This is a genomic window from Kerstersia similis (genome assembly GCF_965139615.1).
Classification (GTDB): Bacteria; Pseudomonadota; Gammaproteobacteria; order Burkholderiales; family Burkholderiaceae_B; genus Kerstersia; species Kerstersia similis.
Genome location: NZ_CBCSIQ010000003.1, coordinates 1 through 115343 on the forward strand (window position 1 = coordinate 1; position 115343 = coordinate 115343).

The following is a 115343-nucleotide window of genomic DNA, read 5'->3' on the forward strand; positions in this document are numbered from 1 at the left end:
ACTCGCCACCAAGGAGCAAGCTCCTCGTGCTGCCGTTCGACTTGCATGTGTAAAGCATCCCGCTAGCGTTCAATCTGAGCCAGGATCAAACTCTTCAGTTTAATCTCTGTTTTTTACATATNCCTTCCCGTTTCCGGGACGGAAATATGTCGCTTTGCTTTTCAAAGGAAGTGAGGTATTAAAACCTTACTTCTTTCGTAGGCACTTGATAATTTTGGCATTCCCATTGCTGGGATCGCACACTCATTCCAAGCGCCCACACTTATCGGCTGTTAAGTTGTTAAAGAGCAGTTACTGCAAATTCGGTACTGAACCACTAAACTTCCTACTGCATCGCTTTCGCGTTTCGCTGATTTGCATCAGCAGAGAAACGAGATTATGAAGCAGTTTTTCAGGTTTGTCAACTCAGTTTCGTTTGCCACTTAGCGGCTATCTGCTGAATCACTACTTGAAAAACGTCGCCTGGGTAAACCCACCAGACCTCGTTTCCGGTTACTTATCAGAACCACCCCCTTCGGGTTAACCCTGAGTTACTAAGCAACCGAGCTAGAAACTTTAACATGAAGTTTTGAAGCTTGTCAACACCTGCTGAACATCTTCTTCACTTCCCGCCGAATCCGCTTCCCGCACCGCCTGCCGTCCCTCGGGGATCAAACCGCAGCACCTGAAAACAAACTCCGTTTCCGGCCCCGTTGAACTTCGCTTCGCTTTCCGAAGAATTTGTTGCGTCGCTCAACAGAAAATGAAATATAGCACGCTTTTCATCGCCGTGTAAAACTTTTTGCAGAAAATCTTCGTTTGCCCAAAAAAAGCGGGAATCCGTCCGCGTCCAGACCTGCGAACCGACTCCCGCCAAACGTCGCCAACCTCTCCGTTGCCACATACGCATCTCTATATATAGCGCCTCTCTCTATATAGAGATGCGATGCAGGGCCTCCCCCCTATTGAGGCCGCCGCCCCAGCCTCGCTTCTTCCGACCCGCCAGCTTCCTCCCGGCTTCCCTATATATAGGGAGAGAGAATGCGATAGCGCGACTGCACGCTATGGAGAGCAGCGGCACGCAATCGCGCCCGCCGGCATGCCACGCGCGCTATCTGCTTGCCATTGCCCCTCGCCGCCAAAGCCCAACCCACCGTGCCAGGCTGGCGGCGCCAGCAAACGGCACGCAACGCTCAACGCAATTCGCGGCGCAGTATCTTGCCGACATTGGTACGCGGCAGATCTTCACGGAACTCGACATGGCGAGGAATTTTGTAGCCTGTCAGTTGCTGGCGGCAGAAGGCAATCAACGCTTCCGCTGTCAGCGCAGGGTCGCGCCGGATCACAAACAATTTGACCGCTTCGCCGGATCGCTCATCCGGCACCCCTACCGCCGCCACTTCGCGCACCCCCGGATGGGTCGCCACGACTTCTTCGATTTCATTCGGATAGACGTTGAAACCCGACACCAGGATGATGTCCTTCTTTCGATCGACCAAAAAGACAAACCCTCTGTCATCCACATAGCCGATGTCCCCGGTACGCAGAAAACCATCGGCATAGAAGGCCAGCGCGGTTTCCTCAGGCCGTTTCCAGTAGCCAGATGTCACCTGCGGCCCGCGCACGCAGATTTCCCCGGTTTCCCCGATGGCCAGCTCCTTGCCATCATCAGCGCGAATGCTCAGTTCCGTCGAAGGCAGCGGCAAGCCAATGGATCCTTCAACATGATGGCCATCCATGGGGTTGATGGTGACTGCCGGCGACGTTTCCGTCAGGCCATACGCCTGTACCAAAGGTGTACCGGTGATTTCCTTCCAGCGTTCCGCCACCACGCGCTGCACCGCCATGCCGCCCCCCAATGTCAGCCGCAGCTGGGAAAAGTCCAGCTTGGCGAACTCAGGGTGATTGAGCAAGGCATTGAAGAGCGTATTGACGCCCGTGAACGCCGTCATGCCCGAATCCCTCATGGTTTTGATCAGGCCGGGAATATCCCGCGCATCTGTCACCAGGACATTGCGTGCGCCGATTTTCATAAAGATCAGGCAGTTCGCCGTCAGCGCAAAGATGTGGTACAGCGGCAAGGCCGTTACGATGCATTCCTTGCCCTCGCGCACTGAGGCGCGTATCCAGGCATGCGCCTGGCAGACGTTCGCCACCAGGTTGCCGTGCGACAACATGGCGCTCTTCGCCACGCCCGTCGTGCCACCGGTGTATTGCAGAAAGGCCAGATCGGAGGCTGTCAGCGATGGCGGGTCGAAACGTCGCGCTGCGCCTTGCGCCAGCGCATCACGCAACCATACCGCCCCCGGCAAAGACCACGGCGGCACGCCTTTCTTCACCCGGCGCACCACAAAGTTGACCAGCATGCGCTTGAAGCCACCCAGCAGATCGCCGACTGCGGTCACCACGACCTGCTTGAGATGGCTGCGATCTTTGACATGCTCCAGCACATGCGCAAAGTTCTCGGCGATCACGATCGCCTTGGCCTGGGAATCCACCAACTGATATTCAAGTTCGCGCGGCTTGTAGAGCGGATTGCAGTTCACCATCACGCAGCCGGCGCGCAGAATGCCGAACAGGCACACCGGATACTGCAGCAGATTGGGCATCATCAACGCAACGGCATCGCCCTTGCCCAGCCCCTTGCTTTGCAGCCAACCGGCGAAGGCACGGCTTTGGCGATCCAGCTCCGCATAGGTCATTTCCTTGCCCAGCGAAACATAGGCCACCTGCTTGGCATAGCGTTTGCAGCTGGTTTCGAACAGATGGATCAGCGAATCGTATTCTGTGGTGTCCACTACGGGGGGAACGCCTTCCGGGTACTGCTCTAGCCAGATTTTCTCCACGACTGTCTCCTTAGTCCGCCTGCGGCTCCCCATGGAACCTCATCATTTTGTTCTTTCTACGGCCTCGCCGGTGGCCGCTGTCTTGCCTGCCAATTCTTTTTCGCGCTTTTTTTCGGCATAGTGCGCCCGGGTGGCGATATACAGCGTGCGCTCTACGGTCGCATACGCGGTTCCCTGGGCATCGACCAGGTCCACGCTATAGACCCGCACGGTTTCCCCACCCGCATCGAGCGCCTGCCGGATGTCGGCCACTTCTTCGTCCGTGATGCGGAACTCGGCGTACAGCACCTGATAGGCCGGCCGCCGAAAACGGATGGCCGCCTGTTTATCCCAGATGATGACGTCGCGCCCCAAGCGCAAAGTCAGCAGCAGCGGATGCGGCCCATCCGTAATGCCGAACAGTGAGCCGCCATAAATGGAGCCCAGCATATTGCGCGTGCGCCGATGCCAGGGCAGACGCACGCGCATGCAGGACAGGTCCGGCGCAACATGCACCACCCGCCCCCCCATGCCCCGGAACCCCGGATGCAGGTTGAACCCCAGCCGCACCGCAGGGGCGCGCCAGGCATGGGGCAGGCGGCTCAACAAGTCCAGCGACATGTTCAAAGCGCCTCGAATACGCCTGCGGCGCCCATGCCGGTCCCGATGCACATGGTCACCATGCCGTACTTCCCGCCAGTACGCCGCAGGCCGTGCGTCAATGTCGCCGTGCGAATCGCGCCCGTCGCGCCCAGCGGATGCCCCAGCGCAATGGCGCCTCCCAATGGGTTGACCCGCTGCGGATCCAGGTGCAATTCGCGCATCACTGCCAGCGCTTGCGCCGCGAAGGCTTCATTCAGTTCGATCCAATCGAGCTGATCCTGGCTGATGCCTGCCTGCGCCAACGCACGGGGAATCGCTTCAATCGGGCCGATGCCCATGATTTCCGGCGGCACGCCCGCGACCGAATAGCCAGCAAAGCGGGCCAGCGGCCTCAGGTTGAGCGACTTCACCAGGCGTTCGGACATCAGTACCACAGCTGCGGCGCCATCAGACATCTGCGAGCTGTTACCCGCCGTCACCGACCCTCTTGCAGCAAATACCGTGCGCAGCCGCCCCAGCGCCTCAGCACTGCTGTCCGCGCGTGGACCTTCGTCCTGGCTCACAGTGCGACGGCTGATGCGCGGCTCGCCGGTGTGGCGGTCGCCCGGCCCATGGCTGACAATTTCGTAGGGCGTGATTTCCGCTGCAAACGCCCCTGCGGCCTGGGCCGCCACCGCGCGGCGATGCGACTCCAGCGCAAAGGCGTCCTGGTCTTCGCGCGACACCTTCCAGCGCTGCGCGACTTTTTCAGCCGTCAGGCCCATGCCATAGGCCATGCCCAGACGCTCATCCCCCTCGAAGATCGCCGGGTTGATGGCGATCTTGTTGCCCATCATCTGCGACATCAGGCTCATGGACTCCGCACCCGCCGCCACCATGATATCCGCCTCTCCCAGACGGATACGGCTGGCGGCATCCGCCACGGCCTGCAAGCCCGATGCGCAAAAGCGGTTGATCGTCAGCCCGGGCACCTGATTGGGCAAGCCGGCCAGCAGCAAACCCATGCGGGACAGGTTCATGCCCTGTTCCGCTTCCGGCATGGCGCAACCGGTAATCACATCGCCGATCTGCGCCGGGTCCAGCCCCGGCACCTGCGCCAGCGCTGCGCGCAGCGCGGCCGCCAGCAGATCATCGGGACGGGTACGTCCATACATGCCGCCACGCTTGCCGACCGGCAAACGGGTCGCAGCCACGATGTAGGCATCCTGTTTCTGCATACTCATGAATCTTCCTTGTTCAATTGCGCAACGGCTTACCGGTTTCCAGGGTGTGGCGAATACGCGCCAGCGTTTCGGGGGTGCGCAACAAAGCCATGAATTCGCGTCGCTCCACCGCCAGCAACCAGGCCTCATCCACCTTCACGCCGGTATCGACATCACCGCCACACAGGGCAACAGCCGCAGAATGCGCCACCTTGTAGTCATGCTGGCTGATCATGCCGCCTTCGAGCATATTGATCAGTTGCATATCGAAGTTGGCAATGCCACTACGGCCCGCCACCACGACCTGCCCCGGGCGCGCCGGGACCCGATGGCCGATATCCGCCATCGCACGCGCGCGGCGCACGGCCGTCCAGAGCAATTCGTCCGGATGGAAAATCACGGTATCGGTCGGCACGCCGAAGCCTGCCTCGATGGCCTGCAGCGCGCTCTTGGATACCTGGCCCATGGCGATATTGCGGAAAGCCGGCTGCAAGTATGGGAAGACTTCTGCCGGCGTCTCCGTCTGCGCCGCCAACCATGCGGCACGTACCGCAAAGGCCTTGCTGCCGCCGCCAGCCGGAATCAGGCCCACCCCTGCCTCCACCAGCCCGACATAGCTTTCCAGCGCGAATACCCGTGCCGTCGCATGCATGGCGAATTCGCAGCCGCCGCCCAGCGCCATGCCCTGCACTGCCGCCACCGTCGGCACCTGGGCATAGTGCAGCGACAGCGAAGCCTGCTGGAATTTGGCCACTGTCTGCTCCAGGCGCTCGAATTCGCCAGCCGCCGCCGAGTCGGCGACCTGCTTGAGGTTGGCCCCCACGGCAAACGGCGCTTCGTGCCAAAGCACCAGGGCGTCACTATGCTGTTCGGCATGGGCCACCGCCTGCAAGACGCCATCCAGGACTTCATCGCCAATGGTGTGCATCTTCGATTTGAACGACAGGATAGCAACACCCGCGTCCACTGCCGGCAAGCGCCACAGCCGTACGCCATCGTTTTCCCAGAGTATTTCCTGTGGCTGCGCTGCCGCAGGGTTCTGGCCGCCCAGGACACGCTCCGGGAATATCTGGCGGGCATATACCGGCAAGGAGGATGGCGCTTCGATCCGGTTGGTACGCGCCGAATAGGAACCCGCAGGCGTGTGCACGCCCTGGCGATCTGTCTCCTTGGCCCATGCCGGCAACGGTGCCGGCCCCATGGTTTCCTGCCGTGCAATATCCGCTTCGATCGCCGCCGCCGTTTCAGCCCAGCCTGCTGCCTGCCAGGTTTCCAAGGGCCCGAGCGACCAGCCAAAGCCCCAGCGCATGGCCAGGTCAAGATCACGCGCATTCGGTGCGATGCCCCCCAGGTGGAAGGCGCTGTAATGGAACGAGTCGCGCAGCACCGCCCACAGGAAACGCGCCTGCGGATGGCTGCTGGACCTCAAGGCACGCAGGCGCTCGGCCGGATCGCGTTGCTTGAGAATGGCAGCCACTTCATCGGCAACCTTGCCTGCGGCGGGGCGGTAGTCGCCCAGCGCAAGATCCAGCACCTGGATTTCGCGCCCGACTTTCCGATATACCCCGCGCCCGCTCTTCTGCCCCAGCGCGCCCTGCTCGATCAGGCCCTGCAACCAATCAGGCGCCTTGAAATGCTCATGCCAGGGGTCTTCCGTCGCGCCATCACGCAAGGTATTGATGACGTGCGCCAGCGTATCAAGGCCCACGACATCGGCCGTGCGGTAGGTCGCGCTCTTGGGCCGCCCGATCAGCGGCCCGGTCAGGGCATCGACCTCATCAAAGCCCAGCCCCAGCCGCACCGTATGATGCATGGCCGCCAGCAGCGAAAACACCCCTACGCGATTGGCGATGAAATCCGGCGTATCCAGGGCTCGGATCACCCCCTTGCCCATGCGCGACGTCAGCCAGGACTCCAGGTTATCCAGGACATCGGGACGCGTTTCGGGGATTGCCACCAACTCCACCAGCTTCATATAGCGCGGCGGGTTGAAGAAGTGCACGCCGCAAAAGCGCGAGCGCAGCGTCTCGGGCAACGCCAGCGCCAGCGACGCAATCGGCAGACCGGAGGTATTCGAGGCCAGAATGGCCTGCGGCCCGATATGGGGCGCCACACGCCGGTACAACTCGTTTTTCCAATCCAGCCGTTCGGCAATGGCTTCGATGACCAGATCGCAGCCGGACAATTGCTCCAGATGCTGGTCATAGTTGACTGGCGTGATATAGGCCAGGCTCGCTTGGCTGGCCAGCGGCGCCGGTTCCAGTTTCTTCAGCCCGGCCAGGGCCTTGAGCGCCACGCCGCTGGGATCGCCTTCCTTGGCCGTCAGGTCGTACAGCAGCACGGGAATGCCGGCATTGGCCAGGTGCGCGGCAATCTGCGCTCCCATCACCCCGGCGCCCAGCACTGCGGCGCGTTTGATATTGAACTTGCTCAAGCAACTCTCCTTAGTCATTCCGTGAATCGGATGGCCTCATCCTCAGAAGCGGGTCGAAACCTGCAAACCGATGATGTGGCCGCTGCTCTTGTAATCCCCCTCCACTCTGCCCTGAGCCAGGACATTGCCGTTGTCGATAGGCGTATCCTTCAAATGCAGATAGGTATAGCCCAGATCAACGGTGGTATTTGCACCGTGGCGGTATTGCACCCCGGTGGACAGCCACAGACGATTGTTGTCAGGCAGGGAGGTGGGGCGATATTCGGCGCTGCGCACCGGCGACTGGTCGATGGCCACGCCTACCTTCCAGGTCCATTTCTCATTCACATGGTAGTTGGCGCCCAATGCCGCGCGCCAGGTATCGCGAAAGCGCAGGTCCAGCGAGGTCGTGCGGTTGATGCTGCCACCACTTTCGATGTCGAGCCGGGGAATGCTGCTCCAGCCTGTCCAGGACACATCACCCAGCAGGGTCCAGCTGGGCGTCAGGTCATGCATGACGCTGAACACGACGGTATCGGGCAAATCGACGCTGGCGTGGGCACTGCCGCTACCCACCGGATTGCCGCGCAACTCGATATTGGTATCGCCCTTGGCCGAGTGTTTGATCTTGGAACGGTATGACAGGCCAATACGCGTGGACTGGGTCGGCTGGAAGATCACACCGACATTCCAGCCCCAGGCATCGCCGTGCATCTTGACCTTGGCATCCCCTTCCATATAGCCCACGCCCGGCACCGGCAGCACCTGGGCCAGACGATAGGTCGCGTCGATGCGTTGCCAGTTGGCGCCCACCCCGACCGAGAAGTAATCATTGACCTTATAGGCGACGGACGGATTGACGTTGATGGTACGAATGTCGAACTCTCGCGAGTGAAAACGACCAATCCAGTCATCGGCATATTCTGTTTTCAGACCGAACGGCGCACCCACCCCCACGCCGGCAAACCAGCGTTCATTGATCTGCCACGACATATAGGCATTGGGCACAAACCCCCAGCTGCCCGCGTCGCCGCCATTCGACCCGCCAGGTGTGCCGCCCAGCGCGAGCGGGCCACGGCTCAGGCCGTCGTCGCTGAATTTGAAAGAAGGCCGGATCGCCGTCACGCCACCCGAAACATTGAGCCCCGGCAGATACGTCATCCCTGCCGGATTGAAATAAATCGTACTGGCATTTTCCGCAATGGCGGCGGAACCGGCATAGGCATTGCCCAACCCGCTGGCGCTCTGTTCAAGCAGCTGGAATCCTGCGCCATGGCTGGCCGTGGCTACACCACTCAATACCGCCAAGGAAAAGACGCGCCCTGTCAGATTGCGTGTTTTCATCATTTGTCTCCTCGTGAATGGCAGACCTTCTCTGGGTCTGTCATATGGAACCGGCCAGGCCGGGACTTTTGCTGCCTCTTGCTTTATTCTGGGACTGAAGACATTCCGTGATGCTGCAACGGCCCCCCCGTAAACGGGGCATAGCCGGTTCCAAAAATCATGCCCGCATCCGCCAGTTCGGCATCTGCGACCACGCCCGCACTGAGCTGCCGCTGGGCAGCCTGCGCCAAGGTCTGCGCCAGCGCCGCGGCCAGGCCTTCCGGCACGCTGCCGGCCTTCGGCTTGACCGCCTTGCCGGCGCGCCATTGATAAAACCCCGCTCCGTTTTTCCGGCCCAGCTTGCCGCTTTCTATCCGCTGCAGCAGGCAACGCGGCGGCTCGGCATCCGGGGCCAACTGACGCCCCGCCGCCAGGGCCACATCCAGGCCCACCGTATCAATCAGTTCGATCGGCCCCATGGGCATGCCAAAAGCCGTCATGGCAGCATCAATGCTGGCTGGGCTGACACCCTCATCGACGTAGCGCATGGCCGCCAGCATGTAAGGCGCCAATGCCGCATTGACCAGAAACCCGGGGGCACTGCGAACCGGCAGCGGCAACTTGCCGATCTGGCCGACAAACCCGCAGGCCCGCGCTGCCGCCTGCTGATGCAGGGCGTCTCCGTCGCGGGTGCTGACGACCTCCACCAACGGCATGCGCGCCACCGGATTGAAGAAGTGGATGCCCACCAGCCGCTGGGGCTGCTGCAAGACCGTGCGCAACGCTTCCAGCGGGAGGCTGGAGGTATTGGTTGCCAGCAGCGCATCCGGCTTCATGCGGGCTTCCAGTTGCCGATACAGCCCCTGTTTGGCCTCCAGGTTCTCGCTGATGGCCTCGATCACCAGATCGGCCTGGGCCACGCCATGACCGGCCACATCCGGAATCAGACGATCCAGTGCCGCCTGTTCGCGGCGTCTATCCTTCAGCTTGCGCCGATACAGCTTGCCGGCCCGTGCCAGCACCGGGGCAATCTGCGCCAGGTTCTGATCCTGCAGGGTCACACGCATGCCTTGCAAGGCGCACCAGACGGCAATATCCCCGCCCATCACCCCGGCACCGACCACATGCACATGCCGTACCGGCGCCAGGCCCGCCGTTTTGCCATAGGCCTTCAGGCGCTCCTGCAGATGAAAGACACGCAACAGATTGCGCGCCGTCTGCGAGGACAGGATGGCATCTATCAGCGCCGGCACCTTCAGCGGATTGCCCTCATGATGCGACCAGAGATCCAGGATGGCCCGTGGCGCCGGATAATGGCCCAGCGGATCCTTGCTGGCCAACTGGCGTGCCACCTGCCGCCGTACCAGCGCCTTGAATGGCCAGGCGCCCAGCCAGCTGCGCCAGCCACGCACGCGCGCCGCCGGCTTGCCTGAGAGCACCCACTGGCGCGCGGCCGCCTGAGCCACCCGTGCGGGCACGCAGGCATCCACCAGGCCCAGGCTGGCAGCGCGCCGCGGATTGAGGCGGCGGCCTGTCAGCATCATGTCGAGAGCCACCTGCGCGCCGACCAGCCGCGGCAAACGCTTGATGCCACCCCAGCCCGGCACGATGCCCAGCATGACTTCCGGCAAGCCCAGCCCGGTGCCCGGGTCGTCTATCACGATGCGATAGCGGCAGGCCATGGCCAGCTCCAACCCACCACCCAGGCAATGCCCTTGTATCAAGGCCAGAGTCGGATAGCGCACTGCAGCCAGCCGTTCAAACAGATTCCAGCCCCGCGCCACCAGCGCCTGCGCGGCGCCTGCGTCGTCCAGCCGGGAAAACTCATCAATATCCGCTCCCACCACGAAGCCGGTGTCCTTGCCCGAACGGATGATCAGGCCGGCCGGCACATTCTGTTCCAGCACATCCAGCACCGTCCCCAGTTCCGCCATGACGTCCGCTGCCAGGGCGTTGACCGCGCTGCCCTGCCGATCCAGCGTCAGCCAGACCAGGTTCTGCCCGTCGCGTGTCAGCGACCAGTGCTGCAAAGTGTTTTCCATCATGCTGCCTCCTGCTGCACGGCCTGATTGCTATTGCCTGCGCCCATCGCTTCCACCAGCATCGCGCCGCCCTGGCCCCCGCCTATGCAGATGGACGCCATCCCGCGGCGCAAACCACGCGCATGCAGGGCTTGCAACAGGTGCAGCACAATACGCGCCCCCGAGGCGCCTACCGGGTGGCCCAGCGCAATGGCGCCGCCATCCACATTCAGGCGCTTGTCGTCCAGGGCCCCCCAGGGCTCCGTCCCCAGCTGGGTCCGGCAATACTCTTCGTCCTGCCAGGCCGCCAGGCAACCCAGCACCTGCGCCGCGAATGCCTCATTGATTTCCCAGAGATCCGGGCCATTCAAATCCATTTGCTGACGCTGCAGAATAGGCGTGGCGGCATGTACCGGGCCCAATCCCATGCAAGCCGGATCCAGGCCGGCCCACTCACGGTCCAGAATCCGCCCCAGTGGCTCCAGCCCCCACTTCTCGACAGCACGCTCGGAAGCCAGCAACAGTACGGTCGCACCATCAGTCACCTGAGAACTGTTGCCCGCCGTGATGTTGCCGCCCAGGCGGTCGAACACCGGGCGCAAACGCGCCAGGCGCTCCAGCGTGGAATCGGCGCGTACGCCATCATCCTCGGTATAGCTTTGCCCCTGCGTATCCACCAGCGGCGCCATTTCGGCCTGGAAGGCGCCGGCCTCGCGGGCGGCCAGCGCGCGCTGGTGGCTGCGCGCCGAATAGCTGTCCATTTCCGTGCGGGTGATACCGAACCGCATGGCAATATTCTCGGCTGTCTGTCCCATGGACAAACCCACCACCGGATCGGTCAGCCCTTTGAGCAAACCAATCACCGGCTTGAAAAACCCTGGCCGGAACTGCCCCAGCAAACGCAGTTTCTGCCCGGTGGAACGGGCCGCCATCCAACGCGCCAGCCAGCGCGTCATGTCATCGGAAAACAGCAGCGGCGCACGCGACAGGGCATCGACGCCCCCGGCCAGGATCAAATCGGCCCGCCCCGCTTCGATATTGGTCATGGCGGAATCCAGCGCCTGCATGCCCGATGCGCAGTTGCGCATGACCGTCCAGCCCGGCACTTTTGGGCCGCAGCCCAGGCGCAGCGCAATCACGCGCCCGATATTGACCTCATCAGGCGAAGGCGCCGCGCAGCCGATCACGACTTCATCCAGATCCGTCGGCGCAAAAGGCTGGCGCAACAACAATTCCCGCCCGGCCTGCACGGCCAGATCCGCCGCGCTGAACGGGCCAGGCCCGGTACGCACCTTGAGGAATGGCGAACGTGCACCATCCACGACATAGACCGGATCGCTCATGCCTGCGCTCCCTGTTGTGCCACTTCCTGTTGCACCGCTACTTGCGGAACCGCTTTCTGTTGCACCGCTTCCTGCGCCATGACATCAAAGGGGAAGTCGTCCACCTTGACCACGGCATCACGCAAGTCATCGCGCTTGCGCAGCAAGGTGTACTCCTCATCGCTCAAGGCGCCGGCGGCGCGTGCGGCTTCCGTCATATCGCGCACGTTGGCAAGCGGATTGCCCGCCAGCAAGCCACTCTTGTCGAGCTGCCGCAGCTTGAGCTGCGCGGCGTCAGCCGCCAAGGTCGCCACCAAGGCCTGCTCGATGGCTCCCACCGGCTCATCCGCGGATTGCGGCACGTAGCAGCCTTGGGTCAGGCGGTCGCGGGCCGCGCCCGGTTCAGTCAGCAAGCGGGCCACTTTCTGACCCAGCCTGTCGCTGGGCGCCGCAAACGGCCGGCCCCAGAAAAATACGGTGCGGCGCAGGCAGCCTGCCACGAAGCGGTTAGGGAAATTCTGCAGCAAGCCGTCCATGGCGGTTTGCGCGCGGAACAAGGCATCCTGCATGGCCCAATGCACCAGCGGCAGGTCTTCGGCCTGACGGCCTTCGTCCTCATAGCGCTTGAGCACGGCGCTGGCCAGGTACATCTGCGCCAGCACATCACCCAGCCGCGCCGACAAGCTTTCACGCCGCTTGAGGCTGCCACCGAGAATCAGCATGGACATATCGGACAACATGGCGAACGCGCTGGAAAGACGGCCAAGCTGCTGATAGTAGCGGCCCGTGGCCGCATCGGCCCGGCGCGGCTTGTCGGCCCAACGGCCTGCCGTGAAACTATGCCAGCCGCTGCGCACGACATTGCCGATGACAAAGCGGACATGGCCCCAGAAAGCACGGTCGAAATCCTGCAGAGCACGCCGCTTGTCGCTTTCCCGCACCGCCTGCATTTCAGCCAGGACATACGGATGGCAGCGCGTCGCGCCCTGGCCGAAGATGATCAGACTGCGGGTCAGGATGTTCGCGCCTTCGACTGTGATGCCGATGGGCACCTGCTGATAGGCGCGTCCCAGGAAGTTCGACGGCCCCAGGCAGATGCCCTTGCCACCGATCACATCCATCCCGTCATTAACGACCTGCCGGGCGCGTTCGGTCACGTGATATTTGACGATGCCGGAAGCCACCGACGGTTTTTCTCCCAGATCCACCGCTCCTGCCGTCATGGTGCGGGCAGCCTCGGCCACATAGGCATGGCCACCAATGCGCGCCAGGGCTTCCTCTACCCCTTCAAAGCGGCCGACCGGCACGCCGAACTGGCTGCGCACCCGCGCATAGCCACCCACGGCTCGTGCCGTCAGGCGCGCCATCCCGGCATTGGCGGAAGGCAGCGAAATCGAACGGCCCGCGGCCAGGCACTCCATCAGCATGCGCCAGCCCTGGCCGGCCATCTTCGGCCCGCCGATGATGAAATCCAGCGGCATGAACACATCCCGTCCGCGCGTCGGGCCATTCATGAACATGGCATTGAGCGGGAAGTGGCGCCTGCCGGTTTCGACACCCGGATGATTGGAGGGCACCAGCGCGCAGGTAATGCCGATATCCTTCTTGCCGCCCAGCAGGCCATCGGGGTCATACAGGCGGAAAGCCAGACCCAGAATGGTGCACACCGGCGCCAGGGTGATATACCGCTTATCCCAGGTCACACGCATGCCCAGCACTTCACGGCCCTGCCATTCTCCCTTGCAGACCACGCCATAGTCCGGAATGGCGGCCGCATCGGAGCCCGCCCACGGGCTGGTCAGCGCGAAGGCAGGAATTTCGTCGCCCGTCGCCAGGCGCGGCAAATAGTGATTCTTCTGTTCTTCCGTGCCGTAGTGCAGCAGCAACTCGGCTGGCCCCAGGGAATTGGGCACCATCACCGTCACCGCCAGCGCGGAGGAACGGGTAGATAATTTAGTAATGATTTCTGAGTGCGCATAGGCCGAAAAACCCAGGCCGCCATAATCGCGCGGGATGATCATGCCCAGAAAGCCGGCCTGCTTGATATAGGCCCAGGCTTCCGGCGACATATCCCCCTTGTGGTGGGAGACTTCCCAGTCATTGACCAGCTCGCAGGCCCGCTCGACCTGATGGTTCATGAAGTCCTGCTCTTCGGCCGTCAGCCGGGGACGGGGAAAAGCCAGCAGACGATTCCAGTCCGGACGGCCACGGAACAGGTCGCCTTCCCACCAGACCGTGCCGGCCTCCAGCGCATCGCGCTCGGTCTCGGACATTTGCGGCAGGATCTGCCGGAAGCGGTTCAGCAGCGGCCGGCTCAACAGGCTGCGACGTATGCCGGGCACACCCAGCAGAATGACGCCAAGCACGACCAGCGCCAGAACGATCCATCCAATGACTTGCATGATTATGTCTCCAGCTTCTGATTATTTTGTTAGGGCGACTGCAACGGCGCACGTAAACCGCCTAGCAGGAAACTCATGAGGCGCGGCAGCAGCTCGGCCTCCTCCTGAGTGGCATCCTGCGCATCTTCCTGCCAGCCCATGACCTCGCGCAGCTCCTTGGTGCCCGTCAAGGCGAACGATGCCGCGCCCAGCATGAACTGGAAACGCCACACGATTTCGTCATGCGGCACACCTGGCAAAGCCTTGAGCAAAGCCTGCTTGTAGCGCTCCAGTACATCGCTGTATTCCTGCGCAAACAGAATCCGGATAAAGGCCGTCGGCTCGGTCATGGAACGCTCCAGCAGCGGCCATATCCCGGCTTTGTCCTGCCGCGCCATGCGAATCAGGGTGCCGAAGAAAGCATCGACGATCTGGGAGGCCTTGACCGGCTGGCCGCTGGCGGCCGCCTGTTGTTCCAGCGCCTCCAATTGCTGCAAACGTGCCTGGTTCAAGGCCCCGAGGCGCCGCTTGAGTACGGCCTGCACCAGGCCTTCCTTGGAACCGAAGTGGTAATTGACGGCAGCCAGGTTCACGCCGGCCAGGGCGGTGATCTGGCGCATGGACGTCGCCTCATGCCCCTGCTGCGCGAACAGGGTTTCCGCTGCATCCAGCACCGCTTCGGGCGTGGGGACCGTCACACGGCCCATCTCGTTGATGACTGCTGACACCGTTCATTCACCTGTTTCAAACGTTTGTTTGAATTATGGCGATGCGCAAGATTCACAGCCATGCTGGTTTACCCTGCGTCGCACTGCAACAAACGTGTGAACCACGGCAAAGCGCCGCTGCACCCGTGATTCAGGGTGGCGGCCACAGCCATAAAGGAAAGGAAATCAGCTGCGCTCTGAAAAGACCAGCTTGGCGGCCAAGGCCAGGAATACGGCGCCCGCGCCGCGATTCAGCCAGACCTGCACCCCGGGAGAACGTCGCAACAGATCCCCCAGACGTCCGGCCAGCAAGGCAATCGCGCCAAAGACCAACAAGGCCGCCAGCATGAACAAGGCCCCCAGGGCAATCAATTGCCCGGTCACACTGCCTTGCCCCGGCGTGACGAACTGCGGCAGGAAAGCCAGGAAAAACAAAGACACCTTGGGGTTGCTGACATTCATGAGAATGCCGCGCCGATATAGCGCCCAGCCGCCCAAGCGCGTCGTTTGCCCCCGCCCGGATGCCGCCTTGGCATGCGCAAACGCCTGCCAGGCCAGATACAGCAGATAGGCTGCCCCGCACAGTTTCAGAATCGTAAATGCCAGCGCAGAGGCCTGGAACACGACGGCCAACCCCAGCGCAACCGCTGCGGTATGCACCACAAGCCCGGAACACAGCCCCAGCACCAGACGCATGCCTGCCCGCCAGCCATCTGCCGCCGACTGCGCCAGCACACAAAGATTATCCGGCCCTGGCACCAGCGCCAACACCACTGCCGTTCCGAAAAACGACAGCGCGACATCCATGGACAACATCATTACACCTGCTGCATATCACTTTGCCGCGTAATCACGGCCACCAAACAGCAGGGAACCAATCCGCACTTCGGTCGAGCCTTCCTCGATCGCTATCTCGAAATCACCACTCATGCCCATGGAAAGGCGCGCCAGCGATACGCCTGCCGGGGCAGCGGGCGCCAGCGCATCGCGCAACTCGCGCAAACGTCGGAAGCAGGCACGCACCTGTTCAGGATCCGGGTCATTGATCGCCAGCGTCATCAAACCCTGGATGCGCAAGCGCGGCGCCTGTTGCGCCACCTCCTGCAGAAACTGCGCGACCGCCTCGGGCGCCATGCCGAACTTGCTGGGCTCTGGCGAGGTTTTGACCTGTACCAGCGCATCCATGGAGCGGTCTTCGATCTCCAGGCGCTTTTGCAGCGCGAGCGCCAGATCCAGGCGATCCAGCGACTGAATTTCATCGGCCAGCCGGGCGGCCTCCTTGGCCTTATTGGTCTGCAAATGCCCGATCATGACCCAGCTGATGCCGCAATCGGCCAGGGGTTCGCTTTTGCTCTTGATCTCCTGCGTCTTGTTTTCACCCAGGCGCCGCAGGCCATGAGCCGCCGCTTCACGCAATACATCAACACCAAATGTCTTGCTGACGGGCAGCAGGGTCACACTGCCGGCAGCACGCCCGGCGCGCTGTTCGGCCGCCGCAATGCGTGCATGGATCTGCGCCAGATTCTCAGAAGAAAAAGCCATCACCCCAACCTAGAAAACAATTCAATACGCGAAAGATATGCCCTGCGCCTGCGGCGGTGCCGCTCAGCGCAGCGACAGGCTCTCAAGCAACTGCATGCCTTTACGCTGCTGCAGGCGGCCATACCAGGCATCCAGATGCGGCAGAGCCGGGAATGCATCGGGCAAGGTACGCAGGGCCTGCAACAGTGTCGCCAACGGAATGTCACCCATGCCGAAACGCTCGCCGGACAAATACGGCTGGCGGGCCAACGTGGCATCGGCAATCCGCAGCAGCGCGGCGCCCTGCTCCCAGCCACGCTGGATTTCCGTTTCGCTGCGCTGCGCCGGCGTCGCGCGCACGCTGTTCCAGAAAATATCGCGGAACGGGCCGGCAAATGCCGTGGAAGCCCAATCCATCCATTTATCTGCCGCCGCCCTGGCCCGGGCACCGTCCGGCAACAGCGAACCCTGGCCATGGACATCGGCCAGGTAACGCACGATGGCGTTCGACTCCCACAGCACGAAATCCCCCTGCTGCAGGCACGGCACCAGTCCATTGGGATTGAGCTGCAGATAGGCGGCGTCGTGCACCACACCGAATGCGCCGCCCGCATCCACGCGACGGTAATCCAGCTCCAGCTCCGTCAGCGCCCAGATCACCTTGCGCACATTGCTGGAGCTGCTACGGCCCCAAAGCGTGAGTTCACTCATGTTCTTCACCCCGCAAATGATTCAGGCGCCGGATGCATCCGGCGCCTGCTCAACATCCTTACCGCGCCAGCCCAGCGGGAGCCAGCGCAGGCTCCCGCCCGCTCCTGCCGCCAACCCTTGCGCGCTGGTGGCAGAGATCGCATGGATCAGGCCAGCGCCGCGTCTATGGCCTGGCGCAAGGCAGGATCATCCGGCGCGATATCCGGCGCAAAGCGACCGATGACCTCGCCCGAACGCGACACCAGGAATTTCTCGAAATTCCAGGTCACATCGCCAGGCTCGGCCGACAGCAGATTGCGATCTGCCAGGCGCTGGCGCAGCGTGCCATCCGGCTTTTGCTGGGCTGCCGGCTTGGCAGCGATCAATGCCGCATACAAGGGATGACGGCCTGCGCCGTTGATCACGACCTTGGCAAACAGCGGGAACCGAACACCGAACGTCCCTTCGCAGAAAGTCTTGATCTCGTCTGCGGAACCCGGCTCCTGGCCAGCGAAGTCATTGCAGGGAAAGCCCAGCACTTCCAGGCCTTGATCCCGATACTGCTCATACAGGGCTTCCAACCCCGCATACTGGGGGGTCAGCCCGCACTGGGACGCCACATTGACAATCAGCAAAGCCTTGCCACGGTAATCGCCCAGCGTTGCCGCGCTGCCATCCAGGCGCTGCAACGGAATATCGTAAATCGACGCCACGCTCATTCGGAAACTCCTTTCATTTCGCCTCGGTCTTCGCCCGCGGTCATCACCATCCGGCCGCCACGCGGCCAACCCGTCGAGAATACGGGAAGCCGCCGGTCAAAGCAATGCCGTGATAATCATGGCATTGACGAGGTCGATGAAAAAGCCGCATACCAGCGGTACGACGATGAATGCCCGGTGCGCCGCGCCATACTGCTGCGCCACCGCTGTCATATTGGCGATGGCGGTCGCCGTCGATCCCAGCGTAATACCGCCAAAGCCCGCTGACATCACCGCGGCCTCGTAGTCCCGACCCATCAGACGGAACACCACGAACAGCGCGTACATCACCGTCAGGAATATCTGCACCACCATCACAACAATAATGAACAGGAAGACGCCTTCCAATTCCCAGAGTTGCAGGCCCATCAGCGCCATCGTCAGGAACAGCCCCAGGGTAACGTCACCCAGCAACGCCAGCGCCTTGGTCGTACCCGGCATGCTGCGCGTCGGATCACGCCGTATGGTCAATGCTGGAATATTGCGAATCAGGATGCCTGCCATCAAGCAGCTGACAAACGTCGGCAAGGTCAGCCCCAGGCCCTTCAATGCGGCATCCAGGCTCCAGCCGATCAGCAAGGCGCAGTTCAGCAGGAACAAGGCCCACAAGACACTGAAGTAATCCAGCGGCTCGGCCCGGCCCTGATTGACCGCACCCACATCCAGCTGGCGATTGCCGGAAGGCTTGACCCCATGGTGGCGGATCAGCCAGGTTGCCACCGGGCCACCCACCACGCACGCAGCAATCATGCCGACGGTATTTCCGGCGATCCCCAGCTCCATGGCATTGGGAATACCCAGTTTTTCAATGAAGATGGGGCTCCAGGCCAGCGTGGTGCCGATACCGCCAGTCAGCGAAATGGAGCCGACCATCAGCCCGGCACGGGGGTCCAGGCCAAACATGGCCGCCAGGCCCATGCCCGCCAGGTTCTGTATCACGATGAACACCGAGGCCAGGATCAGCAGCAGCACCAGCGGCCAGCCACCACGCTTGAGTGTACGCATATCGGACTTCAGACCGATACCGGCGAAGAAATACAGCAGCAGCAATTCACGCACACCGAGCGCAAACTGGATACGGATATCCAGGACGTAATAGGCCAGAGCCACCACGACGGCGCAACAGAATCCGCCGACCACGGGTTCCGGGATGCTGTACTGCCGCAACAAGGCAATACGCATCGTCGCCAGCTTGCCGACGAACAACAGCAGTATGGCAATCGTGAAGGCCACGAAGGCGCTGACCTGCAATACTCCGGTATCCATGACACTCCGGTCTTTCATACAAAAATGCAGTGTATCTCCGGCACATGGGAAAAAAGCAGTGCATTGCCTTTTCTGCAACAGAAAGCCCTAAGCAAATGACAAGCCAAATTGACAAGCCGGCTGCCAGCGATGAATAAGTCGTCATTTTGCGCCTGCCAGGCCCGTCCGCGCCGCCGCCGATCTGCCCCTGCCCCGTTTGCAAAACTGTAATACCTGCGCTGACAGTAGCGGATTAATCAATAATCAATCTCATTTTCTATACAATCTGTTCAACGCTTCCCCCTATTGCCATGAACGGCAATCGTGACTAGGCCATGCACATGTTCCACCCCGTCTCCTGCCTCGTTCTGCGCTCCTGTTGCTGACCCCGCTCCGCTCTGGTGCGGCCCATGGTTTCTCACAAGGAAATATCATGACGGAAGTTGCACAGCTAGCCAGTTTTGTTCACCGCGCCCGCTACGAAGACATCAGCGCCGCCGCGGTGCAGGAATTGAAGATCCGCATCCTGGACACAATCGGTGTCGCCATCGGCGCCCAGGACGCGGCCCCCATCCAGGCCATACGCGGCCTCTTGCACGACCTGGGCGGCAACCCGGCGGCAAGCTACCTGGGCGGCGGCCAGGGCTCACCTGACCGCGTCGCGTTTTACAACGGGGCGCTCAGCCGCTACCTGGACTACATGGACGCCTATCTCGCCAAGGGCGAGACCAACCACCCCTCAGACAATCTCGGCGCCGTCCTGGCCTGCGCGGAAAGCGTCAATGCCAGCGGCAAGGCGCTGCTGACCTCGCTGGCCGTCGCCTACCAAGTCCATACACGCCTGTCCGATGTCGCGCCCGTCAGGGCCAGGGGGTTCGACCACACGACGCAAGGCGCCTATGCCGCAGCCGCCGCCAGCGCCAAGGCCCTGGGGCTGGATGCCGTGCAGATCGCCAATGCCATCGCCATATCCGGCACGGCCAACAACGCCTTGCGCGTCACGCGCACCGGCAATCTCTCCCACTGGAAAGGCCTGGCCTATCCCAATACCGCCAAGGAAGGCGTATTCGCCGCCCTGCTGGCCAGCCGCGGCATTACCGGCCCGGAAGCCGTGTTCGAAGGCAACAAAGGTTTCAAGGACAGCATTGCCGGGCCATTCGACATCGACTGGCTGGCCGAAGACCTGGAAAGCGTGCGACGCACCATCCTCAAGAAACACAATGCGGAAATCCACTCGCAATCGGCGCTGGATGCCGCCCTGGACATACGCGCACGGCCCGGCTTCGATGCCAACGCGATCCGCAGCGTCAGCCTGCGCACCTTTGATGTCGCATTTTCCATCATCGGAGGCGGCGAGGAAGGCGACAAGCAGAACATCCGCACCAAGGAAGAAGCCGACCATTCCCTGCCCTATATGCTGGCTGCCGCACTGCTCGACGGCCAGGTGCTACCGGAACAATACGCCCCCGCACGCATTGCCGCTGCCGATATCCAGGCGCTGCTGCGCAAGGTGCATATCCAGCCAGACCCTGCGCTTTCCGCACGCTTTCCTGCGGAAATGCCCGCCGAGCTGGAAATTACCTTCACCGATGGCCGGGTCGAACGGGCCACGCGCAACAGCTATGAAGGCTTTCATACCCAGCCCATGAGTTGGGAAACGGCACGCCGAAAATTCGATCTGCTGGCCGCTCCGTTTGCCGACGCGGCCTTGCGCGACCGCCTGGCGGCACTGATCGCCGCACTGGAAGCACACAGCGCGCGCGAGCTGGCCGCACTGCTCGCCCAGATTCCGACACAACGCCAGCACGCCTGAACCCCGCCCTGCCCTCTCTCTGCGCCGCAGCCAGGGGGCAAGCAAACGGGGCCGAGACACGTGCGTCCAGAGCCAGTCCCACACCAGATTTTCCCTCGCTGTTCCTTCGTTTCGAAAAGGAGATTGCCATGAGCAAACCGACGTCGCAGGAAACCGCATTTTCCTTCATCCCCCGCGCCTACCGCCCGCCCAAGCCGCGCAAATTCGGCCTGACGGAAGCACGCGCGCCCTACTATGCCACCTTCGGCACCCGCCACCTGGCGGATGTGCTGGATGTTGCCGGGCAATGGGTCGATGGCATCAAATGGGCGGGCGGATCCTTCGCGCTGCTGCCCAAAGAACAGGTACGCGCTTTCAGTGATCTGGCCCACCAGCACGACGCCTATGTGTCGTCCGGCGGCTGGATAGAAACCGCACTGCGCTACGGCCCGGAAGCCGTGGAAAAGTATCTGAAGGAAGCCAAGGAATCCGGCTTCGATGTCATCGAAATTTCTACCGGGTTTATTTCCATCCCGACATCCGGCCTGCTGCGACTGATCGAACAGGTCAAGAAAGCCGGGTTGAAGGCCAAGCCGGAACTGGGCATCCAATTCGGGTCCGGCGGGGATTCCAGCGAGGCCGAACTGGCCGCGGAAGGCAAAAAGGACGTCGGCGACCTGATTGCCCGCGCCCGCAAGGCACTGGATGCCGGCGCCGATATCATCATGATCGAGTCCGAAGGCATCACTGAAAATGTCGTGGACTGGAATACGGGCGCCGTCGCCCGGATCATCAACGAAGTCGGCCTGGAACATGTCATGTTCGAGGCCGCCGACCCACCGGTCTTCGAGTGGTACATCAAAAACTACGGCAATGAAGTCAATCTGTTCGTTGACCATAGCCAGGTGCTGCAACTTGAAGGCCTACGCCAAAATATCTGGGGCAACAAGAGCACGTGGGGCCGCATCATCAATCCCGCGCCACGCAGCTGAGCACCTCGCCGGCACAGCCTGCCTTCCTAACTACCGGGAGGCAGGCCAAGGCGGCAGGCAAGGCGCATGCTCCCGGCCTGGCCGCCCTGGCTGCCGCACACATCCGCAGCCACCGGGCCCGCCTGGCAACACTCCCCTGACACACCGCCCTGAAACACCGTCACCTAGCCCAGACGCACCATCCCGGCCGCTGCCGTCTGGTTGCTGGCCTCGTCGATCAGGATAAACGCGCCATTGCCCGGATTGACGGCATAGTCGTCCAGCGGCAGCGGGTCGCGCACGGCCAGGCTGACACGGCCGATTTCATTGGTTTTCAGTGGCTCGTCGCTCGCCACTTCCGTCAGTTCATGAATATCGCGGCGTGACAGCACAGCCTTGACCTTCACGGATGTCACACGGCTGCCATGCTTGAGCAGATAACGCCGCGCCGGGTTGAGCGCCTGCGTATCCAGCCAGCACAGGTCCGCCTCGAACGCACGCTCCACCTGCGCGGGGGCCTGGGTATGGACCAGCAGATCGCCACGCGAAACATCGACATCCCGATCCAGGACGACAGTGACGGCATCGCCGGCCTGGGCCTGCTGGCGTACTTCGCTGCCCAGGTAAATGGCCTGAACCACTGCCTCTACGCCTGAGGGCTGCACCTGTACGGCATCTCCGACGTTCAAGGTGCCGGAAGACACCAGGCCGGCATAGCCCCGGAAATCTGCCACGCTGCTGCCGCCATGACGGATCACCCACTGCACGGGCAGGCGCAGGGGCCGCTGGCGCGCCTGGGCTTCCACAGGCAACGCTTCCAGCAAGTTCAACAGGGTGGGGCCTTCATACCAGGGCGTACGCGCCGAACGCGTCACGACGTTGTCGCCCTTGAGTGCGGACAACGGCAGGACATGAAAGGCCGGAATATCCAAGCGCCGGGCCAACTCGGCGTAGGCCGCGTGGATGCGTTCGAAGGTATCACGGTCCCAGTCCAGCAAATCCATCTTATTGACGGCGACGATGATATGGCGGATCCCCAGCAGGCGCGCGATGGCGCTATGACGCTTGGTCTGCGTCAAGAGCGTGCCATCCGCCGCGCGGGTGGCGTCGATCAGAATGATGGCGGCATCGGCGGTGGATGCCCCGGTGACCATGTTGCGGGTGTACTGCTCATGGCCGGGCGCATCGGCCACAATGAACTTGCGCTTGGGCGTGGCAAAGTAGCGATAGGCGACGTCAATGGTAATGCCCTGCTCGCGCTCGGCCTCCAGGCCGTCGGTCAGCAGCGCCAGATCCGGGGCGTCGCCTTCCGTGCGCTTGTACTTGGCGCGTGCGATGGCGTCGAGCTGGTCGGCAAAGACCCCCTTGCTGTCGAACAACAGACGCCCGATCAGCGTGGACTTGCCGTCGTCCACCGAGCCGGCGGTGATGAAGCGCAGCACGCCGCCATCGGCCTGCGTGAAGGATGCCGTCAGCGCGGAGGAATCGGGCGACGTCGCCGCCACCGGATCCAGAATGACACTGGAAACTTCGCTCATCAGAAATACCCCTCTTTTTTACGGCGCTCCATCGAGGCCTCGGACGTTTGATCATCCATGCGCGTCGCGCCGCGCTCGGTAATGGTGGTCACGGCGGTTTCCGCAATGATGCCGGCGACGTCGTCAGCCTCGGATGCCACCGGGCATGTGCAGGAAATGTCGCCAACGGTACGAAAACGCACGGCGACGGTTTCCACGGTTTCGTCCTCGGCTGGCGGGGTCAGGCGCGTGACCGGCACCAACAGGCCACGGCGCCGTACCACTTCGCGCTGGTGGGTGAAATAGATGGACGGCAAGGCCAGATTTTCGCGTGCGATGTACTGCCAGACATCCAGTTCCGTCCAGTTGGAAATCGGGAATACGCGCATGTTTTCGCCCGCATGGACACGCGTGTTGTAGAGGTTCCAGAGTTCCGGGCGCTGGGCCTTCGGATCCCACTGGCCGAACTCGTCACGGAAGGAAAAAATACGTTCTTTGGCGCGCGCCTTTTCTTCGTCGCGCCGGGCACCGCCAATGCAGGCGTCAAACCCGAATTCCTCGATGGCTTCCAGCAAGGTGACGGCCTGCGCGGCATTGCGGGAATCCGTTTCCTTGCGCAACACGACACTGCCGCGCCGGATCGAATCCTCGACGCTGCGGACAATCAGGGTTTCGCCCAACTCCGCCGCCCGCGCATCGCGGAAAGCGATCACTTCGTCGAAGTTATGCCCGGTGTCGATATGCATCAGCGGAAACGGGAAGGCGCCGGGGCGAAAGGCTTTTTCTGCCAGACGCAACAGTACGCAGGAGTCCTTGCCGCCCGAAAACAGCAATACCGGGCGTTCACATTCGGCGGCCACTTCGCGCAGGATATGGATGGCCTCGGATTCCAGCCAATCCAGGTGGCTGCGCGCATCCAATGAATCGAAAGATTGCGGCACATGGCCTGCCACGGCCGCCTGGCGGCCCGGCTGGGCAATGCTCGCGCTAGTGCTGATAGTCATAACACCTCTGGGGAAGAATTCCGGCCCTCAGGCAGGAACCACCGCACCGCCAGCTGGCGGTGCGCGGCGGTTGCGATGGAAGCCGCTGTCCCGGCCACCGGGCCAGGATCACAACACTCATGACGACACGGCGGACGACACGCCCGCCGGGCGCACACCTGCATGATTACCGGCATGCAAACCGCATTCCTTGGAATCCGACGACTCCCACCACCAGCGGCCGGCCCGCACATCCTCGCCAGGCCGCACCGCACGCGTACAGGGCTCGCAACCAATGGACGGATAGCCCTGATCATGCAAGGGGTTATAGGGAATGTCGCGCTGATGAATGCTTTCCCATACATCAGCCAAGCTCCAGGCTGCCAGGGGATTGAATTTCACCAGGCCAAATACCTTGTCCTGCTCCTGCTCGTGCAAGGCCTCACGCGTCGTGGATTGCTCGCGGCGCTGGCCGGTGATCCAGGCGGTACGGCCCGCCAGCGCCCGGCGCAAGGGCAGCACCTTGCGTAGCTGGCAACACGCCTTGCGCAATTCCACGCTTTCATAAAACGCATAGGCGCCATGCTCGGCCACATGCGCGGCCACCGCTGCCTCGTCCGGACGATAAATCGTCGGGCTGCGGCCATAACGCGCCTGCATCACATCCAGCATGCCCAGCGTTTCCGCATGCAGGCGGCCCGTATCCAGGGTAAAGACTTCCAGCTGCAACCCCCCCTCGTAGATGGCATGGGCCAGCACCATATCTTCGGCGGCCAGCGATGAAGCCAGTGCCGCATCGGGATGACGCCGGGCGATGTCCGCCAGGCTGGCCTGCAAAGCAGACCAGCGCTGCGCCTCGATGGCGGAGCCAGCCACCGGGCCGGGTGCGGGCGTGAAGGCTGTCATGCCCCGTCGCGGGCGAAAATCCGTGCATGGCGCGGACGCGCCAGCAGGATTTCGCCTTCCTTCAGATTCAATTCGCGAAACAGGCCTTCGGGCACCTGCGCTTCAATCAACTGTTCGCTGCCTTCGCGCGACAGTTCCAGAAAAGCGCTGGGGCCCGCCAGATACGCATGGTTCAGGCGCACGGCCAATCCGTCTGCTCCCGCCACATAGGGCAGCACTTCCACCTCGTGCGGGCGGACGTACGCCGTTGCCGCGCGCTCCGAGCCATCCGCAAACTCGGGGGCAGGCAAGGTCCAGCCGTCCAGGCGCCAGACACCGTTGGCCGCCACGCCCTGAAACTGGTTCACATCTCCCAGGAAGCCATAGACAAACGGCGTGGCAGGCGCTTCCCAGACTTCCCTGGGCGAGCCCACCTGCTCGATTTTGCCTGCGTTCATCAGCACCACTCGGTCGGACACTTCCAGCGCCTCTTCCTGATCATGGGTCACGAACACACTGGCCACATTCAACTCGTCGTGCAGGCGGCGCAACCAGCGGCGCAGTTCCTTGCGGACTTTCGCATCCAGTGCACCAAAAGGTTCGTCCAGCAGCAGCACCCGAGGCTCCACTGCCAGCGCCCGCGCCAGCGCAATCCGCTGGCGCTGCCCGCCGGAGAGCTGGGACGGATAGCGGTCGGCCAGCCAATCCAGCTGCACCAGTTCCAGCAGCGCCTTCACGCGGGCACGAATATCATCCTCGGACGGGCGTTGCGCACGCGGCCGGACACGCAGGCCGAAGGCAACATTTTCAAACACGGTCATGTGCTTGAACAGCGCGTAATGCTGAAAGACGAAGCCCACGCGGCGCTGGCGCACATTGACGTCAGTGGCATCTTCACCGGAAAACAACACGCTGCCCTCATCGGGCGTATCCAGCCCGGCGATGATGCGCAACAGTGTGGTCTTGCCGCAGCCCGAAGGCCCCAGCAATGCCACCAGCTCGCCGGTTTCAATATGCAGCGATACATCGTTGAGCGCGCGGAAATCGCCGAAGCGCTTGGACAAATGACGTACTTCAATACTCATGTAGGACTCCTTCAGGCGGCGGCTGCCGCCAGCGGCCGTTCCAGCGGCTGCGTTGCCGTGGCGTAGCCAGGCCGACCGGCGCGCTCATCGCGCCAGAGCACCCATTGTTTCAGCAACAAGGTCACCAGCGCCAGCAAGGCCAGCAGCGATGCGACCGCAAAGGCCGCGGAAAACATGTATTCGTTGTAGAGGATCTCAACATGTAGCGTCATGGTGTTGGTCAGGCCGCGAATCTGGCCGGACACCACCGACACCGCGCCAAACTCGCCCATGGCTCGCGCATTGCTGAGAATGGCGCCATACAACAAACCCCACTTGATGTTCGGCAGCGTGACGCGCCAGAACATCTGCCAACCCGACGCTCCCAAAGTCAGCGCCGCCTGCTCGCCATCAGTCCCCTGGGCCTGCATCAGCGGAATCAATTCACGGGCGATGAAGGGGCAGGTCACAAACAGCGTGGCAATGATGATGCCCGGCACGGCATAGACAATTTTGATGTCGTGCTCCTGCAGCCAGGGCCCGAACCAGCCTTGCGCGCCGAATAGCAACACGAACACCAGGCCCGCCACGACCGGCGACACGGAAAACGGCAGGTCGATCAAGGTGATCAGGAACTGCTTGCCGCGGAATTGAAACTTGGTGATGGCCCAGGCCGCCGCCACCCCGAACACCAGGTTGATCGGCAATGAGATGGCTGCCACCAAGAGCGTCAGGCGAATGGCATCCAGCGCATCGGAATCGGTGATCGCCGCCAGATAGACGCCCCAGCCGCGCCGCAAGGCCTCAGCAAAGACGGAAATCAGCGGTACCAGCAGAAACAGACCCATGAAGGCCAGCGCCAGCGTGATCAGCACATAACGTACCCAGGCCGGCTCTTGCAACGGGTTGCTGCCCTGCCGTGCAGAAATCGTATTCTGGCTCATCAACGCACCCCGCCACGGCGCTGCTGCCAGGATTGCAACAGGTTGATCAACAGCAACAACAGGAACGAAGCCACCAGCAGCACCGTGGAGATGGCTGCCGCGCCGGCGTAATCGAAGCGCTCAAGCCTGGAGACGATCAGCAGCGGCGCAATCTCCGACACCATGGGCCGGTTGCCGGCAATGAATACCACCGAACCGTATTCACCCACCGCACGCGCGAACGCCAGGGAAAAACCCGTGAGCAACGCCGGCAGCACCGCCGGAAACAACACATGCAGAAAGGTCTGCCAGCGGCTGGCGCCCAGGCTGGCAGCCGCTTCCTCCAGCTCTTTTTCCACATCTTCGAGCACCGGCTGCACCGTGCGAACCACGAAAGGCAGCCCGATGAAAATCAAGGCCACCACCACGCCCGCCGCGCTATAGGAAATCTTCCAGCCGAAGAACTCGTACAAGGGCTTGCCCAGCCAACCCTTGGTGCTGTAGAGATAGCTGAGCGCAATGCCGGCCACGGCGGTCGGCAGGGCGAATGGCAAGTCCACCAGTGCATCCAGGATCCGCTTGCCGGGAAACGAGTAACGTACCAGCACCCAGGCCACGATCATGCCGAACACCAGGTTGACGAAGGCAGCCAGCAAGGCGGCGCCGAAAGTCAGCCGGTAGGCGGCCAGCGCCTGCGGGGTGCCCACTGCCGCCAGAAAGCCGTCCCAGCCCAGCCCCGCCGCCTTGATCGGCAAAGCCGCCAGCGGGATCAGCACCAGCAGGCTCAGGTACACCACCGTAAAGCCCATGGACAGGCCAAAGCCCGGCAACACGCCGGGGCTGCGGCGCCGGCGCGTGGTCACGGAAGCATTCAATGTCGTTGCCGTCATGCTCGTCCCCGGCTGCAATCAGCTGCCCGGCTGATAGATCTGGTCGAAGGTGCCGCCATCGCCAAAGTGCTCGGCCTGCGCTTTGCGCCAGCCGCCAAACACATCGTCGATAGTGATCAGCTTGACCTCGGGGAATTGGCTGGCGTACTTGGCCGCCACCGCTTTGTCGATCGGACGGTAGTAGTTCTGTGCGATGATTTCCTGCGCTTCGGGCGTATAGAGCCACTCCAGGTAAGCCTGCGCCACCTCACGCGTGCCCTTGCGATCGACAACCTTATCCACTACCGCGACCGGCGGCTCGGCCAGGATGGACAAAGAAGGCACGACAATGTCGAATTCGCCTTCACCCAGTTCCTTCTGGGCCAGGAATGCCTCATTCTCCCAGGCCAGCAGCACATCCCCCACACCCTTCACAAAAGTAGAGGTCGAACCGCGCGCCCCGGTATCCAGCACCGGTACGTTCTTGTAGAGCTGGCGCACGAAGTCCTGCGCCGCCTTCTGGTCGCCGCCGTTCTTGTCCAGCGCATAGGCCCAGGCGGCCAGATAGTTCCAGCGTGCGCCACCGGATGTCTTGGGATTCGGCGTAATCACTTCCACGCCCGGCTTGACCAGATCATCCCAATCCTTCAGGCCTTTGGGATTGCCTTTGCGCACCAGGAATACGATCGTGGAGGTATAGGGCGAGCTATTGCTGGGCAAGCGTGCCTGCCAGTCCTGCGCCAGCTGGCCGCGATCGGCAATGGCGTCAATATCGTAGGCCAGCGCCAGCGTCACGACATCTGCATCCAGGCCGTCAATGACGGAACGCGCCTGGCGGCCCGAGCCGCCATGAGACGGGCGGATGGTCACGGTGTCACCGGTCTGCTGCTTGTAAACCTCGCTGAACTGCTCATCAATGGCGCGATACAACTCACGCGTCGGGTCATAGGACACGTTCAGCAGCGTCCACGACTTGCCCTCGGCATGCGCGGCGGCAAGCGGGGCCAGGACAGACGCTGCAATCACACCCGCAGCCAGCAGAAACTTATTTCCAATAGACATTTTGAGGACTCCGTTCATGGCAGGAACGGGTCAGTGTGCTACGCCCGCAAATAAAAACGAACGAAGCAATTTTCCATTGCTCATCCCCATTAGGCATAAGAATTTCTGGATATGAGCTAATACCTGCCGGGGTGATATACTCCCCCCCAGTACATAACCAGACCTGCTCACCTATGCCCTATACCCCCACTGAAAAACGCAAGGCCGCTGCGCGCGTACGCCGCATCCAGGGCCAGGTCGAAGCCTTGGGGCGCATGTTGGACAGCAACGCGCCCTGCAGCGATGTACTGCAACAGATCGCCGCCCTGCGCGGTGCCGTCAACGGCCTGATGTCCAGCGTGCTGGAAAGCCATCTGCGCGAAAGCCTGGCACCGGTCGCGCCGCAGGAAACTGTGGACGACGCCATCGGCCTGGTGCGCTCCTACCTGAAATAATCTCCGGCCTGCATGGCCGCCACCCAAGGAAACCTGATGATCAAATCTCGTGCCGCAGTTGCCTTCGAAGCCGGCAAACCGCTGGAGATCGTCGAAATCGACGTAGAACCGCCACGCAAGGGCGAAGTCCTGGTGAAAATCACACACACCGGGGTCTGCCATACCGATGCCTTCACCCTCAGCGGCGATGACCCGGAAGGCATTTTCCCGGCCGTGCTGGGCCATGAGGGCGCAGGCGTCGTGGTGGAAGTCGGCGAAGGCGTCACCTCGCTGCAAGCCGGCGACCACGTGATCCCGCTTTACACCGCCGAATGCCGGGAATGCAAATTCTGTCTGTCCGGCAAAACCAACCTGTGCCAGAAGGTACGCGCCACCCAGGGCAAGGGCCTGATGCCCGACGGCACCACGCGCTTTTCCTATCAGGGCAAACCCATTTATCACTATATGGGCTGCTCGACGTTCAGCGAGTACACCGTCGTGCCGGAAATCTCGCTGGCCAAGTTCAATTCAGCGGCCGACCATGAAAAAGTCTGCCTGCTGGGCTGCGGCGTCACCACCGGCATCGGTGCGGTGCACAACACTGCCAAGGTCAAGGAAGGCGATACCGTCGCCGTGTTCGGCCTGGGCGGCATCGGCCTGGCCGTGATCCAGGGCGCCGTGCAGGCCAAGGCTGGCCGCATCATTGCCATCGACACCAATCCGGGCAAATTCATTCTGGCTCGCGCCATGGGCGCCACTGATACCATCAACCCGAAGGACTATGACCGCCCCATTCAGGATGTCATCGTGGAAATGACCGATGGCGGCGTGGACTTCTCTTTTGAATGCATCGGCAACGTGCATGTGATGCGCGCGGCGCTGGAATGCTGCCACAAGGGCTGGGGCGAGAGCATCATCATCGGCGTGGCCGGCGCCGGCCAGGAAATCAGCACCCGTCCCTTCCAGCTCGTCACCGGGCGCGTCTGGCGCGGCTCGGCCTTCGGCGGCGTAAAGGGCCGCACGCAGTTGCCCGGCATGGTGGAAGATGCCATGGCAGGCAAGATCGACCTCGATCCGTTCGTCACGCACAAGCTGCCGCTCGACGAGATCAATGAAGCCTTCGATCTGATGCACGAAGGCAAGTCGATTCGCACGGTAATTCACTTCTGATGACAGGCGGCCAGCCCTGGCCGCCCGCCCATGTAACAAGGCCCCGGCGCAGGAATGCTGCCCCGGGGCCTTGCTTTCATGGGTACCGCAAAGCGGGGATACCCCCTGCTCCTGCCAAGAGGCCGCGAAACTTACTTGCGACGGATCTGGCTGATATCGCGGACCGCCCCCTTGTCGGCCGAGGTCGCCAGGGCCGCATAGGCTTGCAGCGCCAGCGACACATAACGCTCGCGATCTACCGGCTTCCAGGCATCATCGCCACGCGCGTCCATGGCGTCACGACGCTGCGCCAGCACTTCATCGGACACATCCAGGTGAATCCGGCGCTCCGGGATGTTGATCAGGATGCGGTCGCCATTCTCGATCAGGCCGATATTGCCGCCTTCCGCCGCTTCGGGGGACGCGTGACCGATCACCAGACCGGACGAACCACCGGAGAATCGGCCATCGGTAATCAGGGCGCACACCTTGCCCAGCCCCTTGGACTTCAGGTACGAAGTGGGGTACAGCATTTCCTGCATGCCCGGGCCGCCCTTGGGGCCTTCGTAGCGGATCACGACCACATCATGCGGCTTGACCTCGTCGCCCAGAATGGCCGTCACGGCATCGTCCTGGCTTTCGTACACGCGCGCCGTGCCTTCGAAAATCCATTGGCTTTCATCCACGCCGGCGGTTTTGACAATGCAGCCCCGCTCGGCCAGGTTGCCAGACAGCACGGCCAGGCCGCCATCACGCGAATACGCATGCTCATAGTCGCGGATGCAACCTTGCGCGCGATCCAGATCCAGGCTGGCGAACTCCGCCGACTGGCTGAAGGCCTGCGTCGTGCGAATGCCGCCGGGCGCCGCGCGATAGAAACGTTGCGCCTCTTCACTGGCGTGGCCACCGGCCACATCCCAGTTGCGCAGGGCGTTGCCCAGGGTGCCGCTGTGAATGTTGGGCACATCCAGATGCAACAGGCCGGCACGGGACAGTTCGCCCAGAATGCCGATCACGCCACCCGCACGGTGCACATCTTCGATGTGGAACTTGTCGGTCATAGGCGCGGCCTTGCACAGGCAGGGCGCCACACGCGAAATACGGTCGATGTCCGCCATCGTGAAATTCACGCCGGCTTCCTGCGCAGCGGCCAGCAGGTGCAGCACGGTATTGGTGGAGCCGCCCATGGCCACATCCAGCGTCATGGCGTTTTCAAAGGCCTTGAACGTGGCGATATTGCGCGGCAGCACAGACTCGTCGTTCTGTTCGTAGTAACGACGGCACAGATCGACGACCAGGCGGCCCGCCTCTTCAAACAGGGTTTTGCGCCAGGCATGGGTCGCGACGATGGTGCCGTTGCCCGGCAGCGACAGACCCAGCGCTTCGGTCAGGCAGTTCATCGAGTTGGCGGTAAACATGCCGGAACAGGAGCCACAGGTCGGACAGGCACTGCGTTCGACCTCTTCGGCTTCCGCATCGGTCACGTTGGGGTCGGCGGCCTTGATCATGGCGTCGATCAGATCCAACTTGGCGATGACCTTCACCGTGCCAGGCTCATGAATTTTGCCGGCTTCCATCGGGCCGCCGGACACGAAGACCACCGGAATGTTCAGGCGCATCGCCGCCATCAGCATTCCCGGCGTGATTTTGTCGCAATTGGAAATGCACACCATGGCATCGGCGCAATGCGCATTGACCATGTACTCCACCGAGTCGGCGATCAGGTCGCGCGAGGGCAGCGAATACAGCATGCCGCCATGCCCCATGGCAATCCCGTCGTCAATGGCGATGGTGTTGAATTCCTTGGCCACACCGCCCGCCGCCTCGATTTCCTTGGCGACCAGGGCGCCCAGGTCGCGCAGATGCACGTGGCCAGGGACAAACTGCGTGAAAGAGTTCACGACAGCAATGATGGGTTTGCCAAAGTCGCCGTCCTGCATGCCGGTGGCGCGCCATAGAGCGCGAGCACCAGCCATGTTGCGGCCATGGGTGGATGTGCGGGAACGATAATGCGGCATGCTGGTCTCAACGAGCGGAAATGACAACGCCGCGCCAGTGTGGGCGCGGGCAAGGTGCAAATACAGCGAACGAATTTTTAATAATACGCTGTATAGCGCCAATCTTGCACAAAACCCTTGCCATTGGCACGACTTCAGCGACCAAAATGGCGCAAGTGATTCCCACTATCGCTGCCGTGCCATGCCTGGGCAGCAAACCACCCCGGCAGACCCGATACCCCTACTCTGTTCATGGTAGCGATAACCCGTACTGCGGCCTGCTCGCACAATGAGGGATACTTGCCGCAGAACCCCGACCTGGCCAGCCAGCGCTCCCAACGCGTCTGACTGGCCTTGTTGTTTTGCCTGCCACTCATTCCTGCCGGACCGCTCCTGCCCCAGCCATGCAAATCCGAAAGCCCGTCGATGGCGCCGCCACCGCCACCATGTTGCTGCTTTGCCTGATCTGGGGCATGCAGCAGGTTTCCATCAAAGCGATTGCGGCTGATGTCGCCCCGGTTCTGCAGGTTGCCCTGCGCTCCGGCGTGGCGGCGCTACTGGTATTGCTATGCAGCCGCCTGTTCCTGCGCGAACGCTGGCTACCCGGTATCGGCCTGGGCCCCGGACTGGTCGCGGGCCTGCTGTTTTCCGTGGAGTTTCTCTGTGTGGCGCTCGGACTGCGCTGGACCAGCGCCGCGCATATGTCCGTCTTCCTCTATACCGCCCCCATCTTCGCGGCCATCGGCCTGCACTGCAGGCTGCCGGAAGAACGCCTGCAACGGCTGCAATGGGTAGGCATCGCGCTGGCATTTGCCGGCATCGTCATCACCTTTCTCGGGCCGCAGGATCCCAAGAACCTGGCTGCCGCCCCCAATCCGCTGCTGGGCGACCTCTTCGGCCTGGCCGCCGGATTAACCTGGGGGCTGACCACGATCACCGTCCGTGTGACCCGGCTGAGCGAAGCCCCGCCTTCGCAAACCCTGTTCTACCAATTAGCCTGCGCCTGCGCCCTGCCCCTGGCATTTGCCTACGGTACGGACCAGATCCATTTCAATGGAACGCCACTGGCCTGGGCCAGCCTGAGCTTCCAGACCATCGTGGTCTGCTTCTTCAGCTATTTCACCTGGTTCTGGCTGCTGCGCCGCTATCTGGCGGCACGACTGGGGATCTTGTCCTTCATGAGCCCACTGTTCGGCGTCGCCATGGGCGCGCTGCTCCTGGACGAACACCTGGATGCATCATTTCTCATCGGTGCCGTGCTGGTGCTGTCCGGCATGGTGATCGTCAACGGCCACACGCTGATCCGGCGCAAACGCTGAACAACAAAAAACCACCAAGGCATAGCCTGGGTGGTTTTTTCAGTTTCTTCCGAGTGACCAGACCTACCGCAAAGATAGGTGGTCGGGGTGAGAGGATTCGAACCTCCGACTCCTGCGTCCCGAACGCAGTACTCTACCAGGCTGAGCTACACCCCGGAAAGAAATCAACTATAAATCGAATTTTACCGGCTGTCAACAAAGAGGCTTAACTTTTACGCGTGACGGCGAACTCGCTAAACGCCAGCAAGGAATCGCGGAAAGGCGTATCCGGCAATTGCGCCAGCGCATCACGTGCGATAGCCGCTTCGGCATCTGCGGCACGGCGCGTATGCTGCAAGGCATCCGTGGCATGAATGGCTTCTGCCACCGCCGCGAAGTCCCCTTCGCCTTTTTCGATCGCGCTGCGCACCAGCTGGCATTGCTCGGCCGTCCCCACTTCCATCACCCGGATCAAGGGCAGCGTCGGCTTGCCTTCACGCAAGTCGTCCCCGACGTTCTTGCCCAGCGCCTGCACATCGCCGCCATAATCCAGCACATCGTCGATCAGCTGGAATGCCGTACCGATATGACGGCCATAGGCAGCGGCGGCTTCTTCCTGCTCCGGCGTGGCGCCGGCCAGCACGGCCCCTACCTGCGTGGCGGCCTCGAACAGCTTGGCGGTCTTGTAGCGCACAACCTGCAGATAACGCTCTTCCGACACATCCGGATCATGCACATTGAGCAGCTGCAGCACTTCGCCCTCGGCAATCACCGTCGTTGCGCCCGAGAGGATGGACATGGTGCGCATGGAGCCGCCCGCCACCATCATCTCGAAGGAACGGCTATACAGATAGTCGCCCACCAGCACGCTGGCTGCATTGCCGAACACGGCATTGGCCGTATTCCGGCCACGACGCAGATCGGACTCATCCACCACATCATCATGCAGCAGCGTGGCCGTATGGATGAACTCCACCACTGCGGCCAGCAAATGATGATTCGTTCCCTGATAGCCTAAGGCACGCGCCACCATCAGCAACATGGCAGGCCGCATGCGTTTGCCACCCGCACTAATGATGTAATCGGCAATGGTACGGATCAGCACCACATCGGAATTCAGCCGGGCCCGGATCACGGCATCCACCGATTTCATATCATCGGCGACAGGGGCAAGCAGCTCGGACAGGCTCAAGGTTCATCCTGGAAAGGGTGGCGGCGGCACGACCCGCACGCGCGAACAACACAATTCCGGGCGCATCCTGCAGACTCCGCCGCGAGACAGCATCACCGGAAACAAAATTTATCAGCCTGCGATTATACGGTGCCCAGGATTTCAAGCCATTACCGTCATGCCGGGTGGTGCTCGCGCATGAGTGCTGCGCCATGTCAAACAGCCTGCATGACAGACCAGGAGGACCGGGCCGAATTGATCGTATGATGCAGACATCCCCCTGGATTTGAACCTGCCCGATGGCCGCCATGCCATCATCCGCCCGCCTGCCTTCAGGCCAGGCCGGCCTGCCCACCGTCGGAGCGTACGGCCCATGTTTTCCAAACCGCGCGAAGGCTTTCCCATCCGCTATGCGACCATCGGCATTATTGTCAGCGCCATGGCGCTCATGGCCGCCGTGCTGGTGGCGGCGGGCTGGCTGGGCACCCGGCAGATCCTGCTGGATGCGGCCTGGCGCTCCGCGCGTGAAACCGGCCAACTGATCAATGAACGCGCCCTGCGCACGACGGCCCCGGCCTCTGCGCTGCTGCGCACCCTGACCTTCGACCCCTTGCTGCTGGCGCGCACTGAAGCCGGCCGGCTGTCCCGGGTGGATGTCCTGATCGCCTCACTGCTCGCCTCGCCCCTGATCACTTCCATTTATGTGGCCTATGACGATGGCGACTTCCTGCTGGTGCGCCCCCTCAACACTCCATTCCTGCGCCAGCACTTCAACGCACCGGATGGCGCCGCCTTTCTGGTGCAATCCCTGCAGATGGGTACCGATGGCACACAGCTGCGCCGCTATGACTTCTACGATGTGGACAGCAAGCAACTCAGCAGCCGGCTGCTGACCGGCGACTTCTTCGACCCCAGGCTGCGCAATTGGTACAACGCCGCCCAACAAACCCGCTCCACGGTCATTTCCAAGCCCTACGTCTTTTTTTCCTCGCGTGAGGTCGGCATCAGCCTGTCTCGCCGGGCCGCCAGCAGCCACGCCGTCATCGGCATGGACATCGGCCTGGACGACCTGATTCATGTCATGGACCGGCTGCGCATGACACCAGGAACGGAAATCGCATTGGTGGACGACAAGGGCGACGTCCTGCTGTACCAGGACATGCTGGCCCTCTTTGCCAATACGACGCAGCCCCTCCCCATCCAGGACGATTCTTCCGTCACCTTACGCAGCCTGAGGGAGTTGGACCATACCGCTTTGCGACGCACTTACGAAAGCGGCACCCACGATGAAGTGGTGGCCCTGCAGGCCGATGGCAAGGAATGGCTGGGCCTGAGCATTCCCTTTACCGCACTGGGCGATGCGCCGCTGAAGCTGCTGCTGGCCATGCCCACCGATGAACTGCTGCACAACCTGAAACGCCACCAGCAACGCCTGATCCTCATTTCCATTCTACTGATCCTGCCTTTCCTGCTGCTGGGCTGGCGCGGCGGCTCTTTCATCGGCCGCCATCTGGAACGCATTACGGCGCGTACCCGCCAGCTGTCGCGCTTCGATTTCCAGCGCTTGCCCTTCAAGCAGTCCTCATTGCAGGAAATCAATACCTTGAACGCCGCCGTCAACGATGTCAGCGATACCGTTGAGGCCCTGCTGGACACCAGCCGCATTCTGAACACAGAGAAACAGATAGGCACCATGCTGGAGCAACTGCTTGAAAAGCTGCTCTCCGCCACCCGCTGCCAAGGCGGCGCGGCCTATCTCTGGAACCCGGAAGAAGCCGTCATGGAACGCATTGCCGCGCGCGGCGACCAAAGCACTCTGGCGGCCAGCTTTCCCTATGCCTCCTGCCAGGACAGCACGGCCGCCAACCGCACGGAACCCCATCAGGGCTGTTTTGAACTGCGCAGCCGCGACGGCGGCCTGCAAGGCCTGCTGATCCTGGCGCAGCCCGACGACCCCGCCTACGCCACGCCGGAATTCATGGCTTTTGCCAACCGCTTGTCGAGCATGCTGGCTGTTGCCATTGAAATGCGTCAGCTGATCGAATCCCAGAAAGCGCTGTTCGACGCCATCATCCAGGTCCTGGCCGACGCCATCGACGCCAAGAGCCCCTACACCGGCGGCCACTGCCATCGCGTCCCTGAACTGGCGATTCAACTGGCCGACCGGCTGGCCGCAGAAAAGGAAGGCCCCTATGCCAGTTTCCACCTGGATGACACGGAACGCTATGCCTTCCATCTGGCGGCCTGGCTGCACGACTGCGGCAAGATCATCAGCCCGGAACATATCGTCAACAAGGCCACCAAACTCGAAACCATCTACAACCGGATTCATGAAATCCGGATGCGTTTCGAAGTGCTCTGGCGCGATGCCGAAATCGCATGCCTGCAAGCACAGCTCGATGGCACCGACCCGGCGCTCGCCCGCCAGCAGAAAGACCGGCTGCAGGCGGCCCTGCTCGACGACTTCGGCTTTATTGCCACCTGCAACAGCGGCGGCGAAAGCCTGCCCGATGAGGCCATCGCCCGCCTGCGGGCGATAGGCACCCGAACCTGGGAGCGCCATTTCGATGACACCATCGGGCTCTCCACCGAAGAAACCGAACGGCTGCGCAGCATCCGCCCGTCGGATCCGCCCCTGCCTGCCACGGAACCGTTACTGTCCAACCGACCTGAGCATATCGTGCCCTGGGGCGTCCGCCGCCCCGCCGTGCAGAGCGACGACCCGGCCAATACGCTGGGCTTCGACATGCCTCTGCCCGCACAACAGCAGAATCTCGGAGAACTGCACAATCTCAGCATTCGACGCGGCACCCTCAGCGACGAAGACCGTTTCGCCATCAATGACCACGTGGTGCAGACGCTGCTCATGCTCAAAAAATTGCCCTGGCCGCATGCGCTGGCGCGTGTACCGGACATGGCAGCCAACCACCATGAAAAAATGGACGGCAGCGGCTACCCGCGCCGCCTGCCTGCCGGGCAATTGCCGCTGACCGACCGCGTACTGGCGGTCGCTGACGTCTTTGAAGCCCTGACCGCTGGCGACCGCCCTTACAAACCTGCCAAGACCTTATCGGAATCGCTGCGCATCATGGCGTTCATGTGCCGTGAAGGGCACCTGGATCCTGAGCTGTACCTGTACTTCCTGCATAGCCCGATCTGGATGGACTACGCACAGAAACACATGCAACCGGCCCAGCGTGATAAGGTTGATATCGACGTTTTGGAGCGCCTGGCCCGAGGGACTGCCTGACCCTTGGCAGCGGGCAAAGACCGGTCGGCGCCCCCTGCGCCGGCCCGCTTCCCATCAGTTTGCCGCCGGTTTGCCCCCACATCCGCCAGGCCCGTCGGCCCGGCTGGCGCCAAAGTTGCTGGCAACAGCCTAAAATAGCGCCCCAAAGATGCAGGCACAGGCACTGCCGGATCCGTCTTGCCTGCCTGCGCCAGCCCTGCTGGCCACCAATTACCGCACCCCGCTCTGATGAGCGGCATAACGACAGAGTCCACCGTGACAGACCCGCAAACCCCCAACCCCCACATTCGCAGCTTTGTTCACCGGCGCGGCCATATCACCCAGGGACAGCGCGAAGCGCTGGAAACGCTGCTGGAAAAATGGTCCATCAGCTATGCGCCCCGCCAGACCGACTTCGCACCGATCTTTGGCCGCGCTGCGCCCATGGTGCTGGAAATCGGCTTCGGCATGGGTGAAACCACCGAACGCATCGCCCTGGCCCGCCCTGGCGACAACTTCCTGGGCGTGGAAGTGTTCAATGCCGGCGTCGGCGCCATGCTCAAACGCATCGAAGAATCCGAGCTGCAGAACGTCCGCATCATCCAGCATGATGCCGTCGAGGTCGTGCGCGACATGATCGCCCCGGACAGCCTGGCTGGCGTGCATATCTATTTCCCCGATCCCTGGCCCAAGAAACGCCACCACAAGCGCCGCCTGATCCAGCCGGCATTCATCGCGCTGCTGGCCAGCCGCATTGCCCCCGGCGGATATATTCATTGCGCAACGGACTGGGAAAACTACGCGGAACAAATGCTGGAAGTGCTGAGCGGCAATGAACTGCTGACCAATACCGCGGAAACTTACGCTCCGCGCCCCGACTTCCGCCCCCAAACCAAGTTCGAAACCCGCGGCCTGCGCCTGGGCCACGGCGTATGGGATCTGATTTTCCGGAGGAAATGAGCATGCGCATCACACTGAACGGTGAAGACCGCGTTTTCGACCGCACGCTGAGCGTGACCGGCCTGCTGGAAGCCCTGGGCCATACCGGCAAGCGCGTGGCCGTGGAACGCAATGGTGAAATCGTACCCAAGAGCCTGCACAGCCAGACCCAGCTGACGGAAGGCGATACCGTGGAACTGGTGGTGGCCGTCGGCGGCGGCTGATTCCGCCCACTCCGTCCTGCAAACACGTTGGGCCAGCGGCATGCCGCTGGCCCAACGTTTACTGCAACATGAAAAAGGCAGGTGCCGTGGCGCCTGCCTTTTTCATCAGCGCAAGCCGCCGAAACGGCCCAGGCCTTTCAGGCCGCCCATGGCACGCATCATCTTCGCCATGCCGCCCTTCTTCATCTGCTTCATCATGCCCTGCATCTGCTCGAACTGATTCAGCAGGCGGTTCACTTCCTGCACCGGCACCCCCGCCCCTGCGGCGATACGGCGCTTGCGCGAAGCCTTGAGCAACTCAGGCTTGGCGCGCTCCTGCGGCGTCATGGAGTTAAGGATGCCTTCGGTACGGCGCAACTGCTTTTCCGCCTGGCCGCCCTGCAACTGCCCAGCAGCCGCCTGGAACTGCGCCGGCAGCTTTTCCAGCAGAGAACCCATATCGCCCAGCTTGCGCACCTGCAGCAGCTGTTCGCGGAAATCATTCAGGTCGAATTTGTCGCCGGACTTGATCTTGCTGGCCAGCTTCTGCGCTTCGGCAATGTCGATGTTCTTCTGGGCCTGCTCCACCAGCGAAACGATATCGCCCATGCCCAGCACGCGCTGCGCCATGCGTTCGGGGTGGAAAGGCTCCAGGCCGTCGAGCTTTTCCGACACCCCGACGAACTTCAGCGGCTTGCCGGTCACGTGGCGCACCGACAGCGCCGCGCCCCCACGTGCATCGCCATCGAGCTTGGTCAGCACGACGCCGGTGAGCGGCAGCGCATTGGCGAACGCCTGGGCGGTATTGACGGCATCCTGGCCCTGCATGGCATCGACCACGAACAGCGTTTCCACCGGAGACACGGCGGCATGCAGCGCCTTGATCTCCTGCATCATGGCCTCATCAATCCCCAACCGGCCGGCGGTATCAAGAATCAGCACATCGTAATGATGGCGGCGGGCATGATCGACTGCATTGCGTGCAATATCCAGCGGCTTCTGGCTAGGGTCGGAAGGCAGCCAGTCGATGCCGGCCTGCTCGGCCACGGTGCGCAGCTGCTCGATGGCCGCCGGGCGATACACATCCGCGCTGACCACCAGCACTTTCTTCTTGCCCGTCTTGCGGCCGCCATGGGTATGGCCGCCTTCGGCCAACCAGCGGGCCAGCTTGCCGGTAGTGGTCGTTTTACCGGCACCCTGCAAGCCGGCCATCAGGATCACGGCGGGCGGCTGCACCGCCAGCGACAGCTCGCCGGCTTCCGTGCCCAGATCACCACCCATCAATTCGGTCAGGACTTTATGCACCACCCCGACCAGCGCCTGACCGGGATTCAGGCTATCGGCCACATCGGCCCCCAGCGCGCGCTCCTTGACGCGAGCCACGAAATCCTTGACCACAGGCAGGGCGACGTCCGCCTCCAGCAAGGCAAGGCGCACCTCGCGCAGCATTTCCTGCGTATTGGCTTCCGTCAGGCGCGCTTCGCCGCGCAGGGTTTTGACCACGCGCGAAAGGCGCTGGGTAAGATTGTCGAGCATGGCTGGGGTTTCGCTTACACTTATCGGTTCATCAGTTGGTCCGGCACGCAGTCATTCGACGCGTCTGCCGCAACCTGTCTCTGCATAATGGCATCTATGCCTTACGACATTGTATTTCACGTAGCGGCCACATTGCTGTACGCCAGTCTGGGGCTGCATGCCTGGCGCTCGCTGGCGCGCGCCGAGGCCGAGCCGTGGCAGCCACGCGAACCGCGCTATGGCCTGCCGCTGGCGTTGCTGCTGCATGGCCTGGGCCTGCAACAGGACATGCTGGCCGGCCCGGCATTGCAAATCAACTGGGCCATTGCCGCTTCGGCCTCGCTCTGGCTGGGCATGATCATTTTCTGGCTGGAAAGCCTGCGCGAACCGCTCGATGGCCTGAAACTGCTGCTATATCCGACGGCCGCCCTGAGCGCCTTCGTGCCCATTATCGCCCCCATCACCTACCCGGTGCTGCCTGCCAGCGAACCCTGGCTGCGCGCGCACCTGCTGATTGCGCTGGCCTCTTATGGCCTGGTCATCATCGCCGCCCTGCAGGCGGTACTCATGACGCTGCTGGATCGCCAATTGCAGGCGCCATCGCGCAATATCGGCAACAACTGGTTCGATGCCCTGTTCGCCCGCGCGCTGGATGCCATGCCACCGCTGCTGATCCAGGAAAAACTGCTGTTTCGCCTGATTTCGCTGGGCTTTGGCGCCCTCACGCTGGCCGTGGTGTCCGGCGCGCTGATTTCCGCCACCCTGACGGGCCAGGCGCTGCCGCTGGACCTGAAAACCATTTTCACGCTGCTGGCCTGGCTCACGTTCGGCATCCTGCTGATCGGCCGCCGTGTCTGGGGCTGGCGCGGCCGCGTCGCCGTCCGCTGGACGCTGGCGGGCGCCGGCTTTCTCGCCTTGATCTACCTGGGCGGCGGCTTCGCCCTTTATGTCGCCCTACAAGGGAACCTGTGAACCATGGGAAAAATACTCTTCTGGCTGCTCATCATCCTGGGCGCAATGGTCATTGCGCGGCTGCTGGCCACGCATAAGCTCAAGAGCCGGGACCAGGCAGGCGCGCGTGGCTCCCGAGGCCCACAAGGGAAGCCCACCTCCGGCGCAGCTGCCGACGCCAAGGAACCCATGGTGCGCTGCGCCCACTGCCACATCTACCTGCCGCGCTCCGAAGCCATGCTCAAGGGTGGCGAAACCTGGTGCTGCGATGCACACGCCAAGCTGGGAAAACGCCTGGAAAAGCGTTAAAAATAGAACCGGTGCCCGGCAGACCGGCGCCAGGACCAAGCAGCAACGGTCCCGCCGGCCGCGCCTGCGAGCGCAGCTTCCTGCCTGCCGGGCGCACTCCACCCTTCCCGGCCCATCGCCATGAATGCCTTAACCATAATCCTGGCCATCAGTTCCGGCGCCGCCATCGGCGCGCTGGCGCGCTTTGGCCTCAGTGCGCTGTTCAACAACCTGCTGCCCCAGATTCCCATGGGCACCCTGGCGTCCAACCTGATTGCCGCCTACATCATCGGCTGTGCCATCGGCTACGCCAGTATCGTCGCCGAACTGCCTACCGTCTGGCGCCTGTTCATCATTACCGGCCTGGCTGGCGGCCTATCGACCTTCTCCACCTTCACCGGCGAACTGCTGACCCTGCTGCGCAACGGCCAGCTACTCTGGTCCGCCGGCATGATCACCGTGCATGTCTGCGGCTCGTTGATCTTCATGCTGCTGGGCATCTGGACGGTCAATCTGGTGCGCGGCAGCCAGTAACACGCCAAGTAGGGATACACCAGAAAACATCAGGGCTGCCTGCCGGCAACAACCGGCATGCAGCCCTGGAAGCAATGGCATGGCGCCGGGCGCAGGCCCCGCCCTGCCCGGCGCAGCCCGGCAACCCCGCCAGGGGCCGCCGGGTCACGCCTGTCAGCGTTGCAGCAGCAACTGATTGAGGCGCTTGACGAACTCGGCCGGGTCGTTAAGCTGGCCGCCCTCGGCCAGCAAGGCCTGGCCCAGCAGCAGCTCGGCCCAATCGTTGAAGCTCGCGTCGTCCGCTTCGCCCACGCGCACCACCAGCGGGTGATCCGGGTTGATTTCCAGCACCGGCTTGATCACCGGCGCTTCCTGGCCTGCTGCCTTCAGCATGCGTAGCAGATGCGGGCTGAGTTCGTTTTCCTCGACCACCACGCAAGAAGGCGAATCCACCAGACGCGCGGTCACGCGCACCGACTTCACCTTCTCACCCAGTGCTGTCTGCAGACGCTCGACCAGCGGCTTGAACTTCTCGGCCACTTCTTCCTGGTGCTTCTTTTCGTCTTCGTCGGCCAGCTTTTCCAGATCCACGCCGCCCTTGGCAACAGACGCCAGTGGCTTGCCTTCGAACTCGCGCAGGTAGGACAGCATCCACTCGTCGATGCGATCCGTCAACAGCAGCACCTCGATGCCCTTCTTGCGGAACAGCTCCAGGTGCGGGCTGCTGGCGGCGGCGGTGTAGTTGTCCGCCGTCAGGTAGTAAATCTTGTCCTGGCCTTCCTTCATGCGGCCGATGTAATCCGCCAGCGACACGATCTGCGCCGCGCCTTCGCCGGCCGTCGAGGCAAAACGCATCAGGCCTGCCACGCGTGCCTGATTGGCCTGGTCTTCACCCACGCCTTCCTTGAGCACCTGGCCGAAGGCCTCCCAGAACACCGCGTAATCGTCCTTCTTGTTCTCCGCCATGTCTTCCAGCACGGACAGAATGCGCTTGGTCGAACCATCGCGGATGGCCTTCACATCGCGGCTTTCCTGCAGGATTTCACGCGACACATTCAGCGGCAGATCGGCAGAGTCGATCACGCCACGCACAAAGCGCAGATAGGATGGCAGCAGCTGTTCGGCGTCTTCCATGATGAACACGCGGCGCACATACAGCTTCAACCCATGGCGGCTATCGCGATCCCACATATCGAACGGCGCGTGGCGCGGCACGTACAGCAGCTGTGTATATTCGCTGCGGCCTTCCACGCGGTTGTGGGTCCAGGCCAGCGGGTCTTCGAAATCATGCGACACATGCTTGTAGAACTCGCGATACTGCTCGTCGGTGATATCCGACTTGCTGCGCGTCCACAAGGCGCTGGCCTGGTTCACGCTTTCCCACTCGTCTTCCTTGACCTGCTCATTCTTTTCCTCGTCCCACTTTTCCTTGCGCATCAAGATGGGCAGGGAAATATGGTCGGAATAGCGGCGCAGAATACTGCGCAGGCGCCAGCCGTCGGCGAACTCCTCTTCGCCTTCGCGCAAGTGCAGCACGATCTCCGTGCCACGGCCCGCCTTCTCGGCAGGCGCCACGGAGAACTCACCCTCACCGGCGGACTCCCAGCGCACAGCCTGGTCTGCCGGCAAACCCGCGCGGCGCGTCGTCACCACCACCTTGTTGGCCACGATGAAAGAAGAATAGAAACCCACGCCGAACTGGCCGATCAGCTGCGCATCTTTCTGCTTGTCGCCGGTCAGTTGGGAGAAAAATTCCTTGGTGCCGGAACGGGCGATCGTACCCAGATTGGCGATCACCTCGTCACGCGACATGCCGATACCGTTATCGGAAATCGTGACCGTGCGGGCTTCCTTATCGAAATCGACGCGGATCTCCAGATCGGCGCCACCTTCCTGCAACTCGGGGTGATCAATCGCCTCGAAGCGCAGCTTATCGCAGGCATCCGACGCATTGGATACCAGCTCGCGCAGGAAAATCTCCTTGTTGCTATACAAGGAATGAATCATCAGGTGCAGCAGTTGCTTCACCTCGGCCTGGAAACCCAGGGTTTCGGGGGAGGAAGACGTCGCGTTTTGGCTCATCGTACTTTCTGACACTTGAAAATGGATAGAGAAACGGCGGGGCGCTCACTCAGCCCGCACCGGAATCCCTTATTTATGGGGACTCCGCCCGCGATTTCAAGGGCAGACGCCGGTGCAAACAGCCCCAAACCCGCCCGGCCCGTTAAAATGCTGCGCTTTGACCGGCCTTCCCGTCATGCAAACCGCCCCCCTGCCCCACCCAGCCGCGTCCGCCGAAGCGCCGCGCCAGGACCTGATCTACGGCCCTGACGACCGCCCCTCGCCGCCCGTCGCCTTCATTGCCGCCCTGCAACACCTGCTGGCCATCCTGGTACCCATCGTCACCCCCGGCCTGCTCATCTGCCAGGCGCTGGGCGTCTCCAGCCGCGACACGACGCTCATCGTCTCCATGTCGCTGGTCATCTCCGGCATTGCCACCTGGCTGCAATGCCGCCGTTTCGGCCCGCTGGGCGCGGGCCTGCTGATCGTGCAAGGCACAAGCTTCAACTTCGTCGGACCGCTGATCGCCGGCGGCAGCGTCATGGTCAAGCAAGGCACGCCGGTCGAAGCCGTCATGGCTGCCATCTTTGGCGTCGTCATTGCCGGCTCCTTCATTGAAATGGGCGTCTCGCGCATCCTGCCCTTCATCAAACGGCTCATCACGCCGCTGGTCACCGGCATCGTCGTCCTGCTCATCGGCCTGACCCTCATCAAGGTCGGCCTCATCAGCATGGGCGGCGGCTACAGCGCCATGCAGAACGGCACCTTTGCCAATGGTGAAAACCTGATCCTCTCCGGCCTGGTGCTGGGCGCCATCATCGTCCTCAACCGGGTACCGGTCGTCTGGGTGCGCAGCACAGCGCTGGTGCTGGCGCTGATACTGGGCTACCTGGTCGCTGGCTGGATGGGCCGCCTGGACTTCACCGGCGCCCGCGAAGCAGCGATCTTCCAGGTTCCCACCCCGCTGCACTTCGGCCTGGGCTTTTCCTGGTCGCTCTTCGTGCCCATGCTCATCATCTACCTCGTCACCTCGCTGGAAGCCATCGGCGACATCACCGCCACCAGCAAAGTCTCGCGCGAACCGGTAGATGGGCCGGTCTGGATGCAGCGCATCAAGGGCGGCGTACTCGTCAACGGCGCCAACTCCCTGCTGGCAGGCGTCTTCAACACCTTCCCCAGCTCTGTCTTTGCGCAAAACAACGGCGTCATCCAGCTCACCGGCATTGCCAGCCGCCATGTAGGCATCTGGATCGCCGCCATGCTCATCCTCCTGGGCCTCTTCCCCAGCGTTGCGGGCGTCCTGCAAGCCGTACCCGAACCCGTCCTGGGCGGCGCGGCCATGGTCATGTTTGGCGCGGTAGCCGCATCGGGCATCAACATCCTGGCCGGCATCAACCTCGACCGCCGCGCCCTGCTCATCATCGCCGTCTCGCTGGCGCTGGGGCTGGGCGTCTCGCAAGTGCCTGAAATCCTCAGCCACCTGCCGCAAGCGATCAAAAACGTCCTGGAATCCGGCGTAGCGACCGGCGGCATCAGCGCGCTGCTGCTGAACTGGTTCCTGCCGGAGAAGAAGTGAACCCACGAACTGCCTGCGCCATCGTGGCGCAGGCAGTTCGTCAGCACACAGCCAGAGCCCCCGTGACCAGCACACGACAGAGCTTCCCAGGCTCTCTTCTATGATGTGATGGGACACGTAATAGCGCCGCCAGCACGAAACGCGTGGGGATCTCGTTCGCATTCGACACGCTTCCTTCCGATGCACAGACTCGCTCCAAGTAAACAGCGCCGCTACTCGTCTTAGCGGGACGGGAACCCGATCTCCGAGCCCGCAAACCCATACGCAATACTCGCTCCCAACTGCGCGGCATACCGTGCAGTAACAAGAAATCAATGCTCCTGCTCCCGTATTACTGGACAAAGATGCCTTTTCCATTAAAAATACGATGCATCATATATCTTACACAGGAGACAGAGAATGAGTGATCTGCATACTCGCCGGATTGCTGTTATCACTGGTGGAGGTACTGGTATTGGTCTGGCATGCGCACGCTGGTTCGCAGACCACGGACACGATGTACTGTGTCTGGGCCTAGCCCGCGAAGAAGCCTGGACGGAATCGCTGCAATTCGCAGAAACAGACATCACCAACGAAGAAGAAGTCAATCAGAGCATTGCGGATCTGCCGCACATCAACGTCCTGGTCAACGCGGCTGGCGTCATCCTGCATGACAAACACGAATTTCGGCCTGACGGGTTTCGCAAGGTAGTGGACGTCAACCTCAACGGTTCGATGATTTCCACCCAGGCTTGCGTCGAGAAGCTGGCGCGTGCGCAAGGCTCTGTCATTAATGTGGCATCCATGTGGAGCTACTTCGGATCCCCCAACAATCCAGCCTATGCCGCGAGCAAAGGTGGAGTCGTACAACTGACACGCTCATACGCCGTCCACTTGGCACCGCGGCAAGTTCGCGTCAATGCCGTTGCGCCCGGCTGGATCGAAACCCGCCTGTCCTCTGGCGCGTTGCATAACCCCGAACGGGCAGGACCGATCATGGCCCGTATCCCTATGGGTCGTTGGGGACAGCCCGAGGACGTCGCGCGCGTCGTGGGGTTTCTCGCCTCGGACGACGCACGTTACGTCACGGGCGCCATCATTCCCGTCGATGGCGGCTTTGGCATTGCCTGAAATGACGGGAAACCCCGCATCGCGGCATCGCCATATAAAAAATAAAATATCATATATCTTATAACAAGCATCAGGAGAGAGACATGCAGAAGCGACGTACCCTGAAAGCATTGATCGCTGCCAGCCTGCTGGCAGGCTTCACAACAGCGGCCCCCCTTGCAACTGCTGCCGAAGATATTGTCATCGGTGCTGTCCTGCCCTTGTCAGGGGGCTCGGCGACGATAGGCAACCAAACCCGCACTGGTCTCCAGATCGCTATTGACCAGATCAATGCAGCTGGCGGTATCACATCCAAGGGCGGCGCCAAGATCCGTCTCATCTTTGCAGATTCACAATCCCGTCCCGACGTCGGTGCATCTGAAACAGAACGACTGATCCAAAGCGAAAACGTTGCCGCACTCGTCGGCGCTTACAACAGCGCAGTCACTTTCCCAGCCTCCGAGGTCGCGGAACGCTACAAGACACCCTGGCTCGTATCGGGTTCAGTAAAGAACGAAATCACGGAACGCAACTTCCGCTACATTTTCCGCCCCGGTAATAAAGCGACCTACGACGCTCGCGAACAGCTCGACGCAATCACTCTGTTGAAGGAAGAAACCGGCAAAGGCCCTCAGCGCTTGGGCCTGTTCTACGAAGGGACGGATTGGGGTCGATCACATGCGGCTGTCGTCAAACAATTGGCCAAAGAGCAAGGCTACGACATCGTGCTCGATGAAGCCTTTCCGCCCAACCAAATGGATTTCACTGCCCAGTTGCTAAAGATCCGCTCCACACGTCCTGAAGCGCTGATTATTGCCGCCTATCCATCCGACCATATTCTCTTCAACAAGCAGTTACACCAGAACCGCATCAACCTGCCCTATGGCCTGCACTCCGTAGGCGGTGGTGCCGAAGATCCTGGTTTCTACAAGGCCGTGCCACAAGCAGCCATCGACTATATGTTCGTACAGGAAGATGCACAGGTGGATCGCCTGAAAACAGAAACCGACCCGCTCGTGCTGGCAGCCAATGCAGCCTTCCACAAAGCCTTGGGTTACGACATCAATTCCTATGGTGCCCACGGCTACTCCGGCGGCTACATCCTCGCAGATGTGCTGGAACGTGCAAAATCCAGTAGCCGCGAAGATATTCGGAATGCCCTGGCAAGCACCAACATCACCACTGGCCCGGCGCTCATGAATGGCTACCAGCGCATCGCCTTCGACGAACATGGACAAAACGTCGATGCGCACGGAGTGATATCCCAGAACCTGAATGGTGAACGACTGACCATCTGGCCGCGTGCAAACCGCGCTGACACCACCCAACCTGTCTGGCCCGTTCCTGACTGGAATCAACGCTAATTCCTCGCGCCCTGGACTGAGTGCCGGGGCCAATAGCGCCATCATCCGGACACTACCGGCCTTCTCCATCCCCCCACAGACATGGGAGTGCCATGGATCCCCTCATCCTATTCTTTGCGCTGGTCAACGGCCTATTGGTCGGCTGCCTCTATGGCGGAGTCGCCCTCGGCCTCAGTCTGATCTTCGGAGTCTTGCGCGTCATCAACTTTGCCCATGGCTCGTTCCTGATGCTAGCCATGTATGCGTCCTACTACTTGTGGGATCGCTTTGGCATGCACCCATACCTGTCAGGCGTCGTGGTCGCACCGGCCCTATTTCTGATCGGTTACGCCGTACAGGCGCGAGTCATCGCCCCGCTGTTTAATCGTGAACGGGCCATGGTAGTCGAACCACTAAGCGCCCTGCTGGTCACCGCCGGGGTATATCTCGTCATCGACAACCTAGTGTTGATGTACTTCGGGCCCGACGTACGAACGGTCTCCGTGGACATTGCCGGTGAGTCGCTGTTCCTGATGGGCTTGCCCGTCAGCCTGCCGCGCCTGATCGCCGCCCTGTCTGCCATCGCCATCGCCCTGGCCCTGTCGTTCTGGCTGCGCCACAGCGACCTCGGGCGCTCGGTACGCGCCACCGCCCAGAATCGCGACGCTGCCGCACTCTCCGGCATCAATGTCCGCAATATCTACAACGTGACCTTCGGCCTAGGCTGCGCCATTGTCGGTCTGTTCGGAACGCTGATGATCGTCTTCCTTCCGGTCAAGCCAACAACCGGCCTAGCCTTCGGCATCAAATCGTTCCTGGTAGTCGTGCTAGGCGGCATCGGCTCGATCTCCGGCTCGCTAGTTGGAGGCATCGTACTGGGCATATTCGAATCCATCGCCTCCCAGTTCGTCACGGCAACGTCTGCGGCAATGTTCTCCTTCGGCCTGTTCATCGCCGTCCTGCTGTTCCGTCCCAGCGGCATCATGGGCGCCAAACTCTCAAAACGGTAAGCGGGGACAACATGATCAATTCCTTACATCCGCGCAGGCCACTGTTCTGGCTGGCCATTGCATTGCTCGCCAGCCTGGCTCTACCGCTGGCCGTCAACAACGCCTATGCGCTGCATTCCATCACTATGATCCTGTACTTCGCGTACATGGCCACAGCCTGGAACTTCGTCTGCGGCTACGTAGGCCAGCTATCGCTGGGCCATTCGGTGTTTGGCGGTGTTGCCGGATATGTCACTGTCTTGCTGTTCACCCAGGCTGGCCTGACACCCTGGCTGGGTATGCTGGCCGGCGGCCTCATCGCGGCGCTGCTCTCGGTTTGCATCGGCTGGCCTACATTCCGCCTGCGCGGCCCATACTTCACGCTAACCACTATCGCTTTTGCAGAAATCCTGCGCATCTGGTTCGAAAACACCGATTCGTTCCTGGGTATCCCGCTCAAAGGCGCAGAAGGTCTGGTCGTCCCCCTAGTGGGCGATAGCTGGGCCGCTTTCCAATTCAACAGCAAGGTACCCTACTACTACATCATCCTTATCATGCTGTGCCTGGCCATGGCGGCCACGGCCTGGATGGAGCGTTCGCGTTTAGGCTACTACTTGAAAGCCATCCGGGGCGACAACGACGCCGCGGAATCGCTGGGCATCAACCCAACACGCTACAGCCTGATCGCACTAGCGATCAGCGCCTTCATGTCCGGTTTGGGCGGTGCTTTTTTTGCGCAATTCTTCCGATATATCAATCCGGAACGCAATATGGGCATAGACCTTTCCATCGACATGGCAGTCATGGCCATCGTCGGCGGGCAAGGGACAGTATTCGGCCCAGCACTGGGTGCCTTCCTTCTGCACCCCATTGCCGAAGCGATACGCAGCTGGTTCGGAGGTAGTGTACTGGGCCTGCACCTGGTGATATATGGCGTTGTCCTGATCCTGGCTGTCACCTATCTGCCCAAGGGCTTGATCGACCTGATCACACGCAAACGACACTCTTCCCGGGAGAAAAAGCAATGACCAGCCCTTCCCCGCTATTGCAGGTCAGCCAGATCAGCAAACGCTTCGGCGGCCTGCAGGCTGTCAGCGAACTGTCCTTCGATCTGCACCCCGGAGAAATCCTGGCCCTACTAGGCCCAAATGGCGCTGGCAAGACCACGGCGTTCAACATGGTCTCAGGCGTGATCCGCCCCGACACCGGCAGTATCCGCTTCGACGGCCAAGCAATAACCGGCATGCCGCCCTACCGGGTTTGCCGGCTGGGGCTGGGACGCACGTTCCAGCTTTCCAAGCCGTTCGGCTCACTCAGTGTCATCGAAAACATCATGGTTGGCGGCTTCTCGCACTCCTCCGACCGGCGCACCATCCGGCGTGAGGCCGAAGAAATCGCCACCTTCCTGGGTATGGAACAAGTGGCCGAACGCGACGCCCACGACATCACGGCCTTCGACCGCCGCAAACTGGAACTCGGACGTGCCATGGCCACCCGGCCCAGGCTGCTGCTAATGGACGAAGTGGTGGCTGGCGCCACCCCCACGGAAGCCATGGAAATGGTGAATCTGGTCAAACGTGTACGCGAACGCGGCACATCCGTCCTTATCGTCGAACATGTCATGAAAGTCATCATGAGCTTGGCAGACCGTGTGATCGTCATGGATCATGGCAAGCTGATTGCCAACGGCGCACCGCGCGAAGTCGTCAACCAGCCTGAAGTACTCACCGCCTACTTTGGAGAAGACTATGTCCAAGCCCGCGCTTGAGATCCGCAACCTGTGGGCGGGCTATACGGATATGCCGGTTCTGCGAGGCATCAACCTGACCCTTGAGCCTGGCAGCATCGTGGCACTCATCGGCGCTAACGGCGCAGGCAAAAGCACCCTGCTACGCACCATTTCCGGGCTGCTGATGCCGACACAGGGCGACATCATGCTATTCGGAGAACCGTTGGGCGCACTGCCGGCCCACCGTATTGTCGAAAGCGGCTTTGTGCAATCACCTGAAGGAAAGCAACTCTTCCTCGAAATGAGCATCCGCGAAAACCTTCTGATAGGTGCCACTAACCGCCGCGCACATGCCCGACGAGAGCAAACACTGAAAGAAGTCTTCGAGCTGTTCCCTATCCTGGAAGAACGCCAGCACCTGGCAGCATCCACATTATCGGGAGGACAACAGCAAATGGTGGCCGTCGGACGTGCGCTAATGGCCCTGCCGCGTGTATTGGCGCTAGATGAGCCCTCTCTAGGCCTAGCCCCAATCATGGTCAACCGACTGTTCGAATCCATTGCCAAAATCCGCGAACGCAACCTGACCATCCTGATTATCGAGCAGAATGTTTTCCAGGTACTCGAAATGGCTGACATCGGGCATGTGCTCGAAAATGGTGAAATCACCCTCTCAGGCACAGGGCCAGAACTGCTGGGTAACGACTACCTCCGTACCACTTATCTGGGCCTGTAACGGCAACCAGCCTGCCGACACCATATCTTCGGCGGGCTGGATACGCTCCTGGGGCTGATTGCTCCCAGGATTGACAGATCCGCGGGCCAAAATCATCCACGAATGCCCCTCACCAGAGCTAGTCAGCCCCTCCTCAGACCTCATACCTGTGCAGGCTGGGGCCCCGAGAGCTGGTCCTGTTCGATCGCGTCGATCCACACATTGCTCCAGCGGATATCCTGCTGCAAGGCTTCACGAGCAGCTTCGGGGTCTTTTCGCCGGAACGCCGCCAAAACATCGTAGTGGGGATGCCGTTTGGTAGATACCTGCCGCCGCGGCATCCGGCTGTGAAACATATTCAGCACCGGTCCCATCTGAACCCACATATTTTCGACAATAGCCTCAATCGTCGGTTTGGCTGCAATCGTCACGATACCAAAGTGAAAATCACGATTGCGCACCGCTGCCAGACGCGGGTCATTAGCCTCGACGGCCTCGATAAACGCGTCCTGCAGACGCTCCATGTGAGCCAGTTGATCAGGCGTGATAATTTGTGCCGCATGTTCCGCCGCTGCGCCTTCCAATAGCAAACGCACTTGCTGTACTTCGCGTAACTTGGCAGCATTCAGCGCTGGCACAATCACTGCTGTCGCAGCTCGCATTTCCAGCGCCTGCTCACTGACCAAACGGAAGATAGCTTCGCGCACAGGCGTAATGCTGGTACCCAGCTCCGCCGCTAGCGTCGCGATACGCAACCGCTCGCCCGGCTCATATTGGCCGTCGATCAGGGCGCTGCGGATCTGGCGGTAGATCCGCATCGAGAGATTTTCTTTTTCAACCTGTTTGAGTTCAGCCATTGTGCGAGAACGGGTGCAAATACCCGATGCGTTCAGGTCTTAGATATATGATCCATGATCATGGGCCTGAGGGGATTTTATACCATCGCCTCACAGCAACCCCGCTTCAACCTGGCGCAAGGCCTGCTCGATGTCTTCAATCGTCAACGGACGCTGAAAATTGGCGGTGTGAGGGGCCCCGTAGGTATGCAAGGCAATTTCACTGAACGCAGACGCGTCAAGCTTCTTGCCCGCGAGTTCCTGCAAACTGCGTGGCAACCCAACCTGCCCCATGAACGCCAACAGTTCGAACAATTCATCAGCTGTTGCCCCCTCAAGAACGCGTTGCACTACCAAGCCGTATGCCACCTGGAAACCATGCGGTGCTGCTGCCGTCTCTGGCACTGCGGTCAGTCCACGCGTCACGGCATGGGAAATCGACAAACCGCCGTTCTCAAAAGCCAGACCACTTAGCAAAACGGTTGCCTCGACCAAGCGTTCAAAGGACTCGTCCACTTCACCCCTCGCTTGAGCGCGCAGGGCAGCGGAGGCATGTCGGTACAACTGCTCCAGACAAGTACGCGCAAGCACACCGGCAATATGCAGGGGCTGCCCGCCAAATACATTGCAGCCGCCAGCACCCATACACTGCGTCACCTCGAAATATTTGGAGAGCGCATCGCCAATCCCTGCCACCAACTGCCGCGCAGGGGCACGCACGATCACCCCTGTATCTACCAGTACAAAATCTGGATTTCCCCCCAGCAAACGCTCGACAGCCACCATATGGTGATGCTCATCATAAATAACATACACATGGCTGGTCGGTGCGTCATTGGAAGCAATCGTAGGAGCCATCGCCACCCGTGCATTCCAACCCTGCGCCAGCGCCTTGCCAGCATCCAGGCACTTGCCACCACCGGCTGCCAACACAAGATCCGGCACCTCTCCCACGTTCAAATCACGCAAACGTGCCAACTCCGCATACGTCACCTCGCCGCCAAACACTACCCGCTGCAGCTCAACGCCATGCTGCCGTGCACTAGCGGCAATCGCGTCGCCAACCAAACCATCGACCATCGGATCCAGTAGCACCAGCACACGCTGCGCCACCCTGGATAACTCCGCACCGACATTCGCCAGTACGCCCTCACCCTGCACATAACGGCGCGGCGCGCCAAAAATCGCAACCATGATGAATCCTCCTCGGTGATGATTGTGGTGTTTTGATGCATGATATATGATGCATTAAACAGATTCAAAGTCATTTTCACCAAACCAAAAACCTGGCTCCAACCAGGCAGCGCCCGTCCTTCTCGTTCTTGATGGAAGGCGCCATTTATCCCGTATGAGGAGACAACTGTCATCATGAACACGACACTCACAGTCCCGTGCCCACTAGACGACCCTGCGCTACAACATTTACGCAACAAAGCGCGCATGATTCGATTGGAAACCATACGTCTGATCGAAATCGCCAAGGTCGGACACTACAGCTCGGTTTTCTCGGCAGCAGAAATCTTTGCCGCCCTGTACTACCGTGTCATGCGCCTGGAGCATGGCAACCCGCATTGGGCGGACCGCGATCGCTTCCTCATGGGAAAGGGCCATGCAGCCGTTGGCCTATTCCCGATTCTGGCGGAGTACGGCTACATCGACCGCGACACGCTCGACAACTACACCCGTCTGGGCAATCCCTTGGGCGATCACCCTGATATGACGAAAGTACCTGGTATCGACTTCAGCTCTGGGTCGATCGGCCACGCACTCTCAAATGGTGCAGGCATGGCGCTGGGTGGCCGTCTATCGCAACGCGACTTCCATGTCTTCGTCATGCTAGGCGATGGAGAAATGCAGGAAGGCCAAGTATGGGAAGCCGCTCTATTCGCTGGGCACAACCAACTCTCGCGGCTGATCGCCATCGTCGATCGCAACGGCTATCAACTAGACGGAAAGGTCGATGACGTCATGGGTGTAGAACCCCTGGCCGACAAATGGCGGGCCTTTGGTTGGGACACCATTGAAATCAACGGCCATGACCTGCAGGCCGTCGTGGGTACGCTGGAGGCTGTCAAGCGCAACACAAAGCGCACCAAACCCGTCTGCATTATCGCGCGGACCATCAAGGGCAAAGGAGTCACCTGCATGGAGACAGAACCGGGCTGGCACCTAGGCTACCTCGCTCCGGAAGATGCCCAACGCGCCATTGCTGAAATCGAGCAACGAGAGATCTGATCATGATGACCGCCACCCAACACCCCGACTCCTGGCAGTACCGTGCCCTCAACGCTAATCAGCCTGGCTTGAACTATCTTTCTGACGGCTTGCTACGCCTGGTGGATAAAGGTCATCCCATCATCGCCGGTTCCGCTGACCTGCAATACTCAAATGGCCTGAATCGCTTCGCGGAGCGTCATCCCGACCGCTACATTCAGTTCGGTATCTCCGAACAAAACATGGTGTCTGCTGCGGCCGGCTTGGCCACGACCGGGCACATGCCCTTCATCGCCACCTTCGCATCGTTCATCGGCCTCCTATGCTGCGAACAGATCCGCATGGATGTTGCCTACTGCAAACAACCCGTCCGGATGATAGGCCACCACACAGGCATCTCTCTGGGATTCTATGGCACTTCGCACCATGCGACGGAGGACATCTCCACCATGCGAGCCATTTCCGGCCTCACCATCATTTCGCCGGCGGACGGCCCGCAACTGGTACAGGCTATCCAAGCCAGCGCCGACTGGGATCAACCCATTTACTTCCGGATCGGCCGAGGCCGCGACCCACAGGTCTATGCAGACGACACGCCCTTCACCATCGGAAAAGCCATCGAACACAGCGAGGGAACGGATGCCACTATCATCGCCTGCGGCATGCCGCTGCACCCAACGCTGGAAGCAGCCGCGCAACTCAACGCCCAGGGCTACTCCGTAGGTGTGATCGACATGCCCACCGTCAAACCTCTGGACCGCGATGCCATCCTAAAAGCGGCGGCCCGAAGTCGCTGCCTGATCTCGGTAGAAGAACATAACGTGCTGGGAGGATTAGGTGCCGCGATCGCCGAAGTCCTGGCCGACGAAGGTTGCCCAACGCGGCTGCGCCGCCACGGCATCCAAGACGAATACAGCCTGATCGCTCCGCCAACACACTTGTATCGTCACTATCGCCTGGATGCCGATGGCATCGCCTCCGTCGTCAAGGAAACCATAGAACGACGCTAGAAACTTCAAGAGGGACGATGATATCTGGTCAAGTTGCTCGAGAACGCATATAATCAGCAACTCAGCTTCTTCCGCGTGTGCTTTTTGGCACAATTGCGATCATCCTGCCCGGGTGGTGAAATTGGTAGACGCAGGGGACTCAAAATCCCCCGCCGCAAGGCGTGCCGGTTCGATTCCGGCCCCGGGCACCAGATTCTGAAAAGCCGCCAAGCTTCGATAAGCTTGGCGGCTTTTTCTTTGCCAGGGCAGTCCGAAACAAGATCGACTGCGCGCTACGGGCAGGCCGTAGGCATGCGGGATGTCCAAGCGCAGTCGCTCATTCTCGACTAAGTCCAGAGTCAGCTTGCAAATAGGGGAGACAAGCGTAGCGCCATAAGGGCGGCACCCATCCCCCTCCTGTCCCCTCAGTCATCAGCCCCCGCATTCACATCCACCAGCACGCGGCCTTGCAGCTTGCCGTCGAGCATGTCTGCGCATGCCTGGGGCAGCTGATCCAGCGATACAGTTCTTGCCGTAATACCCTCCAGCATGTCCAAAGGCAGGTCTTGGACGATGCGGTTCCAGATGCCTATGCGTTTGGCAGCCGGTTGCATGACGGAGTCCACACCCAGCAGGCTGACGTTGCGCAGGATGAAGGGCATAACGGTGGTGGGCAGGTCTGCGCCGCCTGCCAGGCCGCAGGCCGCTACGACGCCGCCATAGTGCATTTCTGCCAGTACCCGCGCCAGGACTTTGGCGCCGACGGCATCAATTGCTGCAGCCCAGCGCTGGCCTTCGAGCGGGCGGGCGGTTTCGGCCCATTGCGGGCCATCGGCAAATGCCGCGGCCCCCAGGGTTTTGACGTAGTCATGTTTGGCCGGGTTGCGCGTCAACGCCGTTACGGTGTAGCCCCGTTTATGCAGGATGGCGGTCGCCACGCTGCCTACGCCACCCGCCGCGCCCGTTACCAGTACGGTGCCGCTGTCGGGTGTGATGCCCGCTTTTTCCAGGGCCTCGACACACAGCATGGCGGTAAAACCGGCTGTGCCTATCATCATGGCCTGACGCGTGCTCAGGCCAGCCGGAAGCGGCACCAGCCATTCGCTTTTGACGCGTTGGTATTGTGAGTAGCCCCCCCAGTATTTTTCACCGACGCTCCAACCCGTCAAGACGACTTTCATGCCCGGCAGCAGCGCCGGATCACGGGATTCCACGACTTCACCCGCGAGGTCTATCCCCGGCACCAGAGGCCAGGTGCGTACGATCTTGCCTCGCCCGGTCACGGCCAGCGCGTCTTTGAAATTGATGGTTGAGTAGTCAATCTTGATCAGCGTGTCTTCTGCAGGCAGGGCATGCCGCTCCAGGTGTTCGACAGCCGCCTGGGTCTTGCCTTGTTCTTCCCTGAGCATGAGGGCACGAAAGCGTTCAGTGGACATCAGGATTCCTTGTGTGAAGCACCCGTCACAGGGGCGCCATGGCGATCGGGGAATGTCTAGGCCAGCACGCCGGCCATACCCTTGCCGTGCTTGATTCCAAGCTGCATGGCAATGAGGCGGAGAGACTCTCTTTTTACCAGACGACGCTTCAACCATATGGGTGGGTCACACCGCTGTCAAGCCGGTTCGTGGGCCCATTCGTGACCCGGTCTCACCCTGAGCGTGACAGCGATGATGTGCTGTCCGGATCCTCCGGGCCTGCCCCGCCGCCGCGCTGCGGCCCTTACCCTACGGCATAGGGCTGCCGGGTGCGCCACGGCATTGCAAGATTCTGTTTGTACACCGATCCTTGCCCAGAGAAACAAAAAGGCAGCGTTATGTACGCTGCCTAGGGGAAAGGAGATCAGACATTGGGGCTCAAGCGCCAGGGATCATTTGCCCCGGATGCGCCATGGCAACGGCGGCGCGCCTTATCACGCGGGAGAGGACTCGCCCCCTGGCAGGATCTCTCGCCCACGGATGAAGAACGTGGGTGAAGCAGGCATGCGCCCTGCCCGCAAGCAGGCGCGCTGCCACATGCCGCTCGTTCAGGCCAGATCCGCCATGGTTTCGCCCAGACGGATGGCACGGCCGTCCTGCCATTGCGGGTTGAAGCGCCAATCACCCGGCGGGAGCAAGGCCACGACGGTGGAGCCCAGCTGAAAACGCCCCATTTCCTGGCCGGCTTCAAACTGCGCGGCTTCTGGCTGCCCGGCGCCACCATACCGCCATTCACGCGCCTCACGGCGCCGCGGCGGTGTCACCAGACCATGCCAGGTCGTTGCAATACTGCCAACAATCGCCGCGCCCACCAGCACCAGCACAAACACCCCTTGCTCGGGATGTTCGAACCAGCACACCAAGCGTTCATTACGAGCGAACAGGCCCGGTATGCCCTCCACCACGACAGGATTGACGGAAAACAGTTCGCCCGGAATATGCCGCATGCCCAGCAATTTGCCTGCGCACGGCATATGGATGCGGTGGTAGTCACGCGGGCTGAGATACAGCGTCGCAAACTGCCCACCTTGGAACTGCGCAGCCAGTTCGGCATCCCCCAGCAAGGCAGCAGCGGTGTACTCCTGCCCCTTGGCCTGGATCAGACGTCCGTCGCGCAACGGCCCAAACTGGCTGACCGTGCCATCCACCGGACAGATCCAGTCGGCATCGGCCAAGGGCCGCGCACCCGGTTTGAGTTCCCGGGTGAAAAATTCATTGAAGCTGCCGAATTGAGAGGGATCGGATAGCAGGGCTTCGCCCAGATTGACCTGGTACTTGCGTATAAAGGAGCGGATCAGATACTGCGACAGCCACGGAGCACGGCAATCGGCCAGCGAACCGGCCAGGCGCGTCATCATGAGCTTGGGCGCCAGGTGCTGGAGCAGGATGGAGGGTTTGATAGACATGGAAACGGGAGGTCCGCAACGGAAGCGGAGAACACGGAAGCAGGGAGAATACCGTGTTTCCTGTGTTGATGTAGAAACAAGGCGGCCCGGCGAAAAGAAAAAGAGCCCCCACGCTGCGCCTACGGCTTGCTACCCCCCAAGGGGGCTGTCCCGCCCTGGGACAGCCCGGCGCCGGGCCGTCCCCCACGCGGCGCCTATGGCTTGCTACCCCCCCAAGGGGGCTGCCCCGCCTTGGAACGGCCCGGCGCCGGGGACGGCCCCACGCTGCGCCTGCTGCCGCTTGCTGCCCCCAAGGGAACTGCCTTGCCTTGGTGCGGCCCTGGCGGCGGGAGGGGCCTTTTGCTATTCGCTACGCCAAGCTTATGGCTGTTCTGCCTCGCCGCCGCGTCAACGCAGGGCCATTTCCCTGCGTACGCTGGGGCCGCGCCAGGCGTCCAGTGCAGTGCCCAGGACGATGACGATCAGCACCGGCAGCAGCCAGGCCAGGCCTTGTGATGTCAGCGGCAAGGTTTCCAGCCAGGCGGGCTGCCAGTTGCCCTGGCCGATATCCGCCAAGGCATGACAAACGCCAAAGATCAGTGCAACGGCCATCGCCGGGGCAACGACCCGACCCGGCGCATGCCAGAATTTCCAGCAGAAGCTGAGCGCCACCATCACGATGCAGGGCGGGTAGATCGCCCCCAATACCGGTTCGGACAACTGGATGAGTTTCGTCAGGCCCAGATTGGAAACCAACAAGGCAAAGGCGGTCAGCAGAAAGACCAGTTGCCGATAGGAAATCGGCAGTACTCGGCTGAAATATTCAGCGCATGCGCAAGTCAACCCCACCGCCGTCACCAGGCAGGCCAGGAACATGAGGATGGCGAAAAACGCACTGCCTACATCCCCGAAGACCGTCTGTATATAGACATGCAGCACGGCCGCGCCATTGCTCGCGTGGCTGGCAATTTCATGGCTGCTCGCCCCCAGGCGGAACAGGCTGATGTACACCAGCGCCAACCCCACGCCAGCGGACAGCCCGGCAATGATGGCATAGCGTGTGATCAGCCGCAGGGAGTCAACCCCTTTGGAACGAATGGCATTGACAATCACGATGCCGAACACCAGTGCGCCCAGGGTATCCATCGTAAGGTAGCCGTTGACAAAACCTTGCGCAAACGGGGCCGTCTGGTAGGCCGGGCTGGCCTCTCCCGCCGTGCCATGGGGCAGCAGGAAAGCCGCCACGCCCAAGATGCCCAGCGCCAGGATTTTCAGCGGCGCCAGGAAACGGCCCACGGTGTCCAGCAACTTCCCGGGATAGAGCGATACCGCCAGCACGACCAGGAAGTAAAGCAGCGTATAGACGAACAGGCTCAGCGGCGTGTCGCCCACCAGCGGCGCCACGCCGGCTTCAAAGGAGGCCGTTGCGGTTCTGGGCGTTGCGAACAAGGGCCCGACCAGCAGGTAGCAAGCGGCCGCCAGGATGCCACCCGCCACGCGTCCTATCGGCCCGCTCAAGGCATCCATCGGGCCACCGACGCGAGCCAGCGCGACGATGGTGATAACCGGCAGGCCAACGGCCGTGATCAGGAAACCCAATGCCGCCGTCCAGACATGCGGCCCGGCCTGCAGGCCGATGATGGGGGGAAAGATGATGTTGCCCGCCCCGACAAACAGGGCGAAGGTCATGAAGCTGAGTGCCAGGATATCCTGGGTTTTCAATGAAGCCATCGTGGGTATTGCCGCGGGCTGCGCGGGCGGTCAGAAATGTTTGCCACCTCAGACAGAGGTACGGCAACCATCCGGACAATCCGCCCCAGACATGCACCCGTCCATCTCCGGCAATTCAGGCTGGCCGGCCTGAGGTGCGCCGGGTGGCCCGCCGGACAAGCAGCGGAGACACCTCACCAAGGATGTTTCCCCGGCTGGTTCGGCACCGCAGAATCGGCAATCCGCCAGCCTGGAAGGTTTGCAAATGTAGCACAGCTGACCTCGCACGCTTTCCGTTCGACGTTGAAAAATACCTCGCCGACCAAACCGCAAGCGCCCGGCAACGCGGCACCTCACACCCGGTTTTTCAAGTGTTCTGCACGCTTTCCGTCAGGCCGATGCGAAACACCTGCGACAGGTCGGCCTCCGCCAGCCCCTGGCTGACGGCCGCCTGCAACAGGCTGCGCACCTGCGGCAGTATCCGCTGCACCGTGCCGCTGGATTGCGCCAGCTCTGCAATGGCATCCAGGTCCTTGAGCATGACGCGCACGGTGCCCGACGCTGCCTGCGGCGGCGCCACCATGCGCGGCCAGAGCGTCTGCAACAGTACGGAGTCGGCCCAGCCGCCTTGCAGCGCGGACGGCACGGCAGCCGTGTCCATGCCGTTGCGGCTGGCCAGTACGAAGGCCTCGGCCATACCTGCCAGGGTCGTCGCCACGATAGCCTGGTTCGCCAGCTTGGCGGTTTGCCCGGCCCCTACGTCGCCCATGCGCGTCACACGGGCGGCAAATGCACGCAATACCGGCGTGACGGCAGCAATGTCCTCTGCTGTGCCGCCTGCCATGATGGCCAGTGTGCCGGCAGCAGCCCCTGCCGTGCCACCGGAGACGGGCGCATCCACCCAGGCGCGCCCGGTTGCGTGACGCCAACGCTGGGCCAGCTGGCGCGTCAGGGCTGGCGCCAGCGTCGAATGATCCACCAGATAGGCAGGCGGGACGGCGGCATGCGCCAGCCCGCCTGAGCCAAACACCACGTTGTCCACCGCCTGGCCATCCCCCAGGCATAGCAGCACCATATCTACCTGGGCGGCCATCGCCTGCGGCGTGTCGCAGGCGATGGCACCGGCAGCCAGCAGGGCATCCAGCTTGTCTGCCGAGCGATTCCACACCCGCACCTCATGCCCGGCAGCCAGCAGCCGCTGCGCCATGGGCTCACCCATGCGGCCGATGCCGCAAAACCCGACTTTCACCGTTCCCGTCACCGTTGGTCTCCTGGATGTTCCGCCTCGTAAGGCCATTCGACTGCACCGGAATGCGTCACCGCGCCCAGTTTGGCTGGCCGCACCAGCGCTTCATATTTTTCCAGCACACCGCCAAGATGGCCCCGCACAAACGGCTGCGCTACACGCGCCCGCTCGGCCATTTCGGCCTCATCGAGCTCAACGTCCAGCTTGCCACGAATCGCGTCGATGTGGATACGGTCGCCGTCGCGCAGCAGTCGGATGGGGCCGCCAGCCGCTGCTTCAGGGCCCACATAGCCAATGCACATGCCCCGCGTCGCGCCGGAGAACCGCCCATCCGTCAGCAGCGCCACTTTCTCGCCCATGCCTTGACCATAGATCGCCGCCGTCACACTTAACATCTCGCGCATGCCCGGGCCGCCCTTGGGGCCTTCATTGCGTATCACCAGCACATCGCCTTCGCGATAATCCTGCGTGGACACTGCCGTCATACAGTCTTCTTCGTTTTCGAAAACGCGCGCGGTTCCCGAGAACACCAGTTGCTTCAGGCCCGCCGTCTTGAGCGCCGCGCCATCCGGCGCAAGATTGCCGCGCAGCACCACCAGGCCTGCATTGGGCGACAGGGGCTGGTCGTGCGGCCGCACCACCCGGCCGTCCGGCCCGGGAAATGCCTGCAGTGCTTCTGCCAGGGTTTCGCCACTTTGCGTCAGCGTATCGCCATGGATATGCCCGCCCGCCAGCAAGGCATTGAGCACCGCCGGCACGCCGCCGACATGATGCAGATCCACCGCCAGATAACGCCCGCCAGGCTGCATATCGCCAATGAGCGGCGTGCGCGCCAGCACCTCGGAGACATCATCGAGCGTAAAGCGTATGCCGGCCTCATGTGCGATGGCAGGAATGTGCAGCATGGCATTGGTGGAACCGCCGGTCGCGGCCACCGCCGCACAGGCATTTTCCAGGCTTTTGCGGGTGACCAGATCACGCGGCAGCGGCCCCCCCTGGCGCAAGGCGCGCATGACATTTTCCCCGGCGCGGCGCGCCACGGCAATGCGTTCGCTATAGGCTGCCGGCACGGTGGCCGAGCCCAGCGGCGCCAGCCCCAGCACCTCGGCCACCATTGCCATGGTATTGGCAGTGAACTGGCCGGGGCACGAACCTGCCGTCGGCGTGCAACGCTTTTCGATCTCGCGCAAGGTCTGCAGCGGCATGTCTCCCCGCTGGGCGGTGCCAACCGCTTCGATGGCCGTCAGGATGGTGGCCGGGTTGCCGTCCGGCCCCACGCCGGGCAACATCGCACCACCGAAGAGAAAGACCCCCGGCACATTGACCCGCACCATCCCCATCAGGATGCCGGGCAGGGTCTTGTCACAGCCGGCCACGCCCACCAGCGCGTCGTAGCAATGCGCGCGCACGAAAATCTCCACGCTGTCGGCGATGGTTTCACGCGACACCAGCGAGAAGCGCATGCCGGAGTGGTTCATGGAGGTACCATCAGACACCGAGATCGCCGACCCACGGATAGGCACGCCGCCGCCGGCAGCCACCCCCAGGCGGACGTTGTCCGATATCTGGTTGAGCGACATCGAGCATGGTGTGTTTTCGCCAAAGGTATCGACGATGGCGACGAACGGCTTGTCGATGGCCGCATCATCCAGGCCGGTGGCACGCAGGAAGGCGCGATGCGGCGTGCGGGTGATGCCCTCGGTCACGGTCCGGGAGCGATGTTTGTGAAGATCCGTCATGGCAATTCCTTTTCTGAAAATACGCTTCAGGTGTTAAGCAGCAGCCCGTTTTCGATCGCCAGCACCTGCCCGGTCATGGCAGGCGTGCGGGCAGCGATGAACCAGGCCAGCTCGGCGATTTCATCTGGCTGGGAAACCCGCCCCAGCGGGGAGTTCGCCCGCATGCCCTGCACGATGCCGGCGTAGGCGTCTTCACCCAGCACGCGGCGCAACAGGCCGTCATCCACCATGCCGGGGGCCAGCGCATTCACCCGCACCTGCGGCGCCAGCGTGCGCGCCAGCGACAGCGTGAGCGCATTGACCGCCCCCTTGGACGCCGCATAGGCGATGGACGAGCCCGTGCCGTTGAGCGACGCCAGAGAGGAAATATTGATGACAGCCGCCGTATGACCATTGCTGCCATCGCCGCCGCTACGCCGCAACAGCGGCGCAGCGGCGCGCGTCATCTGGAACATGCCGATCAGGTTGACGCGATAGACCCGCTCGAACTCGGCAGCGTCCAGCCCTTCCAGGTCGTCATGCGGCACGACTTTGGTCGTGCCCGCGTTATTGACCAGGGCATCCAGCCGGTGCCAGGCGTCGTCCACGGCTGCCACCAGGCGCCGGCAATCCGCGTCGTCGCCAACATCGGCATCCACGACCAGGACCGGCACGCCCAGATTCCGGCACTGCTGCGCGACGGCCTGGGCAGCCGGGCGTGTGCTGTCATCAAAGTTGTTGATAGCCACCGCCCAGCCTTCGCGGGCAAAGCGCAGCGCCGTGGCTGCCCCGATACCCGTGGCCGCGCCGGTCACGAGGCAAACAGGAAAACTCATTTGTTACTCCGTTGTTTTTTGAGCGACAGCGCAATGACGGCGCCCGCGACCAAGGCGCATGCAAGCACGATCATGCCCGGCAGCAACTGGCCCGTCCTGTCCTTGATGAAACCGATTACATAGGGGCTGACGAAGCCCGCGAGGTTGCCGGTGGAATTGATCAGGGCAATGGCTGCGGCCGCCCCTGCGCCCCCCATCATGGCCGTCGGAATGCCCCAGAACACCGGCGCGATGGAGTTGATCCCGATGGCCGCCACGACCAGGGCCGCGATCGACAGCCAGAGCTGATCCACCAGCAGCACCGAGGCCAGCATGCCCGCCGCGCCCAGCACGCAACAAATGGCGACGTGAATGCGGCGATCCTGACTGCGATCGGCGTGCCGCGCGATCAGCACCATGGCGACGGCGCTGATGACCGACGGCACCGCCGACAGCAGGCCGATGTTGCCGATATTCGCGACGCCGGCCGACTGAATGACGGTGGGCACCCAGAACACCAGCCCGTAGTTGCCCATGGCGATGCAGAAATAGAGCAGCCCGAGCAACCAGACCTTGCTGTTGCGGAACACCTGGCGCACACTGTGGTGCGCGCGGGTGCTGTCATCCGCCGCCAGGTCTTCCTTGAGCAGGCGCTTTTCTTCCGCACTGAGCCATTTCACATTCGCGATGCTGTCCTGCAGGATGAAAAACGCCGCGATGCCCACCACCAGGGAAGCCAGGCCTTCGATCAGGAACAGCCACTGCCAGCCCGCCATGCCGTGCAGGCCGCCGAACTGCTGCATGATCCAACCCGAAACCGGGCCGCCAATGGCGCCCGACACCGGGATGGCCACCATGAATAGCGCAATGATCTGCGAACGGCGGCTGGACGGAAACCAGGTGGCCAGGTACAGGACGATGCCGGGGAAGAAACCGGCTTCGGCTACGCCCAGCAAGAAGCGCAGCACGTAGAACGAGATCGGCCCCTGCGTGAACAGGGTCAGACAGGAGATGACCGACCAGGTCACCATGATGCGGGCAATCCAGACTCGCGCGCCTACCCGGTGCAGGATCAGGTTGCTGGGCACTTCGAAAATGAAGTAGCCGATGAAAAACATGCCCGCGCCCAGCCCGTAGATGGTTTCGGACATGGACAGGTCTGCCAGCATTTCCAGCTTGGCAAAACTCACGTTGACGCGGTCTATGTAGGCCACGATGAACGCCAGGAACAGGAAGGGAATGATGTGCCAGGTCAGCTTGCGGTACAGCGCGTCCCGCTGCGCCGGCGACACTGGAACAGCGGAACCGCCATGCGGCTGCCCGCCCCGGCCAATAGAGGTGCTCATGCTTATGTCTCCAAAACGCGTGCCGTCCGGCACGTCTAGTTATCTGGCAGTCACCTTGCAGGCATCCGGTTATGTGCTGCTCCACAGGCCTTGCCTGGGAAATTCGCGTTTCAACCGCTGCATAGGGATATAACTGGCGCTGATACGGTGCTGCCGATGGAAAGAGTAAAGTCGCACCGGTATTGCGGCAAATCACGTTTCAGGCGAATGGGATAACCATATGGTTATGATTGCAGGCACATCCCGGAACAGAAACCACCACCACACAGGAGACAAGCCCATGCCGGCAAGCAGCGATTCCATGGAACGGTTCTTCCGCAGCGGCCTGAAACTCGGCCACCTGCGCATCCTGGTGGCCCTGAGCGAACTCGGGCAGGTCACGCGCGTCGCCTCGGCCTTCCATGTCACGCAACCCGCCATTTCCAAACAGATCGCAGAAATGGAAACCGCCCTGGGCGCTCCCATCCTGCAACGCGTAGGCAATGCCATCGAGCTGACCGGCATAGGCCGGGTGCTGGTAGAACACGGCCGCGAGATCCTGCGGCAGTTGGAACTGGCACGGCGCGACGTCAGTGCGCTGACAGCCGGCACGGCCGGGCATGTGCGCTTCGGTTCTGTCGTCACCATTCCCCAGCCCCTGATCGCGCATGCCGTGGAACTCTTCACCCGGCGCGCACCCACGGCTTCCTTTTCCTTTGTCGAGGCGACACTGGACCGGCTGCTGAAGATGATGGATGAAGCCAATCTGGACCTGGCGCTAGGGCGCAACCAGGTGACAGACCGGCTGCCTGTCGTACGCAGCGAGGCCCTGCACCATGAACCCTTCGTATTCGTCGTGGGAAGCCGTCATCCGCTGGGCGAACCGGATACGCCAGTCTCCTGGCGCGACCTGGACAACGTCCGCTGGATCACGCCCATGAAAGGCTCGCCCGCCTTTGCCACCATGGTGGAAATCCTGGCCGAACAGGGCGTGACATTGCAGCACCCTGCCATCGAATCCAGTTCGCTGGCGCTGAACCTGACGCTGCTGCGCGGCGGCGATTTCGTCTCCATCCTGCCGCTGTCGCTGGCGCGCCGCCATGTGCAGCGCGGCAGCATGCGCATGTTGCCGCTGCCGCCGCTCGCACCACTGGGCGAAGCCGTGCTCTATTGGCGCGAAGATACGCTGACGCCAGCGGCCCAGCTTTTCATGGAATGCCTGCGCGAGTCCTCCGCCGAGCTGATCGACACGCCCTGAGGCCAGGCCGGCCTGGCGGCAGAAAATCCCCCTTTCCAGTGATTCCCGCTTGCGGGCATTCGGCGTTCAATCCTCTTTGCCTTGGGTTCGCCAGGACAGATGACGCCGCAACCGGATATCCCGTCTGGCGGTATCCCGGTATTTCCTGCGTAGCCGTTTCCAACCAGAAGAAGACAAAGGAAGCTCCGTATGACCTCCCGTACGAAATCCCTGCACTCCATCAATACACTGGCGCTGACGGCCATTTGCTCGGTCCTGCTTGGCGCCTGTGGCGGCAGCAGCAATAACGACGAACAGCCAGCACCGGTTGCGACATCATCCGTCACGGTAATCGGCGACAGCCTGTCCGATATCGGCACCTTCGGCATCCGCCATACGGTGCAATCCACCAGCGGCGTCCCCTACCCACTCTGGACCGACCTGCTGACGCGCGCTACCGAAGCCCCTGAACCCTGCAGCTACTATCTGGCAAGTTCCGCCAGCAGCTTCAACCAGCGTGCCGGCTGCACCAACTACGCTGTCGCGGGCGGACGCATACAGGCGCCGGATGCCGCGCAACCCACCAGCATCCTGTTGCAGATGCAGCATGCCCGGCAGGCGGCAGGCGCGGCCGGCTTCGGCGCTCAAGACCTGCTGCTGCTGGACGGCGGCGGCAATGACGCGGCCGACCTGATCGAAGCCTATATCGCGCTATTGTTGTCAGCCGCCACGCAGCAAACCCCTGATGTCGCGTCCTATGCTGCCTTCCTGCAGAACGTGCTGGGCGAAACCGCAACCTGGGCATTGCTGCAATCCGGCGAGCATGGCGCCGAAGCCGCCGCGCAGGCCTACATGCAAGCGCTGGCCGAACGCTTCGCCGCCGCTATCCAGGAACAATTGCTGGACGCCGGTGCCCAGCGCATTGCGGTCCTGAATATTCCGGACGTTACCCGCACCCCGCGCTTCCAGCCCTTGCTGCAGCTCCTGACGCTCGCCGCCGGGCCGGAAGCGGCCGCGCAAGCACAACAGTTGCTGCAAGGATGGCTGACGGCCTTCAACGCCCAACTCGACAGCGCCTTCGCCGACCATCCGCATGTCGTCGTGGTCGATGCCTTTGCACAACTGGGCATGTGGGCGGAGGACGCCAGCCGCTTCGGCTTCACCAACGCCAGGGATGCCGTCTGCCCGGAAGCCAGCCCGGCCACCCCGCTGCCGTCCTATGACATCACGCAGTGCACGGATAGCTACCTGGACGCCCATGCCCCCGCCGGGGCCGCAACCGGTTGGTGGCAAGCGTACGCCTTTGCCGACGGTTTCCACCCCACGCCCAAAGGCCATGCCGTGATGGCCCAGGCCGTCGCGGAAGCCATACAAGCCAAGGGCTGGTGATAGCCCCGGCAAGGCCGGCGCGCGGGCGGTTGCCTTGCAATGGTCATCTTTCTCAAGCCGGCGGCGGCCATGTCATATCACCGCCGGGCTGGAGGATAAAAAAATGGCTTTGATAACAATCACCTGGAAAGAATAATATTTCCTAAACCCCCATTACATTCAGTATTTCTTAACAAATATTACCCGTCACCTCCTGGCAAGACTGACTGCCTAAATTGGCGCTCTTTTAGCCAGGAGTATGACAATGACTTCCCGTTTTTCCCGCCGGCAGATGGTCAAGGCCGCCGTCCTGGGCCTTGCCTCCGCCACCCTGCCCGCCTGTGGCGGCGGCAGCGACAGCAAGGATCTGCCCGTCGATGACGACCATGGCACCCCCGGGCCTGGCCCGGAACCCTGCGTCGTGCCCGAACCTCAGACCGGGCCGCAGCAACCACGCGGCCTGCACGTCAGCTGGACCGACGACCTGTTCACGACCCGCACCATGACCTGGTTTACCGACGGCAGCCGCGACCCGGGCAGCATCGTGGAATACGGCCCGCTGGAAAGCGGCATGGAAGAGTGCCATATCCTCAGCGCCCCCTTTCCCTTCCGCGCGTCCGGCCTCAGCCACGAAACCTATGGCGTGGATGCCTTGACCCACGCCGCCACGATCAGCAGCATCGACCCGGAACGCGGCATACGCTATCGGGTTGGTTCGTCCGGCGGCGGCTGGAGCGAGGTGCATACCCTGCCCCCCTTCCCGCGCGAAAAATTCCGCTTCTGCCACTTTGGCGATCAGGCGGTACGCGACTCCAGCCGACGCGTCATGGACAGCGTGCGGCAACAAAACCCGGATTTCCTCCTGGTTGCGGGCGATCTTTCCTATGCCAATGGCGACCAGCCCATCTGGGACCGCTATTTCGACATGCTGGAGCCCTATACCGCCAGGCTGCCCATGATGACCTGCCCCGGCAACCACGAAGCCAAGGATGGCCGTGGCCAGGGCTACCGCACCCGTTTCAGCCAGCCCGGCGAAGGCACCTACTTCACCTGGGATGTGCACCGTGTCCATTTCCTGTTCAGCACCGGCGGTTCGCTGCTGCGCGACCTCTCTACCACCAAGGAATTGATGGAGGAACTCGATTTCATGGAAAAAGACCTGGCCGACGCCTACCAGCGCCGCCAGAATGGCGAGATCGACTTCATCGTACTGGTGCAGCACTATCCGCTCTGGACCAACACCGAAGGCCGCAGTCCGGCCAACTTTTCGCTGGTGGCCCTGGAAGAAAAGATGTTGCTGCGTTATGAGGTCGATCTGGTACTGGCTGGCCATGATCACCTTTATGAGCGCTCGCATCCGATGATGCGCGGCAAGCAGGCCGAGGGCGGCTATATCCAGGTCACGCAGGGGGGTGGCGGCAAATCCTTGTACTCACTGATCGACAAGCCCGCTGCCTGGGCGGCGGTTTCGCGCGTCTGCCACGGTTATACCGTGCTGGAAGTCGAAGGCCGCACGCTGCGCGCCCAGAGCTATGCCGTCAGCGATAGCACGGGCGCCCTGTTCGAAGCGGGCGCAGATCAGCTGATAGACAGCTTTGAAATCCACGCTCGGGTTCCCGTTGCCGTTGCCATTTCCGCCAGCGGCGCCCGTCACGCTGCCACGGCCAGCGGCCTGGCCTTGCCGTTGCGCAAGGCCAGACGCCTGGAAGAGATGGAAATCGACCTGCACGCCATGCTGTTGCACACCATCCAGCGCAATCGCGATCACGACCTGCACGAAGAAGGACTGGAGCACGACGATTGAGTCATGCCCGCGCCTGGCGCCACCCGCCATCCCCCATCCTGGCACGGCAATGAAAAACGCCGGTGCCATGAACGCCCCGCTGCACGCGGGACCGATTCATGACACCGGCGCAAGCCAGCCGGGCTGCTGCTTGCCACAGTCTCACGACCACGGCACGGACAGCCTGCCCTGCCTTGTTACTGCGCAGGCGCGGTCAGCTTCTGCGCGGCTTCCAGCAATTCCGCCGCGTTGATGCCGCGACGCGAAGCATCCTTGACCCAGTCCTGCGATACGCCGGCTGCAGCCTGCTGCAAGGCGGCGTAATCTTCCGGTGCGATGTCGATCAGGCTGCCTGGCGCCGATGCCGCCTTGGCATCACGCGTGAACTTGTCCCAGGCCACACCGAAACGCTGTACCAGCGCATCGCCGCTGTTGCGGTCGAGGATCTCGCGCAGGTCAGCCGGCATCTGGTCGTACTTGCGCTTGTTCATCACCATCGCCAGGATCGTATGGCTGATGGCAGGATCGCCTTCGGCAATGGCGCTGTGATACTGCGTCACTTCATCCAGCTTGGTCGAGGGCACCACTTCCCACGACGCCAGCGCGCCATCCACCACGCCCTTGGAAATGGCTTCCGTCATCTGGGCCGGCGGCATGCTCACGGGTGCAGCGCCCCAGGCTTCCAGGATATTCGCGCCAACGCGATGCGAGGCCCGCACCTTCTTGCCCTTGATGTCCTCCAGCTTGCGCACCGGCTGGTTGCGCATGTGCAGATCCATGCCACCGCCGGTGAACATGGCCAGGACTTCATAGGCCTTGTACTCGTCCTTGAGGTGGTCGTTGTAGAACTGCCAGATCAGCTTGTTGCTGGCTTCATTCCCCGTGGGCAGGATGAAGGGCAGTTCCAGCACTTCAGTACGCGGGAACTTGCCGGTGGAGAAGCCCGGCCCCATCCAGACGATATCGGCCACGCCATTGCGTGCCTGATCCGGCAGGGTGGCCGCCGTGCCGCCCAATTGCAGCGACGGATAGATCTGGCACTTGATACGGCCATTCGATTCCGCACCCAGCTGTTCGCACCAGGGCTCGATGACATTGACCTGGGCATTCGAATTGGAAGGCAGGAAATGCGCGATTTTCAGGGTGACGTCCTGCGCCTGTACCGGCGCGGCTGCAATGAGTGTCACGGCGCAAACACCGGCTGCCTTGCTGAGTAGTTTCATGACTGCTGTCTCCAGATAGTGGTTCGCTACGACGCGCTATGCCACTGTTCCAAACAAAAGTGTGCGCCGCAGCATAACGCTGTTGATAATAAGTTACTAGTGAAATAGCCGCCCGGACATCGGTTAAAGCGCCGCCATGCACCAGGCAGAAGGCGGTTTTCCGGCTATCGGCAAGCATTGCGCCGGGCCTCCCCGCCCCTGTCGCAACCCTTCCCTCAATTCACACCATTACTGCACGCACAACCAACAATACGCAGTTATGCCGCAATGCAACCAATTTATAAGACTGATTATTGCACAACAGCGTGTTTTGATGCTTATAATCTGCGCATACCAGGAGACAGACGCCTGGACGGCCCGCCTGCCTGCGCAGGGCTTTACTCAGAACAACAAGGACTATCCATGCAAACCACCGTCGGAGACTTCCTGATTCGTCGCCTACGTGAACTTGGCATTGAACATATGTTCGGTGTGCCGGGCGACTACAACCTGCAATTTCTCGACCAGCTGCAAAATGATGGCAGCGTGGAATTCGTTGGCTGCTGCAATGAACTCAACGCGGCTTATGCTGCCGACGGATATGCGCGTCTGCGTGGCGTCTCCGCGCTGCTGACGACCTATGGCGTGGGCGACCTGAGCGCGATCTGCGGCATTGCCGGCGCAGCCACCGAACATGTGCCGATGGTTTGCATCACGGGTGCGCCGCCGCTGCATGCGATGCGCCGCAACCTGGCGCTGCATCACACGCTGGCCGAAGGCAATTACGACGATGTCATGATCTGCCTGCAGCAGTTCACCGTGGCCCAGGCACGCCTGACCCCTGAGAATGCCGTCATTGAAATCGACCGCGTCCTGACCGCCTGCCTGCTGGAAAAGAAGCCGGTGTATCTGCAACTGCCGTCGGATGTGTCCCATGTGATCATCGATGCACCCGCCGCCCCGCTGCAGCCACGCGCGAAGAATGATGAGGCCCGCCTGGAAGCGGCAGTCCGCCATATCCTGACGATCTGGAACGAAGCCCAGCAGCCGGCCATCCTGGTGGATATGGATGCAGACCGCTACGGCTATGCCGGCACATTGCTGGACTTCGCCACAGCGACCGGCACGCCTTACGCCGCCCTGGGCAGTGGCAAGGCTGTCCTGCCGGAAACCCACCCGCTCTCGCGTGGCCTGTACGGCGGCCGCAATTCGGCTCCCGCCACGCGCGAACTGATCGAAAATTCGGATTGCCTGCTGTATGTGTCGCCCCGCTTCATCGAGGGCAATTCCGGGCTGTTCACGGCCCAGCTGCCGAGCAAGGGCGCCATCCGGCTGTTCGGTCATTCGGTGGAAATCGAAGGAACGGCCTATTACGCCGTCGAACCGCGCGACCTGCTGCTGGCGCTGAAGGCCGCCTTGGTCAATTCGCCAGCTGCCGTGCCTGAAGGCCAGGCGCCGCGCCTGGCTGCGCCCAGCCCCGCCACGGATGCCCCGCTGAGCCAGGCCCGCCTGTGGCCGCGCATTGCGCGCTTCGTGCGCGCCGGCGACGTGGTGGTCGCCGAGGCCGGCACATCGAATATCGGCCTGATGCCACAAGCGCTGCCTGAACAGGTCAGCTATATCAATGCCAGCATCTGGGGCGCCATCGGCCACACCTTGCCCGCCATGCTCGGCACCTGCCTGGCCGCGCCGGAACGGCGGCATCTGCTGTTCATCGGCGATGGTTCCTTCCAGCTGACGGCGCAGGAACTCTCGACCCTGCTGCGCTACGACCAGAAGCCCATCATTTTCCTGGTGAACAACCGGGGCTACACCATCGAGCGCTTCATCCTGGGCATGCGCGACGCTTATAACGATGTCGCCAACTGGGACTACCAGGCGCTGCCTGGCGTCTTTGCCGGCCAGGACAAATATCTGACGCTTTCCGCACGCACGGAAACGGAACTGGAGCAGGTACTGCAACAGGCCGACGGCACGCCGGATCGCCTGATCTTTGTCGAGCTGCACCTGGATCCGTTCGACGCGCCGGAAGGGCTGAAGAAATTCGGCCCGGCGACCGCTGAATTCGATTACGGCCCGCTCGGCCCCCAGCGCCAGCCGCAAACGACAGTCACCGCGTAATTTCCAGGGCGCCTGCGCGCCCTGTCTCGCTGTTCCTCTCCAGCCCCAGCAGGGGCTGTCTCTCCGGAATGCCGGCTACGCTTCATTCAGCTGGTATTTCTTTGCTGATCCTTCGGGCCACGCGCCCGGAGGATCAGGCTTCTTCCAGCGGCAAACCGTTATTTTCCTTGACCCACTCCATGACAAAACTGGAGCGGCAATCGCGCACGCTCTCGTGATGCAGGAGCTTGTCGGAAATAAAGCGCGAAAAGTGGTTCATATCGCGCACCGCCACCCGCAGCAGGAAATCCATTTCGCCCGTCAGCGAGACACATTCCACGACCTCTGGCCAGGACTGCACCGACGCCTGGAATAACTCCTTGGGGCCGACCTGCGCCGCGCCCACCTGCTTTTCCAGCCTCACGTTGACATAGGCCATCAGACCGATGCCTGCTGCCTCGGCGTTGATCACCGCCCGGTAGCCTTTGATCAGGCCTTCAGACTCCAGGCGCTTGACGCGCCGCAGTACCGCTGAAGATGACAGACCGACTTCGGCTGCCAGGACATCGAATGAAGAACGTGCGTTTTCCTGCAAGAGCCTAAGAATGCCCAGATCCGCTTTATCAAGCTGCATTGATTTCCACTTGGATTTGAAATGAGTGCCAAGAAACGCAACCCTTATCCGAGCGCCACGCCTCCAATCCATACCTCGCCTGCGGCTGTGGCCTGAAGCCCGCAGCCCGTTCCTGGCAAGCATGTCACAGAAATTCTAAATCATGCATTACACCTGCATGTGCTTCCTGTCCCTGCAAAATACCTGCAACGTGGCATAAATACAGCCAGAACAAGGGATAACCCCGGCATCCAGCATAAAATTTCCGCCATACTCCCGCAAATTTCCCGTCTTCGCGAGCACACATGGATAGGCTGCAGGCCATGAATACTTTTGTTGCCGTGGTGGATGCCGGCAGCTTCGTCGGCGCCATGGAAGCCACAGGCCTGTCCAAACCGGCAGTTTCCCGCCAGGTAGCGGATCTGGAACAGCATCTGGGCATCCGCCTGCTGCATCGCACCACACGCCGTCTGTCACTCACGGACGAGGGGCGCCTGTATTACCTGCGCTGCAAGGAAGTCCTGGCTGCGGTGCGTGAAGCCGAAGACGAAGCAGGCGCGCGCGCCACCCAGGCCCATGGCCGGCTGCGCATCGGCGCGCCGCATGATTTCGGCATCCTGCATCTGGCCTCTCTGTGGGCGCAGTTCATGGCACTCAATCCGCAGGTTGAAATGGATATCGTGCTGTCCGACCGCGTGGTCGATCTGGTCGAGGAAGGCTATGACCTGGTAGTACGCATCGGCAACCTGAGCGCTTCCGGGCTGGTTGCCCGCCCCCTGGCCCAGACCCGCATGGTGCTATGCGCCGCGCCAGCCTATCTGGAACGCCACGGCACGCCTGCCCACCCAGAGGAGCTGGCCCGGCATGCCATCATCAGCTACAGCTATTCGTCCCATGGCGACGATTGGCGCTTCACGCACGCCGACGGGCAGCGCAGCGGCCTGCGCATCCAGCCCCGGGCCCATGCCAACAGCGGCTCGACCTGCCTGGCCCTGGCCCTGGCGGGACAAGGCATTATTCTGCAGCCGGATTTTCTCAGCCATGCCGCCCTGGCCAGCGGCGCCCTGGTAGAGCTGATGCCGCAGTGGCAGGCAGGCACCATCTCCGTGCATGCGGTGTACCCCACCCGCACGCTGCTGCCGCTCAAAGTCCAGCTGCTGCGGGACTTCCTGATCGGCGCATTCGAATCACCGCCCTGGCACAACCCCGACAGCATTGGCCAGCGCGGCTAACGGGAAGATTGCGGGCGGATTGCGGATGAATAACCCGCAAGACCCGCCAGCCGCCCTGTGATCAAGCGCCTGCGGCGGATCCCTGCTTGATACTGTCGATACGCTGGGCGTAGCCAGACGCATCCGCACTGCGGCCCTGGCTGACGCACAAAGCATGCAGATTTTCCAGCACTGGCAGCAAGCGCGCATCGTTCGTCCCCAGCACCTGCTCGGACAAGGCCAGGGATTGCAGGAACAATTTTTCCGCCTCTGCGAACCGGCGCTTGCGGTAGATCGGACCCGCCATATTGTTCAGGATTTGCGCCTGCCCCAACAAGGCTTCTTTATCGCTGCCATGCGTGGCATAGGCATCAAGCGCCTGCTGATACAGCGCTGAGGCACCGGCTTCATCATTCAGATCTTCACGCAGGCGCGCCTGGCTGGACAGCAGATGCGCGGCGGCCAGGCTCTGCTCGCCCTGCCCGCGCTGCACCAGCGCCAGCGCGCGCGCCAGCAGCGGATCCGCTTCCGCATACTCCTTGCGGCTCATATGCCAGATCGCCAGTTCATTCAAATGCCCGGCAATGCCCGGATCGTCCGGGTTGATACGCTCCCGCAGCGCCAGTGCAGCCCGGTGCAAGGGCACGGCTTCATCATGCAGCCCCTGGCGGTTCAGCAAGGCTGCCAGTTCCCCCTCGCTCTGCGCCACGACGATATCGTTGTCTCCCAAGGCCTGACGACGCAACTGCAAGGCTTCCTCCAGGGAGGCACGGGCCTGTTGCCAGTCTCCACGGGATTCCTGCACACGCGCCTGGCGCGTCAGGCCGTCGGCCCGCACCAGCGGCGGCAGTTCAGCCGACGAACCCAGCAACGCGCTGGTATAGCGTTCAGCCTCGGCCTGGTTGCCCATGGCGGCATAGACCCGGCCCAGCGCCGCATTCAGATTGGCCTTGAGCGTGTCGTTCTGCGCATTCGACGGCAGGCCGGACACCACCTCCAGACCCTGCTGATAGTAGGTCAGCGCTTCACTGCGCCGTCCTTGCTCATCGAGCATATTGCCCAGGTTGTAAGCCAGCGAGGCCGTGTTGGTATGTTTACCCAGCGACTGTTCGCTCAAGGTCAGCGAGCGCTGCTGCAGCTCGATTGCCTTGTCATACTCGCCCCGTTGGTTATGGATCATGGCGAGCATGTTCAGACTGCTGGCCATATAGGGTTTGGTATTGCCCTTGCCAGTCTCCGCGATTTTCAGGGCGGCGCGGGCGGCTTTTTCCGCGCCCGCCATATCCTGCGCCTGATACCGCTGGATCGCCTGGTCGTACTGGCTTTTCCAGTCATCCGTCGCAGCCTGTGCTGCCGTTCCTGCCCACGCCAGCAGGCAAGCCCCCACAATCTGTTTGATGTTGATAGTCATGAATCAATCCGGTCTGTTGAAACGGCACGCATGCCCGAATACGCCATGGCTGACCATGCCAGAGACGTCCTGCCCCGGAGTTTAGACAAAAAGACGATTGAGATAGATATTTATTTCAACCTGATGAGGCTGTGCGGCGCAGCGCCATCTGCCTACAATAAGAAAAACACGGAAACGACAGGCCTTGCCCGCCTGTTACCGGCGCCGCGGGCAAGCAGGCCCGGCGGCTTGGTTCAGCTTTACCGGACAGGCTTGTCCAGCCAGTATCAACCCAGGCCATTCCCTGTGCCTGGCTTCGACAACGGATCAGGAGCACACTAATGATTCGAGAGATTCTGAGAATGGGAGATCCGCTGCTGCTGCAAATTGCGGAACCCGTTGAGCACTATTCGACCCCCGAACTGCGGGCCCTGGTTGCCGATATGTTCGAAACCATGGATCTCGCCGACGGCGTCGGTCTGGCCGCGCCGCAGATCGGCGTCAGCCTGCAGCTCATGGTGTTCGGGTTCGAGCACAGCGAACGCTACCCCGACGCGCCGCCTGTCCCCCGTACGGCATTGTGCAATCCCATCATCGAGCCCCTGACTGAAGAAACCGAGGACGGCTGGGAAGGCTGCCTGTCCATTCCGGGCTTGCGCGGCGTCGTGCCGCGCTACCGTGCGATCCGCTACACCGGCTACACCCCCGAGGGCGAAGAGATCAGCCGCACAGCCGAAGGTTTTCACGCCCGCGTGGTCCAACACGAATACGATCACCTGATCGGCCGCCTGTATCCCTCGCGCATTCAGGACTTCGGACTGTTCGGCTATACCGATGTGCTGTTTCCGGAACGCCAATCAACGGAACGCGGCTGACCCTGAACGTACACCGGGCCGTGCCCTGAACCGGCCGGCCCGGACTTTGGCCATGCGCCGCAAAAGGACGACATATGCTGCCAGCCTGGGTTTTGCTGGTTTCGCTGGGCTATGCCGCGCTGCTGTTTGCGGTCGCCTGGGCTGGCGACCGCTACCCGCTCTACCCCCAGCGGCCCTGGCTGCGGCCAGCGGTCTATAGCCTGGCGCTGGCCGTCTATTGTTCCTCATGGACTTTCTACGGTGCGGTGGGCTCCGCCGTACGCTATGGCATCGGCTACCTGCCTATCTATCTCGGCCCCTTCCTGATGATGATGTTCGGCTGGCGCATCATGGAACGGCTGGCCCTGATTGCCCGCTCCCAGAATACTGTCTCCATTGCCGACTTCATCGCCAGCCGCTATGGCCGGTCACAGCGGCTCGCCGCACTCGTGGCGCTCATCGCCCTGCTCGCAGCCGTGCCCTACCAGGCCCTGCAATACAAAGCCGTGGCCCTCAGCCTTGATGTCCTGACCGGCCCGACGCGCAGCAACAGCCTGCTGGGCGACCCGGCGCTCTACGTCGCCATCCTGATGGCCGTGTTCTCCGTCATGTTCGGCACGCGTCAGGTCGATGCCACGGAACACCGTCCCGGCCTGATCCTCGCCGTCGCCTTCGAGTCCCTGGTCAAACTGATCGCGCTGATCACCATCGGCGTCTTTTCCATCCTGTGGTTTTCCGGCAGCGGCACCAGCCTGGTACAAGCGACCCGCACCCTGCTGGACACCCCCCCGATCGGTTTTGTCGGTCAAACCTTGCTGGCATTTGCCGCCATGGTCTGCCTGCCCCGCCAATTTCATGTGGCCATTGTCGAATGCGGCGATGTCGCCGATATCCGGCGGGCCCGCTGGTGGTTTGGCGGCTATCTGGTGATCGTCTGCCTGATGGTCCTTCCCATCGCCAGCGCGGGCGCCACTTTGTTTGGTTTCAGCAATACCGCACCGGACAGCTTCGTGCTGGCCTTGCCGCTGGCGGAAAACAACGCCGCGCTGGCGCTGGTCGCCTATATCGGCGGATTCTCAGCCGCCACCGGCATGGTGATCGTCGCCAGTGTGGCGCTCTCGACCATGATCAGCAATGACCTGATCATGCCCATTCTGCTGCGCCGCCGCCGCGCCGGCTCGCTGGACCGCAATGTCGCAAGCACCGTGCTGTGGATACGCCGGGTCGCCATCTTCTTCATGGCTTCGCTGGCCTACGGCTATTACCGCGCCAGCGGCAGCGACACGGCCCTGGCGTCATTCGGGCTGATGGCCTTTGCCGCCGTCGCGCAATTCGGTCCGGGCCTGATCGGCGGCCTGTACTGGAGCGGCACCAGCCGCCGGGGTGTAGAGGCCGGCCTGCTCATCGGCTTCGGCATCTGGACCTACACGCTGCTGCTCCCCAGCCTTACCGAAAGCGGCTGGCTGAATCCGGCCTGGATGCTGGAAGGCCTCTTCGGGCTGCACTGGTTGCGGCCCCACCACCTGTTCGGCAGCACCGGCTGGGACCCCTTGACGCATGGCACCTTCTGGTCGCTGCTGCTCAACGGACTGACCATGTTGCTGGTGTCCATGCGCTGGCCGCCAGGCCTGGCGGAACGACTGCGCGCCGAACCTTTTCTCAATCCCTACGCCGAGCACCGGGCCCAGGCACCCGGCCAGTGGCGCGGCAACCTGCAGGTCGCTGATCTGCAGGCGCTGGCCAGCCGCATCATTGGCGAACCGGCGGCCCAGAAAGCCTTTGAAGAACAGGCGCGCCAGCGCGGCCTGACGCTGACACCCGGCATGGCTGCCGATGCCACCTGGATCCATGCCACGGAACTGTTGCTGGCGGCAGCCGTCGGCGCCGCGTCCGCCCGCTTGCTGATGACCACCGCGCTGGAAGGCACGGGCATGGAAATTACCGCCATTGTCTCCATCCTCGATGAAGCGGCACCGGCACTGCGCTTCAATCGTGAAATCCTGCTGGCCACCCTCGAAAACATCGACCAGGGCGTCAGCGTGGTGGACGCCGAAATGCGGCTGGTAGCCTGGAATCAACGCTATCTGCAGCTCTTCGGCTACCCGGCAGACATGCTGTATGTGGGGCGGCCCGTGGCGGACCTGATCCGCTTCAATGTTGAAAATGGCAAGCTCGGCCCGGCCTCGCGCCTGGACATCGAACAGGAAATCGACAAACGCATTGCATTCATGCGCGCCGGCTCGCCCCATATTTTCCAGCGCGTACTGGATTCCGGCCAGGTGCTGGAATTGCGCGGCCGGCCCCTGCCCGCCGGCGGTTATGTCACCACCTACAGCGACATCAGCGCCTACAAGCATGTGGAAGGCGAACTGCGCGAGATGAACGAAAACCTGGAGCAACGGGTGGCGGAACGCACGCGCGAAGCCGAACAGGCCCAGGAGTCCCGTACCCGGTTCCTCACTGCCGTCAGCCATGACGTCTTGCAGCCCATCAACGCCGCCCGGCTATTCGCCTCCGCCCTGCGGGCGTCGGAACAGGCGGCTGAACAGAAACACCTGGCCGAACGGGTGGACACCTCTTTGCGCGCTGCGGAAGAACTGCTCGATGGCCTGCTGGATGTCTCGCGCCTGGACGCCGGCGCCTTGCGTCCGGATGTCACCCTTTTCGATGCCGGCATCCTGATGCGCCAGCTCGTCGAACAATACGCGCCAATGGCGCAAGGCCGCGGGCTGGAGCTACGGCTGCATGCCCGTTCGCATTATGTGCGCAGCGACCAGCGGCTGCTGCGCCGGGTCTTGCAGAACTTCCTGGCCAATGCCCTGCGCTACACCCGCCAGGGCCGCATCCTGCTGACGGCGCGGCAACGCGGCGACAGCGTGGTTTTTCAGGTCTGGGACACCGGGCCCGGCATTCCTGCACATCATTTGCGGCAGATCTACGAAGAGTTCCACCGCTATGAGCAGCCCTTCGACTGGGATGGCCGCGGCCTGGGTCTGGGCCTGTCGATCTGCCAGCGCATTTCCCTGCTGCTCGGACATGCCTTGGATGCCCGTTCCATCGTCGGACGCGGCAGCATGTTTTCCATTGCCGTGCCACGCGTCGCTGCCCCCGCGCCCAGCGCCAGCCTGGCGGTGCGCGCGGCCGCCCCGGGCGCAGAGGCCAGCAATGTTGCCGGTCTCAAGGTATTGTGCGTGGATAATGACCCGGACATTCTGGAAGGCATGCGGGCCTTGCTGCAGCGCTGGCAAATTGAGATCCATTGCGCCACCACCGTGGATGAAGCACTGGCTGCCATGGAACAGAACCCGGATGTCCTGCTGGTGGACTACCACCTGCATGATCGCCTGGACGGCCTGGACACCCTGGATGCCCTGCGCCAGCTCAAGGCAGGCGTCCGTGGTGCGCTGCTCACGGCCGATGGCAGCGATACGCTCAAGCAACTGGCCCGCGCACGGGGCTACCATGTCCTGACCAAACCCGTTAAACCCGCCTCGCTGCGCGCCTATCTGGCCGCACAGCACAAGGCAGGACGTTCCGGCACTGTCGCCCGGTAGCGACACCGGACCGCTTTCGGGGGAAACCCCGACTTTACTTATGCTCAGTTAAAGAATAAAACTTATGCTCATGCGCAGAATAACAAGTCTGACGGTCGGCGCATCATCGACTGCCACTGACATCCTGACACCCCCGGCTTGAAAAAACTGGCTGTCGGCAGTCCAGGGGCAAACGGCAACCCGGCGTCCTTCGGGACTCCCCGGTCGGGTCAGCAATGACAGGCCGCTGACTGACCGGCAGACATTCTGCACCGGACATTTTTTTCGCAAGGATAATGCTCATGCAGAGCAAAACAACCACCGCTGCCGCTGCCGCTGCCACTTGCCCCGACGCCACGCATCGCGGCAGCAACCCCTGGCCCATCGCACCGTTGCCCAGGCTGATCCTGGAACCCCAGGTTCGCGCCGCCCTGCTGGAAGACCTGGGCCGACGGGGTGATGTCACCAGCGACGCGATCATTCCAGCCGACACCCAGGCGACCCTGGCGCTGCGCGCGCGTGAATCCGGCGTGCTGGCCGGCTTGGAAGTGGCCCGCCTGAGCTTCGAACTGATGGACGGCCACACTCGCATGGAAGTGCTCCTGCCCGACGGCAGCCGGCTGCAACCGGGCGACACCATTGCCCTCGTTCACGGGCCGGCACGCGCCCTGCTCGGCGCCGAACGCACGGCCCTGAACTACCTGAGCCACCTGAGCGGCGTCGCCAGCGCCACGGCCCGCATTGCGGATGCCATCCGCCCCTACGGCACACAGGTCAATTGCACGCGCAAAACGCTACCCGGCCTGCGCAGCCTGCAAAAGTACGCAGTGCGGGTCGGCGGCGGCAGCAATCACCGCTACGGCCTGGACGATGCCATCCTCATCAAGGACAACCATATCGCCATCTGCGGCAGCCTGCGTGCAGCCGTCGAGCGCGCCCGAGCCCATGCCGGCCATCTGACCGCCGTGGAAGTGGAAGTCGATACCCTGGCGCAATTGCAGGAAGCCCTGGATCTGAACGTCGCCGTCGTCCTGCTGGACAACATGGACACGGCAACCTTGCGCCAGGCCGTGAGCCTGGCCCGCGGGCGCGCCATCACTGAAGCTTCTGGCGGCGTTTCCGAAGCCAGCGCGGCCAGCATCGCGGCCACCGGCGTTGACTACATTGCCATCGGTGCGCTGACACACAGCGTACGGGCGCTGGATATCGGCCTGGATAGCCTGTCGCCCTGAACCGCCGGCACGCCCGCCCTGGCCGCGCCCCCAGAGAACAGATCCGGCGCCCACGCCAGCCATGGCTCGTCAGGCCAGCCGCCCCTCTGCCACTGTTTTTCGCCCCCGTGTTTTTCGCCCCACAAATACTCACTCAGAGCATATAAGGAACCGTTCCATGAATCCTGCCTCTCCCCCGACCAAGCAGCGACGCTGGTTCGACTACGACACGCACACACTCACCTCATCCGACGGCGCCAGCAGCGCGACCAGCAGCGCCTGGGCGACCGTACCGCCGCCCCTGCCGCCGGACATGCGCGACCACTACCGCGAGCGCATCAAAGCCTTGCTGCAACGCGAAAACGCGGTTCTGGTCGCGCACTATTATGTCGATGCCGACCTGCAGGATCTGGCACGCGAGACCGGCGGCTGTGTCGGCGACTCGCTGGAAATGGCGCGCTTCGGGCGTGACCACGAGGCCGCCACCATCGTTGTGGCAGGCGTGCGCTTCATGGGCGAGACGGCCCGCATCCTGAGCCCGGAAAAACGCATCCTGATGCCAGACCTGGGTGCGACCTGCTCGCTGGACCTGGGCTGCCCCGCCGAGGACTTCCGCGCCTTCCGCGCCCAGCACCCGGACCGCACCGTCGTGGTGTACGCCAACACCAGCGCCGCCGTCAAAGCACAGGCCGACTGGGTCGTGACCTCATCCGTCGGCCTGGACATCGTCGCCAGCCTGCACGCACGCGGCGAGAAAATCCTGTGGGCACCGGACCGCCACCTGGGCAGCTATATCCAGCGCGAGACAGGTGCCGATATGGTGCTGTGGCAAGGTTCCTGCCTGGTGCACAATGAATTCAAGGGCTTCGAACTGGAAGGCTTGCGCCAGGAATATCCTCACGCCAAGGTACTGGCACATCCCGAGTCCCCGGATTCTGTCGTCAGCCAGGCCGATGTGGTGGGATCCACCACCCGCTTGATACAGGCTGCGACCGAACTGGATGCCACGCACTTCATCGTCGCGACCGACCTGGGCATTCTGCATGAAATGCGCATGCGGGCGCCAGGCAAAACCTTCCTGGCGGCACCGACAGCCGGCAACAGCGCAGCCTGCAAAAGTTGCGCCTTCTGCCCCTGGATGGCCATGAACGGATTGGCCGGCGTCGCCGCTGCACTGGAGCAAGGATCCGGCGAAATCACGCTGGATCCGGCGCTGGCGCAAGCCGCACGCCTGCCCATCGCCCGGATGCTGGATTTCGCCGCCACCCGGCAAGCCCGCGTCCAGGCCAGCGGCGATCTCGAACACGATACGGAGCTTTACAGCCATGTGGGCGCAGCCTGATACCGACACGGCCGGCGCGGGAGCGCCTGGGCCTGAATCCTACGATGCCATTATTGTCGGCGCCGGCCTGGCCGGCCTGAGCGCCGCACTGAGCCTGCCTTCGGCCTGGCGCGTCGCCCTGCTGCTCAAGCAGGACTGGCAGGCCAGCGCCAGCAACCTGGCCCAAGGCGGCATCGCTGCCGTCCTGGACCCCACCGATAGCGTGGCCGAACATGTAGCGGATACGCTGACTGCCGGTGCCGGCTGCTGCCATGCAGAACATACGCAGGGCATTCTGTCGCAAGCCGCCCAGGCCATCGCCTGGTTACGTCAGGCAGGGGTACCGTTCTCGGAAGAAAACGGCCAATTGCACCTGACCCGTGAGGGCGGCCACGGAAAGCGCCGCATTGTCCACGCCGCTGATGCTACCGGACAGGCGGTGATGGCCACGCTGTGGCCGCTGTTGCGGCAGCGGCCACACCTGACCCTCCTGCAGCAACACGCCGCCATCGACCTGATCGTTGGCACGGATCAGACGGCCCAGCGGCATTGCCAGGGCATACTGGCCATGGATCTGCAACAAGGCCGCCGTGTCGCGCTCCATGCCCGGCACGTCGTTCTGGCGACTGGCGGCAGCGGGCAGCTCTATCCTCGCACCAGCAACCCGGCCAGCGCCACCGGCGACGGCCAGGCCATGGCCTGGCGCGCCGGCTGCCAACTCCTTGATCTGGAATTCATCCAGTTCCACCCAACCGGCCTGGCCGCGCCCGACCGGTCATCAGGCAGTTCCTCCCTGCCGGCAAGCCATCCCGGCGCGGTCCTCGCCGCATCCGCGCAGACCGGCCAGACACCACTGATGACAGAGGCCCTGCGCGGCGAAGGCGCCCTGCTGCGGCTTCCCGACGGCACCCGCTTCATGCCGGCCTACGATACCCGCGCAGAACTGGCCCCGCGCGATATTGTGGCCCGCGCCATTTACCAGGAAATGCAAAGCCATCAACTGCCTGGTGTCCTGCTGGATATCAGTCACCGCTCGCCGGACTTCCTGGCAGAACACTTTCCCAATATCCTGGCAACCTGCCGCGCCCATGGCATCGAGCCGGAACGCGAGCCCATTCCGGTCGCGCCCCTGGCGCACTATGCCTGCGGCGGCATTCTGACCGACCTGCGCGGGCGGACCCAGCTCCCCGGCCTGTACGCCATCGGCGAATGCGCCCGCACCGGCCTGCACGGTGCCAACCGGCTGGCCAGCAATTCCTTGCTGGAATGCATTGTGCTGGGCCAGGCGGCCGCGCAAGACATGATGGCCGGCGCGCGGCCATCCTCTCCGTGGCCGGATCAGAGCCAGCCGCCCGGCCTGCCCGGCAGGCCGTCAAGCCGCCCGGCCCCCCCATGGGATGACAGCCGCTGCCTGCAGGCACGGGCGCAGCTGCAACAGCATATGTGGCAGGGAGCAGGCATTCTGCGGCAGCCGGCAAGCATGGCCGGCGCCCGTGCGGCGCTGGACGCCTTGCACACGGAATTCCACGCCGCAGGCCGGGCCGAAGCACCGACGCTGGCGTGGCTGGAGCTGCGCAACCTGCTGGATCTGGCCTGCCTGACGCTAGATGCCGCGCTGGCGCGCCGCAGCAGTTGCGGTGCCCATGCACTGGCCGCCTGACGCCCGGCCGGCCGGCCCGGTGATCAGGCGTTCTCGACGCTATCCTGCGCCAGCCCCAACCGCGCCACCAGCGAGACCGCCTGGGTGCGGTTGGACACCCCCAATTTGCGCATGATGGCCGTCATGTGTGCTTTGACAGTCGCTTCGGAGACGCCCAAGTCATCAGCAATCTGTTTGTTCAGGCGTCCCGCTCCCACCATCTGCAGCACGCGGAATTGCTGCGGCGTCAATTCGCCGACACGGCGCCCGACATCCTGCTCTTCCGCTCCGGCACCGGCTGCCAGCAGTATGCCTTCCGGCACCCATGGGGTACCGTCCATCACTTGCGTCAATGCTGTGCCCATCAGGCCGGCATTGGCTGATTTCGGGATGAAGCCCATGGCGCCATGATCCAGCGCGCGGCGAATCACCGCCGGTTCTTCATGCGCGGAAACGATGACAATGGGAAGCTGCGGGTGTTGCGCCCGCACGTGCGCCAAAGCGCCAAACCCCTGCGCCCCTGGCATATCCAGATCCAGCAGCAGGACATCCGCATCCGGATGGGCATCCACCAGGTCGTAAAGCTGTTCCAGCTTGTCCGCCTCGAAGATGGCGGCCTCGGGAAACGCCCGCGCCACGACGCCGCGCAAGGCCTCGCGGAACAAGGGGTGGTCATCGGCGATCAACAGTTCTTTCATGTGTTCCTGACTCTCTGCGCGACCCGCTGCGGCATGATGTGTCCGGAACCCCCATCCGGCCTGCTGGCCGGATGGGCGCTACGGTCGGCGCTGTATCAAAACACGCGCCGGCCCTCAAGCAGGTCATCAACCACGGACGGATCGGCCAGTGTTGTCGTATCGCCCAGTTGATCCGGCGCGTTTTCTGCGATTTTACGCAGAATGCGGCGCATGATTTTCCCGGAGCGCGTCTTGGGCAAGGCAGGCGCCCATTGCAGGTGATCCGGCGTGGCAATCGGGCCGATGATCTTGCGCACGTGAGCCACCAGCTCCTTGCGCAATTCCTCGTTGCCGTCATACCCGGCCACCAGCGTGACATACACGTAGATGCCCTGCCCCTTCAGGTCGTGCGCAAAACCGACGGCCGCAGCTTCGGCCACCAGCGGGTGTTCGACCAGCGCGCTTTCCAGTTCCGCCGTCCCGATACGGTGGCCGCTGACGTTGATGACGTCATCGACCCGGCCGGTGATCCAGTAGTAGCCGTCATCATCGCGGCGCGCGCCATCACCGGTGAAATAGGTGCCGGGGTAGGTTTTGAAATAGGTGTCGATGAAGCGCTGGTGATCGCCATAGACCGTCCGTGCCTGGCCGGGCCAGGAGTCCAGGATGACCAGGTTGCCTTCCCCCGGGCCGTCCAGCACTTCGCCATTGGCATTGACCAGCGCGGGTTTCACGCCAAAGAACGGCTTGGTGGCCGAACCCGGCTTGAGGTCGATGGCGCCCGGCAGAGGTGCAATCAGCGCACCGCCGTTTTCCGTCTGCCACCAGGTATCGACGATGGGCACGCGGCTGTCGCCCACCACTTCGTAGTACCAGCGCCAGGCTTCCGGGTTGATGGGCTCGCCCACCGTGCCCAGCAGGCGCAGCGACTTGCGCGACGATTTCTTGACCGGGCCTTCGCCCTCGCGCATCAGCGAACGGATGGCGGTAGGCGCCGTATAGAAAATGGTGACCTGGTGCTTATCCACCGTATTCCAGAAGCGTGATGCATCCGGATAGCTGGGCACGCCTTCGAATACCACGGTGGTCGCGCCATTGGCCAACGGACCGTAAACGATATAGCTGTGGCCGGTGATCCAGCCGATATCGGCCGTGCACCAGTAAACGTCGTTTTCGCGCAGGTCGAAGACCTTTTCATGCGTGAAACCGGCATACACCAGATAGCCGCCGGTGGTATGCAGCACGCCCTTGGGCTTGCCAGTACTGCCGGAGGTATAAAGAATGAACAGCGGGTCTTCGGCATTCATGCGCTCGGGCTCGCACTCCGCCGGCACATTGTCGATCAGCTCGTGCACCCAGCGGTCGATGGCGCTGTTGAAAGCCACTTCATTGCCCGTGTGGCGCACGACCAGCACGCGCTTGACGGTATCCACGCCAGGCAGCGTCAGGGCGGCATCGACATTGGCCTTGAGCGCAATGGTACGGCCAGCGCGCAGGCCTTCGTCGGCGGTAATGACGACAGATGCGCCGCAATCGCGGATACGGTCGGCGATGGACGTCGGCGAAAAACCGCCGAACACCACATTGTGGATAGCGCCAATGCGCGCGCAAGCCAGCATGGCGACAGCCGCATCAACGATCATCGGCAAATAGATGGTGACGCGGTCGCCTTTCTTCACGCCTTCGGCGCGCAGGACATTGGCGAAACGGCACACACGCTCATAGAGCTGGCGATAGGTCACATGGCGCGCGGGCTGAGCGGGATCATCCGGTTCCCAGATGATGGCTGTCTTGTCGCCGCGCTCGGCCAGGTGGCGATCCAGGCAGTTCACGCTGGCATTCAGCTCGCCATCGGCAAACCAGCGAATGCGGAAGTCTTCCTCCAGAAAGCTGACATCACGGATTTCGGTGGGCTCGCGGAACCAGTCCACGCGCGTGGCCACCTTGCGCCAGAAACCTTCCGGATCACTGACGGATTCCGCATACAGGCGCTCGTATTGTTCCTTCGTCACCGTATTGGGCCCCGCGAAGCCCTGGGGCACCGGATAGCGTTCTTGCTGCTCAGTCATGACTTGCCTCTTCTCTTGGTCAATCCTCCTGCGCTACCTGGGCGCAGGACCTGGTTATATAAGCTTGCTCGCGGCAGCCGCGGCTTTGACGCCAGCCCCCGCCGTAAAGAGCCGGGAGCCCCATCCGGAACCCCCTCTGCACCTGCATAGCATGCCATGCCATGTCCGTCTCGTTCCCTGCAAAAAGGGCAGAACAGGCACCGGCACGCCACCGGCCACATCCCTTCTACATTACTGCTTTTTTTACCGGCCTAGAACCCGCCGGCCGGCACAAATCATGCCGCATTGCAGCAACCGGCAGGCCTGTCGGCCGCCGGTTGCCTACCCTCAGTGGTCGGACGCCTGGGCCGCGCCGATACCGGTCTGGCTGCGTACGGTCAGCGCATCGAAAGCGGCCTGCTCGGACTTCGCACGCTTGCTGGTATCCAGCTTGGAGAACACCCAGATTGCAACGAAGGCCAGCGGAATCGACAGGATGCCGGGGTTGGGGAAGGGCGTGACCGGCTCGGCGAAGCCCAGCACATCCACCCACACCGTCTGGCTCAGAACAACCCAGCCAGCTGCCGTCACCAGCCCCAGGAAACCGCCGATCGTGGCGCCGCGCGTCGTGCAACCGCGCCAGGAGATCGACAGCACCAGCACCGGGAAGTTGGAACTGGCCGCGATGGCAAAGGCCAGGCCCACCATGAATGCCACGTTCTGGTTCTCGAAGATGATGCCCAACAGGATCGCCAGCACACCCAGCACCACCGTGGAGATACGGGAGATGCGGAACTGATCGCGGTCGGACGCACGGCCCTTGGCAATCACGTTGGCATACAGGTCATGCGAGATCGCCGCAGCACCTGCCAGCGTCAGGCCAGCCACCACCGCCACGATGGTCGCGAAAGTCACCGCTGCCAGGAAGCCCAGCAACAAGCTGCCACCCACCGCATTGGCCAGGTGCACGGCCACCATGTTGGTGCCGCCGATCAGGTTCTTGATGAGGTCGAAGCTGCCGTCCGGGCCAGTCTGGAAGAACTCGGGGTGACGCACCAGGAAAGCCACGGCACCAAAACCCAGGATGAAAGTCAGGATGTAGAAGTAGCCCATGAAGGTGCTGGCCCAGATCACTGACTTGCGGGCTTCCTTGGCATTGGCCACGGTGAAGAAACGCATCAGGATGTGCGGCAGGCCGGCCGTACCGAAAGCCAAGGCCAGGCCCAGCGACAGGGCATTGATGGGATTGCTGCTGACCGAGGAGCCCGGGGACATGAGCGCCAGGCCTGCCGGGTGAACACGCACCGCTTCCGCCACCATGGCGTTGGGATCCCAGCGGAAGGCTGCCAGCACCAGCACGGCCATCAGCGTCGCGCCGAACAGCATCAGCACGGCCTTGATGATCTGCACCCAGGTGGTGGCCGTCATGCCGCCGAAGGTCACGTAAATCATCATCAACGCGCCCACGATCAGAATGGCGAACTTGTATTCCAGGCCAAAGAGCAACTGGATCAGCTTGCCCGCACCCACCATCTGCGCGATCAGGTAAAGCGCGATGATGATCAGCGAGGCGCTGGCCGCCAGGATGCGCATGGACTTCTGCTCCAGGCGGAACGAAGTCACATCGGCAAAGTTGTAGCGGCCCAGGTTGCGCAGACGCTCCGCAATCAGGAACATCACTACCGGCCAGCCGAACAAGAAGCCGATGGCGTAGATCACGCCGTCGAACCCGCTGACATAAACCATGCCGATGATGCCCAGGAAGGACGCGGCGGACAGATAGTCGCCAGCGATTGCCAGGCCATTCTGGAAGCCGGTGATGCCGCCGCCAGCCGTATAGAAATCAGACGTCGTCCGGGTACGGCGTGCCGCCCAGTAGGTAATGAACATGGTCGCGGCGATGAACGCCAGGAACATGACGATGGCCGAGGTATTGGCCTGGCCCTGTGCCGCCCAGGCGGGCGATGTGCAAGCCAGCGAAAGCAGTGTGGCAGTAAGCAGCTTCTTCATGACACATCCTTCACAATGGCTTCGATCAGCGGATCGAACACACGATTGGAAATGCTGACATACACAGCGATCAGCACCACGGCAAGCACGCACATCAACACACCGGACACCACGCCGATACTGAGCGTGTAGCCGGGCGCGATGGGCTGGCCGAACAACACCGGGTCAAATGCCAGCGTCAGCACAAAGCCTGCGTAAAGGATGAGAGTGATGATGAAGAAGGTCATGCTGATGCGACTACGTTTTCGCAGCAGCTCCTGATACTTCGGATGCCGCATTACGGCGGGTACAACGTCATTGGGTTGCATGTCGCCTGTCTCCTGTTTTTTTACTTGAGTCTCGGGATTTGCCATGCGCCCGTTCGGACAACAGCACGCGCCGGGAATCCTCTGGTTGGCAATTTAGACCTCACTCAGCCAAGGGAACAGGCGACTTTGGTCGTACAGGAAAACCAGGGGTCATACACGGCCCGCGCCGGAATATTGCAACGCAACATGACTCAATAATCAGGAAACAAGCGGCTATGCTGAAAAATCCAATCACAAAAGGTGCGTCCGCACCATTTATTCCGCTGATTGATTTACATCAATTTTTACTAAATTCATAAGGGATTCCCCTCCCATGCTTCATCCGGCCGGCCCCCCCCTCGCATCCGGCCTCCGGGGTCATCCGCCCTCCCTTTGCCCCCGGCCACCGGGCAAACGCCGCTTTGCTGCGCCACCAAGCGAGCCATCCGCCCACCATCCGCCATATGGATGGGCTGACAGGGTTGCAATCTCATCACAGCCCGTTGCAATGACACTGCACCACCATGCCCAGGACTGGCGCCTGCGCCAAGAACTACTACAATCCCATACAGCCCTTCCCGCTATTGCATGCAACGGGGAGATTCTGCGCCCATCAACCGGGCGGAATGCAGTTACCCAGCCTCGCCTGAACCGGCACTCATGCCTCAGGCTGGCTGGTCGCAAAATCAACGGAAATCAAAGGCATTATGGGATTTGAACAACTTGCCGCGCTCAAGCGGGAGCTTGAGCTGGCTGCCAAGGCTCAGGCCGACGCCCAGCAACAGCAACGCCGCGGCCAGCGCAAGGCTCCTGCCCGTGGCCCGAAGACCGCCGCCAAAGGCGCTCGCCGTGACACCCCCCCGGCAGATCCGGTCGTTCTGGCCATTGCCCGTCTGCAACGGCAGTTCCCCAATGCCTTCCCGCGCAAGCCGGCCGACAAAATCCCGCTCAAGCTAGGCATTCACAATGATCTGTATGCCCAGTCCGAGGCCCTCAAGCTGAGCCAGGAAGAGCTGAAAGAAGCGGTCAAGACCTGGTGCCAGGGCAGCCGCTACTGGGCCTGCCTCACCGAAGGCGCCACACGCGTGGATCTGAACGGCGACGCAGCAGGCACGGTGACGGCGCCCGAAGCCCAGCGCGCCCGCCAGCTGGCATGGCGCCAGCGCAACGAAGCCCGCAAGGCAGCTGCTGCTGCCCGCAAACCGGCGGAAACGTCTGATGCCGCTGATGCTGCCGCCACGGCTGCGCCGGAACAGGCGCCTGCCCACCCGGCTGACGCCAGCCCGGTCTCCGGCCAGGATGCCCTGCCTGCCGCAACGGCCCAGGTGGAATCGCAACCGGCCTCCATCAGCAGCGCCGCCACTCCCGAGACGGCACAGTAATACACGACACCGTCGTTCCAGCCGGGCCTGTAGTGGCGCTGCCGCTACAGACCCGCCTCGTTGCCGCCTGTCAGGCAGCCGGTGCAGCGCCGCTTTGCATCGTAAAGACAAACACATTGCGCCCCTGTTCCCGCCGGATACTGGCGCTGCCGCCATGCATGCGCGCCACTGCCGCCACAATGGACAGACCCAGCCCATGATGCATATCGCTTTGCGTACGTGAGCTGTCTGCCCGATAGAAACGCTCGAACAGGCGCGCCTCTATGTCCGGCGCAATGGGCGCCCCCACATTCGCCACGGCCGCCGTCACTTCCCCCCCCTGCTGGCCCAGCATCACTTCCACGCAACTGCCAGGCTCCGCATGGCGCGCTGCGTTTTGCAGCAGATTGCCCAGGGCGCGATGGAACAGCCGGCGATCTATCGACGCATGCGCATCGCCGCTTACCTGAACATGGACGGCATGATCCGCAAACACGGGCTCCAGATATTCCACGGTTTTCCAGGCCTCTTCACGCAGCGACACATCAGTGAGATCCGCAGCGCGCTGGCCGCTGCCCGCACATGACAAGAACAACATGTCATTGACGATACCGGTCAGCCGCTCGATCTCCTCGATATTCGAGCCCAGCAGGTTTTCCAGTTCTTCCACACTGCGACGCTGCGCCAGCATGACCTGGGTCTGCCCCATCAGGTTGCCCAGCGGCGTGCGCAACTCATGCGCCACATTGGCATTGAAGGCCTCCAGTTGCTGCCAGGCCGCTTCCTGCCGCGCCAGCGCGCCGTTGAAGGCCGTCGCCAGCTCGCACAGCTCGGCAGGCAGCGCCGGCACATCCAGGCGCTGGCTGAAATTTCCTACCGGCAATTGCCGGGCCTGCGCGCTCAGGCGCCGCAACGGTGCCAGGCCGAAGCGGGCGATGCCGTAGGCCAGCAAGGCGATGAGCAGGACACCGGCCAGATACGTCACCACCATGCGCTGACGGAATTTACCCAGCGTCTGGAAATACGGCGTGCAATCCGACACCGTCACGAAACGTATCGCCGGCCGTTCGCCATGCGCGGGAATGAAACGGGTGAAGATCACCCATGCCCTGCCGCCCGTGAGATTGGGAATGACGGAAATGCCCTCCGGCTTGCCCAACCATTCAGGCCGGGCCGGGCCGGAACCGAAGGTATAGGCCGGGTTGTCGCCCAGCACCCAATAACGCGTGCGTGAATCCCGCCCGCCCAGGTCTTCCAGCTTGCGGCGTACCGTGGCCCATTGTTCCGGCGTACCACTGGCGGCCAAGAGCGGATCCAGCAAGGAATGGCGAAACTCCAGCTCGCCGCTGATCTGCTCCAGCAAGGTGCGTTCCAGATAGCGATACAGCCAGACGCCGCTGGCGGCAAACACCAGCGTGCCCAGCAGAATGAACATGCACACCAGCCTGCGCGTAATGGACGAGCGGTGCCGTGCACGTGCCCGCGCAGCAGCATGAGCGGCCCCGGCGGCAGAAGCGTCCGTGCTCATGCCGCCGGCCCTCCATCCTGGCCATTGCGCTCGTCACGCTCCTCCAGCACATAGCCCATGCCACGCACGGTATGCAGCAGCCGGGTCTCAAACGGCGCATCCACCTTGGCGCGCAGCCGCTTTACCGCCACTTCCACCACATTGGCATCGCTATCGAAATTCATATCCCAGACCTGCTCCGCAATCATCAGCTTGGACATGACCTCGCCTTCGTGGCGCGCCAGCAAACTCAGCAGGGCGAACTCCTTGGCCGTCAGGTCCAGCCGCTGGCCTGCCCGCGTCACCTTCCGCGCCAGCAGGTCCATATGCAGATCCCCGATCTGCAGGCTGGTCACATCCTGCTGCGCCTCGCCGCCCCGGCGGCGCGCCAGCGCTTGCACGCGCGCCACCAGCTCGGTGAAGGAAAACGGTTTGGGCAGGTAATCATCCGCCCCCTGGCGCAGGCCGCGCACCCGGTCATTCACATCGCCACGCGCCGACAGCATCAGCACCGGCGTGCACTTGCGCTGGCGCAGACCTGCCAGCACCTGGAAGCCGTCCTGCAAGGGCAGCATGACATCCAGCACCACAACGTCGTAATCCTGCTCCAGCGCGCAATGCAGGCCATCGACGCCATTGCTGGCCATATCGACGGTATAGCCCTGCTCCGTCAAACCGCGGTACAAGTAGGACGCCGTCTTTTCCTCGTCTTCGACAATCAGCAAACGCACGCTTTCATTCTCCCTGGCGGCCGCCTGGATTCCTGGCCCCGGCAACCCTTGTTCTGCGTCAAAACTACCATGCAACAGCCGTCAAGCCGCTGACCGCTGGCTGACAAAAATGTCAGCCAGCGGTCATCTTCAGGTCAGAGCCAGCTGCTTAAGATGTTGCTCATCCCAAGTTTCACGGCCTCTTGATCGCCCTACCCGACGATGCCCCATTCCCGCGACGAGCAATACGCCCCATTTGCCAAACTGTTGCACTGGCTGATCGCCCTGCTGATGCCCGGCATTCTAGCGCTGGGCTTCTATATGCAAGGCCTGCCCTTCTCGCCCGGCAAGCTGGAACTCTACTCCTGGCATAAATGGCTGGGGGTCACGGTATTCCTGCTGGCCCTGGTACGCATCGGCTACCGCCTGGGCCATCCGCCCCCCGCGCTGCCAGCGCACATGAACCGCCTGGAACGCCTCGCCGCGCATGGCGGCCATCTCGCACTGTACGCCTTGATGCTGGCGATTCCGCTGTCAGGCTGGCTGATGAGCTCGGCCAAAGGCGTACAGACCGTCTGGTTCGGCGTTTTGCCACTGCCTGACCTGCTGGCGCGCGACCGCGTCCTGGGCGACACCCTGGCGCAAGTCCACGTTTTGCTGAATTTCGCTTTTCTAGGCATGCTGCTGCTGCATACCCTGGCAGCCTTGAAACACCAATTTATCGACAAGGACGGCCTGCTGGCGCGCATGTTGCCGCGCTGCGCCTGTGCCGCCGGAAAAAGGAGCTCCCAAGCATGAAAACGCTGATCGCCGCGGCCATTGCCGCCTTGCTGCCCTGGCACGCCATGGCAGCGTCCTACCAGGATGTCGATACCGGCAACAGCCGGATCCGCTTCCATTACTCGCAGATGGGCGTTGCCATGGACGGCGACTTTCCGCGCTTCGCCGGCAAGCTCAATTTCGACCCGGCCCAACCCGAACAAGGCAGCGCCTCGGTCGAAGTATTCCTCGACAGCGTGGATACCGGCACCGATGAAGGCAATGACGAGGTTCGCACCGAATCCTGGCTGGATGTGGGCGGCCATCCGGTCGCCAGCTTCACCACCACCTCGATCAAGGCCGTCGGCGACGGCAGTTATGAAGCCAGCGGCACCTTGAATATCAAGGGCCAAAGCCGGCCGGTCACCATTCCCGCCCGCTTCACGGAAAAAGACGGCCTGGGAATTTTCGAAGGCCGCTTCGACATCACCCGCGGCGACTACGACATCGGTACAGGCCCCTGGGCCGCCACGGATATCGTGGCCGGCCAGGTCGGCATTTCCTTCACCCTGAGTGCCCGCCCCGCCCCCTGACGCCACAGTCGGCCTTCACCACAGCATTTCTGCCGCCCCCGACACCCTCACCAGACAAGGGGCGGCCTCCCGTTCCATCCCTGAATCGGCGCCCGCCGCTTCCTCATCATTCACCACGGAGCCATCCATGAACTTTTCCCGCATCAGTACCCGCCTCGGCCTGGCCGCAGCCCTGAGCCTGGGCGCTGCGCTGCCCGCTTTCGCCGCCCCGGTCACCTATGTGCTTGACGGCTCCCACACGGCGGTCAGCTTTTCCTATCGCCACGTTGGCCTGAGCACCCAGACCAGCCGGTTCAACAACGCTACCGGCACCATCGTGCTCGATACCGCCGCCAAGACCGGCAAGGTGGACGTCACCGTGGACACCCGCTCGGTGAACACCGGCCTGGAAAGCTTCAACGGCCATATCCAGGCCAAGGATTTCCTGGATACCGCCGCCTACCCGACGGCCACCTTCGTTTCCGATAAGGTCGTGTTCGAAGGCGATCGGCCCGTGTCCATCGAAGGCAAGCTGACCATCAAGGGCATCACCAAGGACGTCACCGTCGCCATCGACGACTTCGTGCTGGCGGATCATCCGATGGCGAAGAAACCCGCACTGGGCGCCGCCGGCAGCGTGCAACTGACGCGCTCGGAATTCAATATGGGCAAGTTCGCACCGGTCAACAGCGACGCAGTGACGCTGCGCGTGACCCTGGAAGCCATCCAGCAATAAGCCGGGCCAGGGCGGCGGCCATCACCGCAGCCGCCCTGCGTCACGCGCCCTGCACCACGATTACCCAAGCGGTATGATGCCGGACCTTACCGGTATGCAACCGCTTTTATGACTCACCCTGCTACAACGACGTCCGGCGCCCGCCAGGACAGTACCGCGCCGCACCTGCAGCGCTCGCTCAAAACCCGTCACCTGACCATGATCGCCATCGGCGGTGCCATTGGCACCGGCCTGTTCGTGGCCTCGGGCGCCACGATTGCACAGGTCGGCCCTGGCGGCGCCTTGCTGGCCTACGCGCTGATCGGCTGCATGGTCTATTTCATCATGACCAGCCTGGGTGAACTGGCTGCCTTCATGCCGGTTTCCGGCTCTTTCGCGACCTACGGCGCCCGCTATGTCGAAGAAGGCTTCGGCTTCGCGCTAGGGTGGAACTTCTGGTATTCCTGGGCCATTACCGTCGCCGTCGATCTGGTCGCCGCCCAGCTCGTCATGGCCTACTGGCTGCCTGATGTCCCCGGCATCCTCTGGAGCGCCCTGTTCCTGGCGTTGATGTTCGGCCTGAATGCGATTTCCGTCAAAGGCTTCGGTGAAAGCGAATTCTGGTTTGCACTGATCAAAGTCGTGGCCGTCGTGCTCTTCATCATCACCGGCCTGGCGATGCTGACCGGCATCATCCATGGTGCCGAAGGGACAGGCGTATCAAACTGGACCATAGGCGACGCTCCCTTCGCCGGCAATTTTGCTGCCATGGTCGGCGTGGCGATGATCGTCGCCTTCTCTTTCCAGGGCACGGAACTGATAGGCGTCGCCGCCGGGGAGTCGGAAAACCCCCGGGTGAACATCCCCAAGGCCGCCAAGCAGGTGTTCTGGCGCATCCTGCTGTTTTATGTGCTGGCCATCCTGGTCATCGGCCTGCTTATTCCCTATACCGACCCACAGCTGCTGCGCAGCGATGTCACCGATGTCAGCGTCAGCCCCTTCACGCTGGTCTTCGAGCGCGCCGGCCTGCTGTCGGCCGCCGCTGTCATGAACGCCGTGATCCTGACATCGGTGCTGTCGGCGGGCAACTCCGGCATGTATGCCGCCACGCGCATGCTGTTCAATCTCGCCACCGAAGGCAAGGCACCGCGCGTCCTGGCCCGCCTGACCCGCAACGGCGTACCGCTTTACGCGCTGCTGGCGACCACCGCCCTGGCCGCGCTATGTTTCGTCAGCTCCATCTTCAGCCCGAAGATTGTCTATATCTGGCTGCTCAATACCGCCGGCATGACGGAGTTCATCGCCTGGATCAGTATCTCGGTCAGCCACTACCGCTTCCGCAAAGGCTACATCAAGCGCGGCCTGGACCTGGACGCCCTGCCCTACCGCGCCGGCCTGTTTCCGTTCGGCCCGATATTTGCCTTCATCCTGTGCCTGATCATCACGCTGGGGCAGAACTACAACGCCTTCCTGCAGGAGCGCATCGACTGGGTTGGCGCCATCGCCACGTATGTCGGCATCCCCCTGTTCCTGGCCATCTGGCTGGGCTACCGCCTGGTCAGGAAAACCCGTTTTGTACGCTATGCAGACATGACCTTCCCCACGGACACCACGCCGTGATTTGCCCGTCTGCACCTGCCTGAATCACGGCTGCACACGGAAACGGAAAAGCAGAGTACAATCGTTGGCTCTGCGCCCGTAGTTCAATGGATAGAATTAGAGTTTCCGAAGCTCTCGATACAGGTTCGATTCCTGTCGGGCGCGCCAGATTCCACCTGGCGCCTGCGCAACACCTGCACAGCCACTGGCTGAACCCATCAGGTTTTCTGTGCCGCGTCCGGTACCACACCCGCACCACGCCGCCTCTCATGCCCAGTACAGCCTGGGTGGTGCCTGAATGATCGGCACCCGAGTCGCCCCTGATACAAAAATCCCCGCTGACAGCGATGCCAGCGGGGATTTTTCATGGGGCGCCAGCCTGGCGCCCCGGCAGCCCTGAGCGTACTCAGTGCGCCGCACCTGCCTGCTTGCGACGGCCCAGCCACAGGCCGACACCGACCACCAGCGCGGCGCCCAGCACACCGGCACCAATATGCATCAGGTTGGACACCTCACCAACATGGTCCCTGAGAACGGCGTCTGTCAGCAGCATGCCGCCAGCCAACCAGCCCAGCAGGCCCGCACCAAACACCACCACCAGCGGGAAACGATCAATCAGCTTGAGCACCAGCGTGCTGCCCCAGATGATGATGGGCACACTGACCAGCAAACCGAAGATCACCAGCCCCAGCTGATGGTCGGCGTGCGCACCCTGCGCAGCGCCAGCGATGGCAATCACGTTGTCCAGACTCATGACCAGGTCGGCAATGATGATGGTCTTGACCGCGGCAAACACTGACGCACCACCTTCTATCTTGCCATGCGCATCATGGTCGGGAATCAGCAGCTTGATACCGATCCAGACCAGCAACACCGCGCCCACGATCTTCAGGAACGGGACTTCCAGCAAGGTCAGGGCAAACGCGATCAGGGCGACGCGCAACAGGATCGCGCCTGCCGTGCCCCACAGAATGCCCTTCATGCGTTTGTCCGCCGGCAGATTGCGACAGGCCAGCGCAATGACCACGGCATTGTCGCCACCGAGCAGAATATCTATCAAGATGATCTGGAAAACAGCGGCCCAGCTCAGGGTCTGAAAAAATTCCAGCATGGTTCGTCTATCCTCAAAACAGGCAATTCATTGATCTGAAAACCAGATCGGACCCTTTGCCATTCCGCATGATGACACCCGGAAACAAAAATGGCCCGATCCACCAGGACCAGGCCACATGCTGAGGAGGAGTTTCCCATGCACGCACCTTGCCCTTACGGCAAGGTCTTGCTTGCGGCACGAAGCCGCCCGGACACCGGGATAAAAGCCAGAATTCAGGCGTTCATCCGTCATGACGATGACTCGGAAGGTAAGCTACTCCCCTTGATTCCGCAAAGTATAGCTCACTTCACCGCGTTGCTGCGCAACTTCCACAACATGCGCCCGCAGCCAGCGGTGCACCGGATCGTCCTGGTGGCGTTGGTGCCACACCATATACATGGGCATGGGCGGCGCCTCCAGCGGCAGCGGTGCTGTCGCCAGGCCGCGCAGCGCACCCACGGCCAACAGCGACGGCGCTGTCGCAATCCATGGCCCGCCATGCAGCATCGCACCCAGCGCGGCCATGCCAGGCACCGTCGCGACGAAACGGCGTTGCACGCCTTTGCGCAACATCCATTCGTCGATATCCAGCATGCGCCTGGGCTCATACAAGACCGTCACATGCTCCGCCGCGCGATACGCCTTCATGCTGGCGGGCGCAGCGCACTGGGCGGCATCATAGAAAATGCAATAGTTATCCTCGAACAAGCGTTTCTGATAGATGTCGTCGCCCAGCGGTGGGCGCGGCGTAATCAGCAAGTCGCAATGCTGCTCGCGCAGTACCGCCGGGGTCGGCGCGCCGGAGGGCACGACATGCAGGCTGACACCCGGCGCCTGCGCCCGCAGGCGCCGCAACAAGGTAGGCAACAGGGCATCGCGCTGCAAGTCGTTGGCGGCAATGGTGAGGCTCATGTTCAGCCGTGCCGGCTCAAAGCCCGCAGCCAGCGTGAAATGCCGCAACTCATCCAGCAAGCCGCGCGCCCGCTCGGCCAGCACCCCCGCCATGGCGGTCGGCGCAATGCCCCGGCCCGACTTCACGAACAGGGCATCGCCCGCAATGGCACGCAGCTTATCCAGTCCGTGGCTGACGGCAGATTGAGTCACTCCCAGGCGCTGCGCCGCGCGCGTCACGGAACCTTCCTCATACACCACCCACAGCAACTGCAACAGCCTGCCATCCAAATCCAAATGATCGAAATCGTTCATGGGTTTCATGACTGAATCGGCCTTTATCCATACTGATGACAAGGGAATAATGACGCCATTATCCCCTTGCGGAGGCAGGCATGTCACACGAAATTCCAGGTACCAAATTGTTCGATGGCGAATTGGCCATGCGCGGCTATGCCCTGAACAAGATGTGTTTTTCCTTCAACGATGCGGCCAACCGCGCGGAATTCCTGGCCAACGAAGACGCCTACTGTGCCCGCTATGGCCTGAACGAAGCCCAGCGCTCGGCCATCCGCAACCGCAATGTGCTGCAGTTGATCGACGCTGGCGGCAATGTCTATTACCTGGCGAAATTCGCCGGCATCCTGAAGCTGGATGTCCAGGATCTGGGCGCCCAGCAGACAGGCATGACCAAAGATGCCTTCAAGGCCAAATTGCTGGCCTATGCCAAGGACTGAGCCCGCGCCTCCTCACAGACAAAAAAGACAAGGACATTCATCATGGCAACCATCGTCGGCGGCATCCTCACCTCCCATGTTCCCGCCATCGGCCGCGCCATTGCGCTGGAGCTGCAGCAGGATCCCTACTGGAAACCTTTCTTCGATGGTTTCCCGCCAGTGCGGGAATGGCTGGCCCGCCAGCGCCCGGATGTGGTCGTCGTGTTCTACAACGACCACGGCCTGAACTTCTTCCTCGACAAAATGCCGACCTTCGCCATCGGCGCAGCGCCCAGTTACAGCAATGCCGACGAGGGTTGGGGCATCCCGCAAGTCCCGGCATTCAAGGGTGAGCAAACGTTGTCGTGGCACCTGATCGAAGCCCTGGTGGCCAATGAGTTCGACCCGGTCACCTGTCAGGAAATGCTGGTGGACCACGCATTCACATTGCCCATGACCTTGCTCTGGCCCGATCAGCAGTGGCCCGTGACGGTTGTACCGGTCAACATCAATACCGTGCAGTTCCCCTTGCCCTCCGCCAAGCGCTGCTACGACCTGGGCGCCACCATCGGCCAGGCCGTACGCAACTGGGACAGCAGCAAACGGGTGGCCTTCCTGGGCACCGGCGGCCTGTCGCACCAGCTCGACGGAGAACGCGCCGGCTTCATCAACAAGAATTTCGACCTGGAGTTCATGGACAGCCTGGTCAAGGACCCGCGCTGGGCCACGCAGTTCAGCATTCATCAATTGGTCGAACTCGCGGGCACGCAAGGCATCGAACTGCTGATGTGGCTGGCCACCCGTGGCGCGCTGGGCGAGCAAGTACGCGAAGTCCACCGCAACTATCACATCCCGATTTCCAACACCGCTTCCGGCGTACAGCTGCTGGAGCCTGTTGCCTGAGTTTCATCGCCTGATGCCTCCTCATCCGGCCCCAGGCCAGCCATGGCCTGGTTTTTCGCCAGACACGCACGTGTCTGGCATTTTTTTTTGCCGATTCCAGCGATGTATGTCAGGACGTAACATCATGATATTATCGCCACTGATTCTCAATCATATTCAAATCCTGGCCTGCCCTGTTGACCCGCTCACCAGATGGCGCATCGAGAACCAGATGCTCAACCCCCCCTCTCAGCCCCCGGTCGATGGCCTGTACCGTGAACACCAAAGCTGGCTGCATAACTGGCTGCGCCGCAAACTGGGCAACGCTGACGACGCATCCGACCTGCTGCAGGAAACGTTCCTGCGAGTCTTGCGCCGCCCTGCTTCCTTTCTCCTGCGCGACAACGCTGGCTTTTCGCCCCGGCGACAACTGGCCCTGATTGCCAACGGGCTGGTCATCAACAAATGGCGGCGCGACGCCCTGGAACGCGAATACCTGGCGGTGCTGGCCAACATGGAGGCGCCCGGCTCGCCGTCGCCGGAAACCCGCGCCATCCTGCTGGACATCCTCTGCGAAATCGACGCCATGCTGGATGGCCTGCCCGATAAATGCAGGCGCGCTTTCCTGATGGCGCAGCTCGATGGCATGAGCCACGACGCCATCGCACAGGAATTGGGTGTCACGCGCCGCAGCGTCCATAACTATCAGGTACGCGCCATGCTGGCCTGCAGCCAGTATCTGATGAGCCAGCAAGATTGAACCGCCATGGCACTTCCTGAACCCGGTTCAAAGCTGAACGGGCCGCTGCAAAAAGCAGATCAACGGGCGCTGCGAGAAGCCGCCGACTGGTTCGCGCAATTCCAGGCAGGAGATGCCGGCCCGGAACAACAACGGCAATGGCGCCTGTGGCTGGAGCGCGAAGATGCCAATGCTCGCGCCTGGGCCTGGATGGAACGTGTCAGCAACACCATGTCCAGCCTGCAGGAACCTGCTGCCAGCAAGATCCTGATCCAGTCCCGCGCCCGCCGCCGTGTCATGGGCAAAACCGTGGCCAGCGTATTGGCACTGGGCGCAGGCAGCGCGGCGACCATCAGCCTGCTGCCGGTACGCGCCTGGGCGGCCACCTATTATGCGGGTGTCGGCCCAGGCCAGCGCATCCTGCTGCAAGACGGCTCGCTGCTCTGGCTGGATACCGACAGCGCCGCCAATGTCGATTTCACCGAATCATTGCGTACGGTGGAACTGGTGCGCGGCCGCCTATTCATTCAGACAGCGCCCGACCCAGCGCCGCTGGCGCGCCGTTTCGAAGTCGTGACGCCAGAAGGCCGCCTCATCCCCTCGGGCACCCGTTTTGCGGTGCGCCTGGCTGGCGGCAGCACGGATCTGGCCGTCTTCGAAGGCAGTGTTGCCAGCCACCCCAGACGCGCCGGGCCGGACGATGTGCTGGTCGTGCCAGCAGGCATGGCAACCCGCATGAGCGCCGCAAGCTGCAGCGCCCTGCGTCCGGCCAGCCGGGCCATGCAAACCTGGATCGACAACGTACTGCTGGCCGAACATATTCCCCTGGGAGAATTTATCCAGGAGCTGGCGCGCTACCGTCATGGCTGGATTACCTGTGCACCGGAAGTCGCCGACCTGATCCTGTTCGGCAGCTATCCGCTGGATGACATCGACGCCAGCCTGAGCGCCATCGCGCGCACCCTGCCAGTACAAGTGGAAAAGCGCTGGCCGGGACGCATTCTGATTCAAGCGCGACGCTGACCCCCAACCCCTGCCCGCCTGCGCAGAGCGGCACTGGCGCAATGCCGCTCCAGATCGGTTTCATTTTGTTTCAAAGTCACAAATAAAAAACTTTCTCAATTCTATTCCTGAATGGGTACTCCCAGATATCAGCGGCGTCACAGACGCTGACGAATCCCCGGAGACACATTCCATGCCGCCCCACCACCGTCCCATTACGCAACGCAAGCGCAGCCTCGCCGCTACCCGGCGCCTGGCGTCCGGCGTCCTGGTGACTTGCCTGGCCATCCTCTGGCCGGCCTCCCGCCTGCAGGCACAGACCGCCGCCCCGCCACTCGCGACAGACCTGCGCGACTACGATATTCCGGCAGGCCAGCTCACCCGCGTTCTGGAGGCCTTCATCGCCCAATCCGGCGCCCTGGTTTCGATGGATGGCACGCTCATCCAGGCACAGCACAGCAACGGCCTGCGCGGCAGCTATCCCACCAGCCAGGCCCTGAATCTGATCCTGGCGCCGCACGCACTGCATGCCACCAGGGGCGCAGGCGGCATTTATACGCTGAGCCCGCTGCCAGGACGCAGCGGCATCCGGGACATTACCGAACTCGAAGCCGTCGATGTCGTCGGCCAGGCAGACGATCCCAAGGATGCCGCCTACCGGGCGCCACAATCCATGAACGTGCTGACCCAGGAAGATATCGAGCGCTTCCGGGGCACCTCCGTCGGCGACATTTTTCAAGGCATTCCCGGGGTGTTGGTGGGCGAGAACCGCAACTCCGGCGGGCTGGACATCAACATTCGCGGCATGCAAGGCCAAGGCCGCGTCCCGGTGCTGGTGGATGGCGCACGCCAGGAAACCACGGTGTATCGAGGCTACCAGGGCGCCGCCTCGCGCAGCTATGTCGATCCGGACCTGATCGGCGGCATCACCATCGAAAAAGGCCCGACGATGTCAGCAGGCGGCGAAGGCGCCACGGGCGGCCTGGTCAGCATGCGCACCATCGAAGCCAACGATGTCATCCAGGATCCCGACGATAGCTTTGGCATCCGGATCCGAGGCCAGCTGATCGGCAACAACAGCGGCTCGGTACCGGCCGTCGGTACCCCCTCGGGTTACAGCCTGCCGTACCTGAATGGCCGGTCCCTCACGACCTACCGCGTCGATTGCACCCGCCCGGATATCTGCTGGCAAACCAACCCGCAAACCGGCCAACCCTATGCCCTGCCCCGCAGTTTCGCCCCACGCTATGGCATGCAGCGCCCCGATTGGTACCAGCCCAAAAGCTGGGCGGGCAGCCTGGCCCTGGCCAAACGGTTCGAGTCCATAGAGTTCATTGCAGCCGTCTCCCGCCGGCAACAAGGCAATTATCATGCCGGCCGCCACGGCCCTACCCCCTCCGTCGATCTGTCCGACCGGGACGAGAGCCCGCCGTTCTACACCCTGGTTTATCCGGAACTATTGGGCGCCAGCCGCTTCAGGGGCGGTGAACGTGTCGCCAACACCAACTACGAAAGCCATTCCTCGCTGCTGAAAAGCCGCCTATTCCTGCCGGCCGACCAACAGCTCGACCTGAGCTGGCTGCGCTACCAGAGCGAGTACGGCGAACTGATGTCCTCGCAATTGTGGTTCGGCAATGTCACCCAGACCGGCAATAGCGAAGTCACCGCCAATACCTACACGGCCCGCTACCGCTGGACGCCTGCCGCACAGGCGTGGATAGACCTGCGGGCCAACCTCTGGCATACCGACACCAAAAGCATGAACATCCTGTACGCCATTGCCGAGGATGAGAATGGCCATATCCAGGAAGATGCCACCAATGTGTATGAGCACTACCGGAGAACCGGCCTGGATCTCAGCAATACCTCCCGGTTCGAGGCCTGGGGCAGCCCTGAAATCCGCTACGGCATGGCCTTGCAACGCGAAGACATCGGGCCGGATGGCGACCCCAGCAAAGCGATGACCATCGGCGCCTTCGGCCTGCCTACCAACGTCAATATCCGGGATGGCGAACGCCAGGAGTACAACCTGTTTGCCGCGCTGAAATGGGAACTGCTGCCGACGCTGACACTGGATGCCGGCATCCGCCACACTCGCTACAAGGCGCAGGACCACAAAGGCACCCGCCCGGCCGAAGACAGCCCCGACTGCACGGCAAAAGATGCCCTCGGCCGCTGCGCCTATCTCTTCCACCACCAGAAAGACCACGGCACAACACCGCTGGCCAGCCTGACCTGGGAACCGCGCGACGGCTTGCAACTGTATATCCGCTACGCCGAGGCCATGCGCATGCCCAGCCTGTTCGAGAACACCCAGGGCGTCTCCGTATCACCTACGCTGGGCGCCGAACTCAAGCCGGAACATGCGCGCAACCGCGAAATCGGCCTGAACCTGCTCCAAAACGATCTCTTGGCCACCGGCGATCGCCTGCGTTTCAAAGCCGCCTATTTCCGTAATCAAACCAAGGATTACCTGACACGCACGGCACCCAACAACTGGGAGGTTTCCGCCAGCAACCTGACCGAGATTTTCCGGCTGCGCAACATAGACAGCGCCAGCTTCCACGGCGGTGAACTCTCACTGGAATACGACATGGGTGCCGTTTTCCTGGAAGCGGCGGGCACGAAATATACCAAGATCGAAATCTGCCATCACGGCAGCTATCGCCGCTTCGATTGCACGGACTACGGCCTGGCCAGCAGCTACGTCACGAACATGATCCCGCCGAACTGGCATGCCGCCGGCAAGCTGGGGCTGCGCCTGTTTGACCGGCGCCTGACCCTGGGCGTACGCGGCACCTTCATGGGCACGCGCAACATGCCGCCAGCCTTCGACGATACCCGCAACGGCATGCTCAAACCCGTTGCATGGCACGCCTACAGGATCTTTGACTTCTTCGCCGGCTATCGCGTGAACGACAACCTGAGCGTCGATTTCAACCTGGACAACTTCACTGACCGCTACTACCTGGATGCGCTCAGCCTGGGCATGATGCCAGCACCAGGACGCACCGCCCGCCTGAGCGCCACCTTGCAATTCTGAACTTGAGGCTACCCCATGAAACCCGTCCTGAGACCCACCCTGCGCCATCTGCTGATCGGCCTGGGCACCGCCCTGACCCTCTCCGCCTGCGGCGGCGGCACCGATGACATCGACGACTATCAGATCACCGATTCCGCCGATGTTCCCATTGCCAACGCCGGCAGCAGCCAGTCTGTCGCCGTCGGCAGCAAAGTCACCCTGGATGGCAGCCTCAGCGTGACCTACTCCGGCAATCTGCAATATCAATGGGTACTGCTGGACAAGCCAGCCGGCAGCCAGGCAACGCTCGCATCCGCAACGACAGTCCGTCCGAGTTTCATAGCGGATGTCGCAGGACGCTACGAGGCCGATCTGGTCGTCAGCAACGGGCGTAACAGCAGCAGCCACAGCCGCGTCGTTATCACTGCGGGCAGTACCATGCCCATCGCCAACGGCCCGCACACGCAACTCAATGCACTGGCCGGCAGCCGTGTGCGCCTGGATGGCAGTTATAGCTTGCCGCCCGCTGGCGGCGACGCCAGCGCCCTGACCTATCACTGGACGGTCGTGGCCCCTGATGGCAGCCCGGTCCCGCTGATAGACGGCAACACGTCCAAGCCCAGTTTCATTGCCGATCAGGAAGGCCAATACCAGGCGCGGCTCACGGTCGGCTACGCACTGAAAACCAGCGAAATCTTCACCGTCACCATACGCGCCACGCTTGCCAACACGCCTCCCGTCGCGCTGTCAGGCGGGGGAGAAAACGGCTATCAGGGCATCGCGGGCGAGCCCGTTCAGCTGGATGGATCACAAAGCTATGATGCGGACGGCGACCCGCTGCAATACCGCTGGCTGATTTCCGCCCCCTACCGCAACGGCATGCTGCTGGAATTCGCCAATCCGACACTGGAACAGTCAAACAGCGCCAAGCCCAGCTTCCAGGCTGATATTCCCGGGACATACTGGCTGGACATGTATGTGACCGATGGCACGACCCGCAGCCCGGTACAGGAAGTCCCGATTACCCTGAGCAAAAAGGCCGGCACGCCGAACCGTGCCCCTGTCGCTGTCATTGATGATTACTACCCGCTCAACGAGGCCGAACTGTTCCGCAGCGGCGACGGCAGCCGCGCAGCCTCCGTCTTTGTCTGGAGCAAGTCCTACGACCTCGATGGCGATACCTTGCTGACGCAATGGGAATGGGGCGATACGCCTGCCAAGCACACCAAACGCGACCTGTCCCTCTATAACGGATCGCCGCAACTGCTGTTCTATCCCACCACCACCGGCACCAGCACCGGCGCCCCGGTCGAGGGCTACTACACCGTGTACCTGACGGTCAGTGATGGCAAGAAAACCAGCCAGCGCGTCTCGCAGACCATTCATGTCCGCACAGGCGCCAACCGCCGCCCCGTCGCCCAGATCAGTGCCAACGTGGACAAAGTCATGGTCAACCAGGAAGCCTGGTTCACGGCAGACGGCAGCACAGATGCCGACAGCGGTACCGTCGGCATGACTTACGAATGGCTCTGGCGCGACAAACCGGCCGGCAGCCAGGCAACATTCCTGCAGCCGGGCGCCGAACGGACCCGCTTCATTGCCGATGTTGCCGGGGTCTATACGGCTGAGCTGATCGTTCGCGACAACACCGGTACGCCCAGCAAGCGCTCCGAATGGGGTGAGCCGCCGCGCACCGCGACCATCGTCGCCAAAAATACCAATCACGAGCCCAGCACCAGCCTGAGCACCAATGCCACTTACGACACGAACCTGAACAGCTATTCCTACGTCATGGACCGCAGTGTCGTGCCTGCCAACTGCGAAGACGCGCATCAGGATTTGCGCCCGATCGGCTATGTGAATGCCCTGGTGGTGAACGCCAACGGCTACGATCCCGACGGCGATGTGCTGTACTACGATATCTCGCTGCAACAGCCGTCAGGCAGCCGCTTTCCGCTCTCCTATACCGGCCAGACCGACCCGCAGGGGCGGGTATCGCTTTCGCTATGCGGCCTGTCGGTTCCCGGGGACTATACCTTCAGCCTGCAAATGTCCGATGGCAGCAGCACCACGGCCACGGAAAGCCAGACCGTGACCGTGACAAACATGCCCGACACAGCCAGGATGCTGCTGCTCGAAGCGGCATATGGTGCGGACGGTTTCCGTACGCTCAAGGGCGAGGCCAGCAAAGAAAACTTCAACATCACGGCCCGGCTGGATCTCGAAGGCGGAGCACCCGGCACAGGCTATTACGAACCCAGCGCGGGCATTCTGAAAGACTACGAGGCCATCAAGGACGGCTACACCTTCCGCTACTTCAGGCTGACTGCCATTGGCCAGGACTACAGCTTCAACAACATCCGGGCGGTCACGAGCCGCTTCCAGGCAAACCCCGATAACAACCATATCGGTGACTATGCGGAGGACTTCGCCGGTGCGGCCAGCCATCAGCCCAGTTTCATCGGCCTGCCGCCTTTGCTGAAGGCTGGGGAATCGGTCATCTTCGGTCTCAGGCAGCCCGTGCTGCCGGCACGCCCGCAGCAACGCCCGCAGGATTGGATCGACGGGCAGCAATGCGACCTTTACCTGTTCAGCTGGTCGTTTGAAGTGGCCAACCTCTATCACCCTGACGAGGCTTCGGGCCTGGGCAGGCCGGCAGGACGTTTCGAGGAAAATATCGGCGCTTGCGTGCCGCCTATCGGCTACGAAGAGTAAAACCGGCACGGGCGGCCTGCCGACCACGCACCGCCCTGCCGCACCGCGCGCCCCTCGGGGCGCGCATCATTCCGCAAACACGTCCGTGATCAGGCGCCGGAACCAGACATTCCTGGGGTCCTGCTGGAAGCGGGCATGCCAGTATTGCTTCAAGTCGTAGCGCGCAATGTCTATCGGCGGCTCGATGGTCTGCACATTGACGCTGTGCGCGTACAGATCCGCCACGGTACGCGGCAATACCACCAGCAGGTCAGACTGCTCGATCAGCGACGGTACGCTCATGTAGTGTGCCGTCTTCAGCACGACGTTGAGCTTCACGCCGGTACTTGCCAGATAGGCATCGAACATTTCCTGGCGTCGCGTGCCATCGCGCACCTGCAAATGATCGGCAGCGCAGAAGTCTTCCATGGATAGGCGCTCTCCCGCATAAGGATGGCCTTCGCGCAACATACAGGTCAGATCGTGCGAAAACAAGCGCTGCTGGTAGATATGCGGGTCATTCAGATCAGGGAAATAGCCCAGCACGGCATCCACCTTGCCATCGTGCAGGTGTTCGGTCAGCGCATCGGCGTCCAGGCTGATGGTGCGCAGCCTGGCCTTGGGCGCCACCCGCCGCAGCTGCTCGAACAAGGCCGGCAAAAAGACGATCTCGCCCACTTCGCTCAGGCACAGAACAAACTCATGTTCGGTCTGTGCCGGGTCGAACTGCGGCCCCCGCAAAATGTCGCGGTCAATGATCTCCAGCACTTCGCGTGTGCGCTCAATGACGCCCAGCGCCCTGGGCGTGGCCTCCATGCGCGCGCCGGAGCGGATGAACAGGGGGTCGCCCAGCGAATGACGCAGGCGTGACAAGGCCGCGCTGGCTGCCGGCTGGCTGATGCCCAGTTGCTTGGCGGCAGCCGTGACATTACCTGTCTCGTAGATGGCAAGCAGGACGCGGAGCAAATTGAGATCGGTGCGGGGAACCATAAGCAAATCAAATAGTGCGAATAAACAGAAGTGGCTTTTCTGATTAGAAGGCAACTGCCAGAATGAGTCCACTAAAAAAGCAATCAAGGAGCAGACAAATGATCAATCTGCACGACATTCGTTATGTCCGCCTTGGCACAAAAAATCTCGGAGACGCACGCCGCTATGCAACCGAAATCCTCGGTCTGCAAGTTGCCCGGGAGGCCAATGGCGCGATTTACTTCCGGTCAGACGACCGCGACCATACGCTGTGCTACTACGAAGGCGACCCCAACGAAACCACCACGGCTTTCGAAGTCACTTCGCCCGGCGAACTGGAAAGCGCCGCCGTGCTGCTGGAACAGAACAAGTTCCACGTCGTGCATGGCTCCCGTGCAGATGCGGAAGTCCGCTACGTCGATGACCTGATCCGCTTCCAGGATCCCAGCGGCAACAATATCGAACTGGTGCTGCGCCCGCAGGCCAGCGGCCGCCGTTATTTCGCCAGCCGCGACGCAGGCATCACCGGCTTCAGCCATATCGGCCTGCGCACGCTGGACGCCCGCCGCGACGAGCAATTCTGGACCGGCCTGGCCAGCGCCCGCGTCAGCGACCGCATCGGCGAAGCGCCTTTGCTGCGCATCGACGAAGTGCACCACAAGATCGCCCTGTTCCCCTCCAAGCACGCGGGCGTGCAGCATATCAATCACCAGGTCGAAAGCATCGACGACGTGATGCGCGCCTACTATTTCCTGCTGTCGCGCGGCGTCAAGATTCTCTTCGGGCCGGGCCGCCACCCGACTTCGGGCGCAGTGTTCCTGTACTTCGAAGGCCCGGACGGCATGACCTACGAGTATTCCACCGGGGTCAGCCACATCAGCCCGGAACAGGAAGCCACGCACCAGCCGCGCCAATTCCCCGGCATTCCGGAATCCTTCTGCATGTGGGGCGCCAAACCCGACATCCCGGAGTTCCGGTCATGAGCGCCCAGCCTGCCGCGAGCGCGCTCCAACAGCGCGAAGTCCGCATGGCGGCGCGCGCCCTGTCGCGTGCCGGCCTGGCCCATGCCTACGGCCATTGCAGCCTGCGCCTGGATGCCGATCATTTTCTGGTCTGCGCCGCCAAGCCCATGGGCCTGATCCTGCCGGACGATGCCGGCACCGTGGTGCCCGTGCGCGGCGAACTGCCCGAAGGGGTGCTCGGTGAAGTCCGCATCCACCAGCAGATCTACCAGCGCCGCGCCGATATCGGCGCCGTGATCCGCAGCATGCCGCCGCAGCTCATGGCCCTGTCCTGTGCCGGCCTGACGCCGCAACCGCGTCATGGCATGGGCACGTATTTCCAGCCCGGCATCCCGCTCTGGGACGATGTACAACTACTGCGCACCGATGAACAGGCCAGTGCGCTGGGCGAACTCTTCGGCCAGGGCAAGGCGCTTGCCATGCGCGGCAATGGCGCCATCGTCGCCGGGGATTCGCTGGTCGAGGCCCTGACGCTGACCTGGTACCTGGAAGATGCTGCCCGCATCGAACTGACGCTGCGCAGCGCCGGCCTGGAGCAAGGCCGTCCCGCACTGGATGCCCAGACCTGCGCCCAGCGCGCCACCCGCAATGGCCGGATCTACGAACGCATGTGGGACTACCTCACCGTGGGCGACCCCGAAGCGGCCTGACGCGCCGCCACACGCCCTGCCGGCCCGGGTTGCCCACCCGCCCCGGCAATGGCCTGAATCCATAGATAAGCAACACAAAGGAATACATATGTCTGCCAAAGAATTCCGTCACTTCATCAACGGCGAATGGGTTTCCAGCCCCCGCACCTTCGAGAACCGCAACCCTGCCGACAACAGCCTGGTTGGCATGGTGCACGAAGCCGGCGAACAGGAAGTCGATGCCGCCGTGCGCGCTGCCCGTGCCGCGCTGCGCGGCCCCTGGGGCAAAATGACGGTCGCGCAGCGCATGGAGCTGCTGCACAAGGTGGCCGATGGCATCCTGCGTCGCCAGGACGAATTCCTGGCCGCCGAAGTGGCCGATACCGGCAAGCCGGTGCACCTGGCCGGCCACCTGGATATCCCGCGCGGCGCAGCGAACTTCAAGGTCTTCGCCGACCTGATGAAGAACGTGCCGACCGAAAGCTTCATGATGGATACGCCTGACGGCGGCAAGGCCGTGAACTATGCCGTGCGCGCGCCGCGCGGTGTGATCGCCGTGGTCTGTCCGTGGAACCTGCCGCTGTTGCTGATGACCTGGAAGGTCGGCCCGGCGCTGGCCTGCGGCAATACCGTGGTCGTGAAACCCTCGGAAGAAACACCGGCCACCGCCACGCTGCTGGGCGAAGTCATGAACGAAGCCGGTGTCCCGCCGGGCGTCTATAACGTGGTGCATGGTTTCGGCGGCGATTCCGCCGGCGCCTTCCTGACGGCGCACCCGGACGTCGATGGCGTGACCTTCACCGGAGAGACCCGCACCGGCGAAATCATTACCAAGGCTGCGGCCAAGGGCATTCGTCCGGTGTCGCTCGAATTGGGCGGCAAGAATGCCGGTATCGTATTTGCCGACGCCGACCTGGAAAAGACCATCAAGGGCCTGGGCCGCGCCGTGTTCGAAAACAGCGGCCAGGTCTGCCTGGGCACCGAGCGCATCTACGTGCAGCGCCCGCTGTTCGATCGCTTCGTCGCTGAATTCAAGGCCTACGCCGCCAGCATCCGCATTGGCGACCCGCAGCACCACGATACCCAGATGGGCCCGGTCATTTCGCTGGGACACCGCGAAAAGATCCTGTCCTACTGCCGCCAGGCCGTTGCCGACGGCGCCACCGTCGTCCACGGCGGCAAGATTCCCGACATGCCTGCGCACCTGGCCGAAGGCGCCTGGTTCGAACCCACCATCTGGACCGGCCTGGCCGAATCCTCGGCCGTGGTGCGCGAAGAAATCTTCGGGCCTTGCTGCCATATCGCCCCCTTCGACACCGAGGAAGAAGTGGTTGCGCTGGCCAACGACACGCCGTATGGCCTGGCCGCCAGCGTCTGGACCACGGACCTGCAGGTTGCGCACCGCATGGGCAGCGCGCTGGAAGTCGGCGTGTGCTGGATCAATTCCTGGTTCCTGCGCGACCTGCGTACTGCCTTCGGCGGCGCCAAGCAATCCGGCATCGGCCGTGAAGGCGGCGTGCATTCGCTGGAGTTCTACACCGAACTGCGCAACGTCTGTGTGCGCCTGTGAGCCCGGCATGCTGACTACCCAACACATTCAGGCCCTGGGCCAGGAACTGCATGAGGCCCTGGCCCGCCGCCAGCCCGTCGCCCCGCTGACCGAATCGCACCCGGACATGACGCTGGCGCAGGCCTATGAAGTCCAGCAAGCCATGCTGGCGCCGCGCTTGGCGGCCGGCGCCCGTATCGTCGGCAAGAAGATCGGCGTGACCAGCAAAGTGGTCATGGACATGCTGAAAGTCGATCAACCGGATTTCGGCATGCTGCTGTCGGACATGCTGTACGCCGATGGCGCCAGCATTGCCGCCAGCGACCTGATCGCGCCCAAGGCCGAAGGCGAAATCGCCTTCGTGCTCAAGCACGGGCTGCGCGGCCCCGGCATTACCGTGGCCGATGTGCTGCGCGCCACGGCCTATGTCATGCCCTGCTTTGAAATCGTCGATTCGCGCATCCGCGACTGGAAGATCAAGATCCAGGACACCGTGGCCGACAATGCCTCCGCCGGCGTCTTCGTGCTGGGCGACCGCGGCGCAGACCCGCGCGATGCGGATCTGGCCTGCGTCGGCATGACGCTGGAAAAAAACGGTGAGGTCGTCGCCACCGGCGCCGGCGCCGCCGCGCTGGGCCACCCGGCCAATGCCGTGGCCTGGCTCGCCAACACACTGGGCCAACTGGGCATCGCGCTGGAACCGGGCGAAGTCATCCTGTCCGGTTCGCTGGCTGCCATGGTACCGGTGCAGGCCGGCGACCACCTGCGCATCAGTCTGGGCGGCATAGGCTCGGCCTCCGTCCGCTTTGCTTGAAGGAATGCATCATGAAGTTATCCGCTGACACCATTGCCCAACTGGCTGAACACCTGGAACAGGCCGAACTGACGCGCACCGAAGTCGCGAAGATCACCGAAGCCCATCCGGACATGGACTGGGACGACGCCTACGCCATCCAGAACGCTATCCGCCAGCGCAAGGAAGCGCGCGGCGTGCGTATCGCCGGCCTGAAAATGGGTTTGACGTCGTTTGCCAAAATGCGGCAAATGGGTGTGACCGAACCCATCCATGGTTTCCTGACCGACTATGGCTCCTGCCTGGAAGGCTCGGCCATTGATGTCGATACCCTGATCCATCCCAAGGTCGAAGCAGAAATCGCCTTTGTCCTGAAGCATCCGCTCAAGGGGCCCGGCTGTCATATCGGCGACGTGCTGGCCGCGACCGACTTCGTGCTGCCCGCCGTGGAAGTGATCGACTCGCGCTACAAGAACTTCAACTTCGACCTGAAAAGCGTCATTGCGGACAACACCTCTTCAGCACGCTTTGTGACCGGCGGCCAGATGGCCGGCATCGAAGGCCTGGACCTGAAGTGCCTGGGCGTGGTGCTGGAAAAGAATGGCGAAGTGGTTGCCACCGGCGCTGGCGCCGCCGTGCTGGGCCACCCGGCGCAAAGCGTCGCGATGCTGGCCAACATGCTGGGCGCGCAAGGCCGTGAAATTCCGGCCGGCACCTTCATCATGACCGGCGGCATCACCGAAGCCATCGCCGTTGCCGCAGGCGACTGCGTCACGGTGCGCTACCAGCACCTCGGCAGCGTTTCCATGCGCTTCGTGTCCGGCAAGCAGGCCTGAACGGAGCACAGCCATGCCCATTGCCATGATCCATATCTCGGCCGGCCGCAGTGAGGCAGCCAAACGCGCCTTGCTGAGCAACGTCACGGAAGCGATTGCCCGCAGCCTGGATGCGCCCATCGCCAGCGTCCGCGTGCTGCTGCAGGAAGTACCGGAAACCCAGTGGGCATCCGGCGGTGTCACGCTGGCCGAACGTCGCCAGTCCGGTGACTGAACGGCGGCAACCCTAAACCCACCCTGTCAGGATCATTCCCCCAGATAGAACAAAAACCCATACCATCCGCCCCGCGCGTCCGGCTTCGGACGGTGCCGCGCCGGGCAGATGCACGTCCCGGCCTGGAACCCGGTGACGTCGTTTGCCCGGCCCGGCCGCTGCTGTTCAGCAATGGCCGGGCTGGCATGTTTTCCCGGAAAGGCCCCAGGCCCCTCCGTGTCGTTCCCAGCAGCATGCCGTACCCAAGCAATATCTGAAAACCCAAAAAAAGCCCCTGCGCAATTGCGAACAGGCGGTAAAAAAGAACCGAGCAACGAGGAGACATCATGAGCCAGAACACCGCCAGAATTGGCGATATCATCGACAACGCGAGAATTTCGCCCTACCAGATCATCATCCTGTCCCTGTGTTTCCTGATCGTCCTGGTGGACGGCTTCGACACGGCAGTTATCGGCTATATCGCGCCTTCGCTGCGTGAAGAATGGGGCCTGCAGGCCGCACAATTGTCGCCAGCCTTCGGCGCCGGCCTGATCGGCCTGATGGTAGGCAGCCTGATTTTCGGCCCGGTGGCCGATGCCATCGGACGCAAGCGCGTTCTGCTGGTTTCCGTGCTGATCTTCGGCCTGGGCACCCTGGCCACAGCCTACG

General features: G+C 62.4%; 94 protein-coding genes, 3 tRNA genes and 1 rRNA gene (1 of these 98 running past the window's edge). 50 read left to right on the forward strand and 48 right to left on the reverse strand.

Annotated elements, in window-relative coordinates; all coding sequences use genetic code 11:
- The 15 genes from ACNA1V_RS02610 to gltS form a co-directional block, all read right to left on the reverse strand.
- A 16S ribosomal RNA gene (locus ACNA1V_RS02610) occupies nucleotides 1-101 on the reverse strand; the annotation flags it as partial.
- A gap of 1071 nt (nucleotides 102-1172) precedes the next feature.
- The gene (locus ACNA1V_RS02615) at nucleotides 1173-2825 is read right to left on the reverse strand and encodes an AMP-binding protein (RefSeq protein WP_415832035.1); all 1653 of its coding nucleotides are present in this window, start codon (nucleotides 2823-2825) and stop codon (nucleotides 1173-1175) included.
- Nucleotides 2826-2867: 42 nt separating this feature from the next.
- Complete coding sequence (locus tag ACNA1V_RS02620; RefSeq protein ID WP_415832036.1) at nucleotides 2868-3425, reverse strand: DUF4442 domain-containing protein; 558 nt, start codon at nucleotides 3423-3425, stop codon at nucleotides 2868-2870.
- A 2-nt stretch (nucleotides 3426-3427) separates the two neighbouring features.
- On the reverse strand, nucleotides 3428-4630 hold the full coding sequence (locus tag ACNA1V_RS02625; protein WP_415832037.1) for an acetyl-CoA C-acyltransferase: 1203 nt from the start codon (nucleotides 4628-4630) through the stop codon (nucleotides 3428-3430).
- A gap of 13 nt (nucleotides 4631-4643) precedes the next feature.
- Entirely contained in the window at nucleotides 4644-7043 is a 2400-nt protein-coding gene (locus ACNA1V_RS02630) for a 3-hydroxyacyl-CoA dehydrogenase/enoyl-CoA hydratase family protein (RefSeq protein WP_415832038.1), read from the reverse strand.
- Nucleotides 7044-7085: 42 nt separating this feature from the next.
- Nucleotides 7086-8366: an OmpP1/FadL family transporter gene (locus ACNA1V_RS02635; RefSeq protein WP_415832220.1), complete on the reverse strand. Its 1281-nt coding sequence runs from the start codon at nucleotides 8364-8366 to the stop codon at nucleotides 7086-7088.
- A gap of 83 nt (nucleotides 8367-8449) precedes the next feature.
- Entirely contained in the window at nucleotides 8450-10390 is a 1941-nt protein-coding gene (locus ACNA1V_RS02640; RefSeq protein ID WP_415832039.1) for a 3-hydroxyacyl-CoA dehydrogenase NAD-binding domain-containing protein, read from the reverse strand.
- Nucleotides 10387-11709, reverse strand: coding sequence for an acetyl-CoA C-acetyltransferase (locus tag ACNA1V_RS02645; RefSeq protein WP_415832040.1), 1323 nt, complete (start codon nucleotides 11707-11709; stop codon nucleotides 10387-10389). The genes ACNA1V_RS02640 and ACNA1V_RS02645 overlap by 4 nt, the downstream gene beginning before the upstream one ends.
- Nucleotides 11706-14090: an acyl-CoA dehydrogenase gene (locus tag ACNA1V_RS02650; RefSeq protein WP_415832041.1), complete on the reverse strand. Its 2385-nt coding sequence runs from the start codon at nucleotides 14088-14090 to the stop codon at nucleotides 11706-11708. Before ACNA1V_RS02650 ends, ACNA1V_RS02645 begins: the two co-directional genes overlap by 4 nt.
- 29 nt (nucleotides 14091-14119) lie before the next feature.
- Complete coding sequence (locus ACNA1V_RS02655) at nucleotides 14120-14785, reverse strand: TetR/AcrR family transcriptional regulator (protein WP_415832221.1); 666 nt, start codon at nucleotides 14783-14785, stop codon at nucleotides 14120-14122.
- 177 nt (nucleotides 14786-14962) lie between these two features.
- A complete protein-coding gene (locus ACNA1V_RS02660; RefSeq protein ID WP_415832222.1) occupies nucleotides 14963-15592 on the reverse strand; it encodes a LysE family translocator in 630 nt (209 codons plus the stop codon).
- Nucleotides 15593-15610: 18 nt separating this feature from the next.
- The gene (locus ACNA1V_RS02665) at nucleotides 15611-16318 is read right to left on the reverse strand and encodes a YggS family pyridoxal phosphate-dependent enzyme (RefSeq protein ID WP_415832042.1); all 708 of its coding nucleotides are present in this window, start codon (nucleotides 16316-16318) and stop codon (nucleotides 15611-15613) included.
- Nucleotides 16319-16381: 63 nt separating this feature from the next.
- Entirely contained in the window at nucleotides 16382-17008 is a 627-nt protein-coding gene (locus ACNA1V_RS02670; protein ID WP_415832043.1) for a glutathione S-transferase family protein, read from the reverse strand.
- Nucleotides 17009-17154: 146 nt separating this feature from the next.
- Nucleotides 17155-17706 carry a glutathione peroxidase gene (locus ACNA1V_RS02675; RefSeq protein WP_415832044.1) on the reverse strand — a complete coding sequence of 184 codons (552 nt, stop codon included), beginning with the start codon at nucleotides 17704-17706 and terminating at the stop codon, nucleotides 17155-17157.
- Between the two features lie 96 nt (nucleotides 17707-17802).
- Nucleotides 17803-19029: a sodium/glutamate symporter gene (gene gltS, locus ACNA1V_RS02680; RefSeq protein WP_415832045.1), complete on the reverse strand. Its 1227-nt coding sequence runs from the start codon at nucleotides 19027-19029 to the stop codon at nucleotides 17803-17805.
- Nucleotides 19030-19423: 394 nt separating this feature from the next.
- Between gltS and ACNA1V_RS02685 the strand changes: the two genes are divergently transcribed.
- Both ACNA1V_RS02685 and ACNA1V_RS02690 read left to right on the forward strand, forming a co-directional pair.
- Nucleotides 19424-20803 (forward strand): MmgE/PrpD family protein, encoded by a 1380-nt coding sequence (locus tag ACNA1V_RS02685; RefSeq protein ID WP_415832046.1) that lies wholly within the window; start codon nucleotides 19424-19426, stop codon nucleotides 20801-20803.
- Between the two features lie 128 nt (nucleotides 20804-20931).
- Nucleotides 20932-21774: a phosphosulfolactate synthase gene (locus tag ACNA1V_RS02690; protein ID WP_415832047.1), complete on the forward strand. Its 843-nt coding sequence runs from the start codon at nucleotides 20932-20934 to the stop codon at nucleotides 21772-21774.
- Between the two features lie 164 nt (nucleotides 21775-21938).
- Here ACNA1V_RS02690 and ACNA1V_RS02695 read toward each other — a convergent pair whose 3' ends face one another.
- From ACNA1V_RS02695 to ACNA1V_RS02725, 7 genes are all read right to left on the reverse strand, one after another.
- Complete coding sequence (locus tag ACNA1V_RS02695) at nucleotides 21939-23291, reverse strand: sulfate adenylyltransferase subunit 1 (RefSeq protein ID WP_415832048.1); 1353 nt, start codon at nucleotides 23289-23291, stop codon at nucleotides 21939-21941.
- Complete coding sequence (gene cysD, locus ACNA1V_RS02700; RefSeq protein ID WP_415832049.1) at nucleotides 23291-24274, reverse strand: sulfate adenylyltransferase subunit CysD; 984 nt, start codon at nucleotides 24272-24274, stop codon at nucleotides 23291-23293. Before cysD ends, ACNA1V_RS02695 begins: the two co-directional genes overlap by 1 nt.
- 117 nt (nucleotides 24275-24391) lie before the next feature.
- Nucleotides 24392-25159, reverse strand: a complete 768-nt coding sequence (locus ACNA1V_RS02705) for a phosphoadenylyl-sulfate reductase (protein ID WP_415832050.1) — start codon at nucleotides 25157-25159, stop codon at nucleotides 24392-24394.
- Nucleotides 25156-26223: a sulfate/molybdate ABC transporter ATP-binding protein gene (locus ACNA1V_RS02710; protein ID WP_415832051.1), complete on the reverse strand. Its 1068-nt coding sequence runs from the start codon at nucleotides 26221-26223 to the stop codon at nucleotides 25156-25158. Before ACNA1V_RS02710 ends, ACNA1V_RS02705 begins: the two co-directional genes overlap by 4 nt.
- 11 nt (nucleotides 26224-26234) lie before the next feature.
- Complete coding sequence (gene cysW / locus ACNA1V_RS02715; protein WP_415832052.1) at nucleotides 26235-27146, reverse strand: sulfate ABC transporter permease subunit CysW; 912 nt, start codon at nucleotides 27144-27146, stop codon at nucleotides 26235-26237.
- On the reverse strand, nucleotides 27146-28015 hold the full coding sequence (gene cysT, locus ACNA1V_RS02720; protein WP_415832053.1) for a sulfate ABC transporter permease subunit CysT: 870 nt from the start codon (nucleotides 28013-28015) through the stop codon (nucleotides 27146-27148). Before cysT ends, cysW begins: the two co-directional genes overlap by 1 nt.
- An 18-nt stretch (nucleotides 28016-28033) precedes the next feature.
- Nucleotides 28034-29056 (reverse strand): sulfate ABC transporter substrate-binding protein, encoded by a 1023-nt coding sequence (locus ACNA1V_RS02725; protein WP_415832054.1) that lies wholly within the window; start codon nucleotides 29054-29056, stop codon nucleotides 28034-28036.
- Between the two features lie 173 nt (nucleotides 29057-29229).
- On the opposite strand from ACNA1V_RS02725, the gene ACNA1V_RS02730 reads away from it, so the two are divergent.
- Together ACNA1V_RS02730 and ACNA1V_RS02735 are read left to right on the forward strand one after the other, a co-directional pair.
- Entirely contained in the window at nucleotides 29230-29490 is a 261-nt protein-coding gene (locus tag ACNA1V_RS02730; protein ID WP_415832055.1) for a metal/formaldehyde-sensitive transcriptional repressor, read from the forward strand.
- 39 nt (nucleotides 29491-29529) lie between these two features.
- Entirely contained in the window at nucleotides 29530-30639 is a 1110-nt protein-coding gene (locus ACNA1V_RS02735; protein WP_415832223.1) for an S-(hydroxymethyl)glutathione dehydrogenase/class III alcohol dehydrogenase, read from the forward strand.
- A 131-nt stretch (nucleotides 30640-30770) separates the two neighbouring features.
- On the opposite strand, the gene ilvD (ACNA1V_RS02740) is transcribed toward ACNA1V_RS02735, so the two are convergent.
- A complete protein-coding gene (gene ilvD / locus ACNA1V_RS02740) occupies nucleotides 30771-32636 on the reverse strand; it encodes a dihydroxy-acid dehydratase (protein WP_415832056.1) in 1866 nt (621 codons plus the stop codon).
- Nucleotides 32637-33019: 383 nt separating this feature from the next.
- On the opposite strand from ilvD (ACNA1V_RS02740), the gene ACNA1V_RS02745 reads away from it, so the two are divergent.
- The gene (locus ACNA1V_RS02745; RefSeq protein WP_415832057.1) at nucleotides 33020-33934 is read left to right on the forward strand and encodes a DMT family transporter; all 915 of its coding nucleotides are present in this window, start codon (nucleotides 33020-33022) and stop codon (nucleotides 33932-33934) included.
- 79 nt (nucleotides 33935-34013) lie between these two features.
- Here the strand turns inward: ACNA1V_RS02745 and ACNA1V_RS02750 are convergent.
- Nucleotides 34014-34090, reverse strand: a tRNA-Pro gene (locus ACNA1V_RS02750).
- Nucleotides 34091-34139: 49 nt separating this feature from the next.
- On the reverse strand, nucleotides 34140-35105 hold the full coding sequence (ispB, locus tag ACNA1V_RS02755; protein ID WP_415832058.1) for an octaprenyl diphosphate synthase: 966 nt from the start codon (nucleotides 35103-35105) through the stop codon (nucleotides 34140-34142).
- Nucleotides 35106-35457: 352 nt separating this feature from the next.
- On the opposite strand from ispB, the gene ACNA1V_RS02760 reads away from it, so the two are divergent.
- From ACNA1V_RS02760 to thiS, 3 genes are all read left to right on the forward strand, one after another.
- Entirely contained in the window at nucleotides 35458-38334 is a 2877-nt protein-coding gene (locus ACNA1V_RS02760) for an HD domain-containing phosphohydrolase (RefSeq protein ID WP_415832059.1), read from the forward strand.
- Between the two features lie 228 nt (nucleotides 38335-38562).
- A complete protein-coding gene (gene trmB, locus ACNA1V_RS02765) occupies nucleotides 38563-39273 on the forward strand; it encodes a tRNA (guanosine(46)-N7)-methyltransferase TrmB (RefSeq protein ID WP_415832060.1) in 711 nt (236 codons plus the stop codon).
- A 2-nt stretch (nucleotides 39274-39275) separates the two neighbouring features.
- On the forward strand, nucleotides 39276-39476 hold the full coding sequence (gene thiS / locus ACNA1V_RS02770) for a sulfur carrier protein ThiS (RefSeq protein WP_415832061.1): 201 nt from the start codon (nucleotides 39276-39278) through the stop codon (nucleotides 39474-39476).
- A 105-nt stretch (nucleotides 39477-39581) separates the two neighbouring features.
- Here the strand turns inward: thiS and ffh are convergent, their stop codons facing one another.
- Nucleotides 39582-40991, reverse strand: a complete 1410-nt coding sequence (gene ffh, locus ACNA1V_RS02775; RefSeq protein WP_415832062.1) for a signal recognition particle protein — start codon at nucleotides 40989-40991, stop codon at nucleotides 39582-39584.
- A gap of 96 nt (nucleotides 40992-41087) precedes the next feature.
- On the opposite strand from ffh, the gene ACNA1V_RS02780 reads away from it, so the two are divergent.
- The 3 genes from ACNA1V_RS02780 (at nucleotide 41088) to crcB (ending at nucleotide 42743) form a co-directional block, all read left to right on the forward strand.
- Nucleotides 41088-41942 carry a cytochrome C assembly family protein gene (locus tag ACNA1V_RS02780; protein WP_415832063.1) on the forward strand — a complete coding sequence of 285 codons (855 nt, stop codon included), beginning with the start codon at nucleotides 41088-41090 and terminating at the stop codon, nucleotides 41940-41942.
- Between the two features lie 3 nt (nucleotides 41943-41945).
- Nucleotides 41946-42230 carry a PP0621 family protein gene (locus tag ACNA1V_RS02785; RefSeq protein WP_415832064.1) on the forward strand — a complete coding sequence of 95 codons (285 nt, stop codon included), beginning with the start codon at nucleotides 41946-41948 and terminating at the stop codon, nucleotides 42228-42230.
- A 120-nt stretch (nucleotides 42231-42350) separates the two neighbouring features.
- On the forward strand, nucleotides 42351-42743 hold the full coding sequence (gene crcB, locus ACNA1V_RS02790; RefSeq protein ID WP_415832065.1) for a fluoride efflux transporter CrcB: 393 nt from the start codon (nucleotides 42351-42353) through the stop codon (nucleotides 42741-42743).
- A gap of 153 nt (nucleotides 42744-42896) precedes the next feature.
- Here the strand turns inward: crcB and htpG are convergent, their stop codons facing one another.
- A complete protein-coding gene (htpG, locus tag ACNA1V_RS02795; protein ID WP_415832066.1) occupies nucleotides 42897-44804 on the reverse strand; it encodes a molecular chaperone HtpG in 1908 nt (635 codons plus the stop codon).
- 175 nt (nucleotides 44805-44979) lie between these two features.
- Here htpG and ACNA1V_RS02800 point away from each other — a divergent pair, with 175 nt between their 5' ends.
- From ACNA1V_RS02800 to ACNA1V_RS02830, 7 genes are all read left to right on the forward strand, one after another.
- Nucleotides 44980-46359, forward strand: coding sequence for a uracil-xanthine permease family protein (locus ACNA1V_RS02800; RefSeq protein WP_415832067.1), 1380 nt, complete (start codon nucleotides 44980-44982; stop codon nucleotides 46357-46359).
- A gap of 399 nt (nucleotides 46360-46758) precedes the next feature.
- On the forward strand, nucleotides 46759-47469 hold the full coding sequence (locus tag ACNA1V_RS02805; protein WP_415832068.1) for an SDR family NAD(P)-dependent oxidoreductase: 711 nt from the start codon (nucleotides 46759-46761) through the stop codon (nucleotides 47467-47469).
- A gap of 83 nt (nucleotides 47470-47552) precedes the next feature.
- A complete protein-coding gene (locus ACNA1V_RS02810; RefSeq protein ID WP_415832069.1) occupies nucleotides 47553-48812 on the forward strand; it encodes an ABC transporter substrate-binding protein in 1260 nt (419 codons plus the stop codon).
- Between the two features lie 92 nt (nucleotides 48813-48904).
- Nucleotides 48905-49801, forward strand: coding sequence for a branched-chain amino acid ABC transporter permease (locus ACNA1V_RS02815; protein ID WP_415832070.1), 897 nt, complete (start codon nucleotides 48905-48907; stop codon nucleotides 49799-49801).
- Nucleotides 49802-49812: 11 nt separating this feature from the next.
- Nucleotides 49813-50808, forward strand: coding sequence for a branched-chain amino acid ABC transporter permease (locus ACNA1V_RS02820; RefSeq protein WP_415832072.1), 996 nt, complete (start codon nucleotides 49813-49815; stop codon nucleotides 50806-50808).
- Nucleotides 50805-51548 carry an ABC transporter ATP-binding protein gene (locus ACNA1V_RS02825; protein WP_415832073.1) on the forward strand — a complete coding sequence of 248 codons (744 nt, stop codon included), beginning with the start codon at nucleotides 50805-50807 and terminating at the stop codon, nucleotides 51546-51548. The genes ACNA1V_RS02820 and ACNA1V_RS02825 overlap by 4 nt, the downstream gene beginning before the upstream one ends.
- Nucleotides 51529-52245: an ABC transporter ATP-binding protein gene (locus ACNA1V_RS02830; protein WP_415832074.1), complete on the forward strand. Its 717-nt coding sequence runs from the start codon at nucleotides 51529-51531 to the stop codon at nucleotides 52243-52245. The genes ACNA1V_RS02825 and ACNA1V_RS02830 overlap by 20 nt, the downstream gene beginning before the upstream one ends.
- A 140-nt stretch (nucleotides 52246-52385) precedes the next feature.
- On the opposite strand, the gene ACNA1V_RS02835 is transcribed toward ACNA1V_RS02830, so the two are convergent.
- A complete protein-coding gene (locus ACNA1V_RS02835) occupies nucleotides 52386-53081 on the reverse strand; it encodes a GntR family transcriptional regulator (RefSeq protein WP_415832075.1) in 696 nt (231 codons plus the stop codon).
- Nucleotides 53082-53171: 90 nt separating this feature from the next.
- Nucleotides 53172-54254 carry a glycerol dehydrogenase gene (locus ACNA1V_RS02840; protein ID WP_415832076.1) on the reverse strand — a complete coding sequence of 361 codons (1083 nt, stop codon included), beginning with the start codon at nucleotides 54252-54254 and terminating at the stop codon, nucleotides 53172-53174.
- A gap of 174 nt (nucleotides 54255-54428) precedes the next feature.
- Between ACNA1V_RS02840 and ACNA1V_RS02845 the strand changes: the two genes are divergently transcribed.
- The 3 genes from ACNA1V_RS02845 (at nucleotide 54429) to ACNA1V_RS02855 (ending at nucleotide 56475) form a co-directional block, all read left to right on the forward strand.
- Entirely contained in the window at nucleotides 54429-55295 is an 867-nt protein-coding gene (locus ACNA1V_RS02845; RefSeq protein ID WP_415832077.1) for a transketolase, read from the forward strand.
- Between the two features lie 5 nt (nucleotides 55296-55300).
- Nucleotides 55301-56284, forward strand: coding sequence for a transketolase family protein (locus ACNA1V_RS02850; RefSeq protein WP_415832224.1), 984 nt, complete (start codon nucleotides 55301-55303; stop codon nucleotides 56282-56284).
- A 106-nt stretch (nucleotides 56285-56390) separates the two neighbouring features.
- Nucleotides 56391-56475: transfer RNA gene (locus ACNA1V_RS02855), tRNA-Leu, on the forward strand.
- Between the two features lie 213 nt (nucleotides 56476-56688).
- Here ACNA1V_RS02855 and ACNA1V_RS02860 read toward each other — a convergent pair.
- The 7 genes from ACNA1V_RS02860 to ACNA1V_RS02890 form a co-directional block, all read right to left on the reverse strand.
- Nucleotides 56689-57699: an MDR family oxidoreductase gene (locus ACNA1V_RS02860; protein ID WP_415832078.1), complete on the reverse strand. Its 1011-nt coding sequence runs from the start codon at nucleotides 57697-57699 to the stop codon at nucleotides 56689-56691.
- A 587-nt stretch (nucleotides 57700-58286) separates the two neighbouring features.
- Nucleotides 58287-59144: an archaetidylserine decarboxylase gene (gene asd, locus ACNA1V_RS02865; protein WP_415832079.1), complete on the reverse strand. Its 858-nt coding sequence runs from the start codon at nucleotides 59142-59144 to the stop codon at nucleotides 58287-58289.
- A gap of 387 nt (nucleotides 59145-59531) precedes the next feature.
- The gene (brnQ, locus tag ACNA1V_RS02870) at nucleotides 59532-60854 is read right to left on the reverse strand and encodes a branched-chain amino acid transport system II carrier protein (protein WP_415832080.1); all 1323 of its coding nucleotides are present in this window, start codon (nucleotides 60852-60854) and stop codon (nucleotides 59532-59534) included.
- Nucleotides 60855-61200: 346 nt separating this feature from the next.
- Nucleotides 61201-62130, reverse strand: a complete 930-nt coding sequence (locus tag ACNA1V_RS02875) for an NAD(P)-dependent oxidoreductase (protein WP_415832081.1) — start codon at nucleotides 62128-62130, stop codon at nucleotides 61201-61203.
- Nucleotides 62091-63818 (reverse strand): dihydroxy-acid dehydratase, encoded by a 1728-nt coding sequence (gene ilvD, locus ACNA1V_RS02880; RefSeq protein ID WP_415832082.1) that lies wholly within the window; start codon nucleotides 63816-63818, stop codon nucleotides 62091-62093. Before ilvD (ACNA1V_RS02880) ends, ACNA1V_RS02875 begins: the two co-directional genes overlap by 40 nt.
- A gap of 26 nt (nucleotides 63819-63844) precedes the next feature.
- A complete protein-coding gene (locus tag ACNA1V_RS02885) occupies nucleotides 63845-64633 on the reverse strand; it encodes an SDR family NAD(P)-dependent oxidoreductase (RefSeq protein ID WP_415832083.1) in 789 nt (262 codons plus the stop codon).
- Complete coding sequence (locus tag ACNA1V_RS02890; RefSeq protein WP_415832084.1) at nucleotides 64630-65958, reverse strand: MFS transporter; 1329 nt, start codon at nucleotides 65956-65958, stop codon at nucleotides 64630-64632. Before ACNA1V_RS02890 ends, ACNA1V_RS02885 begins: the two co-directional genes overlap by 4 nt.
- Before the next feature lie 280 nt (nucleotides 65959-66238).
- Between ACNA1V_RS02890 and ACNA1V_RS02895 the strand changes: the two genes are divergently transcribed.
- From ACNA1V_RS02895 to ACNA1V_RS02905, 3 genes are all read left to right on the forward strand, one after another.
- Nucleotides 66239-67195, forward strand: coding sequence for a LysR family transcriptional regulator (locus tag ACNA1V_RS02895; protein WP_415832085.1), 957 nt, complete (start codon nucleotides 66239-66241; stop codon nucleotides 67193-67195).
- 189 nt (nucleotides 67196-67384) lie between these two features.
- Nucleotides 67385-68563 (forward strand): SGNH/GDSL hydrolase family protein, encoded by a 1179-nt coding sequence (locus tag ACNA1V_RS02900; RefSeq protein ID WP_415832086.1) that lies wholly within the window; start codon nucleotides 67385-67387, stop codon nucleotides 68561-68563.
- A gap of 244 nt (nucleotides 68564-68807) precedes the next feature.
- Nucleotides 68808-70346, forward strand: a complete 1539-nt coding sequence (locus tag ACNA1V_RS02905; RefSeq protein WP_415832087.1) for a purple acid phosphatase family protein — start codon at nucleotides 68808-68810, stop codon at nucleotides 70344-70346.
- A 176-nt stretch (nucleotides 70347-70522) separates the two neighbouring features.
- Here ACNA1V_RS02905 and ACNA1V_RS02910 read toward each other — a convergent pair whose 3' ends face one another.
- Complete coding sequence (locus ACNA1V_RS02910; RefSeq protein WP_415832088.1) at nucleotides 70523-71548, reverse strand: TRAP transporter substrate-binding protein; 1026 nt, start codon at nucleotides 71546-71548, stop codon at nucleotides 70523-70525.
- Between the two features lie 402 nt (nucleotides 71549-71950).
- Here ACNA1V_RS02910 and ACNA1V_RS02915 point away from each other — a divergent pair, with 402 nt between their 5' ends.
- Nucleotides 71951-73648, forward strand: a complete 1698-nt coding sequence (locus ACNA1V_RS02915) for an alpha-keto acid decarboxylase family protein (RefSeq protein WP_415832089.1) — start codon at nucleotides 71951-71953, stop codon at nucleotides 73646-73648.
- A 133-nt stretch (nucleotides 73649-73781) separates the two neighbouring features.
- Here ACNA1V_RS02915 and ACNA1V_RS02920 read toward each other — a convergent pair whose 3' ends face one another.
- Nucleotides 73782-74261: an Lrp/AsnC family transcriptional regulator gene (locus tag ACNA1V_RS02920; RefSeq protein ID WP_415832090.1), complete on the reverse strand. Its 480-nt coding sequence runs from the start codon at nucleotides 74259-74261 to the stop codon at nucleotides 73782-73784.
- Nucleotides 74262-74563: 302 nt separating this feature from the next.
- On the opposite strand from ACNA1V_RS02920, the gene ACNA1V_RS02925 reads away from it, so the two are divergent.
- Nucleotides 74564-75472 carry a LysR family transcriptional regulator gene (locus ACNA1V_RS02925; protein WP_415832091.1) on the forward strand — a complete coding sequence of 303 codons (909 nt, stop codon included), beginning with the start codon at nucleotides 74564-74566 and terminating at the stop codon, nucleotides 75470-75472.
- Between the two features lie 61 nt (nucleotides 75473-75533).
- On the opposite strand, the gene ACNA1V_RS02930 is transcribed toward ACNA1V_RS02925, so the two are convergent.
- A complete protein-coding gene (locus ACNA1V_RS02930; RefSeq protein ID WP_415832092.1) occupies nucleotides 75534-76862 on the reverse strand; it encodes a tetratricopeptide repeat protein in 1329 nt (442 codons plus the stop codon).
- Nucleotides 76863-77182: 320 nt separating this feature from the next.
- On the opposite strand from ACNA1V_RS02930, the gene def reads away from it, so the two are divergent.
- The 5 genes from def to ACNA1V_RS02955 all read left to right on the forward strand — a co-directional run bounded on the left by def (nucleotide 77183) and on the right by ACNA1V_RS02955 (nucleotide 85420).
- Nucleotides 77183-77716, forward strand: coding sequence for a peptide deformylase (gene def / locus ACNA1V_RS02935; RefSeq protein ID WP_415832093.1), 534 nt, complete (start codon nucleotides 77183-77185; stop codon nucleotides 77714-77716).
- Between the two features lie 74 nt (nucleotides 77717-77790).
- Nucleotides 77791-81249 carry a hybrid sensor histidine kinase/response regulator gene (locus ACNA1V_RS02940; RefSeq protein ID WP_415832094.1) on the forward strand — a complete coding sequence of 1153 codons (3459 nt, stop codon included), beginning with the start codon at nucleotides 77791-77793 and terminating at the stop codon, nucleotides 81247-81249.
- Between the two features lie 281 nt (nucleotides 81250-81530).
- Nucleotides 81531-82460 carry a carboxylating nicotinate-nucleotide diphosphorylase gene (gene nadC, locus ACNA1V_RS02945; protein WP_415832095.1) on the forward strand — a complete coding sequence of 310 codons (930 nt, stop codon included), beginning with the start codon at nucleotides 81531-81533 and terminating at the stop codon, nucleotides 82458-82460.
- Between the two features lie 157 nt (nucleotides 82461-82617).
- Nucleotides 82618-83781 (forward strand): quinolinate synthase NadA, encoded by a 1164-nt coding sequence (gene nadA, locus ACNA1V_RS02950; protein ID WP_415832096.1) that lies wholly within the window; start codon nucleotides 82618-82620, stop codon nucleotides 83779-83781.
- Nucleotides 83765-85420 (forward strand): L-aspartate oxidase, encoded by a 1656-nt coding sequence (locus tag ACNA1V_RS02955; RefSeq protein WP_415832097.1) that lies wholly within the window; start codon nucleotides 83765-83767, stop codon nucleotides 85418-85420. Before nadA ends, ACNA1V_RS02955 begins: the two co-directional genes overlap by 17 nt.
- Before the next feature lie 23 nt (nucleotides 85421-85443).
- On the opposite strand, the gene ACNA1V_RS02960 is transcribed toward ACNA1V_RS02955, so the two are convergent.
- From ACNA1V_RS02960 to ACNA1V_RS02975, 4 genes are all read right to left on the reverse strand, one after another.
- On the reverse strand, nucleotides 85444-86097 hold the full coding sequence (locus ACNA1V_RS02960; RefSeq protein WP_415832098.1) for a response regulator transcription factor: 654 nt from the start codon (nucleotides 86095-86097) through the stop codon (nucleotides 85444-85446).
- Nucleotides 86098-86192: 95 nt separating this feature from the next.
- A complete protein-coding gene (gene acs, locus ACNA1V_RS02965; RefSeq protein WP_415832099.1) occupies nucleotides 86193-88145 on the reverse strand; it encodes an acetate--CoA ligase in 1953 nt (650 codons plus the stop codon).
- A 327-nt stretch (nucleotides 88146-88472) separates the two neighbouring features.
- On the reverse strand, nucleotides 88473-90134 hold the full coding sequence (locus tag ACNA1V_RS02970) for a cation acetate symporter (RefSeq protein ID WP_415832100.1): 1662 nt from the start codon (nucleotides 90132-90134) through the stop codon (nucleotides 88473-88475).
- Complete coding sequence (locus ACNA1V_RS02975) at nucleotides 90131-90442, reverse strand: DUF485 domain-containing protein (protein ID WP_415832101.1); 312 nt, start codon at nucleotides 90440-90442, stop codon at nucleotides 90131-90133. Before ACNA1V_RS02975 ends, ACNA1V_RS02970 begins: the two co-directional genes overlap by 4 nt.
- A gap of 686 nt (nucleotides 90443-91128) precedes the next feature.
- Here ACNA1V_RS02975 and ACNA1V_RS02980 point away from each other — a divergent pair.
- Complete coding sequence (locus ACNA1V_RS02980) at nucleotides 91129-91803, forward strand: ProQ/FinO family protein (RefSeq protein ID WP_415832102.1); 675 nt, start codon at nucleotides 91129-91131, stop codon at nucleotides 91801-91803.
- A 70-nt stretch (nucleotides 91804-91873) separates the two neighbouring features.
- Here the strand turns inward: ACNA1V_RS02980 and ACNA1V_RS02985 are convergent, their stop codons facing one another.
- Both ACNA1V_RS02985 and ACNA1V_RS02990 read right to left on the reverse strand, forming a co-directional pair.
- Nucleotides 91874-93310 carry a heavy metal sensor histidine kinase gene (locus ACNA1V_RS02985; protein ID WP_415832103.1) on the reverse strand — a complete coding sequence of 479 codons (1437 nt, stop codon included), beginning with the start codon at nucleotides 93308-93310 and terminating at the stop codon, nucleotides 91874-91876.
- A complete protein-coding gene (locus ACNA1V_RS02990; RefSeq protein ID WP_415832104.1) occupies nucleotides 93307-94020 on the reverse strand; it encodes a heavy metal response regulator transcription factor in 714 nt (237 codons plus the stop codon). The genes ACNA1V_RS02985 and ACNA1V_RS02990 overlap by 4 nt, the downstream gene beginning before the upstream one ends.
- A 201-nt stretch (nucleotides 94021-94221) precedes the next feature.
- Here ACNA1V_RS02990 and ACNA1V_RS02995 point away from each other — a divergent pair, with 201 nt between their 5' ends.
- The 5 genes from ACNA1V_RS02995 to ACNA1V_RS03015 all read left to right on the forward strand — a co-directional run bounded on the left by ACNA1V_RS02995 (nucleotide 94222) and on the right by ACNA1V_RS03015 (nucleotide 97812).
- Nucleotides 94222-94797, forward strand: a complete 576-nt coding sequence (locus tag ACNA1V_RS02995; protein ID WP_415832105.1) for a cytochrome b — start codon at nucleotides 94222-94224, stop codon at nucleotides 94795-94797.
- Nucleotides 94794-95351, forward strand: coding sequence for a YceI family protein (locus ACNA1V_RS03000; RefSeq protein ID WP_415832106.1), 558 nt, complete (start codon nucleotides 94794-94796; stop codon nucleotides 95349-95351). Before ACNA1V_RS02995 ends, ACNA1V_RS03000 begins: the two co-directional genes overlap by 4 nt.
- A gap of 127 nt (nucleotides 95352-95478) precedes the next feature.
- A complete protein-coding gene (locus tag ACNA1V_RS03005; protein WP_415832107.1) occupies nucleotides 95479-96066 on the forward strand; it encodes a YceI family protein in 588 nt (195 codons plus the stop codon).
- 108 nt (nucleotides 96067-96174) lie between these two features.
- Nucleotides 96175-97665: an amino acid permease gene (locus ACNA1V_RS03010; protein ID WP_415832108.1), complete on the forward strand. Its 1491-nt coding sequence runs from the start codon at nucleotides 96175-96177 to the stop codon at nucleotides 97663-97665.
- Nucleotides 97666-97737: 72 nt separating this feature from the next.
- Nucleotides 97738-97812 (forward strand) — tRNA-Arg (locus ACNA1V_RS03015).
- A gap of 238 nt (nucleotides 97813-98050) precedes the next feature.
- Here the strand turns inward: ACNA1V_RS03015 and ACNA1V_RS03020 are convergent.
- Both ACNA1V_RS03020 and ACNA1V_RS03025 read right to left on the reverse strand, forming a co-directional pair.
- A complete protein-coding gene (locus tag ACNA1V_RS03020; protein WP_415832109.1) occupies nucleotides 98051-98755 on the reverse strand; it encodes a TerC family protein in 705 nt (234 codons plus the stop codon).
- Between the two features lie 255 nt (nucleotides 98756-99010).
- A complete protein-coding gene (locus ACNA1V_RS03025) occupies nucleotides 99011-99943 on the reverse strand; it encodes a LysR family transcriptional regulator (protein ID WP_415832110.1) in 933 nt (310 codons plus the stop codon).
- 80 nt (nucleotides 99944-100023) lie between these two features.
- Here ACNA1V_RS03025 and ACNA1V_RS03030 point away from each other — a divergent pair, with 80 nt between their 5' ends.
- From ACNA1V_RS03030 to ACNA1V_RS03055, 6 genes are all read left to right on the forward strand, one after another.
- Complete coding sequence (locus ACNA1V_RS03030) at nucleotides 100024-100365, forward strand: protocatechuate 4,5-dioxygenase subunit alpha (RefSeq protein ID WP_415832111.1); 342 nt, start codon at nucleotides 100024-100026, stop codon at nucleotides 100363-100365.
- 42 nt (nucleotides 100366-100407) lie between these two features.
- Nucleotides 100408-101247 (forward strand): class III extradiol dioxygenase family protein, encoded by an 840-nt coding sequence (locus tag ACNA1V_RS03035; RefSeq protein WP_415832112.1) that lies wholly within the window; start codon nucleotides 100408-100410, stop codon nucleotides 101245-101247.
- Nucleotides 101248-101371: 124 nt separating this feature from the next.
- Nucleotides 101372-101986: a sigma-70 family RNA polymerase sigma factor gene (locus tag ACNA1V_RS03040; RefSeq protein ID WP_415832113.1), complete on the forward strand. Its 615-nt coding sequence runs from the start codon at nucleotides 101372-101374 to the stop codon at nucleotides 101984-101986.
- 6 nt (nucleotides 101987-101992) lie between these two features.
- Complete coding sequence (locus ACNA1V_RS03045) at nucleotides 101993-102988, forward strand: FecR domain-containing protein (RefSeq protein ID WP_415832114.1); 996 nt, start codon at nucleotides 101993-101995, stop codon at nucleotides 102986-102988.
- Nucleotides 102989-103160: 172 nt separating this feature from the next.
- A complete protein-coding gene (locus ACNA1V_RS03050) occupies nucleotides 103161-106010 on the forward strand; it encodes a TonB-dependent receptor (RefSeq protein ID WP_415832115.1) in 2850 nt (949 codons plus the stop codon).
- 15 nt (nucleotides 106011-106025) lie between these two features.
- Nucleotides 106026-108704 (forward strand): PKD domain-containing protein, encoded by a 2679-nt coding sequence (locus tag ACNA1V_RS03055; protein WP_415832116.1) that lies wholly within the window; start codon nucleotides 106026-106028, stop codon nucleotides 108702-108704.
- Between the two features lie 66 nt (nucleotides 108705-108770).
- On the opposite strand, the gene ACNA1V_RS03060 is transcribed toward ACNA1V_RS03055, so the two are convergent.
- Nucleotides 108771-109673 carry a LysR family transcriptional regulator gene (locus ACNA1V_RS03060; protein ID WP_415832117.1) on the reverse strand — a complete coding sequence of 301 codons (903 nt, stop codon included), beginning with the start codon at nucleotides 109671-109673 and terminating at the stop codon, nucleotides 108771-108773.
- A 98-nt stretch (nucleotides 109674-109771) separates the two neighbouring features.
- Between ACNA1V_RS03060 and ACNA1V_RS03065 the strand changes: the two genes are divergently transcribed.
- The 7 genes from ACNA1V_RS03065 to ACNA1V_RS03095 form a co-directional block, all read left to right on the forward strand.
- Nucleotides 109772-110635, forward strand: coding sequence for a VOC family protein (locus ACNA1V_RS03065; RefSeq protein ID WP_415832118.1), 864 nt, complete (start codon nucleotides 109772-109774; stop codon nucleotides 110633-110635).
- Nucleotides 110632-111324: a class II aldolase/adducin family protein gene (locus tag ACNA1V_RS03070; protein WP_415832119.1), complete on the forward strand. Its 693-nt coding sequence runs from the start codon at nucleotides 110632-110634 to the stop codon at nucleotides 111322-111324. The genes ACNA1V_RS03065 and ACNA1V_RS03070 overlap by 4 nt, the downstream gene beginning before the upstream one ends.
- Before the next feature lie 88 nt (nucleotides 111325-111412).
- Complete coding sequence (locus tag ACNA1V_RS03075; protein ID WP_257741168.1) at nucleotides 111413-112873, forward strand: 2-hydroxymuconic semialdehyde dehydrogenase; 1461 nt, start codon at nucleotides 111413-111415, stop codon at nucleotides 112871-112873.
- A gap of 7 nt (nucleotides 112874-112880) precedes the next feature.
- Complete coding sequence (gene dmpE / locus ACNA1V_RS03080; RefSeq protein ID WP_415832120.1) at nucleotides 112881-113666, forward strand: 2-oxopent-4-enoate hydratase; 786 nt, start codon at nucleotides 112881-112883, stop codon at nucleotides 113664-113666.
- A gap of 11 nt (nucleotides 113667-113677) precedes the next feature.
- Nucleotides 113678-114481 (forward strand): 2-oxo-3-hexenedioate decarboxylase, encoded by an 804-nt coding sequence (gene dmpH / locus ACNA1V_RS03085; RefSeq protein WP_415832121.1) that lies wholly within the window; start codon nucleotides 113678-113680, stop codon nucleotides 114479-114481.
- Nucleotides 114399-114695, forward strand: coding sequence for a tautomerase family protein (locus ACNA1V_RS03090; RefSeq protein WP_415832122.1), 297 nt, complete (start codon nucleotides 114399-114401; stop codon nucleotides 114693-114695). The genes dmpH and ACNA1V_RS03090 overlap by 83 nt, the downstream gene beginning before the upstream one ends.
- A 326-nt stretch (nucleotides 114696-115021) precedes the next feature.
- Nucleotides 115022-115343, forward strand: partial view of an MFS transporter gene (locus ACNA1V_RS03095; RefSeq protein ID WP_415832123.1) — the 5' portion only. 1037 nt of this gene lie beyond the right edge of the window; only the first 322 of its 1359 coding nucleotides appear in the window; the start codon lies at nucleotides 115022-115024; its stop codon lies beyond the right edge, outside the window.

Coding starts and splice junctions, on each gene's coding strand:
- gltS (WP_415832045.1), bottom strand. CDS start 19,029: ATGAAAGACCGGAGTGTCATGGATACCGGAGTATTGCAGGTCAGCGCC.
- ACNA1V_RS02675 (WP_415832044.1), bottom strand. CDS start 17,706: ATGAGCGTGGCGTCGATTTACGATATTCCGTTGCAGCGCCTGGATGGC.
- ACNA1V_RS02975 (WP_415832101.1), bottom strand. CDS start 90,442: ATGCAACCCAATGACGTTGTACCCGCCGTAATGCGGCATCCGAAGTAT.
- asd (WP_415832079.1), bottom strand. CDS start 59,144: ATGTCTATCAAACCCTCCATCCTGCTCCAGCACCTGGCGCCCAAGCTC.
- ACNA1V_RS02890 (WP_415832084.1), bottom strand. CDS start 65,958: ATGAGCACCTCTATTGGCCGGGGCGGGCAGCCGCATGGCGGTTCCGCT.
- ACNA1V_RS02955 (WP_415832097.1), top strand. CDS start 83,765: ATGTGGGCGCAGCCTGATACCGACACGGCCGGCGCGGGAGCGCCTGGG.
- ACNA1V_RS02725 (WP_415832054.1), bottom strand. CDS start 29,056: ATGTCTATTGGAAATAAGTTTCTGCTGGCTGCGGGTGTGATTGCAGCG.
- cysT (WP_415832053.1), bottom strand. CDS start 28,015: ATGACGGCAACGACATTGAATGCTTCCGTGACCACGCGCCGGCGCCGC.
- def (WP_415832093.1), top strand. CDS start 77,183: ATGATTCGAGAGATTCTGAGAATGGGAGATCCGCTGCTGCTGCAAATT.
- ACNA1V_RS02915 (WP_415832089.1), top strand. CDS start 71,951: ATGCAAACCACCGTCGGAGACTTCCTGATTCGTCGCCTACGTGAACTT.
- ACNA1V_RS02645 (WP_415832040.1), bottom strand. CDS start 11,709: ATGAGCGATCCGGTCTATGTCGTGGATGGTGCACGTTCGCCATTCCTC.
- brnQ (WP_415832080.1), bottom strand. CDS start 60,854: ATGGCTTCATTGAAAACCCAGGATATCCTGGCACTCAGCTTCATGACC.
- ACNA1V_RS02830 (WP_415832074.1), top strand. CDS start 51,529: ATGTCCAAGCCCGCGCTTGAGATCCGCAACCTGTGGGCGGGCTATACG.
- nadC (WP_415832095.1), top strand. CDS start 81,531: ATGCAGAGCAAAACAACCACCGCTGCCGCTGCCGCTGCCACTTGCCCC.
- ACNA1V_RS02840 (WP_415832076.1), bottom strand. CDS start 54,254: ATGGTTGCGATTTTTGGCGCGCCGCGCCGTTATGTGCAGGGTGAGGGC.
- ACNA1V_RS02685 (WP_415832046.1), top strand. CDS start 19,424: ATGACGGAAGTTGCACAGCTAGCCAGTTTTGTTCACCGCGCCCGCTAC.
- ACNA1V_RS02925 (WP_415832091.1), top strand. CDS start 74,564: ATGAATACTTTTGTTGCCGTGGTGGATGCCGGCAGCTTCGTCGGCGCC.
- ACNA1V_RS02620 (WP_415832036.1), bottom strand. CDS start 3,425: ATGTCGCTGGACTTGTTGAGCCGCCTGCCCCATGCCTGGCGCGCCCCT.
- ACNA1V_RS02665 (WP_415832042.1), bottom strand. CDS start 16,318: ATGGCTTTTTCTTCTGAGAATCTGGCGCAGATCCATGCACGCATTGCG.
- trmB (WP_415832060.1), top strand. CDS start 38,563: ATGAGCGGCATAACGACAGAGTCCACCGTGACAGACCCGCAAACCCCC.
- ACNA1V_RS03020 (WP_415832109.1), bottom strand. CDS start 98,755: ATGCTGGAATTTTTTCAGACCCTGAGCTGGGCCGCTGTTTTCCAGATC.
- ACNA1V_RS02780 (WP_415832063.1), top strand. CDS start 41,088: ATGCCTTACGACATTGTATTTCACGTAGCGGCCACATTGCTGTACGCC.
- ACNA1V_RS03000 (WP_415832106.1), top strand. CDS start 94,794: ATGAAAACGCTGATCGCCGCGGCCATTGCCGCCTTGCTGCCCTGGCAC.
- nadA (WP_415832096.1), top strand. CDS start 82,618: ATGAATCCTGCCTCTCCCCCGACCAAGCAGCGACGCTGGTTCGACTAC.
- ACNA1V_RS02650 (WP_415832041.1), bottom strand. CDS start 14,090: ATGCAAGTCATTGGATGGATCGTTCTGGCGCTGGTCGTGCTTGGCGTC.
- ACNA1V_RS02885 (WP_415832083.1), bottom strand. CDS start 64,633: ATGAGTTTTCCTGTTTGCCTCGTGACCGGCGCGGCCACGGGTATCGGG.
- cysD (WP_415832049.1), bottom strand. CDS start 24,274: ATGACTATCAGCACTAGCGCGAGCATTGCCCAGCCGGGCCGCCAGGCG.
- ACNA1V_RS02930 (WP_415832092.1), bottom strand. CDS start 76,862: ATGACTATCAACATCAAACAGATTGTGGGGGCTTGCCTGCTGGCGTGG.
- ilvD (WP_415832056.1), bottom strand. CDS start 32,636: ATGCCGCATTATCGTTCCCGCACATCCACCCATGGCCGCAACATGGCT.
- ilvD (WP_415832082.1), bottom strand. CDS start 63,818: ATGACGGATCTTCACAAACATCGCTCCCGGACCGTGACCGAGGGCATC.
- ACNA1V_RS03040 (WP_415832113.1), top strand. CDS start 101,372: ATGATATTATCGCCACTGATTCTCAATCATATTCAAATCCTGGCCTGC.
- ACNA1V_RS02815 (WP_415832070.1), top strand. CDS start 48,905: ATGGATCCCCTCATCCTATTCTTTGCGCTGGTCAACGGCCTATTGGTC.
- ACNA1V_RS02985 (WP_415832103.1), bottom strand. CDS start 93,310: ATGAGCACGGACGCTTCTGCCGCCGGGGCCGCTCATGCTGCTGCGCGG.
- ACNA1V_RS03010 (WP_415832108.1), top strand. CDS start 96,175: ATGACTCACCCTGCTACAACGACGTCCGGCGCCCGCCAGGACAGTACC.
- ACNA1V_RS02730 (WP_415832055.1), top strand. CDS start 29,230: ATGCCCTATACCCCCACTGAAAAACGCAAGGCCGCTGCGCGCGTACGC.
- ACNA1V_RS02745 (WP_415832057.1), top strand. CDS start 33,020: ATGCAAATCCGAAAGCCCGTCGATGGCGCCGCCACCGCCACCATGTTG.
- ACNA1V_RS02875 (WP_415832081.1), bottom strand. CDS start 62,130: ATGGCCTTACGAGGCGGAACATCCAGGAGACCAACGGTGACGGGAACG.
- ACNA1V_RS03060 (WP_415832117.1), bottom strand. CDS start 109,673: ATGGTTCCCCGCACCGATCTCAATTTGCTCCGCGTCCTGCTTGCCATC.
- ACNA1V_RS02820 (WP_415832072.1), top strand. CDS start 49,813: ATGATCAATTCCTTACATCCGCGCAGGCCACTGTTCTGGCTGGCCATT.
- ACNA1V_RS02625 (WP_415832037.1), bottom strand. CDS start 4,630: ATGAGTATGCAGAAACAGGATGCCTACATCGTGGCTGCGACCCGTTTG.
- ACNA1V_RS02845 (WP_415832077.1), top strand. CDS start 54,429: ATGAACACGACACTCACAGTCCCGTGCCCACTAGACGACCCTGCGCTA.
- ACNA1V_RS02805 (WP_415832068.1), top strand. CDS start 46,759: ATGAGTGATCTGCATACTCGCCGGATTGCTGTTATCACTGGTGGAGGT.
- ACNA1V_RS03030 (WP_415832111.1), top strand. CDS start 100,024: ATGTCACACGAAATTCCAGGTACCAAATTGTTCGATGGCGAATTGGCC.
- ACNA1V_RS02960 (WP_415832098.1), bottom strand. CDS start 86,097: ATGAAAGAACTGTTGATCGCCGATGACCACCCCTTGTTCCGCGAGGCC.
- htpG (WP_415832066.1), bottom strand. CDS start 44,804: ATGAGCCAAAACGCGACGTCTTCCTCCCCCGAAACCCTGGGTTTCCAG.
- dmpH (WP_415832121.1), top strand. CDS start 113,678: ATGAAGTTATCCGCTGACACCATTGCCCAACTGGCTGAACACCTGGAA.
- thiS (WP_415832061.1), top strand. CDS start 39,276: ATGCGCATCACACTGAACGGTGAAGACCGCGTTTTCGACCGCACGCTG.
- dmpE (WP_415832120.1), top strand. CDS start 112,881: ATGCTGACTACCCAACACATTCAGGCCCTGGGCCAGGAACTGCATGAG.
- ACNA1V_RS02835 (WP_415832075.1), bottom strand. CDS start 53,081: ATGGCTGAACTCAAACAGGTTGAAAAAGAAAATCTCTCGATGCGGATC.
- ACNA1V_RS03055 (WP_415832116.1), top strand. CDS start 106,026: ATGAAACCCGTCCTGAGACCCACCCTGCGCCATCTGCTGATCGGCCTG.
- ACNA1V_RS02640 (WP_415832039.1), bottom strand. CDS start 10,390: ATGATGGAAAACACTTTGCAGCACTGGTCGCTGACACGCGACGGGCAG.
- ACNA1V_RS02995 (WP_415832105.1), top strand. CDS start 94,222: ATGCCCCATTCCCGCGACGAGCAATACGCCCCATTTGCCAAACTGTTG.
- ACNA1V_RS02860 (WP_415832078.1), bottom strand. CDS start 57,699: ATGTCCACTGAACGCTTTCGTGCCCTCATGCTCAGGGAAGAACAAGGC.
- ACNA1V_RS02695 (WP_415832048.1), bottom strand. CDS start 23,291: ATGAGCGAAGTTTCCAGTGTCATTCTGGATCCGGTGGCGGCGACGTCG.
- crcB (WP_415832065.1), top strand. CDS start 42,351: ATGAATGCCTTAACCATAATCCTGGCCATCAGTTCCGGCGCCGCCATC.
- ACNA1V_RS02910 (WP_415832088.1), bottom strand. CDS start 71,548: ATGAAACTACTCAGCAAGGCAGCCGGTGTTTGCGCCGTGACACTCATT.
- ACNA1V_RS02705 (WP_415832050.1), bottom strand. CDS start 25,159: ATGACAGCCTTCACGCCCGCACCCGGCCCGGTGGCTGGCTCCGCCATC.
- ACNA1V_RS02635 (WP_415832220.1), bottom strand. CDS start 8,366: ATGAAAACACGCAATCTGACAGGGCGCGTCTTTTCCTTGGCGGTATTG.
- ACNA1V_RS03070 (WP_415832119.1), top strand. CDS start 110,632: ATGAGCGCCCAGCCTGCCGCGAGCGCGCTCCAACAGCGCGAAGTCCGC.
- ACNA1V_RS03025 (WP_415832110.1), bottom strand. CDS start 99,943: ATGAACGATTTCGATCATTTGGATTTGGATGGCAGGCTGTTGCAGTTG.
- ACNA1V_RS02660 (WP_415832222.1), bottom strand. CDS start 15,592: ATGTTGTCCATGGATGTCGCGCTGTCGTTTTTCGGAACGGCAGTGGTG.
- ACNA1V_RS02895 (WP_415832085.1), top strand. CDS start 66,239: ATGCCGGCAAGCAGCGATTCCATGGAACGGTTCTTCCGCAGCGGCCTG.
- ACNA1V_RS03005 (WP_415832107.1), top strand. CDS start 95,479: ATGAACTTTTCCCGCATCAGTACCCGCCTCGGCCTGGCCGCAGCCCTG.
- ACNA1V_RS02690 (WP_415832047.1), top strand. CDS start 20,932: ATGAGCAAACCGACGTCGCAGGAAACCGCATTTTCCTTCATCCCCCGC.
- acs (WP_415832099.1), bottom strand. CDS start 88,145: ATGACTGAGCAGCAAGAACGCTATCCGGTGCCCCAGGGCTTCGCGGGG.
- ACNA1V_RS03075 (WP_257741168.1), top strand. CDS start 111,413: ATGTCTGCCAAAGAATTCCGTCACTTCATCAACGGCGAATGGGTTTCC.
- ACNA1V_RS02760 (WP_415832059.1), top strand. CDS start 35,458: ATGTTTTCCAAACCGCGCGAAGGCTTTCCCATCCGCTATGCGACCATC.
- ACNA1V_RS02810 (WP_415832069.1), top strand. CDS start 47,553: ATGCAGAAGCGACGTACCCTGAAAGCATTGATCGCTGCCAGCCTGCTG.
- ACNA1V_RS02670 (WP_415832043.1), bottom strand. CDS start 17,008: ATGAGTGAACTCACGCTTTGGGGCCGTAGCAGCTCCAGCAATGTGCGC.
- ACNA1V_RS03045 (WP_415832114.1), top strand. CDS start 101,993: ATGGCACTTCCTGAACCCGGTTCAAAGCTGAACGGGCCGCTGCAAAAA.
- ACNA1V_RS02710 (WP_415832051.1), bottom strand. CDS start 26,223: ATGAGTATTGAAGTACGTCATTTGTCCAAGCGCTTCGGCGATTTCCGC.
- cysW (WP_415832052.1), bottom strand. CDS start 27,146: ATGAGCCAGAATACGATTTCTGCACGGCAGGGCAGCAACCCGTTGCAA.
- ACNA1V_RS03050 (WP_415832115.1), top strand. CDS start 103,161: ATGCCGCCCCACCACCGTCCCATTACGCAACGCAAGCGCAGCCTCGCC.
- ACNA1V_RS02825 (WP_415832073.1), top strand. CDS start 50,805: ATGACCAGCCCTTCCCCGCTATTGCAGGTCAGCCAGATCAGCAAACGC.
- ACNA1V_RS02850 (WP_415832224.1), top strand. CDS start 55,301: ATGACCGCCACCCAACACCCCGACTCCTGGCAGTACCGTGCCCTCAAC.
- ACNA1V_RS03035 (WP_415832112.1), top strand. CDS start 100,408: ATGGCAACCATCGTCGGCGGCATCCTCACCTCCCATGTTCCCGCCATC.
- ACNA1V_RS02800 (WP_415832067.1), top strand. CDS start 44,980: ATGCAAACCGCCCCCCTGCCCCACCCAGCCGCGTCCGCCGAAGCGCCG.
- ACNA1V_RS02785 (WP_415832064.1), top strand. CDS start 41,946: ATGGGAAAAATACTCTTCTGGCTGCTCATCATCCTGGGCGCAATGGTC.
- ACNA1V_RS03065 (WP_415832118.1), top strand. CDS start 109,772: ATGATCAATCTGCACGACATTCGTTATGTCCGCCTTGGCACAAAAAAT.
- ACNA1V_RS02920 (WP_415832090.1), bottom strand. CDS start 74,261: ATGCAGCTTGATAAAGCGGATCTGGGCATTCTTAGGCTCTTGCAGGAA.
- ACNA1V_RS02940 (WP_415832094.1), top strand. CDS start 77,791: ATGCTGCCAGCCTGGGTTTTGCTGGTTTCGCTGGGCTATGCCGCGCTG.
- ffh (WP_415832062.1), bottom strand. CDS start 40,991: ATGCTCGACAATCTTACCCAGCGCCTTTCGCGCGTGGTCAAAACCCTG.
- ACNA1V_RS02980 (WP_415832102.1), top strand. CDS start 91,129: ATGGGATTTGAACAACTTGCCGCGCTCAAGCGGGAGCTTGAGCTGGCT.
- ACNA1V_RS02900 (WP_415832086.1), top strand. CDS start 67,385: ATGACCTCCCGTACGAAATCCCTGCACTCCATCAATACACTGGCGCTG.
- ACNA1V_RS02905 (WP_415832087.1), top strand. CDS start 68,808: ATGACTTCCCGTTTTTCCCGCCGGCAGATGGTCAAGGCCGCCGTCCTG.
- ACNA1V_RS02970 (WP_415832100.1), bottom strand. CDS start 90,134: ATGAAGAAGCTGCTTACTGCCACACTGCTTTCGCTGGCTTGCACATCG.